General features: G+C 61.4%; 119 protein-coding genes, 1 tRNA gene and 1 pseudogene (1 of these 121 cut by a window edge). 59 read left to right on the forward strand and 62 right to left on the reverse strand.

The features are described 5' to 3' along the window. Positions 1–286: 286 nt before the first annotated feature. The 3 genes from ACF8K2_RS07695 to ACF8K2_RS07705 all read left to right on the forward strand — a co-directional run bounded on the left by ACF8K2_RS07695 (position 287) and on the right by ACF8K2_RS07705 (position 2,805). Entirely contained in the window at positions 287–2,083 is a 1,797-nt protein-coding gene (locus tag ACF8K2_RS07695; protein WP_392464180.1) for a glycoside hydrolase family 15 protein, read from the forward strand. 140 nt (positions 2,084–2,223) lie between these two features. Next, entirely contained in the window at positions 2,224–2,502 is a 279-nt protein-coding gene (locus tag ACF8K2_RS07700; RefSeq protein ID WP_392464181.1) for a type II toxin-antitoxin system RelE/ParE family toxin, read from the forward strand. A gap of 15 nt (positions 2,503–2,517) precedes the next feature. Beyond that, positions 2,518–2,805 (forward strand): HigA family addiction module antitoxin, encoded by a 288-nt coding sequence (locus ACF8K2_RS07705; RefSeq protein ID WP_186557235.1) that lies wholly within the window; start codon positions 2,518–2,520, stop codon positions 2,803–2,805. Between the two features lie 81 nt (positions 2,806–2,886). Here ACF8K2_RS07705 and ACF8K2_RS07710 read toward each other — a convergent pair whose 3' ends face one another. Continuing rightward, positions 2,887–3,462, reverse strand: a complete 576-nt coding sequence (locus tag ACF8K2_RS07710; protein ID WP_392464182.1) for a hypothetical protein — start codon at positions 3,460–3,462, stop codon at positions 2,887–2,889. Positions 3,463–3,629: 167 nt separating this feature from the next. On the opposite strand from ACF8K2_RS07710, the gene ACF8K2_RS07715 reads away from it, so the two are divergent. Further along, positions 3,630–3,887 carry a helix-hairpin-helix domain-containing protein gene (locus ACF8K2_RS07715; RefSeq protein WP_186557233.1) on the forward strand — a complete coding sequence of 86 codons (258 nt, stop codon included), beginning with the start codon at positions 3,630–3,632 and terminating at the stop codon, positions 3,885–3,887. Here ACF8K2_RS07715 and ACF8K2_RS07720 read toward each other — a convergent pair. After that, positions 3,864–4,325 carry a GNAT family N-acetyltransferase gene (locus tag ACF8K2_RS07720; RefSeq protein ID WP_392464185.1) on the reverse strand — a complete coding sequence of 154 codons (462 nt, stop codon included), beginning with the start codon at positions 4,323–4,325 and terminating at the stop codon, positions 3,864–3,866. The two genes, ACF8K2_RS07715 and ACF8K2_RS07720, sit on opposite strands and share 24 nt — an antisense overlap. A 120-nt stretch (positions 4,326–4,445) precedes the next feature. Between ACF8K2_RS07720 and ACF8K2_RS07725 the strand changes: the two genes are divergently transcribed. After that, positions 4,446–6,644 carry an OsmC domain/YcaO domain-containing protein gene (locus ACF8K2_RS07725; RefSeq protein ID WP_392464187.1) on the forward strand — a complete coding sequence of 733 codons (2,199 nt, stop codon included), beginning with the start codon at positions 4,446–4,448 and terminating at the stop codon, positions 6,642–6,644. A 68-nt stretch (positions 6,645–6,712) separates the two neighbouring features. Here the strand turns inward: ACF8K2_RS07725 and ACF8K2_RS07730 are convergent, their stop codons facing one another. Beyond that, complete coding sequence (locus tag ACF8K2_RS07730; protein ID WP_186557230.1) at positions 6,713–7,432, reverse strand: TorF family putative porin; 720 nt, start codon at positions 7,430–7,432, stop codon at positions 6,713–6,715. 313 nt (positions 7,433–7,745) lie between these two features. On the opposite strand from ACF8K2_RS07730, the gene ACF8K2_RS07735 reads away from it, so the two are divergent. From ACF8K2_RS07735 to ACF8K2_RS07745, 3 genes are all read left to right on the forward strand, one after another. After that, positions 7,746–8,558 (forward strand): class I SAM-dependent methyltransferase, encoded by an 813-nt coding sequence (locus tag ACF8K2_RS07735; protein WP_392464188.1) that lies wholly within the window; start codon positions 7,746–7,748, stop codon positions 8,556–8,558. Between the two features lie 229 nt (positions 8,559–8,787). Beyond that, positions 8,788–9,408 (forward strand): TetR/AcrR family transcriptional regulator, encoded by a 621-nt coding sequence (locus ACF8K2_RS07740; RefSeq protein ID WP_186557228.1) that lies wholly within the window; start codon positions 8,788–8,790, stop codon positions 9,406–9,408. Between the two features lies 1 nt (position 9,409). Then, a complete protein-coding gene (locus ACF8K2_RS07745; RefSeq protein WP_392464189.1) occupies positions 9,410–9,811 on the forward strand; it encodes a DUF4440 domain-containing protein in 402 nt (133 codons plus the stop codon). A 128-nt stretch (positions 9,812–9,939) separates the two neighbouring features. Here ACF8K2_RS07745 and preA read toward each other — a convergent pair whose 3' ends face one another. The 3 genes from preA to hydA form a co-directional block, all read right to left on the reverse strand. Continuing rightward, positions 9,940–11,214 carry an NAD-dependent dihydropyrimidine dehydrogenase subunit PreA gene (gene preA / locus ACF8K2_RS07750; protein WP_392464191.1) on the reverse strand — a complete coding sequence of 425 codons (1,275 nt, stop codon included), beginning with the start codon at positions 11,212–11,214 and terminating at the stop codon, positions 9,940–9,942. Continuing rightward, positions 11,215–12,582 (reverse strand): NAD(P)-dependent oxidoreductase, encoded by a 1,368-nt coding sequence (locus ACF8K2_RS07755; RefSeq protein WP_392464192.1) that lies wholly within the window; start codon positions 12,580–12,582, stop codon positions 11,215–11,217. 152 nt (positions 12,583–12,734) lie between these two features. After that, the gene (gene hydA, locus ACF8K2_RS07760) at positions 12,735–14,174 is read right to left on the reverse strand and encodes a dihydropyrimidinase (protein WP_392464193.1); all 1,440 of its coding nucleotides are present in this window, start codon (positions 14,172–14,174) and stop codon (positions 12,735–12,737) included. Between the two features lie 618 nt (positions 14,175–14,792). Between hydA and ACF8K2_RS07765 the strand changes: the two genes are divergently transcribed. Both ACF8K2_RS07765 and ACF8K2_RS07770 read left to right on the forward strand, forming a co-directional pair. Continuing rightward, a complete protein-coding gene (locus tag ACF8K2_RS07765) occupies positions 14,793–16,283 on the forward strand; it encodes an NCS1 family nucleobase:cation symporter-1 (protein WP_392464194.1) in 1,491 nt (496 codons plus the stop codon). 151 nt (positions 16,284–16,434) lie between these two features. Then, complete coding sequence (locus ACF8K2_RS07770; RefSeq protein WP_392464196.1) at positions 16,435–17,718, forward strand: Zn-dependent hydrolase; 1,284 nt, start codon at positions 16,435–16,437, stop codon at positions 17,716–17,718. Positions 17,719–17,724: 6 nt separating this feature from the next. Here the strand turns inward: ACF8K2_RS07770 and ACF8K2_RS07775 are convergent, their stop codons facing one another. Both ACF8K2_RS07775 and ACF8K2_RS07780 read right to left on the reverse strand, forming a co-directional pair. Beyond that, entirely contained in the window at positions 17,725–18,771 is a 1,047-nt protein-coding gene (locus ACF8K2_RS07775) for an LLM class oxidoreductase (RefSeq protein ID WP_392464197.1), read from the reverse strand. A gap of 21 nt (positions 18,772–18,792) precedes the next feature. After that, positions 18,793–19,428 carry a glutathione S-transferase family protein gene (locus tag ACF8K2_RS07780; protein WP_392464198.1) on the reverse strand — a complete coding sequence of 212 codons (636 nt, stop codon included), beginning with the start codon at positions 19,426–19,428 and terminating at the stop codon, positions 18,793–18,795. A gap of 131 nt (positions 19,429–19,559) precedes the next feature. Here ACF8K2_RS07780 and ACF8K2_RS07785 point away from each other — a divergent pair, with 131 nt between their 5' ends. Together ACF8K2_RS07785 and ACF8K2_RS07790 are read left to right on the forward strand one after the other, a co-directional pair. Continuing rightward, entirely contained in the window at positions 19,560–20,468 is a 909-nt protein-coding gene (locus ACF8K2_RS07785; protein WP_392464200.1) for a LysR substrate-binding domain-containing protein, read from the forward strand. Positions 20,469–20,486: 18 nt separating this feature from the next. Beyond that, positions 20,487–21,188 carry a YoaK family protein gene (locus tag ACF8K2_RS07790; protein WP_392464202.1) on the forward strand — a complete coding sequence of 234 codons (702 nt, stop codon included), beginning with the start codon at positions 20,487–20,489 and terminating at the stop codon, positions 21,186–21,188. 33 nt (positions 21,189–21,221) lie between these two features. Here ACF8K2_RS07790 and ACF8K2_RS07795 read toward each other — a convergent pair whose 3' ends face one another. Further along, entirely contained in the window at positions 21,222–21,527 is a 306-nt protein-coding gene (locus tag ACF8K2_RS07795; protein WP_392464203.1) for an NIPSNAP family protein, read from the reverse strand. Between the two features lie 254 nt (positions 21,528–21,781). Between ACF8K2_RS07795 and ACF8K2_RS07800 the strand changes: the two genes are divergently transcribed. Both ACF8K2_RS07800 and ACF8K2_RS07805 read left to right on the forward strand, forming a co-directional pair. Further along, positions 21,782–22,279: a GNAT family N-acetyltransferase gene (locus ACF8K2_RS07800; RefSeq protein ID WP_392464205.1), complete on the forward strand. Its 498-nt coding sequence runs from the start codon at positions 21,782–21,784 to the stop codon at positions 22,277–22,279. A 47-nt stretch (positions 22,280–22,326) separates the two neighbouring features. Continuing rightward, the gene (locus ACF8K2_RS07805; RefSeq protein WP_186557216.1) at positions 22,327–22,968 is read left to right on the forward strand and encodes a LysE family translocator; all 642 of its coding nucleotides are present in this window, start codon (positions 22,327–22,329) and stop codon (positions 22,966–22,968) included. 15 nt (positions 22,969–22,983) lie between these two features. Here the strand turns inward: ACF8K2_RS07805 and ACF8K2_RS07810 are convergent, their stop codons facing one another. Beyond that, positions 22,984–24,549 (reverse strand): hypothetical protein, encoded by a 1,566-nt coding sequence (locus ACF8K2_RS07810; protein WP_392464207.1) that lies wholly within the window; start codon positions 24,547–24,549, stop codon positions 22,984–22,986. A gap of 150 nt (positions 24,550–24,699) precedes the next feature. Here ACF8K2_RS07810 and ACF8K2_RS07815 point away from each other — a divergent pair, with 150 nt between their 5' ends. After that, positions 24,700–25,092, forward strand: a complete 393-nt coding sequence (locus ACF8K2_RS07815; protein WP_186557214.1) for a GFA family protein — start codon at positions 24,700–24,702, stop codon at positions 25,090–25,092. 134 nt (positions 25,093–25,226) lie between these two features. Here ACF8K2_RS07815 and nhaB read toward each other — a convergent pair whose 3' ends face one another. Next, positions 25,227–26,729, reverse strand: a complete 1,503-nt coding sequence (nhaB, locus tag ACF8K2_RS07820) for a sodium/proton antiporter NhaB (RefSeq protein ID WP_392464208.1) — start codon at positions 26,727–26,729, stop codon at positions 25,227–25,229. A gap of 149 nt (positions 26,730–26,878) precedes the next feature. Between nhaB and ACF8K2_RS07825 the strand changes: the two genes are divergently transcribed. Together ACF8K2_RS07825 and nudC are read left to right on the forward strand one after the other, a co-directional pair. Then, positions 26,879–27,691, forward strand: coding sequence for a crotonase/enoyl-CoA hydratase family protein (locus ACF8K2_RS07825; protein ID WP_392464209.1), 813 nt, complete (start codon positions 26,879–26,881; stop codon positions 27,689–27,691). 33 nt (positions 27,692–27,724) lie between these two features. Beyond that, entirely contained in the window at positions 27,725–28,555 is an 831-nt protein-coding gene (gene nudC, locus ACF8K2_RS07830) for an NAD(+) diphosphatase (protein WP_186557211.1), read from the forward strand. On the opposite strand, the gene ACF8K2_RS07835 is transcribed toward nudC, so the two are convergent. From ACF8K2_RS07835 to ACF8K2_RS07850, 4 genes are all read right to left on the reverse strand, one after another. Further along, the gene (locus ACF8K2_RS07835) at positions 28,523–29,302 is read right to left on the reverse strand and encodes a TSUP family transporter (RefSeq protein WP_186557210.1); all 780 of its coding nucleotides are present in this window, start codon (positions 29,300–29,302) and stop codon (positions 28,523–28,525) included. The genes nudC and ACF8K2_RS07835 overlap by 33 nt on opposite strands. 174 nt (positions 29,303–29,476) lie before the next feature. After that, positions 29,477–30,829: a glutamine synthetase family protein gene (locus ACF8K2_RS07840; protein WP_392464211.1), complete on the reverse strand. Its 1,353-nt coding sequence runs from the start codon at positions 30,827–30,829 to the stop codon at positions 29,477–29,479. Between the two features lie 9 nt (positions 30,830–30,838). Further along, positions 30,839–31,396 carry a helix-turn-helix domain-containing protein gene (locus ACF8K2_RS07845; RefSeq protein WP_392464213.1) on the reverse strand — a complete coding sequence of 186 codons (558 nt, stop codon included), beginning with the start codon at positions 31,394–31,396 and terminating at the stop codon, positions 30,839–30,841. 14 nt (positions 31,397–31,410) lie between these two features. After that, entirely contained in the window at positions 31,411–32,700 is a 1,290-nt protein-coding gene (locus ACF8K2_RS07850) for an NAD(P)/FAD-dependent oxidoreductase (RefSeq protein WP_392464214.1), read from the reverse strand. 199 nt (positions 32,701–32,899) lie between these two features. Between ACF8K2_RS07850 and ACF8K2_RS07855 the strand changes: the two genes are divergently transcribed. From ACF8K2_RS07855 to ACF8K2_RS07865, 3 genes are all read left to right on the forward strand, one after another. After that, the gene (locus ACF8K2_RS07855) at positions 32,900–33,787 is read left to right on the forward strand and encodes a LysR substrate-binding domain-containing protein (protein WP_186557206.1); all 888 of its coding nucleotides are present in this window, start codon (positions 32,900–32,902) and stop codon (positions 33,785–33,787) included. 96 nt (positions 33,788–33,883) lie between these two features. Next, positions 33,884–34,993: an agmatine deiminase gene (gene aguA, locus ACF8K2_RS07860; protein ID WP_392464215.1), complete on the forward strand. Its 1,110-nt coding sequence runs from the start codon at positions 33,884–33,886 to the stop codon at positions 34,991–34,993. Then, a complete protein-coding gene (locus tag ACF8K2_RS07865; RefSeq protein WP_392464216.1) occupies positions 34,993–36,090 on the forward strand; it encodes an extracellular solute-binding protein in 1,098 nt (365 codons plus the stop codon). The genes aguA and ACF8K2_RS07865 overlap by 1 nt, the downstream gene beginning before the upstream one ends. A gap of 99 nt (positions 36,091–36,189) precedes the next feature. Here ACF8K2_RS07865 and ACF8K2_RS07870 read toward each other — a convergent pair whose 3' ends face one another. The 8 genes from ACF8K2_RS07870 to ACF8K2_RS07905 form a co-directional block, all read right to left on the reverse strand. Further along, the gene (locus tag ACF8K2_RS07870; protein ID WP_392464217.1) at positions 36,190–38,163 is read right to left on the reverse strand and encodes a DNA topoisomerase III; all 1,974 of its coding nucleotides are present in this window, start codon (positions 38,161–38,163) and stop codon (positions 36,190–36,192) included. 179 nt (positions 38,164–38,342) lie between these two features. Next, positions 38,343–38,777, reverse strand: coding sequence for a GNAT family N-acetyltransferase (locus tag ACF8K2_RS07875; protein ID WP_186557202.1), 435 nt, complete (start codon positions 38,775–38,777; stop codon positions 38,343–38,345). Continuing rightward, complete coding sequence (locus tag ACF8K2_RS07880) at positions 38,770–39,936, reverse strand: cupin domain-containing protein (protein ID WP_186557201.1); 1,167 nt, start codon at positions 39,934–39,936, stop codon at positions 38,770–38,772. The genes ACF8K2_RS07875 and ACF8K2_RS07880 overlap by 8 nt, the downstream gene beginning before the upstream one ends. A gap of 81 nt (positions 39,937–40,017) precedes the next feature. Next, the gene (gene purB / locus ACF8K2_RS07885) at positions 40,018–41,388 is read right to left on the reverse strand and encodes an adenylosuccinate lyase (protein ID WP_186557200.1); all 1,371 of its coding nucleotides are present in this window, start codon (positions 41,386–41,388) and stop codon (positions 40,018–40,020) included. A gap of 194 nt (positions 41,389–41,582) precedes the next feature. Then, complete coding sequence (gene hflD, locus ACF8K2_RS07890) at positions 41,583–42,209, reverse strand: high frequency lysogenization protein HflD (RefSeq protein WP_186557199.1); 627 nt, start codon at positions 42,207–42,209, stop codon at positions 41,583–41,585. Next, positions 42,206–43,330, reverse strand: a complete 1,125-nt coding sequence (gene mnmA, locus ACF8K2_RS07895) for a tRNA 2-thiouridine(34) synthase MnmA (protein ID WP_186557198.1) — start codon at positions 43,328–43,330, stop codon at positions 42,206–42,208. Before mnmA ends, hflD begins: the two co-directional genes overlap by 4 nt. Positions 43,331–43,386: 56 nt before the next feature. After that, positions 43,387–43,827 carry an NUDIX hydrolase gene (locus ACF8K2_RS07900; RefSeq protein WP_186557248.1) on the reverse strand — a complete coding sequence of 147 codons (441 nt, stop codon included), beginning with the start codon at positions 43,825–43,827 and terminating at the stop codon, positions 43,387–43,389. Between the two features lie 83 nt (positions 43,828–43,910). Next, entirely contained in the window at positions 43,911–46,136 is a 2,226-nt protein-coding gene (locus ACF8K2_RS07905; protein ID WP_392464218.1) for an NADP-dependent isocitrate dehydrogenase, read from the reverse strand. Between the two features lie 424 nt (positions 46,137–46,560). Here ACF8K2_RS07905 and icd point away from each other — a divergent pair, with 424 nt between their 5' ends. Beyond that, complete coding sequence (icd, locus tag ACF8K2_RS07910; RefSeq protein WP_392464219.1) at positions 46,561–47,817, forward strand: NADP-dependent isocitrate dehydrogenase; 1,257 nt, start codon at positions 46,561–46,563, stop codon at positions 47,815–47,817. Between the two features lie 79 nt (positions 47,818–47,896). Here icd and cspD read toward each other — a convergent pair whose 3' ends face one another. Then, a complete protein-coding gene (cspD, locus tag ACF8K2_RS07915; protein ID WP_392464220.1) occupies positions 47,897–48,151 on the reverse strand; it encodes a cold shock domain-containing protein CspD in 255 nt (84 codons plus the stop codon). A gap of 230 nt (positions 48,152–48,381) precedes the next feature. Between cspD and clpS the strand changes: the two genes are divergently transcribed. Both clpS and clpA read left to right on the forward strand, forming a co-directional pair. Further along, positions 48,382–48,744, forward strand: a complete 363-nt coding sequence (gene clpS / locus ACF8K2_RS07920) for an ATP-dependent Clp protease adapter ClpS (RefSeq protein ID WP_119140441.1) — start codon at positions 48,382–48,384, stop codon at positions 48,742–48,744. Between the two features lie 30 nt (positions 48,745–48,774). After that, positions 48,775–51,045, forward strand: a complete 2,271-nt coding sequence (gene clpA, locus ACF8K2_RS07925) for an ATP-dependent Clp protease ATP-binding subunit ClpA (protein WP_186557194.1) — start codon at positions 48,775–48,777, stop codon at positions 51,043–51,045. A 175-nt stretch (positions 51,046–51,220) separates the two neighbouring features. On the opposite strand, the gene infA is transcribed toward clpA, so the two are convergent. From infA to aat, 3 genes are all read right to left on the reverse strand, one after another. Continuing rightward, positions 51,221–51,439, reverse strand: a complete 219-nt coding sequence (gene infA / locus ACF8K2_RS07930) for a translation initiation factor IF-1 (RefSeq protein ID WP_002553999.1) — start codon at positions 51,437–51,439, stop codon at positions 51,221–51,223. Between the two features lie 103 nt (positions 51,440–51,542). Next, positions 51,543–52,250 (reverse strand): arginyltransferase, encoded by a 708-nt coding sequence (locus ACF8K2_RS07935; RefSeq protein WP_264233180.1) that lies wholly within the window; start codon positions 52,248–52,250, stop codon positions 51,543–51,545. A 56-nt stretch (positions 52,251–52,306) separates the two neighbouring features. Further along, on the reverse strand, positions 52,307–52,987 hold the full coding sequence (gene aat, locus ACF8K2_RS07940) for a leucyl/phenylalanyl-tRNA--protein transferase (protein WP_186557192.1): 681 nt from the start codon (positions 52,985–52,987) through the stop codon (positions 52,307–52,309). Between the two features lie 430 nt (positions 52,988–53,417). On the opposite strand from aat, the gene ftsK reads away from it, so the two are divergent. The 6 genes from ftsK to cysG all read left to right on the forward strand — a co-directional run bounded on the left by ftsK (position 53,418) and on the right by cysG (position 60,922). Further along, positions 53,418–55,829, forward strand: a complete 2,412-nt coding sequence (gene ftsK, locus ACF8K2_RS07945) for a DNA translocase FtsK (RefSeq protein ID WP_186557191.1) — start codon at positions 53,418–53,420, stop codon at positions 55,827–55,829. 62 nt (positions 55,830–55,891) lie between these two features. Further along, on the forward strand, positions 55,892–56,515 hold the full coding sequence (gene lolA / locus ACF8K2_RS07950; RefSeq protein ID WP_186557190.1) for an outer membrane lipoprotein chaperone LolA: 624 nt from the start codon (positions 55,892–55,894) through the stop codon (positions 56,513–56,515). A gap of 12 nt (positions 56,516–56,527) precedes the next feature. Beyond that, positions 56,528–57,853: a replication-associated recombination protein A gene (locus tag ACF8K2_RS07955; protein ID WP_392464221.1), complete on the forward strand. Its 1,326-nt coding sequence runs from the start codon at positions 56,528–56,530 to the stop codon at positions 57,851–57,853. Beyond that, entirely contained in the window at positions 57,850–58,224 is a 375-nt protein-coding gene (gene crcB, locus ACF8K2_RS07960) for a fluoride efflux transporter CrcB (RefSeq protein ID WP_186557188.1), read from the forward strand. Before ACF8K2_RS07955 ends, crcB begins: the two co-directional genes overlap by 4 nt. A 25-nt stretch (positions 58,225–58,249) precedes the next feature. Further along, positions 58,250–59,530 (forward strand): serine--tRNA ligase, encoded by a 1,281-nt coding sequence (gene serS, locus ACF8K2_RS07965; RefSeq protein ID WP_392464222.1) that lies wholly within the window; start codon positions 58,250–58,252, stop codon positions 59,528–59,530. Continuing rightward, the gene (gene cysG / locus ACF8K2_RS07970) at positions 59,531–60,922 is read left to right on the forward strand and encodes a siroheme synthase CysG (protein WP_186557186.1); all 1,392 of its coding nucleotides are present in this window, start codon (positions 59,531–59,533) and stop codon (positions 60,920–60,922) included. 107 nt (positions 60,923–61,029) lie between these two features. Here cysG and ACF8K2_RS07975 read toward each other — a convergent pair whose 3' ends face one another. From ACF8K2_RS07975 to ACF8K2_RS07995, 5 genes are all read right to left on the reverse strand, one after another. Further along, on the reverse strand, positions 61,030–62,340 hold the full coding sequence (locus ACF8K2_RS07975; RefSeq protein WP_392464487.1) for an OprD family porin: 1,311 nt from the start codon (positions 62,338–62,340) through the stop codon (positions 61,030–61,032). A gap of 111 nt (positions 62,341–62,451) precedes the next feature. Further along, entirely contained in the window at positions 62,452–62,850 is a 399-nt protein-coding gene (locus ACF8K2_RS07980) for a PPC domain-containing DNA-binding protein (protein WP_186557755.1), read from the reverse strand. Beyond that, the gene (locus tag ACF8K2_RS07985) at positions 62,847–63,398 is read right to left on the reverse strand and encodes a hypothetical protein (RefSeq protein ID WP_186557754.1); all 552 of its coding nucleotides are present in this window, start codon (positions 63,396–63,398) and stop codon (positions 62,847–62,849) included. The genes ACF8K2_RS07980 and ACF8K2_RS07985 overlap by 4 nt, the downstream gene beginning before the upstream one ends. Further along, positions 63,395–64,978, reverse strand: coding sequence for an acyl-CoA synthetase (locus ACF8K2_RS07990; protein WP_392464223.1), 1,584 nt, complete (start codon positions 64,976–64,978; stop codon positions 63,395–63,397). The genes ACF8K2_RS07985 and ACF8K2_RS07990 overlap by 4 nt, the downstream gene beginning before the upstream one ends. After that, entirely contained in the window at positions 64,975–66,144 is a 1,170-nt protein-coding gene (locus tag ACF8K2_RS07995) for an acetyl-CoA acetyltransferase (RefSeq protein WP_392464224.1), read from the reverse strand. The genes ACF8K2_RS07990 and ACF8K2_RS07995 overlap by 4 nt, the downstream gene beginning before the upstream one ends. Before the next feature lie 390 nt (positions 66,145–66,534). Here ACF8K2_RS07995 and ACF8K2_RS08000 point away from each other — a divergent pair, with 390 nt between their 5' ends. From ACF8K2_RS08000 to ACF8K2_RS08010, 3 genes are read left to right on the forward strand one after another with little or no spacing between them, the layout of a single operon-like run. Beyond that, complete coding sequence (locus ACF8K2_RS08000; RefSeq protein ID WP_392464225.1) at positions 66,535–67,566, forward strand: TRAP transporter substrate-binding protein; 1,032 nt, start codon at positions 66,535–66,537, stop codon at positions 67,564–67,566. Continuing rightward, positions 67,566–69,446, forward strand: coding sequence for a TRAP transporter large permease subunit (locus ACF8K2_RS08005; protein WP_264233191.1), 1,881 nt, complete (start codon positions 67,566–67,568; stop codon positions 69,444–69,446). Before ACF8K2_RS08000 ends, ACF8K2_RS08005 begins: the two co-directional genes overlap by 1 nt. Before the next feature lie 12 nt (positions 69,447–69,458). Next, the gene (locus tag ACF8K2_RS08010) at positions 69,459–70,250 is read left to right on the forward strand and encodes an SDR family NAD(P)-dependent oxidoreductase (RefSeq protein WP_392464226.1); all 792 of its coding nucleotides are present in this window, start codon (positions 69,459–69,461) and stop codon (positions 70,248–70,250) included. Between the two features lie 122 nt (positions 70,251–70,372). Here the strand turns inward: ACF8K2_RS08010 and ACF8K2_RS08015 are convergent, their stop codons facing one another. Then, positions 70,373–71,296 carry a LysR family transcriptional regulator gene (locus ACF8K2_RS08015; RefSeq protein ID WP_392464227.1) on the reverse strand — a complete coding sequence of 308 codons (924 nt, stop codon included), beginning with the start codon at positions 71,294–71,296 and terminating at the stop codon, positions 70,373–70,375. Between the two features lie 161 nt (positions 71,297–71,457). On the opposite strand from ACF8K2_RS08015, the gene ACF8K2_RS08020 reads away from it, so the two are divergent. Together ACF8K2_RS08020 and ACF8K2_RS08025 are read left to right on the forward strand one after the other, a co-directional pair. Beyond that, positions 71,458–72,507 (forward strand): sigma-54-dependent Fis family transcriptional regulator, encoded by a 1,050-nt coding sequence (locus ACF8K2_RS08020; protein ID WP_392464228.1) that lies wholly within the window; start codon positions 71,458–71,460, stop codon positions 72,505–72,507. Between the two features lie 88 nt (positions 72,508–72,595). Continuing rightward, positions 72,596–73,378, forward strand: coding sequence for an SDR family NAD(P)-dependent oxidoreductase (locus ACF8K2_RS08025; protein WP_186555080.1), 783 nt, complete (start codon positions 72,596–72,598; stop codon positions 73,376–73,378). A 65-nt stretch (positions 73,379–73,443) separates the two neighbouring features. Here ACF8K2_RS08025 and ACF8K2_RS08030 read toward each other — a convergent pair whose 3' ends face one another. The 8 genes from ACF8K2_RS08030 to ACF8K2_RS08065 form a co-directional block, all read right to left on the reverse strand. Beyond that, complete coding sequence (locus ACF8K2_RS08030) at positions 73,444–74,406, reverse strand: glutathione S-transferase family protein (protein WP_392464229.1); 963 nt, start codon at positions 74,404–74,406, stop codon at positions 73,444–73,446. A 96-nt stretch (positions 74,407–74,502) separates the two neighbouring features. Continuing rightward, complete coding sequence (locus ACF8K2_RS08035; protein ID WP_392464230.1) at positions 74,503–75,516, reverse strand: glycosyl transferase family protein; 1,014 nt, start codon at positions 75,514–75,516, stop codon at positions 74,503–74,505. Next, positions 75,513–75,848, reverse strand: coding sequence for a TusE/DsrC/DsvC family sulfur relay protein (locus ACF8K2_RS08040; RefSeq protein WP_392464231.1), 336 nt, complete (start codon positions 75,846–75,848; stop codon positions 75,513–75,515). Before ACF8K2_RS08040 ends, ACF8K2_RS08035 begins: the two co-directional genes overlap by 4 nt. After that, positions 75,845–76,150: a sulfurtransferase complex subunit TusB gene (tusB, locus tag ACF8K2_RS08045; RefSeq protein WP_392464232.1), complete on the reverse strand. Its 306-nt coding sequence runs from the start codon at positions 76,148–76,150 to the stop codon at positions 75,845–75,847. Before tusB ends, ACF8K2_RS08040 begins: the two co-directional genes overlap by 4 nt. Continuing rightward, positions 76,150–76,509, reverse strand: a complete 360-nt coding sequence (tusC, locus tag ACF8K2_RS08050; RefSeq protein ID WP_392464233.1) for a sulfurtransferase complex subunit TusC — start codon at positions 76,507–76,509, stop codon at positions 76,150–76,152. Before tusC ends, tusB begins: the two co-directional genes overlap by 1 nt. Position 76,510: 1 nt before the next feature. Continuing rightward, positions 76,511–76,903 (reverse strand): sulfurtransferase complex subunit TusD, encoded by a 393-nt coding sequence (gene tusD, locus ACF8K2_RS08055; protein WP_392464234.1) that lies wholly within the window; start codon positions 76,901–76,903, stop codon positions 76,511–76,513. A gap of 148 nt (positions 76,904–77,051) precedes the next feature. Further along, positions 77,052–78,431 carry a nucleobase:cation symporter-2 family protein gene (locus ACF8K2_RS08060; RefSeq protein ID WP_186555087.1) on the reverse strand — a complete coding sequence of 460 codons (1,380 nt, stop codon included), beginning with the start codon at positions 78,429–78,431 and terminating at the stop codon, positions 77,052–77,054. 231 nt (positions 78,432–78,662) lie between these two features. Next, complete coding sequence (locus tag ACF8K2_RS08065) at positions 78,663–79,334, reverse strand: Bax inhibitor-1/YccA family protein (RefSeq protein WP_186555088.1); 672 nt, start codon at positions 79,332–79,334, stop codon at positions 78,663–78,665. Between the two features lie 124 nt (positions 79,335–79,458). Between ACF8K2_RS08065 and ACF8K2_RS08070 the strand changes: the two genes are divergently transcribed. Next, positions 79,459–79,546, forward strand: a tRNA-Ser gene (locus tag ACF8K2_RS08070). Between the two features lie 109 nt (positions 79,547–79,655). On the opposite strand, the gene ACF8K2_RS08075 is transcribed toward ACF8K2_RS08070, so the two are convergent. From ACF8K2_RS08075 to ACF8K2_RS08115, 9 genes are read right to left on the reverse strand one after another with little or no spacing between them, the layout of a single operon-like run. Continuing rightward, entirely contained in the window at positions 79,656–80,717 is a 1,062-nt protein-coding gene (locus ACF8K2_RS08075) for a tyrosine-type recombinase/integrase (RefSeq protein ID WP_392464235.1), read from the reverse strand. Between the two features lies 1 nt (position 80,718). Continuing rightward, complete coding sequence (locus tag ACF8K2_RS08080; protein ID WP_392464236.1) at positions 80,719–80,961, reverse strand: DUF4224 domain-containing protein; 243 nt, start codon at positions 80,959–80,961, stop codon at positions 80,719–80,721. A 39-nt stretch (positions 80,962–81,000) separates the two neighbouring features. After that, positions 81,001–81,498, reverse strand: coding sequence for a hypothetical protein (locus ACF8K2_RS08085; RefSeq protein ID WP_392464237.1), 498 nt, complete (start codon positions 81,496–81,498; stop codon positions 81,001–81,003). 51 nt (positions 81,499–81,549) lie between these two features. Then, positions 81,550–81,747 (reverse strand): hypothetical protein, encoded by a 198-nt coding sequence (locus tag ACF8K2_RS08090; RefSeq protein ID WP_392464238.1) that lies wholly within the window; start codon positions 81,745–81,747, stop codon positions 81,550–81,552. A gap of 43 nt (positions 81,748–81,790) precedes the next feature. Continuing rightward, the gene (locus ACF8K2_RS08095; RefSeq protein WP_392464239.1) at positions 81,791–82,126 is read right to left on the reverse strand and encodes a hypothetical protein; all 336 of its coding nucleotides are present in this window, start codon (positions 82,124–82,126) and stop codon (positions 81,791–81,793) included. Further along, positions 82,123–82,542: a phage protein NinX family protein gene (locus ACF8K2_RS08100; RefSeq protein ID WP_392464240.1), complete on the reverse strand. Its 420-nt coding sequence runs from the start codon at positions 82,540–82,542 to the stop codon at positions 82,123–82,125. The genes ACF8K2_RS08095 and ACF8K2_RS08100 overlap by 4 nt, the downstream gene beginning before the upstream one ends. Beyond that, complete coding sequence (locus ACF8K2_RS08105; protein ID WP_392464241.1) at positions 82,539–82,847, reverse strand: hypothetical protein; 309 nt, start codon at positions 82,845–82,847, stop codon at positions 82,539–82,541. Before ACF8K2_RS08105 ends, ACF8K2_RS08100 begins: the two co-directional genes overlap by 4 nt. Then, positions 82,844–83,098 (reverse strand): hypothetical protein, encoded by a 255-nt coding sequence (locus tag ACF8K2_RS08110; protein ID WP_392464242.1) that lies wholly within the window; start codon positions 83,096–83,098, stop codon positions 82,844–82,846. The genes ACF8K2_RS08105 and ACF8K2_RS08110 overlap by 4 nt, the downstream gene beginning before the upstream one ends. After that, on the reverse strand, positions 83,095–83,562 hold the full coding sequence (locus tag ACF8K2_RS08115) for a hypothetical protein (RefSeq protein ID WP_392464243.1): 468 nt from the start codon (positions 83,560–83,562) through the stop codon (positions 83,095–83,097). The genes ACF8K2_RS08110 and ACF8K2_RS08115 overlap by 4 nt, the downstream gene beginning before the upstream one ends. Before the next feature lie 174 nt (positions 83,563–83,736). On the opposite strand from ACF8K2_RS08115, the gene ACF8K2_RS08120 reads away from it, so the two are divergent. Continuing rightward, positions 83,737–84,039, forward strand: coding sequence for a hypothetical protein (locus ACF8K2_RS08120; protein WP_392464244.1), 303 nt, complete (start codon positions 83,737–83,739; stop codon positions 84,037–84,039). Positions 84,040–84,207: 168 nt separating this feature from the next. Here ACF8K2_RS08120 and ACF8K2_RS08125 read toward each other — a convergent pair whose 3' ends face one another. Next, positions 84,208–85,311, reverse strand: coding sequence for an HNH endonuclease (locus ACF8K2_RS08125; RefSeq protein ID WP_392464245.1), 1,104 nt, complete (start codon positions 85,309–85,311; stop codon positions 84,208–84,210). Positions 85,312–85,609: 298 nt separating this feature from the next. Beyond that, positions 85,610–86,389 carry a DUF2786 domain-containing protein gene (locus tag ACF8K2_RS08130; protein ID WP_392464246.1) on the reverse strand — a complete coding sequence of 260 codons (780 nt, stop codon included), beginning with the start codon at positions 86,387–86,389 and terminating at the stop codon, positions 85,610–85,612. A gap of 95 nt (positions 86,390–86,484) precedes the next feature. On the opposite strand from ACF8K2_RS08130, the gene ACF8K2_RS08135 reads away from it, so the two are divergent. The 4 genes from ACF8K2_RS08135 to trbK all read left to right on the forward strand — a co-directional run bounded on the left by ACF8K2_RS08135 (position 86,485) and on the right by trbK (position 87,425). After that, entirely contained in the window at positions 86,485–86,739 is a 255-nt protein-coding gene (locus ACF8K2_RS08135) for a hypothetical protein (RefSeq protein WP_392464247.1), read from the forward strand. A 23-nt stretch (positions 86,740–86,762) separates the two neighbouring features. Further along, positions 86,763–86,951 (forward strand): hypothetical protein, encoded by a 189-nt coding sequence (locus ACF8K2_RS08140; RefSeq protein WP_392464248.1) that lies wholly within the window; start codon positions 86,763–86,765, stop codon positions 86,949–86,951. Positions 86,952–87,039: 88 nt separating this feature from the next. Continuing rightward, a complete protein-coding gene (locus tag ACF8K2_RS08145) occupies positions 87,040–87,210 on the forward strand; it encodes a hypothetical protein (protein WP_392464249.1) in 171 nt (56 codons plus the stop codon). Then, the gene (trbK, locus tag ACF8K2_RS08150; RefSeq protein WP_392464250.1) at positions 87,207–87,425 is read left to right on the forward strand and encodes an entry exclusion lipoprotein TrbK; all 219 of its coding nucleotides are present in this window, start codon (positions 87,207–87,209) and stop codon (positions 87,423–87,425) included. Before ACF8K2_RS08145 ends, trbK begins: the two co-directional genes overlap by 4 nt. A gap of 68 nt (positions 87,426–87,493) precedes the next feature. Here trbK and ACF8K2_RS08155 read toward each other — a convergent pair whose 3' ends face one another. Further along, positions 87,494–88,126 carry a polysaccharide lyase family 7 protein gene (locus ACF8K2_RS08155; protein ID WP_392464251.1) on the reverse strand — a complete coding sequence of 211 codons (633 nt, stop codon included), beginning with the start codon at positions 88,124–88,126 and terminating at the stop codon, positions 87,494–87,496. A gap of 249 nt (positions 88,127–88,375) precedes the next feature. On the opposite strand from ACF8K2_RS08155, the gene ACF8K2_RS08160 reads away from it, so the two are divergent. Next, positions 88,376–89,005 (forward strand): hypothetical protein, encoded by a 630-nt coding sequence (locus ACF8K2_RS08160; protein ID WP_392464252.1) that lies wholly within the window; start codon positions 88,376–88,378, stop codon positions 89,003–89,005. On the opposite strand, the gene ACF8K2_RS08165 is transcribed toward ACF8K2_RS08160, so the two are convergent. Then, positions 88,961–89,734: a hypothetical protein gene (locus ACF8K2_RS08165; protein ID WP_392464253.1), complete on the reverse strand. Its 774-nt coding sequence runs from the start codon at positions 89,732–89,734 to the stop codon at positions 88,961–88,963. The two genes, ACF8K2_RS08160 and ACF8K2_RS08165, sit on opposite strands and share 45 nt — an antisense overlap. A gap of 45 nt (positions 89,735–89,779) precedes the next feature. Between ACF8K2_RS08165 and ACF8K2_RS08170 the strand changes: the two genes are divergently transcribed. Then, positions 89,780–90,559, forward strand: a complete 780-nt coding sequence (locus ACF8K2_RS08170; protein WP_392464254.1) for a hypothetical protein — start codon at positions 89,780–89,782, stop codon at positions 90,557–90,559. Positions 90,560–90,888: 329 nt separating this feature from the next. Here ACF8K2_RS08170 and ACF8K2_RS08175 read toward each other — a convergent pair. The 7 genes and pseudogenes from ACF8K2_RS08175 to ACF8K2_RS08205 form a co-directional block, all read right to left on the reverse strand. Then, a pseudogene (locus ACF8K2_RS08175) lies at positions 90,889–91,465 on the reverse strand (hypothetical protein). A gap of 81 nt (positions 91,466–91,546) precedes the next feature. Continuing rightward, positions 91,547–92,074: a helix-turn-helix domain-containing protein gene (locus ACF8K2_RS08180; protein ID WP_392464255.1), complete on the reverse strand. Its 528-nt coding sequence runs from the start codon at positions 92,072–92,074 to the stop codon at positions 91,547–91,549. Continuing rightward, a complete protein-coding gene (locus tag ACF8K2_RS08185) occupies positions 92,071–92,340 on the reverse strand; it encodes a hypothetical protein (RefSeq protein WP_392464256.1) in 270 nt (89 codons plus the stop codon). The genes ACF8K2_RS08180 and ACF8K2_RS08185 overlap by 4 nt, the downstream gene beginning before the upstream one ends. Before the next feature lie 19 nt (positions 92,341–92,359). Beyond that, positions 92,360–92,743: a response regulator transcription factor gene (locus ACF8K2_RS08190; RefSeq protein ID WP_392464257.1), complete on the reverse strand. Its 384-nt coding sequence runs from the start codon at positions 92,741–92,743 to the stop codon at positions 92,360–92,362. Positions 92,744–92,886: 143 nt separating this feature from the next. Further along, a complete protein-coding gene (locus tag ACF8K2_RS08195) occupies positions 92,887–93,561 on the reverse strand; it encodes a polysaccharide lyase family 7 protein (protein WP_392464258.1) in 675 nt (224 codons plus the stop codon). Between the two features lie 374 nt (positions 93,562–93,935). Then, entirely contained in the window at positions 93,936–94,184 is a 249-nt protein-coding gene (locus ACF8K2_RS08200) for a DUF1654 domain-containing protein (protein WP_392464259.1), read from the reverse strand. A 170-nt stretch (positions 94,185–94,354) separates the two neighbouring features. Further along, a complete protein-coding gene (locus ACF8K2_RS08205; RefSeq protein WP_392464260.1) occupies positions 94,355–95,002 on the reverse strand; it encodes a LexA family protein in 648 nt (215 codons plus the stop codon). A 109-nt stretch (positions 95,003–95,111) separates the two neighbouring features. Between ACF8K2_RS08205 and ACF8K2_RS08210 the strand changes: the two genes are divergently transcribed. From ACF8K2_RS08210 to ACF8K2_RS08245, 8 genes are all read left to right on the forward strand, one after another. Next, positions 95,112–95,294: a Cro/CI family transcriptional regulator gene (locus ACF8K2_RS08210; RefSeq protein WP_392464261.1), complete on the forward strand. Its 183-nt coding sequence runs from the start codon at positions 95,112–95,114 to the stop codon at positions 95,292–95,294. A 136-nt stretch (positions 95,295–95,430) separates the two neighbouring features. Next, positions 95,431–96,288 (forward strand): replication protein, encoded by an 858-nt coding sequence (locus ACF8K2_RS08215; RefSeq protein ID WP_392464262.1) that lies wholly within the window; start codon positions 95,431–95,433, stop codon positions 96,286–96,288. After that, complete coding sequence (locus ACF8K2_RS08220) at positions 96,278–97,090, forward strand: ATP-binding protein (RefSeq protein ID WP_392464263.1); 813 nt, start codon at positions 96,278–96,280, stop codon at positions 97,088–97,090. The genes ACF8K2_RS08215 and ACF8K2_RS08220 overlap by 11 nt, the downstream gene beginning before the upstream one ends. A gap of 2 nt (positions 97,091–97,092) precedes the next feature. Further along, positions 97,093–97,392 carry a DUF1364 domain-containing protein gene (locus ACF8K2_RS08225; protein WP_392463178.1) on the forward strand — a complete coding sequence of 100 codons (300 nt, stop codon included), beginning with the start codon at positions 97,093–97,095 and terminating at the stop codon, positions 97,390–97,392. Next, entirely contained in the window at positions 97,389–97,817 is a 429-nt protein-coding gene (locus tag ACF8K2_RS08230) for a VRR-NUC domain-containing protein (RefSeq protein ID WP_392464264.1), read from the forward strand. Before ACF8K2_RS08225 ends, ACF8K2_RS08230 begins: the two co-directional genes overlap by 4 nt. Next, positions 97,814–99,103, forward strand: a complete 1,290-nt coding sequence (locus ACF8K2_RS08235) for a tyrosine-type recombinase/integrase (RefSeq protein WP_392464265.1) — start codon at positions 97,814–97,816, stop codon at positions 99,101–99,103. Before ACF8K2_RS08230 ends, ACF8K2_RS08235 begins: the two co-directional genes overlap by 4 nt. After that, positions 99,100–99,420 carry a hypothetical protein gene (locus ACF8K2_RS08240; protein WP_392464266.1) on the forward strand — a complete coding sequence of 107 codons (321 nt, stop codon included), beginning with the start codon at positions 99,100–99,102 and terminating at the stop codon, positions 99,418–99,420. The genes ACF8K2_RS08235 and ACF8K2_RS08240 overlap by 4 nt, the downstream gene beginning before the upstream one ends. Before the next feature lie 4 nt (positions 99,421–99,424). Further along, on the forward strand, positions 99,425–99,814 hold the full coding sequence (locus tag ACF8K2_RS08245; protein WP_392464267.1) for an antiterminator Q family protein: 390 nt from the start codon (positions 99,425–99,427) through the stop codon (positions 99,812–99,814). A gap of 92 nt (positions 99,815–99,906) precedes the next feature. On the opposite strand, the gene ACF8K2_RS08250 is transcribed toward ACF8K2_RS08245, so the two are convergent. Then, positions 99,907–100,782 carry a tetratricopeptide repeat protein gene (locus ACF8K2_RS08250; RefSeq protein ID WP_392464268.1) on the reverse strand — a complete coding sequence of 292 codons (876 nt, stop codon included), beginning with the start codon at positions 100,780–100,782 and terminating at the stop codon, positions 99,907–99,909. A gap of 383 nt (positions 100,783–101,165) precedes the next feature. Here ACF8K2_RS08250 and ACF8K2_RS08255 point away from each other — a divergent pair, with 383 nt between their 5' ends. The 9 genes from ACF8K2_RS08255 to ACF8K2_RS08295 all read left to right on the forward strand — a co-directional run. Continuing rightward, positions 101,166–101,489 carry a phage holin, lambda family gene (locus ACF8K2_RS08255; RefSeq protein ID WP_392464269.1) on the forward strand — a complete coding sequence of 108 codons (324 nt, stop codon included), beginning with the start codon at positions 101,166–101,168 and terminating at the stop codon, positions 101,487–101,489. 9 nt (positions 101,490–101,498) lie between these two features. Continuing rightward, a complete protein-coding gene (locus ACF8K2_RS08260) occupies positions 101,499–101,819 on the forward strand; it encodes an HNH endonuclease (protein ID WP_392464489.1) in 321 nt (106 codons plus the stop codon). A 274-nt stretch (positions 101,820–102,093) separates the two neighbouring features. Beyond that, positions 102,094–102,423, forward strand: a complete 330-nt coding sequence (locus ACF8K2_RS08265; RefSeq protein ID WP_392464491.1) for a phage terminase small subunit P27 family — start codon at positions 102,094–102,096, stop codon at positions 102,421–102,423. Beyond that, positions 102,383–104,191: a terminase large subunit gene (locus ACF8K2_RS08270; protein WP_392464270.1), complete on the forward strand. Its 1,809-nt coding sequence runs from the start codon at positions 102,383–102,385 to the stop codon at positions 104,189–104,191. The genes ACF8K2_RS08265 and ACF8K2_RS08270 overlap by 41 nt, the downstream gene beginning before the upstream one ends. Continuing rightward, on the forward strand, positions 104,188–104,376 hold the full coding sequence (locus ACF8K2_RS08275) for a hypothetical protein (RefSeq protein WP_392464271.1): 189 nt from the start codon (positions 104,188–104,190) through the stop codon (positions 104,374–104,376). The genes ACF8K2_RS08270 and ACF8K2_RS08275 overlap by 4 nt, the downstream gene beginning before the upstream one ends. Before the next feature lie 2 nt (positions 104,377–104,378). Further along, complete coding sequence (locus ACF8K2_RS08280; RefSeq protein ID WP_392464272.1) at positions 104,379–105,650, forward strand: phage portal protein; 1,272 nt, start codon at positions 104,379–104,381, stop codon at positions 105,648–105,650. After that, positions 105,647–106,618 carry a S49 family peptidase gene (locus ACF8K2_RS08285; RefSeq protein ID WP_392464273.1) on the forward strand — a complete coding sequence of 324 codons (972 nt, stop codon included), beginning with the start codon at positions 105,647–105,649 and terminating at the stop codon, positions 106,616–106,618. Before ACF8K2_RS08280 ends, ACF8K2_RS08285 begins: the two co-directional genes overlap by 4 nt. Before the next feature lie 61 nt (positions 106,619–106,679). After that, entirely contained in the window at positions 106,680–107,993 is a 1,314-nt protein-coding gene (locus tag ACF8K2_RS08290; protein WP_392464274.1) for a phage major capsid protein, read from the forward strand. A 52-nt stretch (positions 107,994–108,045) separates the two neighbouring features. Further along, positions 108,046–108,127, forward strand: partial view of a hypothetical protein gene (locus ACF8K2_RS08295; protein WP_392464275.1) — the 5' portion only. 173 nt of this gene lie beyond the right edge of the window; the window shows 82 of its 255 coding nt (coding positions 1–82); it begins with the start codon at positions 108,046–108,048; the stop codon falls past the right edge of the window.

Raw genomic sequence — 108,127 nt, forward strand, 5'->3', positions numbered from 1 at the left:
CGCATAGCGTTTCCCCAGGCACGACGCCATCATGCAGTCAGCGCGCCCCCTGTGGGAGCGGGCTTGCCCGCGAAGAGGCCGGAACGTCCACCACCCGACTGGCAGACCAACCCGCCGCTGCGACGCATAGCGTTTCCCCAGGCACGACGCCGTCATGCGGTCAGCGCGCCCCCTGTGGGAGCGGGCTTGCCCGCGAAATGGCCGGAACTTTCACCACCCTACTGGCAGACCAACCTAGAGACCTCGAACAACCCAGATCAAGCATCAAGACCCGCAAGGAGCCCCCATGCCAGCACCGATCGAAGACTACGCCCTGCTGGGCAACTGCCGCAGCGCCGCGCTCGTCAGCTGCGATGGCTCGCTGGACTGGCTGTGCCTGCCGCGCTTCGACGCCCCTGCAGTGTTCGCCGCGCTGCTGGGCAACGAAGAAAACGGCCGCTGGCGCTTGGCCCCCTGCGATCCGGTCGAGCACTCCAGCCGTCGCTACCTGGGCGATACCCTGGTGCTGGAAACCACCTACAGCACCGCCAGCGGTCGCGCCCGGGTGCTCGATTTCATGCCCTTGGACGAAAGCAACGCGCTGATCCGCATCGTCGAAGGCCTCGCCGGCGAAGTCAATTTCGAAATGGACCTGGTCCTGCGTTTCGACTACGGCCGCAGTGTGCCCTGGGTAGAAAAACTCGACCCGCTGACCTTGAGCGCCGTCGCCGGCCCGAACCGTCTGATCCTGTGCAGCACCGTCACCACCCACGCCCGCGACCACCACACCGTGGCCCGCTTGCGCGTGTGCGCCGGCGAACGGCACAGCTTCAGCCTGCGTCACCAGCCTTCGCACCTGCCGGTGCAGCCCGGATGCGACATCGACAACGCCCTCGAACACACCCTCACCCAATGGCAAACATTCGCCGACCGTTGCCCGGACGTCGGCCCCCACACCGCTCAGGTGCGCCGCTCGCTGCTGACCCTCAAGGCCATGACCTACGCGCCTACCGGCGGCATCGTCGCCGCCGTGACCACCTCGCTACCCGAGCGCATCGCTGGCGAACGCAATTGGGACTATCGCTACTGCTGGCTACGCGACGCCACCATGACCTTGCTCGCTTTCATGAACCTGGGCTACTTCGACGAAGCCCAGGCCTGGCGCGAATGGTTGCTGCGCTCGGTAGCCGGCAACCCCGAGCAGATGCAGATCATGTATGGCCTGGCCGGGGAGCGCGATCTGCAGGAATACACCCTGCCGTGGCTGCCTGGCTACGAGCACTCCCAGCCTGTGCGCGTGGGCAATGCCGCGTCGCAGCAGCGCCAGTTGGATATCTACGGCGAAGTGGCCGACGCCATGACCCAGGCGATCAAGGGCGGCTTGCCACGCCACCCACGCAGCGCCGCGATTGCCCGCCTGATCCTGCCGTACGTGGAGCGTATCTGGCGCGAGCCCGATGAAGGCATCTGGGAAGTGCGCGGCGGGCCGCAGCATTTCGTGCACTCCAAGGTCATGGCCTGGGTGGCATTCGATCGCGCTGCGGGGCTGGCCGACACCACCGAGGAGGACCGCGAACGCGGCCGGCATTATCGCCAGGTGGCCGATGAGATCCATCGCGACGTCTGCGCGCACGGGCTGGATGGCAAGGGCGAATTCTTCGTACAGGCGTACGGCTCCAGCGAGCTGGATGCCAGTCTGCTGCAAATCGCCTTGACCGGTTTTTTGCCTGCGGACGATCCGCGCTTTCTGCGCACGCTTGAGCAGATCGAAAAACGCCTGCTGAGAAACGAGCTGTTGCTGCGCTATGACAGCGACAGCTGCAGCGATGGGCTGACCCCAGGGGAGGGCACGTTCCTGGTCTGTTCGTTCTGGCTGGCGGATGTCTATGTATTGCTTGGCCGCCAGGAGCAAGCCCAGGCGCTGTATGAGCGTTTGCTTGGCTTGTGCAATGACGTGGGTTTACTGGCCGAGCAATACGATCCGGCCGGCAAGCGCATGCTGGGCAATTTCCCTCAGGCGTTCAGCCATATCGGCATCATCAATACCGCGCTGAATGTGCACCGGGCGCAGTGTCCGGCGCGCGATCGGGCTCGCTGTGGTTGATTTGAGCCTGGTCAATCCAACGGTGCGCTTGGGCCTCTGAATAGTATGTGACGCATAACGTCACATATGTTATTTTGCTCCGTGTGATGCGTCGGGTCACACTTGCGTCATTCTCACTGAATGGATGCAGCGCGATCCTCATGATCATCAGCTTTCGGCACAAAGGACTGCGCGTTTTTTATGAAACCGGCGGCACCCGCGGGATCCAGCCAGCCCATGCCAGCCGCCTCAAACGGCAGTTGCAAATCCTCGACCGTGCCATCGCGGCAGACGAGATGAGCGTGCCTGGTTGGCAATTGCACCCGCTCAAGGGCGAATTGGCTGGCTTCTGGTCGATCAGTGTCTCAGGCAATTGGCGGGTGATTTTCCGCTTTATTGGCTCGGACGTAGAGTTGGTCGATTACCTTGATTACCACTGAACAGGAGGGCACACCATGCCTCTGCACAATCCGCCCCATCCAGGTGAAACGCTGCGTGAGGACGTCTTGCCGACGCTAGGCCTGACAGTGAAAGCGTTTGCCGCGCACCTGGGTTTTTCCCGCGAGGCGCTCTCGCGGGTACTGCATGGCCGGGCCGCAGTCTCACCTGACTTGGCGTTGCGCTTGGAGATGGCTGGAGTCAGCACGGCTCGTCTGTGGCTGGCGATACAGGCTGATTACGATCTTTGGCAGGCTCGAAATCGTAAGCAGCCTGTTGTCGAGCGGCTTTTTCAGGCGGCATGAACGCTGTAGTCAAGCCCATCGTTTCTGCCATGGTCTCGCGCGGTCCTATCGATAGATAAAACCTTCCGACTTCTCCGTCGATCATTGTTGAGCTGGATTGTTGTCGCCTTTGCCTTTGCTGTGGTCTTTACCTGTAGCTGTGACACCGTGAGTTGCTTGACCGAAAGCAGCAGCGCTATCGCTCACTGCTCGGCTCGCAACCAACCCCGCAAGCGCCTGGCGCAGGCCGGGCAAATCGCTGAAACGCCGCTCACGCGTGACGCTACCGCCCTGCATTTCCAGCCACTGAACACTGTCGCGGTCACCGGCGTAGCGTTCGGCGACCTGGCCGTCGCGGTCCAGCAGAATGCGGTAGGTCGCCGAGCGCATGTTTGGCACCAGCACGGCCTGGACCAGGCTCGGCAGCTTTTCGATATCCGCCACGAAGACCACGCCGCGTTGTTCCAGATAACCTTTCGGGGTGTGTTCCACCGCACTGTTTACCAGGCGCGCGCTGGACATGCTGCGGGCAATCATCAGCACACGGGTCTGGCCATCGAGGGTGTAGGGCTGGTCGAACTGGTCAGAGAGCGTCCAGGCATCGCGCACAGGCAAGGCCTGTTCGGCCAGCAGTGGGGGACAGCTCAGGCTGAGGATCAACAATAGCCAGGTCCGCATCGGGCAATGCTCGCGAGTGAGTGTGCTCCTTACCCTAGTCGTGCGCATACGCTAAAGCCAGCCGGCGCATGCTAAGTTACCCCGACCTCTCCCTCACCCGAGATGAGGCCCGAACCGGCGGTGGCAAACTCAGCCGACCACACATGGCCCATAAAAGGAGTTTACCGATGCCATTCCCAGCCCATGAACACACCGCCCTGTTAGCGCTCAAGGGCGTCGGGCCGACCGTCATCGCACGTCTTGAGCAGATAGGCATCGACTCGCTGGCGCTACTCAGTCAGGCGAATGTAGGCGACATCCTCGCTCAAGCTTCTGCCGCAGTGGGCTCGACCTGTTGGAAAAACAGCCCGCAAGCGCGGGCGGCGATTACTGCGGCGGTCGAGTTTGCCAAGAGTGCACAGTCAAGCACACCCGCCGCCCACTAGGCAGCGCTGGTACCTGAGATAGTCGTGAGTGCCGGTGCCCGTGCAGATGAACCCCGCCTGCTCATACAGGTACCTGGCGGGGTTATCGGGGCGCACGCTCAAGGCCAGTTGGGTGAACCCCAGGCTCAGTGCATCAGCGCTGTACCTGTCCAGTAGCGCCCGCCCCACGCCGTTTCGCCGGTAGCGCTGCGAGACATGGATAGTGCACAGCTCAGCCGCGCCTTGCTCGGCAGTCCATAGCGCGTAACCGGCGAACTGCTCATCGATGAGCGCGACCGTCAGTCGCTCGAAGTTATCCACCCAGCGCCGTAGATGCCTTTCCAGTTGCAGGCGCCAGGCCGTCTCATGGGCGGGCTCCCAGCGTTGGATGTAGGCCTGTTCGCCTTGATAGATCGACGGCAGGTCGGTCACCTGCGCGGGTCGTAGTCGAAGGGTCATCCTTGTGCCCTGTAGCTGATGAGGGGAGGTGGGGCGCGACGAGACAGAACGCTCAAGACTTCCCGTCAAGAAACCCGGATAATGCCCGCCATCGTTTTGCTCGAATTATGGTAATCCCGCATGGAAATCAAGGTAAATTTTCTCGATAACCTTCGACTTGAAGCCAAGTTCGATGATTTCACGGTGGTGGCCGATCAACCTATCCGCTACAAGGGCGATGGCTCGGCACCGGGTCCGTTCGACTACTTCCTGGCTTCGTCGGCGCTGTGCGCGGCTTACTTTGTAAAGTTGTACTGCCAGACGCGCAATATCCCTACGGAAAATATTCGCCTTTCGCAGAACAACATCGTCGACCCAGAAAACCGCTACAACCAGATCTTCAAGATCCAGGTCGAGCTGCCGGCCGATATCTCGGAAAAAGACCGCCAGGGCATCCTGCGCTCGATCGATCGCTGCACGGTGAAAAAGGTCGTGCAGACCGGGCCTGAGTTCATCATCGAAGAGGTGGACAACCTCGACGCCGATGCCCAGGCGCTGCTGATGCTCGACAGCGACGCCCAGGCCCGCACCTACATTGCCGGCAAGGACCTGCCACTGGAGCAGACCATCGCCAACATGTCGGCGATTCTCGCTGACCTTGGCATGAAGATCGAAATCGCCTCGTGGCGCAATATCGTGCCTAACGTCTGGTCGTTGCACATTCGTGATGCGCACTCGCCGATGTGCTTCACCAACGGCAAGGGGGCGACCAAGGAAGGCGCGTTGGCTTCGGCCCTGGGCGAGTTCATCGAGCGGCTGAACTGCAACTTCTTCTACAACGATCAGTTCTGGGGCGAAGACATCGCCAATGCAGACTTCGTGCATTACCCCAACGAGCGTTGGTTCAAGCCGGGCCCTAAGGACGCGCTGCCGACGGAAATTCTCGATGAGTACTGCCTTGAGATCTACAACCCCGACGGCGAGCTGCGTGGATCACACCTGTACGACACCAACTCGGGCAACAAGGAGCGCGGCATCTGCTCGCTGCCGTTCGTGCGCCAGTCGGACGGTGAGGTGGTGTACTTCCCATCCAACCTGATCGAAAACCTGTACCTGAGCAACGGCATGAGCGCCGGCAATACCCTGGCCGAAGCGCAGGTGCAGTGCCTGTCGGAAATCTTCGAGCGCGCGGTCAAGCGCGAGATCCTCGAAGGCGAGCTGGCGCTGCCGGATGTGCCGCAGCAGGTGCTGGCCAAGTACCCCGGCATCCTCGCCGGGATCCAGGGCCTGGAAGAGCAAGGCTTCCCGGTGTTGGTCAAGGATGCTTCGCTGGGTGGTGAATTCCCGGTCATGTGCGTGACCTTGATGAACCCGCGTACCGGCGGTGTGTTCGCCTCGTTTGGCGCGCACCCAAGCTTTGAAGTGGCGCTTGAGCGCAGCCTCACCGAACTGCTCCAGGGCCGTAGCTTCGAAGGCCTCAACGACCTGCCGCAACCGACCTTCGAAAGCCACGCGCTGACTGAGCCGAACAACTTCGTCGAGCACTTCATCGACTCCAGCGGCGTGGTGTCGTGGCGCTTCTTCAGTGCCAAGGCCGACTTCGAATTCGTCGAGTGGGATTTCTCCGGCAAGGGCGAGCAGTCCAACGCCGATGAAGCGGCGACCTTGTTCGGCATCCTCGGAGGCATGGGCAAGCAAGTGTACATGGCGGTCTACGACAGCCTTGGCGCCAATGCTTGCCGGATCCTGGTGCCGGACTACTCGGAAATCTACCCGGTGGAAGACCTGATCTGGGACAACACCAACAAGGCCTTGCTGTTCCGCGCCGACATCCTCAACCTGCACCGCCTCGATGACCGCAGCCTGAGGGCGCTGGTCAAGCGTCTGGACAACTGCGAGGTGGACGAGTACACCGCCATCAGCACCTTGATCGGCATCGAGTTCGACGACAACACCGTGTGGGGTCAGTTGACGATCCTGGAGTTGAAACTGCTGATCAGCCTGGCCTTGAAGCGCTTTGAAGTGGCCAAGGAACTGGTGGAGACCTTCTTGCAGTTCAACGACAACACCCTGGAGCGCGGTCTGTTCTATCAGGCGCTGAACGTGGTGCTCGAAGTGCAGCTGGACGATGAGCTGGAGCTGGCCGATTACGAGGTCAACTTCCGCCGCATGTTCGGCAACCCACGGATGGATGCGGTGATCGGCTCGGTCGACGGCAGCGTGCGCTTCTATGGCTTGACCCCGACCAGCATGAAGCTGGAAGGGCTCGACCGACATTTGCGCCTGGTCGACAGCTACAAGAAGCTGCACAGCGCTCGGGCCAAGGCGGCGCTGTCCTGATAACGGCGTAAACAACAAAAGCACCCGAGGGTGCTTTTGTTGTTTTTTGCAGCTTAGAACGTCCCGCGCTAGAAGAAGCTGCGCTGGGCCTTGAAGGTGAGCATGCCATCGCAGTAGCTGTTGATACCTGCATAAGCTGCGCAGCCGCCCCCACTGAGGTCGGAGTTGCTGTAGATCAGGTTCAGGTCCAGGCCCAGCCACGAGCGCGACAGCTTCAGCGACCAATCGTTGAAGCTGTCGACCTGGCGGCCATCGCCGATGGTGTAGGGCGTGCCGAGGCGGTGATGGGCCAGCTTCACGGTCACCCCGACATCCAACAGCGGCAGTTGGCCCAGGTCGGCGAACAGGGTACCAATGCGGTTGTCGGGGTTGTCATTGAGCGCGCCGCCCAACTTGCTGCCCAACAGTGACAGGCCGCCGTACATCGCGTAGCGGTCACGGCCTGATATCTCGGGGTAGCTGTAATGGATCAGCCCTACCTCGTAGCCCAGGCTGTTGTCGAAGTGGTGCTTGTAGCCCAGGTAGTTATCCAGTTGCAGGGTGGAAGTGGGGGTCAGGCCCATGCTCGGCGCGTACTGGCCGAAGTACCAGCCGCTGGGGTGGGTGAAATCCAGGCCGCCGTGGAACGAGCCGATCGCGCTGGGAGAGATCAGCCCTTGGGCCATGCTGCGCGAGGCACTGGTGCCCAGTTTGAAATCGAACTCGCCTAGCTGGCGCTGGATGATCTGCGCCTGCAGCGGCGGGCTGAGGAGCAGGGCTGCGCTGAGCAACACTAGCGGCTTGGTCATCGTTACCGTCCTGGAAAGCCCGGATTTGAGAGGCCGAGGATACCTGTGCCTGCCGACATGGGGAACCCTTGAGCGAGCCTGCGGGATTTCCCTCTGGGCGATCTGCAGCCTTGAGCGTGGGTATATTCGATCAGGCACTATGCATGTACCCAACTCATCTAGCGTCGCGGGTACAGGCCATTGCCGTTGGCCGGGGATAGGGTTTAGCTAATCGCTGGTCGGGCGCAACCGGCTCGGCCTGAACACTCCAAGACAACAATGGCGCGCTGACCGCTTCAAGCAAGACGGCCGCGCGGAAAATCAGGTGCACGCCATGAGCACACCCCTGGATTTGCAAGCATTGAAGGCCCGCCAGCAGGCGGCGTGGGCCAGTGGAGATTACGCGGTCATCGGTACCACGTTGCAGTTGGTCGGCGAGCGGTTGGCCGAAGCCTGCGACCTGCGCTGGGACGAGCAGGTGCTGGATGTCGCCGCCGGCAACGGTAATGCCACCCTGGCGGCTGCACGGCGCGGTTGCCGGGTCACTTCCACCGACTATGTAGCCGAGCTGCTCAAACGAGGTGAAGAGCGCGCCCGCGCGGAACACCTGGATGTCGTGTTTCAAACCGCCGATGTTGAGGCGCTGCCGTACGACAATGGTGCGTTCGATGCCGTCATCTCGACCTTCGGTGTGATGTTCGCCCCCGATCAGGCGCAGGCAGCCAAAGAGCTTGCCCGTGTTTGCCGCTCGGGCGGCAGGATTGGCCTGGCCAATTGGACCCCACAAGGTTTTATCGGCCAGATGTTCAAGACCCTGGGCCGGCACGTGCCACCGCCTGCCGGTGCGCAACCGCCATCGCGCTGGGGCGATGAAGAGCAGTTGCACCAGCTGTTCGGCGATGCCATCGGCTCAATCAAGGTGAGCCGCCAGCATTTTAATTTTCGCTACCGTTCGCCGGCGCATTTCATCGATGTGTTTCGCACCTGGTACGGCCCGGTGCACAAGGCCTTTGCGTCGCTGGATAGCGCCGCGGCGGGTGCACTGGAAAGCGATTTGACCCAGCTGCTCAATGAGCACAATGGCGCAGGCGAAGCGTCGTTGGTGGTGCCCAGTGAATATCTGGAAGTGGTGATCAGCCGCCGCTGAAGGTGAAGCCACCGCCAGATGGCGCCTGGGCTGGCGTTATCTGGTGATAGTGACAGGTGTGGGGGACACTCTGGCCTCTTCGCGGCGAACCGCCGCGAAGAGGCCAGAACCCACAACACTAAAATAGAAAATCAATCGTTGGCTTGTGCTTTGGCTTAACTGGGGTTAGTTGCCTGCGCCTTGCGCAAAACTGTTAGCCTTGACGGGTTTCAGTCGCATTGGACAGGCCATGGCCAACCACAAGATCGAAATCCGTCGACGTAACGTCGAGAAGATTCTGCAAGCTGCCGAGAAGGTGTTTGCCGAGAAGGGCTTCGGCGCCACTTCGATGGGCGATATCGCCGAGCAGGCCGAACTGCCGCGCTCCAATCTGCATTACTACTTCAGCACCAAGGACGACCTGTATCGAGCGGTGCTGCAGGATCTGCTGGATGTGTGGAAGCAGGACGCCCTGTGCTTCGAGCGCTTCGACGACCCGCGGGTGGTGTTGACCAGTTATATCCGGGCCAAGATGAGCCACTCGCGCTCGCGCTCGCTGGGCTCGAAGATCTGGGCCGAGGAGATGTTGCACGGCGCGCCGTTGCTGGGCGCGAGCCTGGATGACAGCCTGGTGCCCTGGGCGCAGCTCAAGCAAGCGAAGATCCGTCGCTGGGTCGAGGAGGGGCGGATCTTGCCGGTCGAGCCTTCGGCGCTGTTGTACATGATCTGGGCCTCGACCCAGCACTACGCCGACTTTGGTTATCAGGTCGAGCTGCTCAATGGCGGCGAGCCGCTGTCGGACATGGCTTTTGAAAGGGCGGTGCAGACGGTGACCGGCGTTATCCTGCGCGGCATTGGCTTGGAGCCTTGATATGCATAACCCGCTGATTGAACGAGCTGAACGCAGTATCCACGAGGTGCACCACCTAATTCATACAGTGTTCACCCGGCCTGCGGCTGAGACCCACGACGTGCTTGAGCAATTGATGGCGGTGTTTGCCGATGGCTTCAGCATGGTCACCACGTCTGGAGCGCTGGTGGACCGTAACCAGGTAGGGCAGATGTTCGATCGCGTCGCGGGTACGCGGGTGGGGTTGGAAATGCTGGTCAGCGATGTGCAGGTGGTGTGGCAGGCGGGGAGCGGCGTTGCCTTGAGGTACAAGGAGACGCATCGTATGGCCGGGGTTGAGCAGGTGCGGTATTCGTTGGTGATCGTACAGTGCAGCGCACAGGGGGTTGTTTGGCAGTGTTTGCATGAGACGGCGTTGGGGTGAAAGTACTGGGGCCGCTTTGCGGCCCATCGCAGGCAAGCCAGCTCCTACAGGGACCGCGCAGAATCCTGTAGGAGCTGGCCTGCGATGGGCTGCGTAGCAGCCCCGACTATCGCCGAACAAACCGCAACCTAACCGGCCTCACGATACGGATTGCGCGGATCCTGGGTCCAGTTCAGGTAAGGCTTGCCGGTATCCTGCGCCACCATCTCGATGCAGTCCTCGACCGGGCAGGTGATCTGGCACAGGTTGCAGCCCACGCATTCCTCCTCGATGACGCTGTATTCATGGGTGCCGTCGGCCTTCAGCGCGCTGCCGATCGCCTGGTGCGAGGTGTCTTCGCAGGCGATGTGGCAACGCCCACAGCCAATGCACGCTTGCTGGTCAATCTGGGCAATCACCTGGTAGTTGATGTCCAGGTACTTCCAGTCCGTGGTATGCCCAACCGCCTGGCCACGGAACGCTTCCAGGTTGCGATGGCCATGCTGGTCCATCCAGCGCGCCAGCCCGTCCTTCATGTCCTCGACAATCCGAAAGCCATGCAGCATTGCCGCCGTGCACACCTGCACCGCACCGCTGCCCAGCGCGATGAATTCCGCGGCATCGCGCCAGTTACCGATACCGCCGATGCCGCAGATCGGCAGCCCGCGGGTCTCAGGGTCGCGGGCAATTTCGGCGACCATGTTCAAGGCAATTGGCTTGACCGCCGAACCGCAATAACCGCCATGGGTGCTCTGATCGCCAACGATCGGATGCGCAACCATGCGCTCGAGATCGACGCTGGTGATCGAGTTGATGGTGTTGATCAGCGACACCGCATCGGCGCCACCGCGATGCGCAGCGCGGGCTGACTGGCGAATGTCGGTGATGTTCGGGGTGAGCTTGACGATCACCGGCAGCGAGCAGTAGGTCTTGCACCAGCGGGTGACCATCTCGACATACTCGGGCACCTGGCCGACAGCGGCGCCCATGCCACGCTCGGGCATGCCGTGCGGGCAGCCGAAGTTGAGCTCGATACCATCTGCGCCGGTGGCCTCTACCAGCGGCAGGATGAACTTCCATGACTGCTCTTCGCACGGCACCATCAGCGACACGATCAGCGCGCGGTCGGGCCAGTCCTTCTTGACCTGGGTGATCTCGCGCAGGTTGATCTCCAGCGAGCGGTCGGTAATCAGCTCGATGTTGTTGATGCCCTGCACCGAACGGTTGGCGCCAAAGTGCGCCGAGTAGCGCGACGACACGTTGACCGCTGCTGGGTCTTCGCCGAGGGTTTTCCAGACCACGCCGCCCCAGCCGGCCTCGAACGCGCGGACCACGTTGTAAGCCTTGTCGGTTGGCGGTGCGGAGGCCAGCCAGAACGGGTTGGGTGCCTTGATACCAGCGAATTCGATAGACAAGTCGGCCATTTACGCAGCCTCCACATTGAGCATGAGTTGGGCATGGATGGCTTCGGCGGCCAGCTTGCCGTGTTGCACGGCCTGGACAGTGAGGTCCTGGCCTAGCGCGGTACAGTCGCCGCCGGCATAGATGCCGGGCAGGTTGGTGCGCAGGTTCTGGTCGACCTGAATGCGTTCGCCGTCGCGGGCCAGTTGCGCGGCCAGCGGGTCGCTGAGGCTGGCATCGTCGAAGCATTGGCCGATGGCCTTGAAGATGGCATCGGCGGCCAGCTCGAAGCTTTCGCCGGTATCGCGCAGGCGGCCTTCGACCAGCTCGGTGCGGGCAAAGCGCATGCCGCGCACGCGATTGTGCTGATCGAGCAACACCGCATCCGGGCGTGCCCAGGTGTGCAGGCGCACCTGGTTGGCCTTGGCGATGTCCTGTTCATGACCGGTGGCGCCCATGTCGGCGTGGCCACGGCGGTACACCAGGTTGACGTCGCGGGCGCCCAGGCGGCTCATCTGCACGGCCATGTCGATGGCGGTGTTGCCCGCGCCGATCACCAGGCAGCGGTCGGCCAGCGGCAGTTGGCTCAGGTCATCGGCCTGGCGCAGTTCGCGAATGTATTCGGTGGCGGCGAGCAGGCCCGGTGCTTCTTCGTCCGCCAGGCCCAGTTGGCGTACAGCGTTCAGGCCAAGGCCGAGGAATACCGAGTCGTACTGCTGGTGCAGCTCGCTCAAGCTCAGGTTGCCGCCCAGGCGCTGGCCGTGGCGGATCTCGATACCGCCGATGCCAAGCAAAAATTGCACTTCTTGCTGGGCGTAGTCGTCCACCAGTTTGTAGCGGGCGATGCCGTACTCGTTGAGGCCGCCGGACTTCTCGCGGGCCTCGAAGATCACCACGTCGTGGCCATGCATCGCCAGGCGATGAGCGCAGGACAACCCGGCCGGGCCGGCGCCGACTACTGCGATACGCTTGCCCGTGTCCGGCGCGCGCTTGAATGGGTGCTCGCTGAAACCGGCGTTGTCCAGCGCGTAGCGCTGCAGCTGGCCGATCAGCACGGGCGCGCATTCCTGGGCGTTGTTGCGCACGCAGGCTTGCTGGCAGAGGATTTCGGTCGGGCAGACCCGGGCGCAGCTGCCGCCGAGGATGTTCGCCGACAGAATCCGTTCGGCGGCGCCTTGCAGGTTGTCGTCGCTGATGCGGTGGATGAACGAGGGGATGTCGATCTCGCTGGGGCAGGCGTTGACGCACGGCGCATCGAAGCAGTACAGGCATCGAGCACTTTCCAACGCAGCCTGGCGAGCGCTGAGGGGGGGAGCGAGATCGCCGAAGTTATCGGCCAGTTGGTCGGCGCCGGCGCGGGGGCGCGGCAAGTGCTTCAGGGCATCGATCACGGTTGTAGCCTCTCTCTTTTTTATGGATTCAGGCGGCGGTCACTCGCCTGTCCGTTTCGGGGATGGCAGTCAACAGGTACAGCACTCTTGTTCTTGCTCGCCCATCGCAGGCTGTCGCCAGTCTGCGATGGGCTGCCTGGCAGGCCCGTGCTTCAGCGCTGAACGGGCGTCGGCCGCTGATGCTCGGCGCGTCGGCTGAGCACCTCATACACCGAGGGGTAGGCCGGGCGCTCCACGTAACGACCGGCGCCAGGTTCTGCGCGCAGGTCGCCATCGGCCCAGAGCACCCGGCCCTGGCTGATGGTGTGGCTGGGGATGCCGCGAACCGTGCGGCCTTCGAAGATGTTGAAATCGACTTGCTGGTGGTGGGTCTTGGCCGAGATCGTGCGGCTGCCCTGTGGGTCCCACAGCACCAGGTCGGCATCGGCGCCGACGCGGATCGCGCCCTTGCGCGGGAACAGGTTGAAGATCTTCGCCGTGTTGGTGGAGGTCAGCGCGACGAACTCGTGCATCGACAAACGCCCGCTGTTGACCCCGGCGTCCCACAGTACGGCCATGCGGTCCTCGATGCCGGCAGTGCCGTTGGGGATGCGGCTGAAGTCGTTGCGCCCGGCGGCTTTCTGCTCGGCGCAGAAGCAGCAGTGGTCGGTGGCGGTGGTGTGCAGGTTGCCCGATTGCAGCCCGCGCCACAGCGCCTCTTGATGCTCGCGTGGGCGGAACGGCGGGCTCATCACAAAGCCGGCGGCGGTGGCCCAGTCCGGGTCGCGGTAGACGCTGTCGTCGATCAACAGGTGGCCGGGCAGGACTTCGCCATACACCGGCTGGCCCTTGGCCCGGGCATAGGCGATTTCATCCAGCGCCTCGCGGGTCGACACATGCACCAGGTACAGCGGCGTGCCCAGGGTTTCGGCGATGCGGATGGCGCGGCTGGCGGCTTCGCCCTCGACCTGGGCAGGGCGTGACAGCGGATGCGCCTCGGGGCCGGTCATGCCCTGGGCGAGCAACTTCTGCTGCAGGTGGTAGACCAGCTCGCCGTTCTCGGCATGCACGGTAGGCACTGCGCCCAGTTGCAGGCAGCGCTCGAAGCTGGCCACCAGGGTGTCGTCGGCGGCCATGATCGCGTTCTTGTAGGCCATGAAGTGCTTGAAGCTGTTGACCCCATGGTGGGCGACCAGCTCGCCCATCTCTTCGGCGACCTGTTCACTCCACCAGGTGATGGCGACGTGAAAGCCATAGTCGCTGGCGGATTTTTCCGCCCAGCCGCGCCAGGTGTGGAAGGCTTCCAGCAAGGACTGCTGCGGGTTGGGGATGACGAAGTCGATGATCGAGGTGGTGCCACCGGCAAGCCCTGCGGCAGTGCCACTGAAGAAGTCTTCACTGGCCACCGTGCCCATGAACGGCAATTGCATGTGGGTGTGCGGATCGATGCCACCGGGCATCAGGTATTGGCCGCTGCCATCGAGGATTTCGCAGCCGGCGGGGGGATCGAGGTTTTCGCCAATGGCGCGGATCAGGCCATCAACACACAGGACATCAGCGGGGTAGCTTTCTTCGTGAGTAACCACGGTGGCGCCACGGATCAACAGGGACATTGCCGTCTTCCTCGCAGGCTGACCGGTCTTGGGCCGGTTCTTGAAATTATTTTTCTGGCAGTGACTGGAGGATAGTTTCAATCCTGTCAGGCCTGACAAGAATGAAATCTAGATGGGGATCTACTATTGTTCAAGAAATATTTTTATAAGCATATTCAGTTTATAACTTATTGAAAAATAACGGATTAAAACAAAAATCACCAAAATGGTGAGCCTCCTCACCATTTTGACGCACTTGACAAGATGTCAAATTGGTCAAGATTTTCCATGCAAAATCAGCTGCTTGAAACCGGGTGTGAGGGCCTGGTCAGCGGCGCATAAAAAACACGCTGCACCAGATTGAAACCTGATGCAGGGGCCAAGGCCGGCCCGTTGCAGTTACAGCGTCAGCCACAGGTTTGACCGTGCCCGCCGCTGGCGTTGAACAATGCTTTGCAGATCAGTTGATTACCTGTGGTCGGCGGCGGCCGACCGGGGCAGCTTCGGCCGACCCGGCACGCTTATTGAGAGGGCCCGCAGCCAGGCCGGGCCACAGGTGCAGTACTGGTGGTGTGTGTACTCCGGCCATCGCATTAGCCCGATGAGCGAAAAATTAAAAGAAAATCTGGAGAAGGCCCCATGCAACCGAGCAGATCGGAAGTGATCGAAAAGGATGGTCTGTGCGAGCTCAATGCTGGCAGCGACGTCCTCGACAGCCCCCGCTACAACCACGACATGGCCCCCACCAAGGTGCACCAGCGCACTTGGAACAAGTGGCACATCACCGCCTTGTGGGTGGGGATGTCCATCTGTGTGCCGACCTACACCCTGGGCGGCGTGCTGACCGCCTACTTCGGCTTGAGCGTGGGCGAGGCGTTGCTGGCGATTCTGCTGGCCAACCTCATCGTATTGATCCCGCTGACCCTCAACGCCTTTCCAGGGACCAAATACGGCATTCCCTTCCCAGTGCTGTTGCGCTCCTCGTTCGGGATTCTCGGCTCCAACGTGCCGTGCCTGATTCGTGCGGTGGTCGCCTGCGGCTGGTTCGGCATCCAAACCATGTTCGGCGGCTTGGCCATTCACCTGTTCCTGGGCTCGGTGTTCGACGGCTGGAAGGCTATGGCCGGTACCGGCGAAGTGCTGGGTTTCATGATTTTCTGGGCGCTCAACCTGTGGGTGGTGCTGCGTGGCGCCGAGTCGATCAAGTGGCTGGAAACGCTCTCTGCGCCGCTGTTGGTGGCAGTCGGTTTCGGCCTGCTGTTCTGGGCCCTGCCGCACATGTCGATGACCGAGCTGCTGGCGCAACCCCCCAAGCGTCCAGAGGGCGCCAGCGTGGTCAGTTACTTCTGCGCGGGGTTAACGGCGATGGTTGGCTTCTGGGCCACACTGTCGCTGAACATTCCCGACTTCAGCCGCTATGCCAAGAGCCAGAAAGATCAGATCCTCGGGCAGATTTTCGGCCTGCCGCTGACCATGTTCCTGTTCGCCGCCCTGGGTGTGGTAATGACCGCCGCCTCGGCCTCGCTGGTGGGGGAAACCGTGTCCGATCCGGTCAGCCTGATCGGCCGAATCCAGAGCCCAGGCTGGGTCGCATTGGCCATGGCCTTGATCGTGATCGCCACGCTTTCGACCAACACCGCAGCGAACATCGTCTCGCCTACCAACGACTTCCAGAACATCGCCCCCCGCTTGATCGGGCGCACCCGGGCGGTGCTGCTGACCGGGGTGATCGGCTTGCTGCTGATGGGCCACGAGCTGTTGAAAAAGCTCGGCTGGATCGTTTCCGACCTGAGCCTTGAGAGCGTCTATTCCAACTGGCTGCTGGGCTACTCCAGCCTGCTCGGGCCGATTGCCGGGATCATGGTGGTGGACTACTTCCTGATCCGCCGTCAGCAACTGGACCTTGCCGGGTTGTACCGCGACGACGTTTACCCGGCCTGGAACTGGGCGGGTTTTGCCGCCTTCGCGCTACCGGTGGCGCTTACCGTGATGGCTATCGGCAATACCAGTTTCAGTTGGTTCTATGACTACGGCTGGTTTACCGGGTCGCTGCTGGGTGGGGCGCTGTACTACGTCCTCGGTGGCATCGCAGCTCGCAGTCCGGCACGGCTGGCTAAACCTGTGCCCTGAGCAACCGCGCTGGTCTGTTCGCGGGCAAGCCCGCTCCCACAGGGCTTGGCGTGATGTTCGGATCAGCGTTCAGCCTGTACGGGCTTGCCCGCGAACAAGCCCCACTCGACAACCCATGCGTGTCAGCAGAAAAAAGCCAGAGGAGATGACCATGAATCCTGCCAAGGATGTCCTGCAATCCACCGACCGCCACGTCGACAGCGCCCGCCTGTGGCAATCTTTGATGGAGCTCGCGCGCCTCGGCGCTACCGCCAAGGGCGGCGTCTGTCGCCTGGCGTTGACCGACCTCGATCGCCAGGCCCGCGACCTGTTCGTGCAGTGGTGCCAAGCGGCCGGCTGTAGCGTCAGCATCGACGGCATCGGCAACATCTTCGCCCGCCGCCCGGGGCGCAATCCCAAGCTGCCACCGGTGATGACCGGCAGTCACATCGACACCCAGCCCACCGGCGGCAAGTTCGACGGTTGCTTTGGCGTGATGGCGGGGCTTGAGGTGATCCGCACCCTCAACGACCTCGGCGTGGAAACCGAGGCGCCGCTGGAAGTGGTGGTGTGGACCAACGAAGAAGGCTCGCGCTTCCCCCCCTGCATGATGGGCTCGGGCGTGTTCGCCGGTAAGTTCACCCTCGAGCAGACTTTGGCCAAGACCGACGCGCAAGGCGTGACAGTGGGCGATGCGCTCAACGCCATCGGCTATGCCGGCCCACGTGCCGTGCTTGGCCATCCGGTGGGCGCCTACTTCGAAGCGCACATCGAACAGGGGCCGATTCTTGAGGACCAGGCCAAGACCATCGGCGTGGTGCTCGGCGCCCTCGGACAGAAGTGGTTCGACCTGAGCCTGCGTGGCGTCGAAGCGCATGCCGGCCCCACGCCCATGCATTTGCGCAAGGACGCCCTGGTCGGCGCTGCGGCGGTGGTCGAGGCGGTCAACCGCACTGCGCTCGGCCATCAGCCCCACGCGTGCGGTACGGTTGGATGCCTGCAAGCGTATCCGGGCTCGCGTAACGTCATTCCGGGGGAAGTGCGCATGACCCTGGATTTGCGTCATCTGCAGGGCGATCAACTGGACGCTATGATCGTCGAGGTGCGCAAGGTGATCGAGGCTACCTGTGCCAAGCACGGCTTGAGCTACGAACTGACCCCAACCGCAGATTTCCCCGCGCTGTATTTCGACCGCAGTTGCGTCGACGCGGTGCGCGACTCGGCGCGCACGCTTGGCCTGCCGCACATGGACATCGTCAGCGGGGCAGGGCATGACGCTATCTTCCTCGCCGAGCTAGGCCCGGCGGGAATGATCTTCGTGCCCTGTGAAAACGGCATCAGCCACAACGAGATCGAGAACGCCACGCCCGAGGATTTGGCGGCAGGCTGCGCGGTGTTGTTGCGGGCGATGCTGGCAGCGTCCGAGGCGATTGCCAGCGGGCGCCTGGCTGCCTGACTCAAGCTACCATTGCTGGGCCAGCGGTGGCGGGCCGGACAATGACGGGAACAGGGGCAGCACGTCCTGCCCCAATTCCTCGATGATCTCGGCCGCGGGTCGGCGTGCCATCTGAATACCCAAGGCTGCATGGTTGACCCCGGCAGCCTGCCATTCACCGAGCAATTCGATCAGCCCGTTGCGCCCTGTCTTCAGTACATAGCCACCTTGCAACGGCGTACGTGGAAAGTTCGGATCGTCCGCCAGATCAATCCATTCGTTGGTCATGTGCGGGCGGAAACCGCCGCCCGGAATCGCTTCGCGCCAGGCGCGGATCTTCTGTGCCAGGCGCCGCGGTCCCATCACGTTGTGGGTGGCCTCGGGGTAAGTCAGCCAGCCATCGGCCTGCTCGCCCAGCCAGTGCATCGATTGGCGCGATGAGCCGGTGACGATCAGCGGAATGCGGCCGGTGACTGGCTTGGGCAGCAGGAACGCGTCGCTCAACTGCCCCAGGGGTGACTCAATGCTGGGCGGGGTGTTCGCCAGCAGTTGACGGAAGTAGTCCACCGACTGCGCAAAGCGCTCGCCGCGCGTCTCATGTGCCAGGCCATAGGCGGGGAATTCCACCGCACGATCCCCCGAGGCGATGCCCAGCACCAATCGGCCGCCAGATAACCTATCGATGCTCACCGCCGACTTGGCCAGTTCGATGGGGTGGCGCAAGGAAAAGATCGCACTGCCCGTCGCCAGTGCAATCTGCCGCGTGTGCGCGGCCAGATAGGCGAGATAGACGAATGGATCGAACACTTGCCCGGCATCGCCGAACCCCGGATCGAACAGCGGTACATCGCGCACCCAGGTGGCGGCGAAGCCCAGGCGATCGATCGTGCTGACCAGCTGCGCCTGTCCTTCGAGCACGGTCATGTCGCCTGCATAGAAGCGCAGCGGCAAGAAGATCCCCAGGGTCAGTTGGTCCGGGGCGAACATGCGCCGGTAGCCAGGGTGATCGGCGAATGCCGAAGCATTGGCGCCGCGAGTGACAGTGGCTGGGTTGAACTGGGTCATGTCGTTCATGGCGATTCCTTGCAGGTGGAGTCAGGCGCCTGTTGCAGGCTCTGGTAGGCGAATGCCGCGCTGTACCGCGGGTCGTTGCTCGACGCGGGCGAACCACTCGCTTAGGTGGCGGTGGTGGCTGAAGTCGAAGTCGATCACACGGGCGATGTGCATCCAGCCGAAGCTGGCGATATCGGCAATCGAGAAGGCATCACCGGCTAGCCACAAACGGTTGGCCAAATGCTGGTCGAGCGTGGCCAAGGCGGTTTCGCTGAGCTGCCGGTAGCGGTTGATGGCTGGCTCATTGCGGGTCTGTTCGAACAGTTCGAAATGCACCCGCTGGCCTAGCAACGGCCCCATGCTGGCGCTGTGGAACATCAACCAGGTGATGGTCTGCCAGTGCGCTTGAGGCTGGCGGTCGAGCAGCTGGCCGCTCTTGTCAGCGAGGTACAACAGAATCGCGGCGGACTCGAACAGGGTGATGCCGCTGCTGCGGTCGACCAGCACCGGGATCCGTCCATACGGGTTAAGTGCAAGAAAATCGGCATGACGCTGCTGCCCTTGCTCGATGCGTACGTGCCGCAGGCTGTACGCCAGGCCCATTTCTTCCAGGGCAATGGTGATCTTGAAACCATTGGGGGAGCTGTCGGTGTAGAGAATCAGATCGGGATCAGGCATGGACCACTTACCTCAGGCAGGCTAATGTCAGCGACGAGTGTTGCCAGCCATGCTAGTGGGCCGGGTAGGCAGCTGGAAAACGATATGTCCTGCGCTTAAGCGTTAGGTTTTCTAAACCAAGGAGTGGCTTGATGGGCGCTGTGCTTCCTTTACTGGCCCTGCGGGCATTCACTGAAACCGCGCGCCTGGGTAGCCTCAAGGCCGCAGCGCACCGGTTGGGGGTGACGCCTGGGGCGATCAGCCAACAGATTCGCCAACTCGAAGACCGGCTGGGCGCTACGCTGCTGCTGCGCAGTCGCCAGGGCGTACAACTGACCGAAGCAGGAGCGCGTTTGCATCCAGGTTTGCTGCGCGGTTTTGGCCAGATTGAAAACGCCCTGGCTGAGCTTGAGGCAATGACGGCCGAGCAAACCCTGACCGTGAGTACCGTGCCGTCTTTTGCGTCGTCCTGGCTGGTGCCGCGGCTGGCCGATTTCAGTGCCCGGCACCCGGGCATCGAAGTGCGGGTAGAGGCCACGGCGCAGCTGGTGGATTTGCACCAGGAACGCGTCGACATCGCCTTGCGTCATGGCCTGGGGCACTATCCGGGGCTTGAGTCGATTGCATTGCTGGCCCCGGTGCTGCTGCCAGTCGCCAGCCCCGCATTACTGGGCAAAGGCCCGGCCATCCAGAATCCGGCGGATTGCCTGCACTATCCGCTGTTGCAAGACTCCGACCGCGCCGACTGGGCACTATGGCTACAGGCGCATGGCGTGGAGCCTGACAGCAGGGTCAGGCGCGGGCCGAGCTTTGATGAGGATCTGTTGTTATTGCGTGCAGCGGCGATGGGCCAGGGCATTGCTCTGGTGCAAGACAATCATGCCCAGGAAGAGTTACAAAGTGGCAGGTTGGTGGTGGTGATGGACCTGCCCTGGCCCGCGCGCTTCGCCTATTACGCGGTTGCTCGCCCGCATGCCTTGCAGCGTGCGCCGGTATCCGCGTTCATCGATTGGCTCAGGCATCAGGCGAACCTTGCATCGCCAGTATTGCCCACCGTCTGAAGGGAGATCGACCCGCCCATGCTCACCCATACCGCTTACCTGCACAGTGCCAAACGCGCCAGGTTGCAACGCTTGCGCGGGCGCGTCGGCTTGGGTCTGGTCGCCGGGCTGTCGGTGCTGGCGGGAATGACCGATGCCATCGGCCTGTTGGCGATGGGCGATTTCGTCTCGTTCATGAGTGGCAACACCACCCGCTTGGCCGCAGCCATCAGCCAGGCCGACCTGGCCCTGGTGGTGCGTCTGGCGCTGGCGATTGTTGGCTTCGTGCTTGGCAATGCCCTTGGCGTGATGCTGGTGCGCAGCTTCAAGCGCAGGGCCTGGCCGGTGCTGTTGATCGTCGCCAGTCTGCTGGTCGGCGCTGGCCTGTGGCCGGTACCGACGGCCTTGCCAGCGCTGCTCACGGCGATCCTGGCCATGGGCATGATCAATGCCGTGGTCGAGCAAGTGAATGGCCTGCCGATCGGCCTGACCTATGTGACCGGTGCGCTGTCACGCTTCGGTCGCGGGCTTGGGCGCTGGCTGCTGGGCGAGCGGCGCAATGGCTGGCGGGTGCAGTTGGTGCCTTGGACTGGCATGTTGCTGGGCGCCGCGCTGGGGGCTTGGTTGCAACAATGGCTGGGGCTGATGGCGCTGATTGGCAGTGGCGCGTTGGCCAGCGTGCTGGCTTTGGTCTGCGCCTTCATCCCCAGGGCTTGGCAACTGGGCTACCTGCCGCGCTAGCGAGCTGTAGTTCTTTTCAGTAAGGCTAATGGCTTAGTCGAGCACCGGCCGCAGGAAGCTTCGCTCATAACTCAGAATGAACCGCTGCTCGGTCGCCAGGGCGAACGCGGCGATGCATTCTGGATCGGTTTCAGAATCTTTGCGGTACTGTTCGTACGCCGCCAGGCTTGGGAAACTGAACATCGCGTAGGCGATATTGTTGGCGCCCTCGCAAGGCAGGAAATAACCATGGTGGGTGCCGCCCATGCGGTTGACCAGATGAATCCACAACCGTGAGTAGTGCTCGAAGGCGGGTATCTGATAAGGGTCGATGACGTATCTGAGGTGGCAGGTAATCATTCGCTCATTCCTTTGCTGCGAGGTGGGGCGCACACCTTAGCAGGCAACCCTAGCAGCGTCGATTAGCGCCCCGTCAACGTGAGCACCAGGGTTTGACTCATCAGCTCATAGCCTTCGCGCAGCGCCCTCGGCGGCAGACCCTTGTGACAGGGTGTGCCGGGATTTTCCTCTGTATGGTCCGATTGGCCCCCATCTGTAGCTTATGCCAGCTGCCTGCCTGCTTTAGCATCGATGGCCCAGCCTAGGTGCAAGTTATGAACGAGACTCCCCGCACAATCGATTTTTCCGGCCTGATGGTGCGTCGGTTGCAAACGGGTGACCACGCGATGATCTGTGCCCAGCGCGAAAAAATGTTCGTTGAGGCCGGTGGTGAGCCTGCCCAGCTGCGCGTCATGACCGAGCACTTCGCGACCTGGTTACGCCCGCGTTTATTCGACGGGCGATACTTTGGCTTCGTCCTCAGCGATCAAGGCAAAACCGCTGCGGCGATTGGTTTGATGAGCCTGGACTGGCCGCCGCATCCGGCTCATCCAACCTGCGCCCAGCGTGGCTATGTGCTCAATGTGTTCGTCGAACCGGACTACCGACGGCGCGGGCTGGCCTCGGCCTTGATGAACCTGGCCGAGGCCGAGTTCGCCCGGCGCGGCATCGGCTTTGCCATTCTCCATGCCACCGAACATGGCCGGCCGGTGTATGAAAACCTGGGCTGGGTACCGACCGCTGAGATGGCCAAGGCCATCCCGCTCGATTGAGCGACTAACACGCCCTACAGCATTTCACTTTTATTGAGTTCCAAGACATGGATATCCACTTGCTCCTCGCTTATTCCCTGGTTGCCGCGATTGCCATCGCCAGCCCTGGGCCTGCCTCATTGATGGCGATCAACAACAGCATCCAGTACGGCGCACGCTCGGCCATCTGGTCGTCGCTGGGCAACGTCAGTGGCCTGTTCTGCTTGTCGGCAGCGGCGATGCTCGGCTTGGGGGCCTTGCTTGCCAGCTCGGAAATACTGTTCAACGCAGTGAAGATTCTGGGGGCGGCTTACCTGTTCTACCTGGGCGCAAAGCAGCTGTTAAAGAAGAATTCGATGCTTGCGAACGATGGCGCGGGCAGCAGCAAGGCCAACAGACCGACGCGGATGAAACTGTATAAGTCGGCGTTTCTCACGGCAGCGACCAACCCCAAGGCGACCATGTTCTTCACCGCGCTGTTCCCGCAGTTCATTGACCAGGGGGCTGCATTGCTGCCGCAGTTTCTGATCCTTACCTCGATCTTCATGGCGCTGTCGCTGATGTCGCTGGGGCTGTACGCAATGCTCGCCTCGCGGGCCAAGGGCGTGCTGACCCGGCCGGCGTTTTCGCGCTGGGTCAGTCGGGTGGTAGGAACCACCTTCATTGGCTTCGGCGCGGCGATTTTGATGATGCGCCGGCAGACGGCCTGAGCGCGGCGCTGGGCTTCAGCGCGGATACGCGCGCAGCTGCGCTACCGCCGAGGCAGCCTGCTGCTGGTCGGGCAGGGCCAAGGCCAAGCGGTACAACAACAGATGCGCGCGGCACAGGGCGTCTGGCTGGTCTGCGTGCTGGCGCGGCTTGACGAACAGCTCGCGCGCTGCGGGCATGCTGGCCTGGGCCTGGATAAACAGGGCATCGAGGTTGGCTTTGAGCAGCGACGCTGTGGCGTCGCTGGGGTTTTGCGCTGCGGCCTCGATGACGCCGCGCTGAGCCTCCTGGATTTGTTGCAAGACAGTCGCTGGTACCGCTTCGGCGTAGCTGAAGCCTGCCGGTAGCGTGCCAAGAATGTAGTTTTTGCACTGCTCGGGCGCATGCTCTTGCAGGGCCTGCATCAGCGCCACCTGGGCGTGCCAGAACGCCAGGGTTGGCGCGGCAGGTGCCATGTCCAGCGCCTGAGTGACCAGGATCGAGCTCTCGCGCCCGGTCAACCCACTGAACTGAGCGAAGCTGCTGGCCTCATCCAGTGCCTTGGCGGCCTCGGTCTTGATCGCCTGGTAGCGCTCGGGATCGGCTTGGGCAAGGGTTCTGAACACGAAGTTGCCTTGCAGGAAGCTATCGAGCTGGCCTGGTTGCTTTAGTCGCAGCAGTCGGCCATCGCTGAACCGCCCAGGATCGACCACCGCGGTGACGATCCGCTCGTGCAGCAGTTGCTCGCTTTGCGGATACCACATGGCGCTGGGAGGGGTACTGAGCATCTTGTCGCTGAACGCTGCCGATACGCCATGCTCATCGAAGGCCTGGCGATACATAGCGCGCATGAACTGAGGCGCAGTGTCACTGCCGTAGAGGTTTGGGCTGTGGAAGCCCAGGCGCCCCTGATGACCCAGCAGCCGCTGCTTGCCGGCCAGGAACAGCAGGGTACAGGCACTGGAACACTCAGCGTTGGTATAGGTGGTGAAGCCGTTTTCCTTGATACGCAGGGCAATCGCCCGGGCTTCGCCCAACAGCCCGCCGGGGCTGTCCAGCTGGACTGTGGTCAGCTGTGGATTGGCCCTGAGAAGCTGCTCGAATGTGCTCAGGCTGCCGGGTGACAGAGCGCCGGCAATTTCCACTTCGTGCTCGCTGAGCAGGCTGATGCGGTGGGCAGGTAACGAATCGGGGCTGCTGACCATTTGCGCCAGCGACTTGAGTGCCGGGTAGAACCCCAGCAGCAGTTCGCGCCCGCTCACCAACAGCACTGCCAGCACCAACATGCGCACCAGAGTAACCCAATAGACCTTGCCGCCTTGTGCCTTGTGACGCTTGGCCGAGCGCCTGACCCCCACCGCCTGCCAGATGGCCACCGCCAGGGTGATACACAGCAGCGGGATCAGCACGGCAACCAACGCCTTTGGACTGAGTGGGTAGCGCACCAGCAGCCAATACAGCAGCAAGAAAATGGGCAGCGACAACACGCCCAGCAACATTTCGTTGACCCACAACGACGTCGCCAGCGACAGCTCGCCACGCCAATGGCGCACGATGTAATGGCGGCGAGGTTCAGGCAGCGGGTCGTCGACCGATCGTTCCATGATCCGGGGTTCCGTTACGAGAGGGGGGAGAGCGGCTACGGATGATAATCGATCAGCTGTTGGCGACGGTAGGAAACCGCATCGCGGCTGGCAATCGAGGGCTGTGAGTTCCACTATTGAAGCTGATCGAAGAGATGACGGAGGTGCGTCATGCAGCGATTCAGCGCAGGGTGCCTGTGCGGCGATGTGCGGATTGAAGCAACGGGGAGGCCCTACCGGGTTGGCCTGTGCCACTGTCTGGATTGTCGAAAGTTTCACGGGGCGTTGTTTCATGCCTCGGCGATCTTTGCTCAGGCGGCGGTGACGATCACGGGTGAGACGCGCGATTACGCGGGGCGGCATTTTTGTCCGCGTTGTGGTTCGTCGGTGTTCAATCGCAGTGCTGATGAAGTCGAGGTCAATCTTGGGGCGATGGATGCGCCTGATCAACTGCAGCCTACCTATGAAAGCTGGACGGTGCGCCGCGAGGGCTGGTTGCCGGCGTTTGCCCTGGCCAAGCATTACCCGCAGGACCGTGAAGGGGTAGGGCGTGGCGAGGATTGATGGCGTGTCAGTGCCGGCCTCATCGCGGGTCAAGCCCGCTCCCACGCAGGCCGCTCAGGTCTTCGTGGGAGATGGGCGTGGGAGCGGGCTTGCCCCGCGATGAGGCCGGCACAGTCAACCCATTGGCTTGGGCTTTACAACCAGTAAGTCACCCCCCACCAGCCCAGGCCACCCATCACTACGGTATACGGCAAGGCCATCCACACCATCCGTCCGTACGACAGCCGAATCAGCGGGGCAATCGCCGAGGTCAGCAGGAACAGAAACGCTGCCTGGCCATTGGGCGTGGCCACGCTGGGCAGGTTGGTGCCGGTATTGATCGCCACCGCCAAGGTCTCGAAATGCTCGCGGCTCATCGCACCGTTGACAAATGCTTGCTTGACCTCGGTGATGTAGATGGTCGCCACGAACACGTTGTCGCTGATCGCCGACAGCAGGCCGTTGGCCAAGTACAACATGCCTGGCTGCTGCTCGGCCGGTAGGGCCAGCACCGAGGCGATCAGCGGGCTGAACAACTGCTGCTGATGGATCACTGCGACCACCGCGAAAAACACCACCAGCAACGCCGTGAACGGCATGGCGTCCTGGAACGCGCGGCCCAGGCGGTGCTCGTCGGTAATGCCGGTGAACGCGGTGATCAGCACGATCACCATCAGGCCAATCAAGCCGACTTCGGCGATGTGCAGACCCAGGCAGACAATCAGGATCAGCGCGGCAACCCCCTGCACCAGCAGTGCCAGGCGTTGCGCTGGGGTGCGCGCGGCATCGTCCTCGGCGGCGTGGGCGGCCAGCACCTGGCGTACGCGCTCGGGCATCAGGGTGCCGTAACCAAACAGGCGCAGCTTCTCCAGGGCCACGCAGGTCACCAGACCGGCGGCGAGTACTGGCAAGGAAACCGGCGCCACCTTGAGGAAGAAATCGGCGAAGTGCCAACCCAGCTCATGGCCGATCAGCAGGTTCTGCGGCTCGCCGACCAAGGTGCACACCCCGCCCAGCGCCGTGCCGACCGCGCCATGCATCAACAGGCTGCGCAGAAAGGCGCGGAACTGATCGAGGTCTTCACGGTGCAACTGGGCGACCTGCTGGTCGCTGGCCAGCTCGGACTCTTCCCGGGGGTTGGCCCCAGACGCCACCCGGTGATAAACCGCATAGAAACCCACCGCCGCGCTGATGATCACCGCCGTCACGGTCAGGGCATCGAGAAACGCCGAAAGAAACGCCGACAACACGCAGAACAACAGCGCCAGCAGCGCCTTGGAGCGCACCCCCAGCAGGATTCGCGAGAACAGGAACAGCAACAGCTCCTTCATGAAGTGAATGCCCGCGACCATGAACATCAGCAGCAGGATCACCGGGAAGTTGTGCAGCAGCTCTTCGTACAGCGCCTGGGGCGTGGTCAGCTTGATCAGCAAGGCTTCGATCAACAGCAGACCGCCAGGCATCAGCGGATAGCACTTGAGGGCCATGCCCAACGTGAAGATGAACTCGATCACCAGCAGCCAGCCTGCGGCCACTGGGCCAGCGCTCAGCAGTACCAGTGGGTTGAGGATCAGGAACAGGCAGATGACCGCCTTGTACCAAAGCGGCGACTGGCCCAGGAACGAGTGGGCGACAGTGCCGGCCAGAGAGCGCGACATGAATTTGTATCCTTATGATTCTGCAGTGGCGCAAAGTGCCCCAAGCGGGCGCATCGCGCAAGCTGTGCAGTCCCGCTTTTGGCACAAGTGCGGCCTGTGGGGTGCGCTATAGTCCGGCGCTGAACCCTTTTCCCACAGGAGTGCCGCCCGTGACCGACTACACCGCGTTCAAGGTCGAACTGACCGACAACATCGCCCACGTTCAGATCAATCGCCCGGAAAAGATCAACGCAATGAATGCGGCGTTCTGGGAAGAGATCATCGCTATCTTCAAGTGGATCGACGACACCGATGCGGTGCGGGCCGTGGTCATCAGCGGCGCAGGCAAGCATTTCTCCTCGGGCATCGACCTGATGATGCTGGCGTCGCTGGCCAACCAGCTGGGCAAGGACGTCGGTCGCAATGCCCGCCTGCTGCGCCAGACCATCCTGCGCATGCAGGCTTCGTTCACCGCCGTCGACAATTGCCGCAAGCCGGTCTTGGCGGCGATCCAGGGCTATTGCCTGGGCGGTGCGATCGACCTGGTCTCGGCCTGTGACATGCGCTACTGCAGCAGCGATGCGCAGTTCTCGATCAAGGAGATCGACATGGGCATGGCCGCCGATGTCGGCACCTTGCAACGCTTGCCGCGGATCATCGGTGATGGCGTGATGCGCGAAATGGCCTATACCGGTCGTCACGTCGAGGCCGAAGAGGCGCGGCAGATCGGCCTGGTCAACCGGGTCTACCCTGATCAGGCGGCGCTGCTTGACGGAGTCTTTGCCATTGCCCGGGAAATTGCGGGAAAATCCCCCATTGCCGTGGCCGGCACCAAAGAGATGATCGGCTACATGCGCGACCATCGCATCGACGATGGCCTGGAGTACATCGCCACCTGGAACGCCGCCATGCTGCAGTCCGAAGACTTGCGGGTAGCCGTGGCGGCGCACATGAGCAAACAGAAACCGACGTTCGCCGACTGATTGGGCGGGGGACGCGCTTGAAGGAAGCCGAACATGTCAGCACGCTGGACTACCGCAGTACTCGACCCGCAGATCTCTGGGGGCTGGGCCGTTGCCCGCGGCCCGGACGGGTTCCTGGTGGATGACAACGGCGCGCTGTTCCCTCGCCAGTGGCTCAAGCGCCAAGCGCTGGACGTACTCAGCGAGCACGGCATCGGCCACTTCGACGGCGAGCCGGTGTTCTTGCTCGAACTGCGCAGCGCTGGCGAAGTGGCCGGTTGTGGCTGGCGTGGCCTGCGCCAGTTCATGCTCGAAGGCGATTTCGATACCTACAAGCTACTGGGCTATGCCGCGCAGATCGGCACCTGGGCGCGTGAGCACCGGTTCTGCGGCAGCTGCGGCCAGGCGATGACGCAGATCCACTGGGAGCGGGCGATGTACTGCCAGCATTGCGATCTGCGCAGCTACCCACGGATCTCGCCGAGCATGATCGTCCTGGTGACGCGCGGTGACGAGATTCTGCTGGCGCGCTCGCCGCGCTTTGTCACTGGGGTCTACAGCACCCTGGCTGGTTTCGCCGAACCTGGTGAGTCGGCAGAGGACTGCCTGGTGCGCGAAGTGCGTGAGGAAGTGGCGGTGCAGGTGAAGAACATCCAGTACGTGGGCAGCCAGTGTTGGCCATTCCCGCATTCGATGATGTTGGGCTTTCATGCCGAGTACGCCGGTGGCGAGATCGTCATGCAGCCGGATGAGATCGAGGATGCGCAGTGGTTCAACGTCCATGCGTTACCGCCACTGCCGGCCGGGCGTTCCATCGCCCGGCACCTGATCGACCTGTATGTCGCGCGCCGCTTAGGCTTGCCCGAACCAGTGCTGCCAGGCTAGGCGCACGGTCAACGCCAGCACCACGGTGATGAACACCGGGCGGATGAACTTGCTGCCACCGCTGATCGCCGTGCGTGCACCGAAGAAGGCGCCGACCATCACTGACAGGCCCATGGCCAAGCCGACGATGTAGTCCACTTGCCCAGACACGATGAACACCGTCAGCGCCGCGATGTTGCTGACGAAGTTCATGCTGCGCGCCACGCCGCTGGCGCGGACCAGGTCGATCGGGTACAGCAGCAGCGTACTGACCGTCCAGAACGCCCCGGTGCCAGGGCCTGCCACGCCATCGTAGAAGCCCAGGGTGAAGCCCTGCGGCACCTGCCAGGTTTTCTTGATCGGTGCATCGGCATCCAGCGGTGCTTTCGGCGTGCCGCCAAACAATAGGTAGATACCGCAGGCGAAGACGATCACCGGGAGCATTTTGTTCAGCCATTCGGCGGGCAGATAGTGAGCGATGATCGCTCCCAGCAGTGCCCCGACCAGGGTGGCGAACAGGGCAGGGCGCCACTGCGCCGGGTGGAACAGTTTGCGCCGGTAGTAGGTGAAGCCGGCGGTGGCCGAGCCGAAGGTCGAGCTGAGCTTGTTGGTGCCCAGCACCAGGTGCGGCGGCATGCCTGCGGTGAGCAGTGCTGGTGTGGTCAGCAGGCCGCCACCGCCGGCAATGGCATCGATGAAGCCGGCGACGAAGGCGACTGCGGCGAGGATCAACAGGGTGAGCGGTTCTACGGAGAGTTCGAAAGGCATGAGGGTTCGGGCTGCGGCAGGGCGCGGCAAAAGGCCGCGCTAAAGCCTGCCATGGTAGCCCTCGGGGTGAAGGGTTGCCAGTGTTGACCTCATCGCGGGGCAAGCCCGCTCCCACGTTGGCCCTGCGATAAACCCAGCTATCGTCACAGGGGCCGGTGAGACTGCCAGCTATCTTCACAGGAACCAGCGGTACTCCCTGGCACTGACCTCCTGCATGAATGCCAGGTGATCCTGACGCTTGTTCTCGCAGTAGACCATCACGAACTCCTCGCCCAGGCCTTCCAGCACGGGTGGGTAATCGCGCATCGCGGCTACGGCGCTCAGCAGATCCTTGGGAAAATCAATACCGCTGCCACGATCTTCATTGAGCGGCGCGATCGGTTCCTGCGCCGCGTCCAGGCCATGCTCCATGCCCGCTAGAATGGCCGCCAGTACCAGGTACGGATTGGCGTCGGCCCCGGCCAAGCGGTGCTCGATGCGCAGGTTGCGCGGATCCGACTCGGGAATGCGGATGCACGCGTCGCGGTCTTCGAACCCCCAGCTGGCGCGGCTGGCGGCATTGACCATGGCGCCATAGCGCCTGAACGCATTGTGGTTGGCGGCAAAGATCGGCATGCAATGCGGCAGCAGCGCCAGGCAACCGGCCACCGCATGGCGTAACGGCCGTTGCTCGTCAGCGGCCAACAGGTTGTTGCCGGCCTGGTCATACAGGCTGACATGCACATGCATGCCGCTGCCCGGCGCCTGCAAGTAGGGCTTGCTCATGAAACTGGCGCGCAGGCCGTGCTTGAGGGCCACACCGCGGGTGCTGCGGCAGAACAGCGCCGCCCAGTCGGCGGCGCGCAGGCCGTCGTCGCAGTGGCCGAAGTTGATCTCGAACTGGCCGGGGCCCAGCTCAGCGGTGATCACGTTTGCGTCCACGCCTTGCGCGTTGGCGGTCTCGACCATCTCGCGCAGCACGTCGCTGAAGCGCGACAGCCGTTCGATGTGCATGTTGGGCTGGTCATCCAGGTCGCCGCTGAGCGGGTCGCGGGGGAACTGCGGCACACCGTCCTGGAGCGTGCGCTCGAACAGGTAGAACTCCAGCTCGAACGCCACCACCGGGCGAATGCCGCGACGCTGCAGGCGTTGCAGCACGCGGGCGAGCACTTCCCGAGGCTCGAACTCGATGGGGGCGGCGGTGCCGTCGGAGCTGATCAGCATCTGCCCCAGCGGTTCACGCTCCCAGCTAACCGGCTTGAGGGTGCCGGCGATCAGCCGGCGTGGCGCGTCCGGGTCGCCGTCGTTGAAGCAGTAGTCGCCAATGTCGAACAATCCGCCTTGCACGCCGAGCAGTACGCAGTTTTGCGGCAACTTCAGCGCGCTGCCCGCCGCGACTTTTTCCAGCATGTCGATGGGGTAGCGCTTGCCGTAGAAATGCCCGGGGATGTCCAGGCTGATCAAGTCGACATAGCGTACGGCGGGGTGTTGGCTGCGAAACGCGCGTACTTCACTGAGCAAATCGGCAAAACCTTGAATGCTGGTCATGGTGTGCTCTCAACGGAAGACCCAGAGGACGCGGGTCGCCTGGGTGGACAGGTTGGCATAGCGAAAATGACGGTTGGGCGGCAGCTGGAAGCTGTCGTTGGGGTAGAGGGTGACGGGCTCATCCTGGCCATCGAGCCAGAGGGTCAGCTCACCTTGCAGAACAAAGCCGCCTTGCTCGGAGCTGTCGTTCAGGTGCCCCTCGCCACTGCTGGCACCCGGTGCCAGGTGGCTATCGAGCATCGAGAAGCCGCCGTTGAGCTTGGGCGACACCAGCACATCAGTAACGCCACCGGCGTAGTACAGCGTGCGCCGCTCATCCGGGCGGGTGACCCAGTCCAGCGCGCGCGGTTTGCTGACGTTGTAGAAATAGGTAGTGGGCACCTTCAATGCTTCGCTGATGGCGGTCAGGTCAGCCACGGTCGGGCGCGACCGGCCGCGTTCGACCTGGGACAAGAACCCTACCGAGCGATTGATCTGATTGGCCAGTTCATCCAGGGTCAGCCCACGGTGCTTGCGCAGGTCGCGGACCAGGATCGCCAAGCCTTCGATTTCATCTTGCATGTTCATTGCCGTGGCTCCGATCAGAAGTTGTCGTGTAGCCGGTACCAGGCCTTGGCCGCCGCCTCCAGTGGCGCGGCCAGCAAATCGCCGCCGGGGAAGCGGCCGTTGTCGATGCCCTGGTACAGGCTTAGCAACTGCTCATCGCCGAGGATCGCATCGCTGACCGCCCGCGCCCCGGCCAGGGTCGGCAGCACGCCATGGCCGGAAAACCCCTGTAGCCAGTAGCGCTGGCCCTGGCGGCCGATGTCTGGGGTGCGTTGGATGCTGCAGTCGATATGCCCGCCCCAGGCATGCTCCAGCACGACCCCGGTCAGTTGAGGGAAGACCCGCTCCAGGTAGGGCCGAGTGGCGCTGGCGATGTCCTTGGGAATACCACCCAGATAGGTGCAGCCGCCGCCGAACAGCAGGCGATGGTCTGGGGTCAGGCGGAAGTAGTCGGGGACGAACTGGTTGTCGATCACGCAGCTGTTGCGCGGCAGCAGCGATTGGGCGAAGGCCGGTTCCAGTGGTGCGGTGGTCACCTGGTAGGAGCCCACCGGCAGCAGCCTGCGTGCCAATGGCCGATCGAGGCGGTCGATGTAGGCGTTACAGGCCAGCACCAGCACCTGGCTGCGGACCTCGCCGTGATCGCTGCGGGCGACGAAACCGCTGGCGGTTTGCTGGTAGTCGTGGACTTGGCTCTGTTCGAAAATCTGCCCGCCAGCGGCTTCGATGGCACTGGCCAGGCCTTGCGCCAGCTTCAGCGGGTTGAGGTGGGCGCCATTGGGGTCATACAGCGCGGCCTGGTAGCGGGGGCTGTCGATCCATTGGGGTAGTTCATCGTGGCCGATCAGGCGCAGGGCGTCGTAGCCCCATTTTTCCTCGGCTTCGCGTTTTGCCTGGGCAAGCTGGTTGACCCGGCGGGGTAGCACGGCAGTCCACAGGCTGCCGGTCCGGTAGTCGACATCGAAGCCATGGCGCTGTGGCAGTTCACGCAGCTCCTGGGCAGCCCAGCACATGCTGTCCCATAAACGGCGGGTACGCTCAAGGCCCAGGGCTTTTTCCAGCGGCGGCATATCGCACGACCAGCCCAGCAGCGCCTGGCCGCCATTGCGCCCGGACGCTGCCCAGGCGGCCCGGCTGGCTTCCAGCAGAGTTACCCGCTTACCGGCCAGGACCAGGCGCAGGGCCGTGTGCAGGCCGCTGAAGCCGGCGCCGATGATCAGTACCTCGGTATCAATCGGGCCTTGCAGGGTAGGGCGTAACGGGATCGGTGCGGGGTAGGTTTGGGCGTAGTAGCTGGCGACGTGCTGTGCGGATTGCTTGAACATGCCGAGCCTCATGAAATTTATTGTTGTTAATTTCATGAAAATTTAGCAGAGGATTTTCATTGTGCCAGTGAGGTTTGTAGGCATGCGCCGGCCTATTCGCGCCGAACCGCCGCGAAGAGGTCAGCACAGACACCCACCCAACAGGTAAGCTTCGCCTCGAACGCCCAGTTTCATCCCTCGAACAAGAGCGATTACCGCCATGCGCCGCCTACCCTCGCTGACTGCCCTGCGCACCTTCGAATGCGCCGCCCGCCACGGCCATTTCGGCCGTGCCGCCACCGAACTGTGCGTCACCGACAGCGCCGTCAGCCACCAGATCCGTCAACTGGAAGAGCAGTTGGGCGTGGCACTGTTCGAGCGCGTCGGTCGCCAGGTGCGCCCCAGTGCGGAAGCCGAGCGCCTGCTGCATCACCTGCAACAGGCCTTCGAGTTGATCGGCAAGGCCTGCGATGAGCTGCGTGACCCAGCCTCCCAGGCGGTGCTGCGGGTGGCGGTGACTGCGGAGCTGGCGCAGAAGTGGTTGGTCGCCCGCTTGGCCGACTTCAGCAGCCGCTACCCGCACATCACCCTGCACCTGCACGACCAGCCAATCGATGCTGGCGCCCCGGCGCTGGATGTCGATATCGCCATCACCTACGGCACCAGTGCGTTGGATGCCAGTACTCATTTCGTCCGGCCGCTGCCGTTGTTGCAGTTCTTTCCAGTGTGCAGCCCTGGACTGTTCAACCAGGGCGGACTCAAGCGCCCACGCGACCTGGTACGCCACTGCCTGCTGCACGACGACCAGGACGGCAAGACCTGGACCACCTGGCTGGCCACTCACGCCGATGACGCGCTCCCCACCCGCCAACTGTATTTTCCCCACGCGGCGTTGGCCCTTGAGGCGGCGGTGCTGGGCCAGGGCGTGGCGATGGGCGACAACCTGACCTGCCAGGCTGATCTGCAAAGTGGCCGTCTGGTGCGCCCGTTCAGTGCCAGCGTCACTGCCCAAGGGCAATACGCCCTGGTGTGCGAACGCCTGCGCCTGGAGCGCGCAGCAGTGGCGGATTTCGTCGATTGGTTCATCGAACAGATCGCCGAACCCTGAATTGAATTCACCTATCGCTGAGTTTTCATCGTTGGAAGCGTGGCGTTGGGCGGCGTAGCGTCTGCTCATCCCATCCAGTGACGACGAGGTTGACCCATGGCACGTTCGCTTACCACCACTCCCAAAGTTGATGGTTTCCGCCTGCCCGGAGAGTTCGAGCCAAAGGCTGGCTGCTGGCTCGGCTGGCCGGAGCGCACGGATGTCTGGCGCAACGGGGCAAAGCCTGCGCAAAACGTCTGGGTGCAGATCGTCAGTGCGATCGCCAGCAGTGAGCCGGTGACGGTCTGCGCATCCGCTGCCCAGTACGCCAATGCCCGGCGGGTACTGCCCGAGCAGGTGCGGGTGGTGGAAATGACCTGCAATGACACTTGGTTCCGTGACAGCGGGCCGTGTTTTGTGGTCAACGACAGCAGCGGCGAGGTGCGCGGCGTCGACTTTGAGTTCAACGCTTATGGTGGGCTCGATGGCGGTCTGTACTACCCGTGGGACAAGGACGATCAGATCGCCCGCAAAGTCCTTGAGATCGAGAACCTGGAGCGCTATCGCGCCCCATTGATCGCCGAGCTTGGCGGGATCCAGAGCGACGGCCAAGGCAGCCTGCTGACCACCGAACAATGCCTGCTCAACCGCAACCGCAATGCCCATCTGGGCAAGGACGAAGTGACCCGCAGGCTGCAGGACTATCTGGGCGCCGAGCAGGTGATCTGGTTGCCACGGGGCTGCAAGTTCGACGAAACCGACGGCCATGTGGATGATCTGGCCTGTTTCGTGCGCCCTGGTGAAGTGGTGCTGCAATGGACCGACAACCGCGACGACCCGCAATGGGAAATCTACCAGGAGGCCTACGATATCCTGCGTAGCACCCGCGACAGCCGTGGCCGCGAGCTTAAAGTTCACAAGTTGCCCCAGCCGGATGTGCTGCAATGGACTGCCGAAGAAGCTGCCGGCCTGGATCAGGTCGAAGGCACCCACCTGCGCGAGGCGGGCACGCGCATCTGCGCCTCGTATATCAACTATTACGCGGGTAACTCGGCGATTGTCGTGCCGCTGTTTGGCGACCGCAATGACAGCGTGGCGCAGGCGACGTTGGCTGAATTGTTCCCTGGGCACCGCATCATCGGCATCGAAAATTCCCGCGAGATCCTGCTGGGTGGCGGCAACGTGGCCTGCATCACCATGCCGCAATACGCTGGGGGACGCCGCTGATGAAACTGCGCAACCTCGCCCTTGCCGTGGCGTTGGGCTGCGCAGGGGCGGCGGCCCAGGCCGCCGACGCACAACAGCCGACCGTCAACCTGTACATCTGGGGCGAATACCTCGCCCCGGACACCCTGGCCAACTTTGAGAAGCTCACGGGCATCCGGGTGGTTGCCGATCATTTCGATTCTCTGGAAACCGCCGAGACCAAGCTACTCACCGGTGGCAGTGGCTACGATCTGGTGCTCAGCGCCGGTCAGCACCTGAGCCGAGCCATTGCCAGCGGCGCCTTGCAGCCGCTGGACAAGGCCAAGCTGCCGCACCTGCAGGGTATCGGTGAAGAGTTCCGGCAGCACATGGCTGTGTTCGACCCTGGCAACCGCTACGCCGGGACTTACGCCTGGGGCACTACCGGGGTGGGCTTTCAGCAGCAGGCGGTGCAGGCGCGGCTGGCCGATGCGCCGCGCGATAGCTGGGCGATGTTGTTCGATCCGCAGGTGGTGGCGAAATTCGCCGATTGCGGGGTCAGCCTGCTGAATGATCCCAATGAGGTGTTTGCCGCGGTAATGCGCTACCTGGGGTTGGACATCAATCAGCAGCGCCTGGAAGACCTCAAGCTGGCTGAGGCGCAGCTGCGCAAGATACGGCCCTACATCCGCTACTTCGACAATGATCGCAACATCAATGACCTGGCCAATGGCGAAACCTGTGTGGCGATGTCGTGGAACGGCAATGTGGCGATTGCCCAAGGCCAGGCGCAGCAGGCGGGCAAGCCGTTCAGCCTGGATTACCGGATTCCGCAGGAGGGCACGTTGATCTGGCTCGATGCCCTGGTGGTGCCCAAGGATGCACCGCATCCACAGGCCGCCTGGGCGTTGATGGACTACTTGATGCGCCCTGAGGTGATCGCGCCGATTACCGACACCATCCACTATGCCAATGCGATAACCGCCGCTGATGGCCTGGTGGATGCGCAGATTCGCAATGCGCCCGGAACGTACCCGCCAGCAGAGGTGCGGGCGCGGTTGTATAGCAAGAATGACAATGGCAAGCAGTTCAATCGCGAGCTGACAAGAGCCTTCAGCCGGCTGAAAAGTGGAACCTGAAACCTTGCAGTCAATACAGGCCCTACCGCTGGGCAAGCCCCCCTATACACATGCAATTGGCGTGGGAGCGGGCTTGCCCCGCGATAGGGTCGATAAAGCCTAGGCAGTTGTTGTCTTACCCCGACTTTGCCTTGGCTTGCCACTCGCAGCCTTGGTCGCTCCAGCGGCCTTGGCCTTGCCGCCACTGCGGCGCTTTTTCTTCCAGGGCGCACCTTTGCCACCTGCCGGTACCAGCGGCCCACTGATGGTCATGCGCATGCCTCGGCAGCGCTCGACCAGTTTGCCCATCCATGCCGACTGCCGGGCGACGAACTCTTCCAGGCTCATCTCGCCACTTTGCACCATGTCCAGCGCCTGCTCCCAGATCGCCGTGGTGCCAGGGTCGGCAATCGCCCGGGGTACGGCATCGATCAGGCTGAACGCCGCCGGGGTAGCCGCCAGCGCCTTGCCATTTTTCACCAGGTAACCACGATCGAGCAGGCCTTGAATGATGCTGGCGCGAGTCGCTTCGGTGCCGATGCCGGTGGTGTCCTTGAGCTTTTGCTTGAGCTTGGGATCGTCGACCAGCTTGGCGACGTTCTTCATGGCCTTGATCAGATCGCCTTCGGTGAAGGGCTTGGGCGGCTGGGTCCACAGGTCCTTGAGTTGCAGGCCATGCACGGCGCAGTCCTGGCCTTCGCGTAGCGCGGGTAGTACCTGCGCAGGTGGCGCTTCACGGCCTTTGGCTGGGGTCAGCGCTTCGGGCAGGGCGCGGCGCCAACCCGCCTCGACGATCTGCTTGCCCACCGCGCGCAAGGCGTGGCCGGCGCAATCGAATTCGGCCTGGGTGCGGTCATACTCGTGATTGGCCAGGAACTGCGCCAGATAGCGTGCCCGCACCAGGGTGTAGACCGCCTTGTGCTTGGGCGGCAGTCGCGTGGGATCGCTGGCTGCGGCGGTGGGAATGATGCCGTGGTGCGCGCTGACCTTTGCGTCGTTCCAGGCCCGGGAGCGGCGCTGCGGTTGCAGATGCGCGTGCAGTGGCGCAAGGCTGGCGTCGGCGCGTTGCAGGACGGCGAGAATCGCCGGGGCCTCGGCGTGTTGGCTTAGCGGCAGGTAGCCGCAGTCGCTGCGTGGGTAGGTGATCAGTTTGTGGGTTTCGTACAGGGCCTGGGCAATGTCGAGGGTTTCCTGGGCGCCCAGGCCGAGCTTTTTCGAGCACACCTCCTGCAGGGTGCCCAGGTCGAACGGCAGCGGTGCTACCTCGCGCACGCGCTCGGTGGTCACCTTGCTCACCCTGGCATTGGCGGCAGCGTTGATCTGGGCGGCGGCTTGCTGGGCCAAGCCCTGGTTGAGGCAGCGACCCTGATCGTCACAGGCATCTTCAGGTGCGCGCCATTGGGCGTTGAATACGCTGCCGGCGTGTTCCAACTGGACGTCGATGGCCCAGAACGGCACGGGTACGAAGTCAGCGATGCTGCGATCACGGTCGACCACCAGGCGCAGCGTCGGCGTTTGTACCCGGCCCACTGGCAACACCCCTTGGTAGCCAGACTGCTGGCCGAGCAGGGTGAACAGCCGGCTCATGTTCATGCCGATCAACCAGTCGGCACGCGAACGGCCCAGCGCTGAATGGTACAGGCTGAAGGTTTCATTGCCGGGTAGCAGGTGTGCCAGGGCCTTGCGAATAGAAGCGTCATCCAGCGCCGACAGCCACAGTCGCTGGATCGGTCCGCGGTAGCGGCAGTGCTCGACCAGCTCGCGGGCGATCATCTCGCCTTCACGGTCGGCGTCGGTGGCGATCACCAGCTCACGGGCTTGGCCGAGCAGGCGTTTGACGGCCTTGTATTGGCTGGCAGTCTTGGGCTTGACCAGCATCTTCCACTTATCCGGGATGATCGGCAGGTCAGCGAGGTTCCAGCGCTTGTAGCGGTCGTCGTAATTGTCGGGTGGGGCGGTTTCAAGCAGGTGGCCGATGCACCAGGTGACGCACAGGTCAGGGCCTTGCCAGCAGCCATCGCCGCGGCGGTTGGCGCCGAGGACTTGGGCGATGTCTTTGGCCTGGGAAGGCTTTTCGCAGAGAAAGAGGCGCATGGCCGGCAACGCTTCGTGGGCAAACGATGGGCGTTAGGATGCGCAAAGAGAAGGGGGGAAGCAAGCTATATCTGTATGGATGTACAGCTTTTTGTGTCGCGCAGCTAATTGGCTGTCGACCCTGATCGCGGGGCAAGCCCGCTCCCATCCAGGAGCAGGATTGCCTCACGAGGATCAGATCAGGCGATCTCGTGGGAGTCGCGGACCATATCTACGTGCGGGATACCGGCCTCGAGGAATTCCTCGCTGACCACGCGAAAGCCCAGCCGCTCGTAGAATGGCGTGGCATGCACCTGGGCACTCAAGGTCTGCTGCTTGAGGTCGCGGTGCTGCGCTTCGGCGATCACTGCCTGGACCAGCGCGTCGCCTACCTTCAGGCCACGCCAGTCCTTGAGCACCGAGATGCGGCCGATGGTGCCATCGGCGAGCAAACGGGCGGTGCCGATCGGGTAGTCGCCTTCCAGGGCCAGGAAGTGCACGGCTTCCTGGTCTTCGGCATCGAACTCCAGCTCAGGTGGAATGTGCTGTTCGGCGACAAACACCGCTTCGCGGATGCGGCGGATATCGGCGTTGTCTTTATGCCAGTCGGCGAGGCGAACGCTGATTTTATTCATTGGCGAATCCCACACTCCCTTGTTTGACCAGCTGGCAGACCAACGTGCGGCCTTCTTCGTCTTTGAGCCACTCTACAAGGTTTTCGATGTGCAGTGCGTCGGCCGCGCAGATCAGCTTCAGCAGTTCGCGCAGATGGCCCGAGACCAGACGGCTCTGGCCGCTGGCGAACAGCAGCAGGTTGTCGTCGACTTCCGACCAGGCCAAGCGCGCGCTTGGGTTGCGCACCAGGATCGCGCCTTGCTCCAGGCTGTCGATCAGCTCTTCTTCGCTGAGCTCCTCGCCAGCAACCTGCTCGGGGTAACGCGGCTCGGTCATGAACTGGCCGAACCAGGTCAGCAGCAGGCGCTCGTCGCCCATGTGCTCGGCGAGCAGGGCCTTGAGGCGGTCGAGGGCGTCGTGCTGGATCTGGTGCGGGTCGCTGACCGGCTGGGCGTCGGCGTCGCTGTAGCGCTCTTCGTCCGGCAGGAACTGGCTGAGGAAGTCGGTGAAGTGGGTCAGCACTTCAGCGGCGCTCGGCGCACGGAAGCCGACCGAGTAGGTCAGGCAGTCGTCTTCGGCGACGCCGTAGTGGGCCAGGCGTGGTGGCAGGTAAAGCATGTCGCCCGGCTCCAGGCTCCACTCGTCGGTCTGCTCGAAGTCGGCGAGAATGCGCAGGTCGGCGTGCTCGATCAGCGGGCTGTCGCTGTCGCACATCTGGCCGATCTTCCAGTTGCGGTTGCCGTGGCCTTGCAGCAGGAACACATCGTAGTTATCGAAGTGCGGGCCGACGCTGCCACCAGGGGCGGCGTAGCTGATCATCACATCGTCGATACGCCAGCTTGGCAGGAAGCGGAAGTTTTCCAGCAGCTCGGCCACTTCCGGGACGAACTGGTCCACAGCTTGTACCAGCAGGGTCCAGTCACGCTCTGGCAGCTCGGAGAAGGCGTCTTCGGCGAACGGGCCGCGGCGCAGCTCCCACGGACGCTCGCCGTGCTCGAGCACCAGGCGCGACTCGACTTCCTCTTCCAGGGCCAGGCCGGCCAGCTCGTCGGGGTCGATCGGGCTTTCGAAATCAGGAAAGGCCTGGCGCACCAGCAGGGGCTTCTTCTGCCAGTAGTCGCGCAGGAATTCACGAGCAGTCAAACCGCCAAGCAGCTGCAGTGGAGTATCAGGATTCATGTTCAACCTATTGAAAAAACGTAATTTTCGTCCGGGAATAAAAACGCCCGGCCAGGCCGGGCGTTGCACGCGGGCACAGACTTAGATGCGTTTGGCCTGGGCCACGGCGTTACCGATGTAGGTCGCCGGGGTCAGCAGCTTGAGCTCAGCCTTGGCTTCGGCTGGCATATCCAGGCCGTCGATGAAGGTCAGCAGCGCTTCAGGGGTGATGCCCTTGCCACGGGTCAGCTCCTTGAGCTTCTCGTAGGGGTTTTCGATGTTGAAGCGGCGCATGACAGTCTGGATCGGCTCGGCCAGGACTTCCCAGCAGGCGTCCAGGTCGGCGGCGATGCGCTGGGTGTTGATTTCCAGCTTGCCGATGCCTTTGAGGCTGGCTTCGTAGGCAATCACGCTGTGGGCAAAGCCGACGCCCAGGTTGCGCAGCACGGTGGAGTCGGTCAGGTCGCGCTGCCAGCGCGAGATCGGCAGCTTGCTGGCCAGGTGCTGGAACAGTGCGTTGGCGATGCCCAGGTTGCCTTCGGAGTTTTCGAAGTCGATCGGGTTGACCTTGTGCGGCATGGTCGAGGAGCCGATTTCGCCAGCGACGGTCTTCTGCTTGAAGTAACCCAGGGAGATGTAGCCCCAGACGTCACGGTCGAAGTCGATCAGGATGGTATTGAAACGCGCGATCGCATCGAACAGCTCGGCGATGTAGTCGTGCGGCTCGATCTGGGTGGTGTACGGGTTGAACTGCAGGCCCAGTTCGTCTTCGATGAAGGCGCGGGCATTTTCTTCCCAGTCGATCTGCGAGTAGGCCGACAGGTGGGCGTTGTAGTTGCCCACGGCGCCGTTGATCTTGCCCAGCAGCGGCACGGCGGCAACCTGGGCGATTTGACGCTCCAGGCGGTAGACGACGTTGGCCAGCTCTTTGCCCAGGGTGGTCGGCGAAGCCGGCTGACCGTGGGTGCGCGACAGCATTGGCACGTCGGCGTACTGGTGGGCGAGGGCGCGGATCGACTCGGCGATCTGGCGCATCAGCGGCAGCAGTACGTCGTCACGGCCTGCGCGCAGCATCAGGGCGTGGGACAGGTTGTTGATGTCCTCGCTGGTGCAGGCGAAGTGGATGAACTCGCTGACCTTGGCCAGTTCAGGCAGTTGCGCAGCCTGCTCCTTGAGCAGGTACTCGATCGCCTTGACGTCGTGGTTGGTGGTGCGCTCGATTTCCTTGACGCGCTCGGCGTGTTCCAGCTTGAAGTCGCTAGCCAGGGTATCGAGCACGGCGTTGGCCTCGGCGGAGAACGCCGGCACTTCACCGATCTGCGGGTGAGCGGCCAGACGCTGCAGCCAGCGCACCTCGACCAGGGCGCGGAAACGGATCAGGCCGTATTCGCTGAAAATGGGGCGCAAGGCCTGGGTTTTGCCGGCGTAGCGGCCGTCTACAGGGGAAACCGCAGTGAGCGAGGAAAGCTGCATGGGGTGTTCTCGGACAGTCAGGCTTTTGGAAGGGCGCATATCATACATGAAAAATGCGTCCGGGTCGGGTGGCTGACCAAAGGTCGGGCCATTTCGAAGCGTGTGGTACCTGGCGTGGGAGCGGCCTGGCCCCGCGCTGGCGGTGGTGCATTCGGCATCGCTATCGCGGGGCAAGCCCGCTCCCACGGTTCACTTCAGTCGTTGGGACGCATCATCGCGTACAGCTCGTTGAGCAGCTTGCGCCGGCTGAACACCAGCTGCCAGCGGTGCCCGCCCAGCTGGCGCCACAGGCGTGCGGCGCGGATACCGGCGAGCAGCAACGCGCGGATCTTCGAGGCGTTGCTGGCCTGCTGCAAGAAGCGCATGTCGCCATGTACCTGGATACGCTGGCGCAAGGTGCTCAGGGTGTCCTGGTACAAGGCTCCACTGGAAGCGATGACGTTTTCATGAACCAGGCCGAAATGGTCGGCCTGCGACTGGATCTGCGGCAAGCGGTTGCCGATGGTCTCCAGCAGGTCGTCGCGCTTGGCCAGCTGCCGCTCCAGGCCAAGCATCGACAGGGCATAGCGCAGCGGCTCGCGCTGCAGGCTGCTGGGGTCGCGCTCCAGGGCGCCGACCAGCGCACGATAACCATCGCGCAGGTTGAGGTCATCGCCGCCGAACACTTCCAGGGTGTCCTTGGGGTCACGTACCAGCAGGCTGTTCAGCATGCAGCCGATGTTGGCCTCGGTGGCCTGGCCGGTGCGTGCGATCCGGTCGACCAGCACCGCCGCCTGGAACACGCCGCCAAGGGCAATCAGTTGCTCCTGGAGGTTGCTCATGGACGAGGGCTCCAAGGCTCGGCGGTTTCGATCACGCCGCCGCCCAGGCACACCTCGCCGTCATAGAACACCACCGATTGGCCCGGAGTGACGGCGCGCTGTGGTTCGTCGAACACGGCGCGGTAGCCGTTTTCCGTGCGCTCCAGGGTGCAAGCCTGATCGCCCTGGCGATAGCGGACCTTGGCCGTCAGGCGGCGCGGCGCAGCCAGGTCGATCGGGTTGACCCAGTAAATCTGCGAGGCGAGCAGGGCGCGGGAGAACAGCCACGGGTGTTCGTTGCCCTGGCCGACTACCAGCACGTTGCGCTCAAGGTCCTTGACCAGCACGTACCACGGATCGTCACCGGCATCCTTCAGGCCGCCAATACCCAGGCCCTGGCGTTGGCCGATGGTGTGGTACATCAGGCCATGGTGGCGGCCGATCACTTCACCTTCGGTGGTTTCGATGTCGCCCGGCTGGGCCGGCAGGTACTGCTTGAGGAAGTCGCTGAAACGTCGCTCGCCAATGAAGCAGATCCCGGTGGAGTCCTTCTTCTTGGCGGTGGCCAGGCCATGCTTCTCGGCAATGGCGCGTACTTCGGGTTTTTCCAGCTCGCCAACCGGGAACAGGGTGCGGGCGATTTCCTTGCCGCCAACGGCGTGCAGGAAGTAGCTCTGGTCCTTGTTCGGGTCCAGGCCCTTGAGCAACTCGGTGAGCTCGCCAGTGTCGCGACGGCGCACGTAATGGCCGGTGGCGATCAGGTCGGCGCCCAGCGACAGGGCGTAGTCGAGGAACGCCTTGAACTTGATTTCGCGGTTGCAGAGGATGTCCGGGTTCGGTGTGCGGCCTGCCTTGTACTCTTCAAGGAAGTGCTCGAACACGTGGTCCCAGTATTCGGCTGCAAAGTTGGCGGTGTGCAGCTTGATGCCGATGCGGTCGCACACGGCCTGGGCGTCGGCCAGGTCTTCGCGGGCGGTGCAGTATTCGGTGCCGTCGTCCTCTTCCCAGTTCTTCATGAACAGACCTTCCACCTGGTAGCCCTGCTCGATGAGCAAAAGGGCGGAGACGGAAGAGTCCACGCCGCCGGACATGCCGACGATGACGCGGGTCTTGGCGGGGTCTTTGAGTGCTGGGCTGGTCATGGCTACCGATGTGTATCAGGGAAAAAGGTCGATTCTATCAGGCCAGCTCGCGCGCGTCAGTCGCGCAGCAGGCTAAGGCTGTGCAGCGGGCCTGCCAGGTAGTCGTCGAGGCAGCGTGGCACCAGTTCGCTGCGCCAGCGCGAGGGCTCGGCCAGCAGTTGCTCGCGGGTCATCCATACGGCGCGGACGATATCGCTGTCCAGGGCAAGCGCTGGGTGATGGCGCACGGGGCGCGCGGCAAAGCAGATGCGCTGGTAGGTCACGCCGTTACTGGGGGCGGTATACAGGTAGATGCCGACCACGCCGGTCAGTTCGACGTCCCAGGCGGTTTCTTCCAGTGTCTCGCGCAGGGCAGCCTGGGCCAGGGTTTCGTTGGCTTCCAGATGGCCAGCGGGCTGGTTGAAGACGTGCTGGCCGGCTTTGAATTCTTCGACGAAGAGGAATTTGCCCTGGTCTTCGACGATGGTGGCGACGGTGATGTGCGGTTGCCAGGTCATGTGCATCTTTAGTCCCTGTAGGTTCTTAGAAAGCACAAACCCCGGTGCGTGGCCGGGGTTTGTGTTGTTACTTCAAGCGAACCTTACAGGGCGGCGATGGCGCTGTTCAGGGTCTGGCTTGGACGCATCACCTTGGCAGTCAGCTCGGCATCCGGGGCGTAGTAGCCACCGATGTCGGCTGGCTTGCCCTGAACGGCGTTGAGCTCGGCGACGATGGTCGCTTCGTTCTCGGCCAGGGTCTTGGCCAGTGGGGCGAAGCGCGCTTGCAGTGCGGCGTCGTCCGACTGCTCAGCCAGCGCTTGTGCCCAGTACAGGGTCAGGTAGAAGTGGCTGCCGCGGTTGTCGATACCGCCGACTTTGCGCGATGGCGACTTGTTGGTGTCGAGGAACTTGCCGGTAGCCTGGTCCAGGGTGTTGGCCAGGACTTTGGCGCGCGGGTTGGCGTAGGTGTCACCCAGGTGCTCCAGGGAGGCGGCCAGGGCCAGGAATTCACCCAGCGAATCCCAACGCAGGAAGTTCTCTTCGACCAGCTGCTGGACGTGTTTCGGAGCCGAACCACCGGCGCCGGTCTCGAACAGGCCACCGCCGTTCATCAGCGGGACGATCGACAGCATCTTGGCGCTGGTGCCCAGCTCCATGATCGGGAACAGGTCGGTCAGGTAGTCACGCAGGACGTTGCCGGTCACCGAGATGGTGTCCTTGCCTTCGCGGATGCGTGCCAGGGAGAACTTGATCGCCTCGACGGGTGCCAGGACACGGATGTCCAGGCCGGTGGTGTCGTGGTCTTTCAGGTAACGCTGGACCTTCTCGATCATCACGCCGTCGTGGGCGCGAGCTGGGTCGAGCCAGAACACGGCTGGGGTGTTGCTCAGGCGGGCACGGTTGACGGCCAGCTTGACCCAGTCTTGGATCGGCGCGTCTTTGGTCTGGCACATACGGAAGATGTCGCCAGCTTCGACGTTCTGCTCCAGGACGACCTTGCCCTTGCCATCGACGACGCGTACGACACCGTCGGCCTTGACCTGGAAGGTCTTGTCGTGGGAGCCGTATTCTTCGGCTTTCTGCGCCATCAGGCCAACGTTCGGTACGCTGCCCATGGTGGTTGGGTCGAAGGCGCCGTTGACTTTGCAGTCTTCGATGGCGGCTTGGTAGATGCCTGCGTAGCAGCGGTCAGGGATGATCGCCTTGGCGTCTTGCAGTTCGCCGGCGGTGTTCCACATCTTGCCCGAGTCACGGATCATCGCTGGCATCGAGGCGTCGACGATGACGTCGCTTGGCACGTGCAGGTTGGTGATGCCTTTGTCGGAGTTGACCATGGCCAGGGCCGGACGAACGGCGTACAGGGCCTGGATGTCTGCTTCGATCTGGGCCTGCTGCTCAGCGGGCAGGTCCTTGATGCGGGCGTACAGGTCGCCAATGCCGTTGTTGGCGTTGAAGCCGACGTCGGCCAGGGCCGAGGCGTGCTTGGCCAGTACTTCGCCGTAGAACTCTTCGACGATGACGCCGAACATGATTGGGTCGGAGACTTTCATCATGGTGGCTTTCAGGTGTACCGACAGCAGTACGCCGGAAGCTTTGGCATCGGCGATCTGCTCGGCGATGAAGGCTTTCAGGGCTTTGCGGCTCATGGTCGCGCAGTCGATGACTTCAGCGGCCTTGACGGCGGTTTTTTCCTTCAGGACGGTGATGGCACCGTTCTTGTCGACCAGCTCGATGCGCAGGCTGTCGTCAGCCTCGATCAGGGCGGCTTTTTCGCTGCCGTAGAAGTCGCCGTTGTTCATGTGCGCTACGTGCGACTTGGAGTCGGCAGCCCAGGCGCCCATTTTGTGCGGGTGCTTGCGTGCGTAGTTCTTGACCGACAGTGGTGCGCGGCGGTCGGAGTTGCCTTCGCGCAGTACCGGGTTGACGGCGCTGCCCTTGATGCGGTCGTAGCGTGCGCGAGATTCTTTCTCTTCGGCACTGGCTGGCTCGTCGGCGTAGTCAGGGATGTTGTAGCCCTTGCCTTGCAGCTCTTTGATCGCCGCTTTCAGTTGGGGGACCGAGGCCGAGATGTTCGGCAGCTTGATGATGTTGGCTTCAGGGGTGGTAGCCAGCTGGCCCAGTTCCGCCAGATGATCGCCTACCTGCTTGTCTGCGCCGAGTTGCTCCGGGAATGCCGCAAGGATACGGCCAGCCAGGGAGATGTCGCGAGTTTCGACGGCAATGTCAGCCGAAGCGGTGAAGGCTTCGACGATCGGCAGCAGCGAATAGGTGGCGAGGGCGGGGGCTTCGTCGGTGAAGGTATAGATGATCTTGGAACGGGTGGGCATGCGGGTTAACTCTCTATGTGCTGAGCGTACTCGAGTCTCGAGGTGCGCAGGGTAGGCGCTTCGCTCAGGCGACGCCATGAGCGGAAAGTCGAGAGGCTGCGAGCGGTGATGGTGGATGCATCAGTCGAGCGTCAAGTGCTGGGCTGCGGTAACAACCCAGGCTTTTGGCCATTCTTGGCCGAGGGCGAGCCGCATTTTCCAAGGGTTCGCCCCGATGACCCTGCGGTCAGGGCCGGAGTATATCAAACCCTTTGGGCTAATCAGCAAGGCTAAGTGGTATCAACGCATTTATAAGACCAAAGACGTAGGAGCAATGTGGCGTGTTGCCGCAGGTTCGGCGACCAGCTTGCAGGTCAGCGGATGTGGTTTAGGCTCAGTGGATCGCACGATGTCCAATCACACCCGAAAGCGGAGTAGTGCAAGCATGGCTTACCAGAAAATCAAGGTTCCGGCCGACGGCGCCAAGATCACCGTCAATGCAGACCATTCGCTCAACGTTCCCGACAACCCCATCATTCCTTACATCGAGGGCGATGGGATTGGCGTCGATGTCTCGCCAGTCATGATCAAGGTGGTGGATGCCGCAGTAGAAAAAGCCTATGGCGGCAAGCGCAAGATTGCCTGGATGGAAGTCTATGCCGGCGAGAAGGCCACTCAGGTCTACGACCAGGACACCTGGCTGCCGCAGGAAACCCTCGATGCGGTGAAAGACTACGTGGTCTCGATCAAAGGCCCGCTGACCACCCCGGTTGGTGGGGGTATTCGTTCACTTAACGTGGCCCTGCGCCAGCAGCTGGACCTGTACGTCTGCCTGCGTCCGGTGGTGTGGTTCGAGGGTGTGCCAAGCCCGGTGAAGAAGCCTGGCGATGTCGATATGGTGATCTTCCGTGAGAACTCCGAGGACATCTATGCCGGGATCGAGTGGAAGGCCGGCTCGCCTGAGGCGAACAAGGTGATCAAGTTCCTCAAGGAGGAAATGGGCGTCACCAAGATCCGTTTCGACCAGGATTGCGGTATCGGCGTCAAACCGGTGTCCAAGGAAGGCACCAAGCGCCTGGTGCGCAAGGCCCTGCAATACGTGGTCGACAATGACCGCCAGTCGCTGACCCTGGTGCACAAGGGCAACATCATGAAATTCACCGAGGGCGCCTTCAAGGATTGGGGCTACGAAGTGGCCAAGGAAGAGTTTGGCGCAGAGCTGCTCGATGGCGGGCCGTGGATGAAGTTCAAGAACCCCAAGACTGGCAGGGAAGTGGTGGTCAAGGACGCGATCGCCGACGCCATGCTCCAGCAGATCCTGCTGCGCCCAGCAGAATATGACGTGATCGCCACCCTCAACCTCAACGGCGATTATCTGTCCGACGCCCTGGCGGCAGAGGTCGGCGGGATTGGCATTGCCCCAGGCGCCAACCTCTCGGATACCGTGGCGATGTTCGAGGCCACCCACGGCACCGCGCCCAAGTACGCCGGGCAAGACAAGGTCAACCCAGGCTCGGTGATTCTTTCGGCAGAAATGATGCTGCGGCACATGGGCTGGACCGAAGCGGCCGACCTGATCATCAAGGGCACCAACGGTGCAATTGCAGCCAAGACCGTGACCTATGACTTCGAGCGTCTGATGGACGGCGCGACCTTGGTCGGCAGTTCGGGCTTCGGCGAGGCGTTGATCAAGCACATGTAAGGCATACAAAAACCGGTCGCCTGGTTAAACAGGCGACCGGTTTTTTCGTTTTACCGGCAGAACGCAGGGTACTCCAGGCTCAGGCAGTCACGGTCGTTGCCGGTGGCGCGGCAGGCTGTTCGACCTTGGCGCCGACACCGCTGATATTGACGGCGTGCAAGCCTTTGGGGCCTTGGATGATCTCGAAATTCACCGGTTGGCCAGCCTTGAGGGTCTTGTAACCGTCCATCTGAATCGCCGAGTAATGGGCGAATAGATCCTCGTCTTTGCCGTCCTCAATGATGAATCCGTAGCCCTTGGCATTGTTGAACCACTTGACTTTACCGCTTGCCATCCCTATGTCCCTCTGCAAAGGACTCCATCACTGGAGTATCATCCACGTCATCCGCATACGAACCTTGCGAAAAAATCTGGTTGACTGCGCGGATCTTTATCGACCACGGTGGGTTCTTATTGGTTGTAACACCGTTTTGCCGATAGTCAAGGTCATGCGGCGCCCGCGCCAGCGGCGGCCTGTGCGGTCAACCCACAACCTTAACCTGTCGATGTGATGAAATTCTTTCCATGCATGCACACAGTCAGATTCGACTAACATTCAATCAGGATCGTCCTCAAACCAACGAGGACGATGGCTCCGGTCTGGCAGTGCAAGAAGCCAAGCCGATCCTGCAGGCGCCACCGATGTACAAGGTGGTTTTATTCAACGATGACTACACGCCGATGGATTTCGTCGTCGAAGTGCTCGAAACGTTCTTTAGTTTGAACCGCGAGCTGGCGACCAAGATCATGCTGACCGTCCATACCGAGGGACGGGCAGTGTGCGGATTGTTTACCCGCGACATCGCCGAAACGAAGGCCATGCAGGTCAACCAATACGCCAGGGAAAGCCAGCATCCGCTACTCTGTGAAATCGAGAAGGACGGTTAATCGCCGACCACTTGGGTATGAGGTGAAGCTATGTTAAACCGCGAGCTCGAAGTCACCCTCAATCTGGCCTTCAAGGAGGCCCGTTCGAAGCGTCATGAGTTCATGACCGTCGAACACTTGCTGTTGGCACTCCTTGACAATGAGGCGGCCGCAACCGTTCTACGCGCCTGTGGCGCTAATCTCGACAAGCTCAAGCACGACCTGCAGGAGTTCATCGATTCCACTACGCCGCTGATCCCGGTGCACGACGAGGACCGCGAAACCCAGCCGACCCTGGGCTTCCAGCGCGTGCTGCAACGCGCCGTGTTCCACGTGCAAAGTTCGGGCAAGCGCGAAGTCACCGGCGCCAATGTGCTGGTCGCGATCTTCAGCGAACAGGAAAGCCAGGCGGTGTTCCTGCTCAAGCAGCAGAGCGTGGCCCGCATCGACGTGGTCAACTACATAGCCCATGGCATCTCCAAGGTGCCAGGCCATGGGCCTAATACCGACAGCGACCAGGACATGCAGGACGAAGAGGGCGGCGAAACGTCGTCTTCGAGCAATCCCTTGGATGCCTACGCCAGCAACCTCAACGAGCTCGCTCGTCAGGGGCGGATCGATCCGCTGGTGGGGCGTGAGCAGGAGGTCGAGCGCGTCGCGCAGATCCTTGCTCGTCGGCGCAAGAACAACCCGCTGCTGGTCGGTGAGGCGGGGGTCGGCAAGACCGCCATCGCCGAAGGCCTGGCCAAGCGCATTGTCGACGGCCAGGTGCCTGACCTGCTGGCGCAGAGCGTGGTCTACTCGCTCGATCTGGGCGCGCTGCTGGCCGGGACCAAGTACCGCGGCGACTTCGAGAAGCGCTTCAAGGCGCTGCTCGGGGAGCTGCGCAAACGTCCGCAGGCGATCCTGTTCATCGACGAGATTCACACCATCATCGGTGCCGGTGCGGCCTCCGGTGGGGTGATGGATGCGTCCAACCTGCTCAAGCCCTTGTTGTCGTCGGGTGATATCCGCTGCATCGGCTCGACCACTTTCCAGGAGTTTCGCGGCATCTTCGAGAAGGACCGGGCCTTGGCGCGGCGCTTCCAGAAGGTCGATGTCTCCGAACCATCAGTGGAAGACACCGTAGGTATCCTGCGCGGCCTGAAAGGGCGCTTCGAAACCCACCACCACATCGAGTACAGCGACGAGGCCCTGCGCGCTGCTGCCGAGCTGGCTGCCCGCTATATCAATGACCGGCACATGCCGGACAAAGCCATCGACGTGATCGACGAGGCGGGCGCCTACCAGCGCCTTCAGCCGGAAGAAAACCGCGTCAAGCGTATCGAAGTGGCCCAGGTCGAGGACATTGTCGCCAAGATCGCGCGGATTCCGCCTAAGCACGTCACCAGCTCCGACAAGGAGTTGCTGCGTAACCTGGAGCGCGACCTGAAGTTGACCGTGTTTGGTCAGGACCAGGCGATCGATTCGCTGGCTACCGCGATCAAGTTGTCGCGGGCCGGGCTCAAGGCGCCGGACAAGCCGGTCGGTTCGTTCCTGTTCGCCGGGCCTACTGGGGTCGGCAAGACCGAGGCTGCACGGCAGTTGGCCAAGGCGTTGGGCGTTGAGTTGGTGCGCTTTGACATGTCTGAGTACATGGAGCGCCATACCGTATCGCGTCTGATCGGTGCGCCTCCCGGTTATGTTGGTTTCGACCAAGGCGGCTTGCTCACCGAAGCGATCACCAAGCAACCGCACTGCGTATTGTTGCTCGATGAAATCGAGAAGGCCCACCCGGAAGTCTTCAACCTGCTGCTGCAGGTGATGGACCACGGTACCCTGACCGACAACAACGGGCGCAAGGCGGACTTCCGCAACGTGATCCTGATCATGACCACCAACGCCGGCGCTGAAACCGCCGCGCGGGCCTCGATCGGCTTCACCCATCAGGACCATGCGTCCGATGCGATGGAAGTCATCCGCAAGAGCTTCACGCCGGAATTCCGCAACCGCCTGGATACCATCATCCAGTTCGGTCGCCTGAGTCACGAGACGATCAAGAGCATCGTCGACAAGTTCCTCATCGAACTGCAGGCCCAGTTGGAAGACAAGCGTGTGCTGCTTGAGGTCAGTGATGATGCGCGAGGCTGGCTGGCAGCCAGTGGCTATGACGTGCAGATGGGCGCTCGACCAATGGCGCGGCTTATCCAGGACAAGATCAAACGGCCGTTGGCCGAGGAGATCCTGTTCGGTGAGCTGTCCGAGCACGGTGGCGTGGTGCACGTCGAGCTGCGTGACGGCGAGCTGGTGTTCGACTTCGAGACTACGGCTGAAGTGGCCTAGATCTGGAAGCCGACGTGGGAGCGGGCTTGCCCCGCGATGGCGGCAGTAAGGGCAAATGGGTTGTCTGAGCTGGCGCTATCGCGGGCAAGCCTGCTTCTACATGGCGGTGCCTGATGTTTCGCATGAGTCACAAAAAAGCCCGGCACATTGGCCGGGCTTTTTTTGTGGCTGGAGCTTAACGGGCGCGGTAGGTGATGCGGCCCTTGCTCAGGTCGTAAGGCGTCAGCTCGACGCGGACCTTGTCGCCAGTGAGAATACGGATGTAGTTCTTGCGCATCTTGCCAGAGATATGCGCGGTTACGACGTGCCCATTTTCCAACTCCACGCGGAACATGGTGTTGGGCAGGGTGTCGACGACAGTGCCTTCCATTTCGAAGCTGTCTTCTTTCGACATGCAGTAAAGCCCTCGGTGTCCAGTGTAGGCCCGACGCGTGACTGCACCGGGCAAAAAAAGTGGCGTGGATTATGCCCGAAAATAGTGTTTCAAGCCAATGCTTTCAATTGAGACTGACCCAACGCTGGTTGATCAGCAGTTCGATGGGGCGGTACTGGGTCTTGTAGTTCATTTTCTTGCAGTTCTTGATCCAGTAGCCCAGGTACACCGCCTCAAGGTTTTGCCGCAGCGCTTCGGTGATTTGCCAGAGAATGGCAAAACGGCCCAGGCTGCGGCGCTCTTCGTCGGGTTCGTAGAAGGTGTATACCGCCGATAGCCCGTTGGGCAGCAGGTCGCAGACTGCTATCGCGAGCAGGCGGCCTTCGAGGCGAAACTCGTAGAACCAGCAGAATGGCAGATCGCGCACCAGAAAGGTGGAAAACTGATCGCGGCTGGGTGGATACATATCGCCATCGCTGTGGCGCTGCTCGATGTAGCGCCGGTAGAGGTCGAAATACTCTTCTTTGAATGCCGGGCGCGCGGCCGTCACGGTCAAGTCGGCATTGCGCTTGAGAATGCGCCGTTGCTGGCGGTTGGGAATGAAGCGCGCAGCCGGAATGCGCGCCGGCACGCAGGCATTGCAGTTCTGGCAATGCGGGCGATAGAGATGATCGCCACTGCGACGAAAGCCCATTTCCGAAAGGTCGGCATACACGTTGACGTCCATCGGCTGGCTAGGGTCGAGGAACAAGGTGGTGGCCTGTTCGTCCGGCAGGTAGCTGCAGGAGTGGGGCTGAGTGGCATAAAACTTCAACCGCGCCAACTCTGTCATGATCAACCCCTCGGGCAATGCTTTGCCTTAAGTGTAAGCCAGCTGTGGAAACTCGCCTAGCGAACCCAAGTGGCCTGGTTGGGTTGATCGAGGTGGCGCGCCAGATACTCGGCGAAGCTGTCGCGGCTGATGGAGCGAGCGCCCAGGCTGTGTAGGTGGTTGGTCGGCATCTGGCAGTCGATCAGCACGAACCCTGCGCTGCGCAGGTGTTCGACCAGGGTCACGAAGCCGACTTTGGAGGCGTTGTCGGCGCGGCTGAACATCGATTCGCCGAAGAACAGCCGGCCCATCGCCAGGCCATACAGGCCGCCGACCAGCTCGCCGTCCTGACGCACTTCCACCGAATGGGCGATGCCGCGCCGGTGCAGCTCGCAATAAGCGGCGCGCATGCTGTCGGTGATCCAGGTGCCGTCGGCGTAGTCGCGGGGCGCGGCGCAGGCGGCGATCACGGCCTCGAAGTCGCTATCGAAGCTGACCTGATAACGCTCTTGGCGAATCAGCTTGGCCAGCGAGCGCGACACGTGCAGCTCGTCGGGGAACAGCACGGTACGTGGGTCGGGCGACCACCAGAGGATCGGCTGGCCATCCTGGTACCAGGGGAAGCAGCCATGGCGGTAGGCGCGGACCAGCCGTTCAGGGGTCAGGTCACCGCCTGCAGCGAGCAGGCCGTTGGGCTCATGCAGGGCCTTTGCCAAAGGCGGGAAGGTCAGCGAGTCGCGGGTCAGCCAGGTCAGCATGGTCTTCAAGTGCGGTGGGGGAGGGGAGGGCGACCAGCATGGCGCGCCTGCAAATCGAGGTCAATCATGGGTGTGTGCTGGCTGGGTGGGCGTGTTTGCGGGTAAACCCGCTCCTACAAGATTTGTCGTCGACTCTTAGGCCCGAAGAAGCAACTGCAGAGGGGCTAATGGCTGATTTCCTACACATTTATCCGCCGTCTGGCACCAACCTGACGCTTTGTTGTCACACCTGTGCAAAAACACAGCATAAGCCTTTGTCACAAAAGAAAATGCATGCTCAAATTGCACGCATGGAAAATTGCCCTGTTCACGTCCTTACGGCGTGCCGCCATGGCGGCTAGTGGGCAGTAATGTTAAAAGTAGTGGTTTGCAGACCGATCACCGGGTCGATCACTACTGGACGCGCAGCAAGCGCAGGAATAGACGCGTTTTGAAGAAATCCACCGCAACTCCGCCCCCTCTGCCCGTGCCCCTCTGGCGGCAGCAGCTGCACTACCGCCTCAAGGAAGGTGCGCTGATCGCCGTCGGTGCCCTGTGCCTGTACCTCTGGATGGCGCTGCTGACCTACGACACGGCCGATCCTGGCTTCAGCCACACCAGCAATGTCGAGCAGGTGCAAAACGCCGCCGGCCGCGCCGGTGCGTATTTCGCCGACATCCTGTTCATGGTGCTCGGCTACTTTGCCTACATCTTCCCGTTGTTGCTGGCGATCAAGACCTGGCAGATCTTCCGTGAGCGCCACCAGCCCTGGCAGTGGAGCGGCTGGCTGTTCTCCTGGCGGCTGATTGGCCTGGTGTTCCTAGTGCTGTCGGGCGCGGCCTTGGCGCATATTCATTTCCACCCTTCGGCGAGCCTGCCGTTCTCGGCCGGTGGCGCCTTGGGCGAGAGCCTCGGCGATCTGGCGCGCAACCTGCTCAACGTGCAGGGCAGCACGCTGATGTTCATTGCCCTGTTCCTGTTCGGCTTGACCGTGTTCACCGACTTGTCCTGGTTCAAGGTGATGGACCTGACCGGCAAGATCACTCTCGATCTGTTCGAACTGGTGCAGGGCGCGGCCAACCGCTGGTGGGAGGCGCGCAACGAGCGCAAACGCCTGGTCGCCCAACTGCGTGAAGTCGACGAGCAGGTCGACGAAGTGGTCGCCCCGGTAGTTGCGGACAAACGCGAGCAGCTCAAGGCCCGCGAGCGCATCATCGAGCGCGACGAGGCGTTGACCAAGCATGTCGCCCAGCGCGAGCAGCAGCCGGCGCCGGTGATCATGCCGGCCCCGGTCAAGGCGCCGGAGCCAAGCAAGCGGGTGATGAAGGAAAAACAGACGCCGTTGTTCGTCGACAGCGCCGTGGAAGGTACCCTGCCATCGATTTCCATCCTCGATCCGGCCGAAGAGAAGAAGATCGAATACTCGCCAGAATCGTTGGCGGGTGTCGGCCACCTGCTGGAAATCAAGCTCAAGGAGTTTGGCGTCGAGGTGTCGGTCGATTCGATCCACCCAGGCCCGGTGATTACCCGTTACGAGATCCAGCCGGCCGCGGGCGTTAAGGTCAGCCGCATCGCCAACCTGGCCAAGGACCTTGCGCGTTCGCTGGCAGTGACCAGCGTGCGGGTGGTCGAGGTGATTCCGGGCAAGACCACCGTGGGCATCGAGATCCCCAACGAGAATCGCCAGATGGTGCGCTTCTCGGAAGTGCTGTCGTCGTCGCAGTATGACGAGGCCAAGTCGCCAGTAGCCCTGGCCCTGGGCCACGATATCGGCGGCAAGCCGGTAATCACCGATCTCGCGAAGATGCCGCACCTGTTGGTGGCCGGTACCACCGGTTCCGGTAAGTCGGTCGGGGTCAACGCGATGATCCTGTCGATCCTGTTCAAGTCCGGCCCGGAAGACGCGCGGCTGATCATGATCGACCCGAAAATGCTCGAACTGTCGATCTACGAAGGCATTCCGCACCTGCTTTGCCCTGTGGTCACCGACATGAAAGACGCTGCCAACGCCCTGCGCTGGAGCGTGGCTGAGATGGAGCGGCGCTACAAGCTGATGGCGGCCATGGGCGTGCGTAACCTGGCCGGCTTCAACCGCAAGATCAAGGACGCCCAGGAGGCCGGCGAGGTCATCCACGACCCGCTGTACCGCCGTGAAAGCATGGACGACGAGCCACCTGCGCTGAAAACCCTGCCGACCATCGTCGTGGTGGTCGACGAATTCGCCGACATGATGATGATCGTCGGCAAGAAGGTCGAAGAGCTGATCGCGCGTATCGCCCAGAAGGCGCGGGCTGCTGGTATCCACTTGATCCTCGCTACCCAGCGTCCGTCGGTGGATGTGATCACCGGCCTGATCAAGGCCAACATCCCGACGCGGATGGCGTTCCAGGTATCGAGCAAGATCGACTCGCGGACCATCATCGACCAGGGCGGCGCCGAGCAGTTGCTGGGGCACGGTGACATGCTCTACATGCCGCCAGGCACTAGCCTGCCAATCCGCGTGCATGGCGCGTTCGTCTCCGACGACGAGGTGCACCGGGTGGTCGAAGCGTGGAAACTGCGCGGCGCTCCTGACTACAACGACGACATTCTCAACGGCGTCGAAGAAGCCGGCAGCGGCTTCGACGGTGGCAGCGGCGGGGGCGACGGCGACGATGCCGAAACCGATGCGCTGTATGACGAAGCTGTGCAGTTCGTGCTGGAAAGCCGCCGCGCCTCGATCTCGGCGGTCCAGCGCAAGCTCAAGATCGGCTACAACCGCGCTGCGCGGATGATCGAGTCGATGGAGATGGCCGGCGTGGTCACGCCGATGAACAGCAACGGCTCGCGGGAAGTGATTGCCCCAGGCGGCCCGCGCGACTGATGATCACCTTGCCGGGCGCCAACGGTGGCGCCCGGCTTCTTCAATGCTCAATGAGGATTAACATGCGCGCGATTCGCATGCTGTTGGTTTCTGCCATGACCCTGGGTTGCGCATCGGCTTACGCCGCTGAGCAGGACGTGCAACGCCTGACCCAATTGCTGGAAAAGTCGCAGACCATCGAGGCCAATTTCTCCCAGCTGACCCTGGATGCCGGCGGCACCAGCCTGCAGGAAACCACTGGCAAGATGACCGTCAAGCGTCCTGGCCTGTTCTACTGGCACACCGATGCTCCGGCCGAGCAGGTGGTGGTGTCCGATGGCAAGAACGTCACCCTGTGGGACCCGGACCTGGAACAGGCGACCGTCAAGAAGCTCGACGTGCGCTTGAACCAGACCCCAGCGCTGCTGCTCTCGGGCGATGTGTCGAAGATCAGCCAGAGCTTCGATATCACCTCCAAGGAGCAGGGAGAAGTCATGGACTTCACCTTGAAGCCCAAGACCAAGGACACCCTGTTCGACTCGCTGCGCGTGTCGTTCCGTAGAGGCTTGATCAACGATATGCAACTGATCGACAGCGTCGGCCAGCGCACCAATATCCTGTTCAATGGGGTCAAGGCCAACCAGGCGGTCCCGGCGGACAAGTTCCAGTTCAAGATCCCGGCTGGCGCGGACGTCATCCAGGAATAACCAGAGAGCGTCATGGACCTGTTTCGAAGCGAACCCGTCGCCCAGCCCCTGGCCGCTCGTCTGCGTCCGTCCAACCTGGACGAGTACGTCGGCCAGGAGCACCTGCTGGCCCGCGGCAAGCCGCTGCGTGAGGCGCTGGAGCAGGGTGCGCTGCACTCGATGATCTTCTGGGGCCCGCCTGGGGTGGGCAAGACCACCCTGGCGCGGCTGCTGGCGCAGTTCTGTGACGCCCACTTCGAGACCGTCTCGGCGGTGCTGGCTGGGGTCAAGGAGATTCGCCAGGCGGTCGAGGTGGCCAAGCAGCAGGCCGCCCAGTATGGCCGGCGGACCATTTTGTTCGTCGATGAAGTGCACCGCTTCAACAAGTCTCAGCAGGATGCGTTCCTGCCGTTTGTCGAAGATGGCACGCTGATCTTCATTGGCGCCACCACCGAGAACCCGTCGTTCGAGCTGAACAACGCCTTGCTTTCGCGGGCGCGGGTGTATGTGCTCAAGAGCCTGGATGAACAAGCGCTGCGCAAGCTGGTCGACCGCGCCCTGAACGAGGAGCGTGGGCTGGGCAAGCGTCAGCTGACGGTGGGCGATGAGGCCTTCAAGATGCTCATGGCCGCCGCCGATGGCGATGGCCGGCGCATGCTCAATTTCCTCGAGAACGCCTCTGACCTGGCCGAAGACGGGAGCGAGATCGGCGTCGAGTTGTTGCAAAGCCTGCTCGGTGACAGCCGGCGACGTTTCGACAAAGGTGGCGAGGCGTTCTACGACCAGATCTCGGCGTTGCACAAGTCGGTACGCGGCTCCAACCCCGACGGCGCGCTGTATTGGTTCGCGCGCATGCTCGACGGCGGCTGCGATCCGCTGTACATCGCCCGCCGCGTGGTGCGCATGGCCAGCGAAGACATCGGCAACGCCGACCCGCGCGCGCTGAGCCTGTGCCTGGCTGCGTGGGATGTGCAAGAGCGCCTGGGCAGCCCCGAGGGCGAATTGGCAGTGGCCCAGGCCATCACCTACATCGCCTGTGCGCCGAAGAGCAACGCAGTCTACGTCGGCTTCAAGACCGCCCTGCGCGAGGCGGCCGAGCACGGTTCGCTGGAAGTGCCGCTGCACCTGCGCAACGCCCCGACCAAGCTGATGAAGCAGCTGGGCTATGGCGAAGAATACCGTTACGCCCACGATGAGCCGGACGCCTACGCCGCAGGCGAAGACTACTTCCCCGAAGCCCTTGAACCGCGCGCCTATTATCAGCCGGTGCCGCGTGGCCTGGAGTTGAAAATCGGCGAGAAACTGCGCCACCTGGCCGAGCTCGACCGCCTTAGCCCCCGTCAGCGGAGAAAACCATGATCGCCCTGATAGCCGCCGTCAGCGCGGGCGGCGTGGCCGGTACGCTGCTGCGCTTTGCCACCAGCAACTGGGTCAGCGCCAACTGGCCACGGCACTTCTATCTCGGTACGCTGGCGGTCAACCTGATTGGCTGCCTGCTGATCGGCCTGCTCTACGGCCTGTTTCTGCACAAGCCCTTGGTGCCGGTCGAGCTGCGCGCCGGGCTGATCGTCGGCTTTCTCGGCGGCCTGACGACCTTTTCTTCTTTTTCGCTGGATACCGTGCGCCTGTTGGAAAACGGGCAGATACCGCTCGCCCTGGGCTATACCGGTATTAGCGTGTTTGGCGGGCTGCTCGCGACCTGGGCCGGCCTGTCTTTAACCAAATTCTGAACCACACACATAACGAGAGAACGATATGCTCGATGCCAAACTGTTACGCGGCCAACTTCAGGAAGTGGCGGATCGCCTTGCCTCCCGTGGCTTCAGCCTGGATGTCGCGCGCATCGAATCACTGGAAGAACGCCGCAAGGCCGTGCAGACCCGCACCGAGCAGCTGCAAGCCGAGCGTAACGCCCGTTCCAAGTCCATCGGCCAGGCCAAGGCCAAGGGAGAAGACATCGCCCCGCTGATGGCAGACGTTGAGCGCATGGCCAACGAGCTGACCGAGGGCAAGAGCGAGCTGGACGCCATCCAGGCCGAGCTGGACGGCATCCTGCTGACCATCCCCAACCTGCCGGACGCCACCGTGCCGGTCGGTGCCAGCGAAGACGACAACGTCGAAGTGCGCCGTTGGGGCACGCCGAAGGCGTTCGATTTCGAGATCAAGGACCACGTCGCCCTGGGCGAGATCAGCGGCGGCCTGGACTTCGAAGCGGCGGCCAAGCTCTCGGGTGCGCGCTTTGCCGTGCTGCGCGGTCCGATCGCGCGCCTGCACCGCGCCCTGGCGCAGTTCATGATCAACCTGCACACCGGCGAACACGGTTACCAGGAGCACTACACCCCGTACCTGGTCCAGGCCCCGGCCCTGCAAGGTACTGGCCAGCTGCCCAAGTTCGAGGAAGACCTGTTCAAGATCAGCCGCGAAGGCGAAGCCGATTTCTATCTGATCCCCACCGCCGAAGTGTCGCTGACCAACCTGGTGGCTGGCGAGATCATCGACGCCAAGCAGCTGCCGCTCAAGCTGGTTGCCCACACCCCTTGCTTCCGTAGCGAAGCCGGCGCTTCGGGCCGTGATACCCGCGGCATGATCCGCCAGCATCAGTTCGACAAGGTCGAGATGGTGCAAATCGTCGAGCCGTCCAAGTCCATGCAAGCCCTGGAAGGCCTGACCGCCAACGCCGAGCGGGTCCTGCAGTTGCTGGAGCTGCCATACCGCGTGTTGGCCCTGTGCACCGGCGACATGGGCTTCGGCGCTGTGAAAACCTACGATCTGGAAGTGTGGGTGCCGAGCCAGGACAAGTACCGCGAGATCAGCTCCTGCTCCAACTGCGGCGACTTCCAGGCGCGCCGGATGCAAGCGCGCTGGCGTAACCCGGAAACCGGAAAGCCGGAGCTGGTGCACACCTTGAATGGCTCGGGCCTGGCAGTCGGCCGGACGCTGGTCGCGGTGCTGGAGAACTACCAGCAGGCCGACGGGTCGATCCGCGTGCCGGAGGTGCTCAAGCCGTACATGGGTGGCGTCGAGGTCATCGGCTAAATGGATTACCTGCCGCTGTTCCACAAGCTGCAGGGCGGCCGCGTGCTGGTCGTCGGCGGTGGCGAGATTGCCTTGCGCAAAGCGCGCCTGCTGGCCGATGCCGGCGCCGCGTTGCGGGTGGTCGCGCCTGAAGTCGATGGTGAGCTTGCCGCCTTGGCCCGCGAGGGTGGCGGTGACGTCCGTGTGCGTGGCTATCAGGTCGCCGACCTGGACGGTTGCCGGCTGGTGATCGCCGCCACCGACGACCCTGCGCTCAATGCCCAGGTATCGGCCGAGGCCCAGGCCCGTAGCCTGCCAGTCAATGTGGTGGATGCACCGGCCTTGTGCACGGTGATCTTCCCCGCAATCGTCGACCGTTCGCCCCTGGTGGTGGCGGTGTCCAGCGGTGGCGATGCGCCGGTGCTGGCCCGCTTGATCCGGGCCAAGCTGGAAGCCTGGATTCCTTCGGCGTATGGCGAGTTGGCCGGTTTGGCCGCGCGCTTTCGGCACAAGGTCAAGTCACTGTACCCGGACGTCAATCAGCGTCGCGGCTTCTGGGAGACAGTATTCCAAGGGCCGATTGCCGAGCGCCAATTGGCCGGGCAGGGCGCCGAAGCTGAGCGCTTGTTGCAGGCGATGGTCGATGGCGCGCCGATGCAGCAGGGCGGTGAGGTGTATCTGGTCGGCGCCGGCCCCGGTGATCCGGACCTGCTGACCTTCCGCGCCTTGCGCCTGATGCAGCAGGCGGACGTGGTGTTGTACGACCGTTTGGTGGCACCGGCGATCATCGAGATGTGCCGGCGAGATGCCGAGCGCATCTATGTCGGCAAGCGCCGCGCCGATCATGCTGTGCCGCAGGAAAAGATCAACCAGCTGCTGGTCGACCTGGCCAAGCAGGGCAAGCGTGTGCTGCGGTTGAAGGGCGGTGATCCGTTCATCTTCGGCCGCGGTGGCGAAGAGATCGAAGAGCTGGCCGAGCAGGGCATCCCGTTCCAGGTGGTGCCGGGGATTACCGCGGCCAGTGGATGCTCTGCCTATGGCGGAATTCCACTGACTCACCGCGACTATGCCCAGTCGGTGCGCTTCGTCACCGGGCACCTGAAGGATGGCACCAGCAACCTGCCGTGGGATGACCTGGTGGCGCCGGCGCAGACCCTGGTGTTCTACATGGGCTTGGTTGGCCTGCCGACCATTTGCGCCGAATTGATCCGCCATGGCCGCGCTGCCAGCACCCCAGCGGCGCTGATCCAGCAGGGCACCACGCGCAATCAGCGGGTGTTCACCGGCACCCTGGCAGATTTGCCAGAGCTGGTGGCGCGTCACGAAGTGCATGCGCCGACCCTGGTGATTGTTGGCGAAGTGGTGCAGTTGCGCGAGAAACTAGCATGGTTTGAAGGCTCGCAGCAGGTCTGAAACATCGTGGGAGCGGGCTTGCCCCGCGATAGCTTCATAACCAGCAACATCGTTGCCTGACCTGGAGCTATCGCGGGGCAAGCCCGCTCCCACGTGATGTTATGGGGTCAGAATAGTGGCAGCGAGTAGCTCACCATCAGCCGGTTCTGGTCCTGATTCCATTCGCTGGGCACGCCACTGCGCAGCATCCCATTGCGCCAGCTGAACGCCAGCCCCTTGAATGTTCCGCTTTGCACCACGTAATCCAAGGCAATGTCCCGTTCCCATTCTTTCTCATCGCCGCCTGTGGCCATGCGGATGTTGGTCCCCTTCAAATACGTCACCGAAGCCATCAGCCCCGGTACGCCGAGCGCGGCGAAGTTATAGCCATACTGGCCAAACGTGGTGCGCTCGCCGGCACGGGTGAAGCTGGTTACCAGGCGGTCGGTGAACAGGTAGATGCTCGACCCTGCCGCGCCCTCACCGGTATTGCCCTGGTTGAGCTGGACGAAGTTGCCACTGTCGGAAACCCGTTGATGGCCAAGCAACACTGAGTGCCCACCCAGGGCATAGGTGAACATGGCGCTCCAGGTGTCGTTGTCGATCTTGCCCGGGGTGTCGGCCAGCCCGCTCACCTGATAGCCATCGGCACGGCCTGCCGCTGAGTCGTTGCGGCCATCGGCATCGGTCTTGAAGTAACGCAGGTCGGTGGTCAGTGACTGGTTGTCCGCCAGCGCCCAGACATGCACCAGGCCACCAAAGTGCTGCACGTAGTAGTCTTCCAGCTGGGCGGCGTAGTACTGCAGCTTGAGCGCCTTGGTCAGCTGGTAATCGGCGCCGGCAAACAGGAACTGGTTGCTCTGCTGGGTGCCACCGGCCACCGCCAGCCCGGAGCGATTGGTCGAGCCGCGCCCAGTGGTGTGCTCAAGGCGTCCGCCCGTCAATGTCAGGCCATCGAGCTCCTGCGAGGTGATCATCCCGCCTTCGAAGGTCTGCGGTAATACCCGCCCATCGTTGGCCACCAGGATCGGCAGCTTCGGCTGCAAGGTGCCATAGCGCGCCTCGGTCTTGGAAAAACGTAGCTTGCCGGTCACCCCCAGCCGGCTCCATTCGTCCACGGCGCTGCCATCGCTGTCGTCCGGAATCATCGAGCTGCCGCGATGATTACCCGCGCCGCCATCCAGGCGTACCCCCAGCAGGCCCAGTGCATCGACACCAAAGCCGACGGTACCGTCGGTAAAGCCTGACTTGTAGTCGAGCAGAAAACCTTGCGCCCATTCGGCGGTCTTGCTCTGCCCGGCGGCGCCTGGGCGGTCACGGAAATCGTTGTTGAAATAGTAGTTGCGCAACGTCAGTGTGGCCTTGCTGTCGCCGATGAAGTCCGCTTGGGCGGCGGGAACCAGCAGGGCGCTGGTGGCGGTCAGCAGGGAAAGGTGCATGAAGGGCTTTGTTGTCATTGTTGTTTTCCTGATGCGGGGAGGCGCCCAGAACACAGGCGCAAGTTGGCCGGGCGCGCTCACGCCCGGGTGAAACTGTTAGAGAGGTCTGGCTCAATCAGGCAGCCATTCCTGCAAGGTCAGCTCGATGGTGATGAACGACAGGTTGCGGCCTCGTTGCAGCCTGCCGGCGAAGATATTGCCGTCGGCGTCGGCCACCACTGCTTGCAGGCGGCTTTCGCCCAGGGCGATCTCGCCGCTGAGGCTGAGGATCTCCACTCCTGGCCCCGGCACGTGGATGTCCTGCATGCCACTGCGGCCCAGGTAGTGCAGCTCGGCGTCGATCAGGCTGCCCAGCCCGCCGCGTACTACCGCCAGGCTGATGCCGTGGCTGGCACAGAGCGCCTCGGCGCTGTCGATGATGTCTTCGTTGGGCTTGAGCCGGGCCACCACCAAGCGGCCCAGGCGGCCGCTTTGTACCTGGGATTCAGCCTGGGTTGCTGCAAGGTTCATGACGCCTCCTGGAACACCGGATGGAGCAGGTTGAAGTGGGTTTCAGCGTCGGGCTGGACCTGATAGGCGACCTGATCGAACAAGCACAAGCGCAGCACCAGCGGTTCGCTGCCGACGATCAGCCGGTCGAGCACCAGGTGGCCGCCATGCTGCTGGCCATCGCGGTCGAGAAAGCCTGCGTGGCAGTGCAGCAGCGGTGCTCCAGCGGCGTCGCGGCCGACCGTCAGCGCGCCGCTGACGAAGGTGATGTAGCCATCGAGGACCACCGCTTGGCCATAGTCGTAGGGCCGCTGTTGGTCTTGGGTGGTGACCATGCGGTGATAACTCAGGTGCGCCGCACCGCCACACAGGATGCGCCCGACCGCGCTACCATAGCGACGGCCCTCGAGCACCTTGAGCAGGCCCTCGGCGACGTTGCAGGCCAGCGGCAGGACCACGCGCAGCTCCTCGCTGGCTGGCACTTCGCAGTCCAGCAGGCGCGGCTGTTGTGGCTCGCCGCCATGAATGAACACGCGCACCCCGGCGCGCTGTTCGAAATGCGGGGTCATAGGGCAGGTTCCTCGCTGGCTTCGAGCAGGGCGCGGATCTGCTTCTTGACGATCTTGCCGTAGCCCGACTTGGGCATTTGCGACCAGCGCACGAAGCGCTTGGGCCATTTGTAGCGAGCCAGGCGCGGCTGCAAATGAGCCAGCAGCTGCTCGTCGCTGACCTCGGCTGTGACCACGATCACCGCACAGCCACATTCACCCCATTTCTCGTCAGGTAGCCCGAGCACGGCAACTTCGTTGACCGCCGGATGGGTGAGCAGGGCTTCTTCGATTTCCCGTGGGTAGACGTTGGAGCCGCCGGAGATGTACATGTCCGAAGCGCGGCCGGTGATGAACAGGTAGCCCTGCTCGTCGAGGTGGCCGAGGTCGCCGGTGTGGAACCAGCCAAAACGAAAGCACGCCGCGTTGGCCTCGGGGTTGTTGTAGTAGCCGGCAAACACCGCCGGGCCGCGCACGCAGATTTCTCCATCGCTGCCGGTGGGCAGTTGATTGCCGTGCTCATCGAGGATCGCCACCTGCATGCCGGTGCGCGGGTAGCCGCAAGAGCCGACTTTGGCCTGCGGCCCGTCCTCGGCGTCGTGGCAGTCGGCAGGTAGCACGGTGATGTTGCCGGTGACCTCGCCCAGGCCGTAGTACTGCACCAGCACCTTGCCCAGGGTACGCAGGGCGTGGCACTGATCGGCGCGGTACATCGGCGCGCCGGCATAGATCACATAGCGCAGGCTGCTGTGGTCGTAGCGCTCGACGGCCGGGTCTTCGGTGAGCATCTTGACGATGGTCGGCACGGTGAACAGGTTATCTATCCGGTGCTCCTGGACCAGACGCCAGGCCTCGTCGCAGTCGAGTCGGTCACTGGCGGGCAGCACGCAGGCGGCGCCGCGGGCGACGTTGATCAGTGCATGGATGCCAGCGCCGTGGGACAGCGGTGCGAGCACCAGCGAGCGCGATTGTGCGTTCAGCCCAGGCATCAGATCGGCCAGGTGGTTGTTGATCACGAAGGCCATTTGGCCGTGGGTCAGCACTCCGGCCTTGGGGTGGCCGGTGGTGCCGGAGGTATAGAAGAACCACAGCGGGTCGTGATAAGTCACTTCGGCTGGGCGGAAATCCGCTTGCAGCGCGGCGCCCTCATCGAGCAGCGCGTCATAGCTCAGCTCGCCTGTACGCGGCGCGCCGATGGCGATGAGCTGTTGCAAGGCAGGGGAGGCCGCGCGTACGGCGTCGACGTAATGCGCCATGCCTTCGTCGTAGAGCATCGCCACCGCGCCACTTGAACTGCCCAGGTAGGCCGCCTCAGGCGGGGTGATGCGCACGTTGGTGGGCACCCACACCATGCCTAGGCGAAACGCCACCCAGGCGCTCTCGAACAACTGCAGGTTGTTGCGCGAATGCACCAGCAGGCGATCACCCTTGCCCAGCCCGCGCGCGCGCAATGCCGCGGCAACGCTGTCGACCCGGGTCAGCAACTGGCGCCAGCTGTAGCTTTGCCCTGCGTGGATGAAGCCCGGCGCGTCGGGCAAGCGGCGGGCGATCTGGGCAAGCAATTCGCCCAGGTTCATCACATTGTCGATACCGCTGATCATTGCACGGCCTCCAGGATGCTCACGTAATTGGTAACCGCTGCGCCGCCCATGTTGAACACGCCGGCGCGGTCAGCCCGAGGCAGCTGCATGTCGCCGGCCTGGCCCGTCAGCTGCATGGCGGCCATCACGTGCATCGACACGCCACTGGCGCCGATCGGATGGCCCTTGGACTTGAGCCCGCCCGAAGGGTTGATCGGCAGGCGGCCGTCCTTGCGGCTGATGCCTTCGGCGATGACCCGTGCGCCCTGGCCGCGTTCGGCCAGGCCCATGGCCTCGTATTCGAGCAGTTCGGCGATGGTGAAGCAGTCGTGGGTTTCCACCAGCGACAGGTCCGCCAGCGTCAGCTCGGCGTGCGCCAGGGCCTGCTGCCAGGCCCGCGCCGCACCTTCAAAAACCGTCGGGTCGCGCCGCGACAGCGGCAGATAGTCATTGACCTGGACCGCTGCGCGAAAGCGCACGGCGTGTTGCTGGCCGTTCAGCGCGTCGACCCGGCTGATCACCAGCGCGGCCGCGCCATCGGTGATCAGCGAGCAGTCACTGCGCTTGAGCGGGCCGGCGACAAATGGGTTTTTCTCCGAGGGGGTGCGGCAGAAGTCGAAGCCAACATCGCGGCGCATGTGCGCGAAGGGGTTGAGCGCGCCGTTGGCGTGGTTCTTGGCTGCGATCATGGCCAGCGCATCGGACTGATCGCCATAGCGCTGGAAGTAGGCCTGGGCGATGTTGCCGAACACGCCGGCAAAGCCATTTTCGATCTGCGCTTCCTCGCGGGCATAACAGCACTTGAGCAGGATCTTGCCGACCTCGGCGGTGGGCAGGCCGTTCATCTTTTCAAAGCCCACCACCAGCGCATGCCGGGATTGCCCGCTGAGCACCGCCTGCAATGCCGAATGGATCGCTGCCGAGCCTGTCGAGCAGGCGTTTTCCACCCGCACCGAAGGGGTGAAGCGCAGCGCCGGCAGGTGGTTGGCCAACAGTGCGGAGGGGAAGTCCTGGTAGATCAGGCCAGCATTGAAATGGCCGACATGCACCGAGTCGATCTGCTCGGCATCGAGGCGGGCGTGGCTGAGGGCGCCGATGGCGGCGTCGGCCATCATCTGCTCGGGGTCGATATCGGCAAACTTGCCGAAGGCGGAGTGGTACCAGCCGCTGATAACAGGCGAATCCATGAGGTGCGTCCTCGCTTGATGGAGAGTGCGAGGTCGATAGCAAGGGTGGTGCCAAGGTCGTTTCGAGGCGTCTGCGTTGAGGCTTTGGCGCGTGCCCGGGGTGTCCATTGGTAGCGTTTAGCCGCCTACAGGTGTCGCCTTGGCCGCGCAGGCGACAGTTCAAGGAGACACCTGTTACACCCAAGCGCCGCGGATGCCTGCTCGATCACACTGTCACTGCCCGCCGAGTGAAATTTTATTTGCTAGCTAAAACATAGGCTTGAATAGCTTCTGGGGTGTTTGCACAGCGCTGCGCGTAGGTGCTGGCGAGCAATGGCACCCGTATTGCTAACAACACCTGCATCGTCGCTGCAATTCGATCAATAAGAACAAATAGGTCAGGAGAGCTTCATGAGCGATTTCACCCGCCGTTCCTTCATCAAGACGGCCTCACTGGCATCGGCCGCTGTCGCTGCCGCCGGGATGGGCCTGTACAGCGGCAATAGCCGCGCCGCCGACTTCAAGCTGAAGTTTGCCAACAACCTGCCCATCAGCCACCCGATGAACATCCGTGCCCGGGAAATGGCCAAGGCGATCAAGGAGGAAACCAACGGCGCGCTGAGCGTGCAGGTGTTCCCCAGCAGCCAGCTGGGCAGCGATACCGACACCCTGGCCCAGGTACGCTCTGGCGCGGTCGACCTGTTCTCGCTGTCGCCGGTGATCCTCGGCACCCTGGTGCCGTCGGTGCAGATCAGCGCGGTGGGTTTTGCCTTCAAGGACTACCAGCAAGTCTGGAGCGCGATGGACGGCGCCCTTGGCGAGCACGTGCGCGGTGAGATCGCCAAGACCGGTACGCTGTTTGCCTATGAGCGGATGTGGGACAACGGTTTTCGCGTGACCACCACCAGCACCCGGCCGGTGGCCAGCCCCGATGACCTGCGCGGGATGAAGCTACGGGTGCCGCCGAGCCCGATCATCATGTCGATTTTCCGCGCCCTGGATGCAGCGCCGACCAGCATCAACTTCGCCGAAGTCTACTCGGCGCTGCAGACGCGCATCGTCGAAGGCCAGGAGAACCCGCTGACCCTGGTGTCCTCGGCCAAGCTCTATGAAGTGCAGAAGTATTGCTCGCTGACCAACCATGTCTGGGACGGTTTCTGGATGCTCGGCAACAGCGCCTCCATCGGTCGCCTGCCGCCTGAGCTGCAAGCGGTGCTGCGCAAGCACATCGAGGCGGCGGTGATGGCCCAGCGCGATGACCTGGCCAAACTGGAAGGCACTACCCGCGACACCCTCAAAGGCAAGGGCCTGGAGCTGGTCGACTCGCCCGCCGAGCCGTTCCGCGCCAAGTTGCGTAGCGCCAATTACTACGCAGACTGGCACGAGAAGTTCGGCGACGAGGCCTGGGCCATTCTTGAGCAGTTCTCCGGGAAACTGGCCTGATGAGCGCGCCAGCGGTCACGGCCTCCAACGTTTCGCAGCGCCTGCCGGCCCGGGTGCTGATCTGCCTGAACACCTGGACCATGCGTGTGGTCGGGGTCATCGCCGTCACCTTGATGGTGATCGAGACCCTGGTGCTGCTGGCGGGGGTGATCGCCCGCTATGTGCTGCACAGCCCGTTGATCTGGTCCGACGAGTTGGCGTCGTCGCTGTTCATCTGGCTGTCGATGTTCGGCGCGGTACTGGCCCTGGACCGTGGCGAACACATGCGCATGTCGGCGGTGGTCAACAAGTTGCCGGCTGCCTGGCGCGGCTTCAGTGAAACCTTGTCGGCGCTGATCGTCTGCCTGTTCGTGGCGATGATCATTTCTCCGGCGATGCAGCATTCGCATGAGCAGATGTGGATTACCACGCCAGCCTTGGGCATCCCTGACGGGGTGCGCGCGGCGGCTTTGCCGGTAGGCGCGGTACTGATGTTGTTGGCGGCGGTGGCGCGCATGGCGCGCTATTCGACAGTGCGCCAGTTCATGGCCGGGCTTGCGGTGGTGGCGGTGGTGGGGGCGGCGTTGTGGCTGGCCCAGCCATTGCTGGCGGCGATGGGTAACTACAACCTGGTGGTGTTCTTCCTGGTGTTGCTGGGGGCGTGTGTGTTTGGCGGCATCCCGATCGCCTTCGCCTTTGGTACGGCGACCATGGCCTACCTGGCCCTGGCTACCCATGCGCCGTTGTCGATCGTGGTCGGGCGCATGGACGAGGGCATGTCGCACATGGTGCTGTTGGCGGTGCCGCTGTTCGTCCTGCTGGGGGTGGTGCTGCAACTGTCGGGCATGGCCCGCACGCTGATCGACTTCATGGCCTCGCTGCTCGGCCATGTGCGCGGGGGCCTTCAGTACGTGCTGTTGGGGGCGATGTTCCTGGTGTCGGGGATTTCCGGCTCCAAAGTCGCCGACATGGCTGCGGTGGCCCCGGCCTTGTTCCCCGAGATGAAGCGGCGCGGCTCCAAGCCAGAGGAGCTGGCAGCGCTGCTGTCGGCCACCGGGGCGATGACCGAGACCATTCCGCCAAGCCTGGTGCTGATCACCATTGGTGCGGTGTGCAGCGTATCGATCACCGCGCTGTTCATTGGCGGCTTGATGCCGGCGGTGGTCGCGACGGTCGCCATCGCGGTGGTTTGCTGGTGGCGTTCGCGCAAGGAAGACGGACCGAAGATCGAGCGCGCACCGCTGTCGCGGGTGGCCAAGACCTTCCTCATTGCCTTGCCTGCGTTAGCGCTGCCGCTGCTGATCCGCGTGGCGGTGCTCGAAGGCGCCGCGACCGCCACCGAGGTGTCGACCATCGGCGTGGCCTACGTAGTGTTGGTCGGCCTTGCCATGCACCTGTTCATGCGCCACATCGAGTTCGCCCGGCTGTACCCGATGCTGTTGGAAGCGGCGGCGCTATCGGGGGCAATTTTGCTGATCATCGGCATGGCCTCGGCGATGGCCTGGGCACTGACCCAGTCCGGGTTCTCTGCCTCGCTGGTGGAGCTGATCGAGGAAATCCCTGGCGGCACCTTTGGCTTCATGTTCGTCACCATTTTGGTGTTCCTGATTCTGGGTAGCGTGCTCGAGGGCATCCCAGCGATCGTGCTGTTCGGCCCGTTGATGTTCCCGCTGGCGGAAATGCTCGGTATCCATCCGGTGCACTACGCCATGGTGGTGATCCTGGCGATGGGCGTGGGCCTGTTCGCACCGCCTTTGGGGGTCGGCTTCTACGCCGCCTGTGCAATCAGCAAGACCTCGTCCGATCACGTTATACGCAGGGTTTGGGGTTACCTGGGGGCCTTGCTGGTGGCCCTGGTGGTGGTGGCCTGCTTCCCATGGATTTCCATTGGTTTCCTTTAAGAGAGGGCTGTCATGAGCCAAGCTGCGAAAACAACGATGTATGCGCCAGCCCACGGCCGGGTTGCGCTGGTGACGGGGGCTGCGATGGGTATCGGTGCGGCCATCGCCGAACGCCTGGGCCACGACGGCCACAGCGTGGTGGTGGCCGATATCAACTTGGCGGCGGCCGAAGAGATGGTCGCCGGGCTGCGGGTGCAGGGCATCGAGGCCCAGGCCATGGCCATCGATGTTGGCGATGCGCAGTCGATCAGTGCACTGTTCGCCCAGCTGCGTGAGCACTATGGGCGCTGCGATGTGCTGGTCAACAATGCTGGCGTCGCCCGCACCCAGGCGTTTCTCGATACCGAGCTTGAGGGTTGGCAGCGGCTGATGAACATCAACCTGACCGGCACCTTGCTGTGCAGCCAACAGGCGGCGCAGTTGATGCGCGAGCAGGGCTGGGGGCGGATCATCAACGTCGCGTCGATCAGCGGCATGCGCGCGAGCATGGGGCGCACCGCTTATGGCACGTCGAAGGCAGCGGTGATTGGCCTGACCCGGCAGATGGCGATTGAACTGGCTGAGCATGGCATCACGGTTAATGGCATTGCACCGGGACCGGTGGATACGCCATTGACCCAGACCCTGCATTCGGCGGCGACGCGTGAGTCGTATGCGCGCGCGGTGCCACTGCGCCGTTATGGCACGCCGGCGGAGATGGCGGGGGCGGTGGCGTTTCTGGCTTCTGAGGATGCCTCGTACATCAGCGGGCATGTGATCCCAGTGGATGGTGGCTTCATGGCTTCGGGGATCCTGGAGATCTGATCTGGCAGTGGCGGCCTCATCGCGGGGCAAGCCCGCTCCCACGCTACCCATGTTCAGTCAGTGTACCGGGGGCGTGGGAGCGGGCTTGCCCCGCGATGAGGCCAGTACCGACACCCTCGCAATCACCCCTCCAACCCCCGCTGCGCCTGATCCTCGCGCGTTGCCTGCTCGCCCGCCTGCAGCGCCGTCTCGACAAAGGTGGCAATGCACGGGTTGTGGTTGTCGGCCTTCCACACTGCCACCACTTCGATCACCGGCGCGTGCTTCAACGGCTTGAAGCTGGTGGTGGCCAGGCGCATGTTGCGCATCGAGCGCGGCACGATGGCGACCCCTAAGCCTTCACCCACCAGGTTGACGATGGTCTGCTGCATGTTGATCTCCATGCCGATGTTCGGCGTCACGCCGTGCTGCAGGCAGTAGTTGAAGATCATGTCGTGCAGCGCCGGGGCAATCCGCCTGGGCACGATGATGAACGGCTCGCCGGCCAGCGCTTGCGGGTCGATCAGCTCGTGTTCCATCAAACGATGCCCAGGTGGTAGCACCAAGGTCATTTCTTCGCGGTACAGGGTCACCGTCTCCAGGCCACTGCAATCCTGCGGCCGATACATGATCGCCACGTCCTTGTTGCCACTGCTGATGTCCTGGGCCAGGTCCAGCGGCAAGGTCTCGGTCAACTTGAGGTTGACCTGCGGATACAGCGCTGCGTAGCGGCGGGTGATGGCCGGGGTGATGCTGTAGGCGGTCGACATCATGAACCCCACCGACAATTCGCCAGCCGCCCCGCGCGCCGCGGCCAGGGCATTGCGCTTGGCCTGCTCGAAGGCGGCGAACACCGTGCCGGTGTCCAGGTAGAAGCGCTGGCCGGCTTCGGTCAGCTCGACCCGACGCCGCGAGCGATCGAACAACTTCACCCCCAGTTCCTCTTCCAGCAGGGCGATCTGCCGCGACAACGGCGGCTGCGAGATGTGCAGGCGCTCGGCAGCGCGACCAAAATGCAAGGTCTCGGCCAGGGTGCGGAAGTAATACAAGTGGCGCAGTTCGATCACAGTGATGCTCGCAAAGGTATCAATGGATGCTTGATTATGTATTGGAAAATATAAGTGCGCCTACCTAATGTGATCAGGCAACACCCCTTCGGCCCCGGCCACGCCACAAGCGTCGCCCGCCGACATAGTCACAAGCTATAGAACAATAAAAGGTGACGCTGATGCATTCCCTGACTGACCCTGCTGTGCCGTACGCCACCACCGCCGAAACCGATATCGCCCATGACAGCGACCCCCAGGTGCGCCAGGCCTTTCGCCGCGCGTTGCGCCTGATGGAGCGTGGTATTGCCGTGCTGATCCGGGGCGAAACCGGCACCGGCAAAGAGATTCTTGCCCGTGCCCTGCATGCCCACAGTCAACGGCGCAACGCCCAACTGGTGGCGCTCAACTGTGCCTCGATCCCCGAGACGCTGATCGAAAGCGAGCTGTTCGGCTACAGCCGTGGTGCCTTTTCCGGCGCGTTGCCGGGTGGCAAGAAGGGCAAGGTCCAGCAGGCGGATGGCGGCACCTTGTTTCTCGATGAAATCGGCGATATGCCCTACGAGCAGCAGACCCGTCTGCTGCGGGTGATCGCTGAGCGTGAAGTGACCCCGCTGGGCGCCGAACGCAGCCTGCCGGTGAATTTCGCCTTGGTCTGCGCCACCCACCAGGACCTGACCACGCGGGTGGCCGACGGCAGTTTTCGCGAGGATCTGTTCTATCGCATCGCCACTGGCGTGGTGGAGTTACCGCCGCTGCGCGAGCGCACCGATCGCGGCGAGTTGCTGTGCAACATGGTCGCTCATGAACTGCCCGGTTGCGATCCGCGCCAGGTGATCAGCGCTGAAGTCTGGTCGCTGCTGCTGACCCACGCCTGGCCCGGCAACCTGCGCCAGATGCGCGCGGTGATCCGCTATGCCTGTGCGGTGATGGAAGGTGCGCGGATCCAGCGCGGCGATCTGCCGGTGGACTTCCTCGCCCAGTTGCCGCCTGCCTCAGGCGCAGGACGTCCGCTGATGCCTAATGTCACGCCGATTCGCCCGATTCGCCCGACTCGCGCAGGCGATGAGCGCGCCGATGTGCTCGAAGTGCTGCAAGCCTGTCGCTGGAACATGTCGGCGGCGGCGCGTGAGCTGGGTATCTGCCGGCCATCGCTGTACCGAGTGCTGCGGCGCCTGGATATCCCTCCGCTCAAGGAACAGTTGGCGCTGGGCGCCTGCCGCAACGCCTGATCCGCATCACCCACTGATCGCACAGATCCAACGCCCCTTGCCGTGCAGGGGGCGGGCCTGAGTTCGACCTCATGAAGGAATAACAACAATGAATGCCGCTGCCGCTTACGCCCCTTTGAACTTCACCCTGACCGGTCGCACCGCATTAGTGACGGGCGCTGCCCGCGGGATTGGCCACGCCATCGCCGTCGCGCTTGGCCACTGCGGGGCGCGGGTCGCCCTGGCCGATCTTGATCCACAGGCCGCGGAGCGTGCGGCCGAACTGCTGCGTGCACAGGGGATCGAGGCTATTGGCGTGGGGGTGGATGTGGCAGAGGAACAGCAGGTGCAGGCGATGGTCACGCAGGTCGAGCGACTGTTCGGTGGCGTCGATATTCTGGTCAACAACGCCGGAATCGTTTCTACAGCGCCGCTGCTGGAGCTGACCACGGCGGAGTGGAATCGGGTCATGGCGATCGATCTCAACAGCGTGTTCTTCTGTGTCAAGGCGGTGCTGCCGGGGATGATGGATCGGCGTGCCGGGCGGATCATCAACATCGCTTCGGTAGCCGGTAAGCGCGGGGGAGGGTTGTTGGGCAACAGTTGCTATGCGGCGGCCAAGGGTGCGGTGATCGCCCTGACCAAGGGCCTGGCGCGTGAGGCGGGGCCGTTCGACATTACTGTAAACGCAGTGTCGCCGGCACTGACCGATACCGAGATGACCAGCGTGCTGGCGCCGCAAGCTCGGGCGCAGGTGCTGGCGCAGATGCCGCTGGGGCGTGCTGGGACGCCACGGGATATTGCTGCGGCAGTGTGTTTCTTGGCGTCGGCGGAGGCAGGCTTTGTCACCGGTGAGATCATGGATGTGGATGGCGGGTTCATGCGCGACTGAGCGATGCTACGGGCGTAAAGCTTGTAGGCGCGGGACAAACCCGCGCCTACAGATCGGCGTGTGCCTTAGCGGCCCTGCCAGATGCCGTGGCCAGTAAGGCGCTCACGATCATGGGCCAGGCTGAAGTCCTGCAGCGGCCCTTTAGGCACGATGCCATTGGGGTTGATGGTCTTGTGGCTCATGTAATAGTGCTTCTGGATATGCTCCATATCCACGGTGCCTGCCACCCCAGGCCATTGATACAGCTCACGCAGCCAGTTGGACAGGTTCGGGTAGTCGCTCAACCGTCGCAGGTTGCACTTGAAGTGGCCATGGTAGACCGCATCGAAACGCACCAGGGTGGTGAACAGGCGCACGTCGGCCTCGGTCAGGTATTCACCGGCCAGATAACGCTGGCGGCTGAGCAGCGCTTCCAGGTAGTCCAGTTCGTTGAACACTTCGTCGAACGCCGCTTCATAGGCCTCTTGGGTGGTCGCGAAACCTGCCCGGTAAACGCCGTTGTTCACTGCCGGATAGATGCGCTCGTTCAACGCCTCAATGGTTGGGCGCAGCGCTTCGGGGTACAGGTCAAGACGATTGCCGGTCAGCTCATCGAAGGCACTGTTGAAAATGCGGATGATCTCGGCCGACTCGTTGTTGACGATGCGCTTTTGCTTTTTGTCCCACAGCACAGGCACGGTCACTCGGCCGGTGTAGTTGGGGTCATCCTGGGTATAGCGCTGGTGCAGGAAGTCGAGGCCGTCGAGCTGATCGCCGCTGGAGCCATTTTGCTTATCGAAGGTCCAGCCATGCTCGCCCATCAGCCAGCTGACCACCGAGACGTCGATCAGCGGCTCCAGGCCTTTGAACGCGCGGAAAATCAGGGTGCGGTGCGCCCACGGGCATGCCAGTGACACATACAGGTGATAACGGCCGGCTTCGGGGGCGGGCAGCTGATTACGCCGCTGTGCGTTCTCGCGCTGGAACGCGCCGTCCTTGCTGGTCTGGTACCACTGGTCATGCCAGCGGCCATCAATCAAAAGGCCCATGGTGAGCTCCTCGGAACAAAGTTGTTTGTCGTTGGAGCTCAGTCTAGGGCTTATCGTTCGAATAAATAGCGCAAAGACTGCGCTGTTCTTATCGAATTAATTGATGTTTTTGCGCTCTGCCCAGTAAACACGGGCATTGCCGAAAGCTTGCTCGCGATCTTGCCCAAGCCCGCGCAGGGCCAGGGCCATGGTTGCGATCACGGCCATTTCGCCGTAGCTGTCTTGCGCTTCGCCGCGCCAGACCGCAAGCAACTGCTCAGGTTGCAGACTGGCCGGTTTGACATGGCGCTGGGCGCTCATGGCCGGCCACTCTTCGTCCCAGTTCTCGCCGCCGCTGGTGCCGTACAGATGGCTGGCAACGTCCGGGTTGATCTCGATCTCGCCGCCATCACCTTTGATCACCACGGCGTGGTCGCCCAGCAAACGGCTGGCCTCGCGGTGCACTGCCTGGTAGCCAGGGTGGAAAATACTTTGCAGGCCGCAACGCGCCGCCAGCGGATTGAGCACCCGCGCCAGCGAGTGAATCGGCGAACGCAGGCCCAAGGTGTTGCGCAGATCGATCATTCGCTGCAGCTGAGGCGCCCAGTCCTGCAACGGGAAGAAGGCCAGGCGCTGTTCATCGAGGGCGTTGGAGACCGCTTGCCAGCTGCGACACAGCGGAATTTCCAGCAGAGTCAGCAACTGCTCGGTGTACATCCGGCCTGCGGTGTGGGCGCCACCGCCATGCAGCATGATCCGCACGCCATTGCCGGCCAGGCACTTGGCCGCCAGCAAATACCAGGGTAGATGGCGCTTTTTGCCGGCGTAGCTGGGCCAGTCCAGATCGACAGCGATGTTCGGCGCTTGCAGGTGCGTGCGCAGCGCCTCGGTGAACCCAGCCAGCTCCTCGGCGCTTTCTTCCTTGTGCCGCAAGAGCATGAGGAAGGCGCCCAGTTGGGTATCCTCGACCTTGCCTTCGAGCAGCAGGGTCATCGCCGAGCGGGCCTCTTCTCGGGTCAGGCCGCGGGCGCCGCGCTTGCCTTTGCCTAGGATGCGCACGAATTCGGCGAAGGGGTGTTCGGCTGGGGTTTCCAGGGTGAGTGGGCGCAGCTCGGCGCAGAGTTCGGTCATATGCAATTGGTCGGCTTGGGCAGGCCCGCCAGCTTGGCGGCGAGTTTGGCGGGAGTGCCGTTGAACAGGCGATTGAGGTGTGGGCTGTTGCCTTTTTCCGCGCCCAGCTTGAGTGCGGTGTACTTGATCAGCGGGCGGGTGGCTGGCGACAGCTCGAACTCCTGGTAAAACTGGCGCAGCAGATCGAGGATCTCCCAGTGATCCTGGCTCAAGGCGATGGCCTCGCGCGCAGCCAAGGCCTCGGCGACGGCGGGGGACCAGTCTTGCAGGTCGACCAGAAAGCCGTCCTTGTCCAAAGCGATCTGCTGATCGCCGACAGTCAGGGTGCTCATAACCAGCTATTTACCTTGTCATACTTGAGCGACAGCGCAACGAAGGCCGGGTAGTCCACGGCTTCGGCCAAGGCGCCATCAATGCCGCCAATGCCGCGGGCCTGCAGGTCTTCGTCGAGCGCGTACAGGCGAGCCTCCAGGCTGGCCGCTTGCAACAGCCGCTGTGGCTCAGTGCCGGTACGCAGGGCGTAGACCGCATCGCCGCATAGCAGCAGCGCATCGTCAGCACCCAGTAACCGCAGGCAGCTTTGCAGGCGGTTGTCGCCAAACGGTGAGTGAGCAATTACATGCAAGGTCGTCATCAGAGTGTTACCACCTGGTCGAATCGGGCAATCAGTGCGGCCAGGGCCGCGTCGTCCAGCACCTCTACCGGCAGCGCCAGTTCGCCACTGTCAAGGCCGCGCTCGGCCAGGCTATGGCCGCAAGCGAACAGCGCATCGACGCCAAACATCGGCAGTGCCTGCAGGTTGGCAGCGAGGTTCTTCTGCTGCACCTGTGCCGGTTGCTGACCTTCGGCCAACTGGAATACGCCATCATCGAGAAACAGCATGCCCAGCGGCAGGTCGAAGGCGCCGCCGGCCAGGGCAATATCCAGGGCTTCGCGGGCAGAAGGGCCGTTCCACGGTGCCTGACGGCTGATGATCAATAAGGATTTGGCCATTTCAATCGCCTCCGAAACAGACCAGGCGGTCGGCAACTTGCGCCGCCTCATGCAACTGGCCAAGGCCGGACAGCTCCCACGGCGCTGGCAGGTTCACGGCCGGGCGCTGGTAGCGATTGGCTTCGGTCTGATCCAGCACGCCACGGCGCAGGGCAGCGGCAATGCACACCACTGCGTCAAGCTGATGCTCGCTGATGAAGGCGCGCCACTGCGCGGCGACGTCCAGTTCATCCTGGGGTGCGACGACGTTGGCCGAGGAGCTGTGTACCCCGTCCTGATAGAAGAACAAGCGGGCAATCTCATGCCCGCCGGCCAGCGCCGCCTCAGCGAAGCGCAGGGCGCGGCGCGAGGAGGGCGCATGGGCTGGGGAAAAAACCGCGATGGCGAATTTCATGGGAGGCTCTTGCAACGTAATGCGGCCATGATAAAGCAAAAAAGCCCGGATAGAGTGCGGGGCAAGCCCGCTCTCACGTCAATCCTACCAACAGGACGAGCAACGTGAGAGCGGGCTTGCCCCGCGATAGCTAACGCTCAGTCGACGCTTAGTGCTGATCCTTGCTCTCTGGCAGGAACCAGTTCAGCACCAGGGCGCAGATGCCGCCGGTGGCCACGCCCGACTCCAGCACGTTGCGCAGCGCTGCGGGCATATGCGCAAGGAATTCTGGCACCTGCGCCACGCCCAGGCCCAGCGCCAGGGACACGGCAATGATCAACAGGGCACGGCGATCCAGACGGGTGCTGGCCAAGATATTGATGCCCGAAGCCGCCACGGCGCCGAACATCACCATCGCCGCGCCACCCAGCACTGGCTCAGGCACTGCCTGGATTACCCCGGCAACGCTTGGGAACAGGCCGAGCAACACCAACATGGCTGCGATCCAGATGCCGATATGACGGCTGGCGATACCGGTCAGCTGAATCACCCCATTGTTCTGGGCGAAGATCGAACTGGGGAAGGTATTGAACACCCCGGCCAGCAGCGAGTTGGCGCCGTTGACCAGCACACCGCCCTTGATCCGCTGCATCCACAGTGGCCCTTCGACCGGCTCGCGCGACACTTTGCTGGTTGCAGTGACGTCACCAATGGCTTCCAGCGAAGTCACCAGGTAGATCACCAGCATCGGGATGAACAGCGCCCAGGAGAAGCTCAGGCCGAAATGCAGTGGCATCGGCACCTGGAACACAGCAGCCTCGTGCATACCGGTAAAGTCCAGGCGGCCCAGATAGCCCGCCAAGGCATAGCCAACTGCCAAGGCAATAACGATGGCGCAACTGCGCATCCACACTACCGGGATGCGGTTAAGCACCACGATAATCGCCAGCACCACACCCGACAGCAGCAGGTTCTCGCCATTGGCGAAGGTGCCATTGCCCATCGCCGTGAAGCCACCGCCCATGCTGATCAGGCCAACCTTGATCAGGGTTAGGCCGATCATCAGCACGACGATGCCGGTCACCAGCGGGCTGATCAGGCGTTTGACGAACGGCAGGATGCGCGACACGCCCATCTCGACGAACGAGCCGGCGATTACCACGCCGAAGATCGCCGCCATTACCCCTTCAACCGGCGTGCCTTGCTTGACCATCAGCGCACCACCGGCAATCAGTGGCCCGACGAAGTTGAAACTGGTGCCCTGCACAATCAGCAGCCCCGCGCCAAACGGGCCGAAGCGTCGGCACTGGACGAAGGTGGCGATACCCGAGATTACCAGCGACATCGACACGATCAGGTTGGTATCGCGCGCCGAGACGCCCAATGCCTGGCAGATCAGCAGGCCCGGGGTCACGATCGGCACGATGATCGCTAGCAGATGCTGCAGTGCAGCCAGCATGCCGATCAGTGGCCGCGGCTTGTCCTCAAGGCCAAGGACCAGTTCATTGGCAGGCGCTGGCGCGCCGGGCCCGTGTTCGATGGAACTCATGGGAAGCTGCCCCGGAAGAAAAAAGGAGCGCATTCTACGGGGCGCTAGGCAATTGGGGTAGGCCCCAGGCTCATTTGCCGCTTACTGGGCGATTTCGTGTTCGCCCCCCGCAGTTTCAACTCGTGGGAGCGGGCTTGCCCCGCGATGAGGCCAGCGCAAACAACACACCATCTGGGGCGCACAAAAAAGCCCGCCGAAGCGGGCTTTGCGTTACTCGATCAGCAACATCGATCAGTCATCACGACCCATGATGCCAAACAGCTGCAGCAGGCTGATGAACAGGTTGTAGATCGATACATACAGGCTGATGGTCGCCATGATGTAGTTCCGCTCGCCGCCATGAATGATGGCGCTGGTCTGGAACAGAATGCAGACCGACGAGAACAGAACGAAGCCAGCGCTGATCGCCAACTGCAGGCCGCTGATCTGGAAGAAGAAGCTGGCAACCACAGCGCCGAGCAGAACGAAGAAGCCTGCAGTGATGAAGCCACTGAGGAAACTCATGTCCTTGCGGGTGATCAGCACGTAGGCCGACAGACCACCAAACACCAGCGCGGTCATGGCAAATGCCGAGCTGACCACTTCAGCGCCACCGGCCATGCCCAGGTAGCGGTTGAGGATCGGGCCAAGGATGAAGCCCATGAAACCGGTGAGGGCGAAGGTGGAGACCAGGCCCCAGACCGAATCACGCAGCTTGGCGGTGAGGAAGAACAGCCCGTAGAAGCCGATCAGCACCACGAAGATGTTCGGGTAACCGACGCGCATCTGCTGCGCGACGAACGCCATCACACCGCTGAAGGCGAGGGTAAGCGCCAGCAGGCTGTACGTGTTGCGCAGGACCTTGCTGACCTCCTGCTGCTCGACCTGCTGGCCGTGTTGTACGGCATAATCCTGTTCGCGCATGGCGACACTCCTGTGGGGTTGAAACCTATGGATGCTGTGAGCATACCAGAGCCGCCGCAGGCCGCGACACAGAGAGTTTGACAGCTTGTTACATTACGGTATTATGGCGCCGCAAATCTGTTCCGGAAGCGTGGCCGAGTGGTTTAAGGCAACGGTCTTGAAAACCGTCGATGGGCAACTATCCTAGAGTTCGAATCTCTACGCTTCCGCCATATTCAAAGCCCTGATTACTCAGGGCTTTTTGCGTTTTTGGGGCATAGAGAAAGTACCCAAGGGAACAACCTGGGAGTGGTTTGATTTGCCAGCGCTGACAATACTTCGCTACTTGGTGGGTTTCGCCAGGGCTCCAATTCGGCGATAAACCCGCTCGGTAATGTCGCCCTTGGTGTGGCCCAGTAGCAGGCTGGCGTGGTCGACATCGGTGATCTCGGAAGCCGCCTTCGGGCGAATGTCGCGGAACTGGAACTGGCTGATCCGGCCGGCCAGAACTTGGTCACCGGCCGCGACTGCTTCCTTCACTGCTTCCTCTCTGGCGTCATCCCAGCGATGGCGCAACATGGGTGCCGTCACCCGCCTGCCGTTATCGGTCAGCAGCAGGTAAGGCGAACTATGTGAAGCATTGCGTTCCAGTATCTTCCTGATCAGGACGCCCAGGCTGCTCTCCACCCCATCGACCTCGAGCATGATCCGCAACTTCTTATGGGTCTTCTTCTGCTTCACGCCGAGCGCCTTGCCGTCGATGTCATCTCTCCTCATCACCAGAACGTCCGCTGGACGCTGGCCCGTCAGATACGCCAAGTCCATGGCGTCCTTCAGTTCACCCACTGCTTTCGCATACACCGCGTTCCATATCGCGTCGTTGGCGTAGAAGTCCCGCGGTACTTCCTTATTCTTGCGTACGCCCTGACACGGGTTCTCGTTGGTGGTGAGCCCCCATTCCCGGGCGATGTTGAAGATGTGCGACAGGGTGGCGATCTCGCGGTTCGCCCTGACCGGCGCTGTCCTGGCATCGCGATACTTCGCCACGTGCGCAGGCGTGATTCCGTCGATTGGCGCCTTCTCGAAGTAATTACGCAGCTGGCGTATCTCGGCCAAGTTGTCCTTCTGGGTGCGCGGCGCCTTCTTCGGGATAATGTCACGCTCGTACCGATCGAATATCGCGCCCATGGTGACCAGGTCCTTCGGTTTTTCCTTCGCCTCAAGTTCGGCCCACTTCAGTCGTGCCAGGCTCAGGTCGGTGCCCAGCGGCACCGACTTCCCTGACTTGTCCAAGTAGAAGTAGCTGATCCACTCCTTATTGGGGTTCTTCTTGCTCTTGCTGGTGCGCTTGCGTCGGTACATGCCCGGCGGCAAGTCCCTATTCTCTGTCTTCCTGGGGCGCATTTCACCTCACCTTCGAAATGTCTGGTGTCCACGTGGGGGCGGCCGGCGGCGGTGGCGCCATTGGTACCACCTCAAGGGTTACGCCCAGCTTCATGCGGACGTAGTGGCGACCAACCAAAGGCCGCCCGCTTCGGGTTTCAACGAACACCCAGTCGCGCTCTTTGAGCCAGCGGCGCTGGTAGCCCCTGGCCTTGTAGCCGGTCAGCTCGACCAACTCGTCGTCCGAAAGGATCTCGGTTTCCATGGGATGGTCTCCACGCCGCCGGTGGCGGCAGGTTGGTGGTCAGGCAGGGGTCTTTTCTAGCACTGCGTCGGCGACCTTGAGTGCGGCCTGGGCGTCGTTGACATAGGCCGGGTCGAACCCTCCGGCGTAGTGGATGACGCGCTGGCAGGCATCCAGCTCTTTGCGCGCCAGGCGCAGCGCCCGCACCAGTTCTTCCTGCAGTTCGCCCTCGGCGCGGCCGATATCCCAGAAACGTTGGGCCCAGTGATCAGCCGGTGGTGGGTCGGTGTTCTGCTTGCCGGCAGCAAGGCTGCCGACGATCACGTCGCATACGCCGCGCTTGTAGCCGTTATCGCCGTCGAGGCTCAGGCCGGCGCGGCGGCGCAGTGTGTTGACTACCTCGTCGGTATCAACGGCTGGTCCCTTGAAAACAATGTCCTGCTCTGGCTTTCCAGGCATGTAGATAGCCAGGGTAAGCTTGGCTTCCGGAGGCAGGTGATCGCTGATCATGACCAGCGCACTGTCGGCGGCTTCGTGGAATCGGTTTACTGCGGACATAGGGAATCCTCGCCCGCGCATGTCGGCGGGCTTGAGTAGGAGAGGGAGGGGTTAGGCGAGTTCGGCCGCGAATGCGTCGACCAGGGCCTGGCTGGTGAAGTTGAGCGGGAGGGCGTCAGTGCTTTTGCCGTCTCTGATGAGCACCCAACCGTTCTTGTAGAGGGTGCAGGTGTTACGGCCATGTTGGACCCGAGCGATCGGCAGCCCGCCGAACGGAAGTCGGCGATTGATGCGGTAGATCAGCCTCATCGCGGCCCCCTGTAGATCAGGTAGGCCATGTAGGCGGGGGCGATCATGGCTTCCACCTCTTGCCGACGCGGTACACCATCATCATGTTGTGATGGAGTGGCACTTTCAGGACGTGGTCGAAGAACTCACCCTTTCCAGAGATGAATCCGGTAGGCACCTTGGTTCCCCCGGCGCCGAATTCACGCCAGCATTCTTTGCCGCCGTTCTTTTCCCAGTAGGCGCGCTCGCGCTTTGGAATCTCATCGTAGGTTTTTTCGAACACGGAGATATCCGGGATATCGCAGATCCGGCGCCATGCGGGATTGCGTTTGCACCATTCAGCAGCATGCTGAGAGGCTTGATCGACAGAGTAGAATTCCTTGGTGCTTTGTTCAGTCATAGCATCAGCTCCTTCGGCACTTGGACGGTATCGCCGAGCTTGGCCTGCGCTATTGCCCGGCAAGCGGCAGTTAACGCGTTAGGTCCGCCACCGCTCGGGAACTCCTGCTGACCGCTTGGCTTGCACACATACGCGCACCAGTACTCGCCGCTGGGGCTACGACTAAAGCCGCTTCCATTGAAGCTGGTTTGAACGTGGTGCTTGTCGATCAGCGGCCCGCCCAACGCCCAGTCATCCCACGGGTTGTACCGCACCTCGCGAATCGTGACCTCGCCGGTGTAGCGGACGAACACTCGCCACGGGTTGCCGTAGATGGGTGGGGCGAGGAGCACATCTAGGCCTTCCGCCTTGCCTACGGCCCAGGCCAGTTGCTCGCCGACCAGGTCTGCCGTCTTCACTTTGATCAGGTCTGTCATGGCGCCACCTGCTTGGCCTTGGCCGCTTTGGCGCGCTCGATGTTGCCGAACTTGCTCTTGCGCTGGATATCCTTGAAAGAGCGGCAACCGGACATGAACAGAGTGGAGGTCAGGTCCTTACGGCTTCGACCAACTTCCATTATCCCTTTCACACCGTGGCGGCAGAGCACGTATGCACTCTTGTAATCGCCACTGCGCAGCATCGTTGTGTAGAACGCCAGGCGCATTGCCAGGCGCCAACTGTCGCTGTCGTCGGACGGGCGCATGCGACGGGTGTAAAGCTGACCTTTGCGATACTTGCTCACAGCTGATACCTCTCATCAATCCATCGCCCCTGAGCGGCTGCTGGGGTAGGGGAGTTTTGTTCTTGTTCGTGCGGGGAGAGCTGGCGCTGGTTGCCGGCCTGCAGCTGGCTGTCGGGGATGCAGCTGATGCCGACCCCATTCAGCAGGTAGCAGGTGACGCCTCGCTGGCTGTCGTGCTGGATGTCGATGACGTTCTCGGTTGCGCTGACGCCGGTGGCCAGCAGCAGGAGGCAGAGGGCGAGGCGGGTCATGGCTGGGTCGCCTCCATGCCCTGGTCGATCGCGCGGTCTAGCGCGTCGTTGGCAAGAATGTCCTCATGCTCGGCGTAACCACAGATGATGGGCGGCATGTTGTATTCGCTGGTGAGATCTTCTTGGCCATCCGGGTCGCGGAGCCAGCGGTACCGCTCTGCGTCAGCTCGGAGGGCGCGTACTTCAGCAATCAGGGCCAACATGACGGGAGGTCGCGCAGCGCGGTAGTACGCTTCAGTGTGAACGTGCGGGTCGCCAATCCCGTAGAACTGGACGCCTAGAGCCTGGCCGTCGTAGTTCAGGTAGTCAGCTGTCAGCTCGGCGGATCCTTCGCCGGCGCAACTCGGGCATTCGATCCAGCCTTCTTCGGTGTCGGCGACCTGTGCGCTGTCAAAGTTTTGCGGGGTGGCAGCCTTGGCCGCTGCCTCGATCGCGTCGAGGTCCAACTCAATTGTTTCGAGCACGGGGATTCCTTGGCCGCCATATCGCGGCTGAAAGTTGTACAAGTGGGAGGGTTAGGTACAGGGTTTCGGTCCGGTGGTCCGATTCAGCTCACAATCCAGCGTTAAGCGGTTGCTCGCCGCTTGTGGAGGGCTATGGTGGCTTAGTGCATACAACTAAAGTCGTAGGAGGACGGCATGAGAATTCGCGGTGATGTTTTTTGGTCTTGGGCTGACCCGACGCTTCACCATAGGACTCATGACGAAACACTCGATGACGGAACATTCATAGATGTCCAGGTGCGACTGTCGCGGATAGGCAACACGCAGATGTTCATTGGAGTCTATGCGCCTTCAGGCATGCCATTGCATGAAGAGGCCTTTGATTCTCGCCCTGGCGAGTCAATGACCAGGGCAATGGCGTGGGGCGTTGGCCTTGCTCGCCGGGTTGCTACTGAGGGTGCTCGGACTACAACCCGCGCTACGACTTGTTTGAAATAGAGGGAGAAGGGTTACAGCTGGTCTGAGTAAAAATATACTCTTTTGGTCAGGGCGACTTCACCAGCTCAAACTGCCCGGCTTTCCAGTGGGCGGAAAAGCACCTATTGCGTCACGGGCAGGTGAGCCATAGCCAAGAAATTTACTATATCTGAATCAGTGATCCTAAGTTCAGCATAGAGATTCAATGTTCTTTATATAAGCTTTCAGAGCTTCGTTCCTCTGTTCACCATTTAATCCATGGTGAATCTCTCGGTGACACGCTGGGCAGACAGCGCCCACATACATTGGATGGTCCAAACCTCCATCAGATACGCGATTCACATGGTGGGGCTCAAGATATGGGCTTCCATCCTTCTTCAGAAAAGGTGCGGGTTCCTTGCAGCTTTCACAGATCCCTTTAGATCGTCGGATCACATATTTCGAAATGATCCTACTCCGGCGGTAGATGGTTTTCATTGCCGAATGTTTACTGCCGGCGCTATTGGAAGCCGCGGCTGCTAGAGCAAGCTTACGCGCCTCTTCGATAGTCGAAGTAGGAGGGAGATCGTCGTCCTCGTAGCTATCGGGTTCATCTTGATCGGTCTTGGCTCGATCGGGAACTAGATTGAAAACGATGATATTGCGTAGCTGGCCTTTGCGGTCTGGCCCTGTGTGCCATTCATAGTTAGCGCAGGCGAATTCACCTAAGTATTCCTGACCCAAACCCTTGCCCAGGGATTTAAAGAGGTATAGCGCCTTTCCCGCTTCAGCATGTTGTGCTATCGCTAGATTGCCTTTGGTAAGCGTCATGTGACCAAGCTGCCCCTCGCCTGTGTAGCTGTAGACACCGTTTTCATCTGCAGTGTCTGCATATCCATATTGTTCGCCAGACTCACCGGTGAACAAGAAAATAGCTGGCGACTGAGCCGAAGGTGCAATGCCGCTCTGCTTGCTCCCGCCAAATAGGTCATGTATTTCGGTCTTTCGGTCATACACTTGGCCTACGATAAAGCGGAGCTCAGCCTCTGACGACCTGGGGAGGTTGACTATCGTGTAGCCGTGGCGCTTTAGGTAGCTGTTCGTGGGTTGTCCACCAGAAAAGAGCCCAACGGCAACACCAGTGGCCAGCGAAACGATTTTTTTTGCAGGATATAGCTGATTGTTGGCACTGATTGCATAGCGATGAGCTTGATTGCTCATCCAGCCCTGCCATTCCGCTCGATTACGAATTTTCTGGTCGAACTGCTTCAATGCTTGTTCAAGCTTTTCCGTCTTGACCTGCGGGAGTTTCACGTTCTATTTCCTTGTAGGGCATACGTCAACGGGCCGGCCTGCAATCCTCGCCTGTCTGGCTGGATGGCGCAATGACAAGCAGGAGCTCAGCTTCTCCAACTTTGCTCTAGGGTGCTTGGTTCAGCTACAAAGCGATTTTCGAAACCGCGTGGGATGAATTGAATCAATCTCATCGTTTAAGATGAGAAGGAGCTGGCGGGCAGCGCGAGTCAGCTTTACCACCGGAGAATGGGCACGGCTGCAGCTCGCTGACCATGTTGGTGTTGCTGGATCGGTTTTCTGTGGGCATGGGGATACCTCAAGCCTGAGTCAGGTGCAACGGTTGCTCGCCCCCAGCGGCAAGACCCGGGTTGATGTTTACGCGCTGACCAGCCAGGAGCCCGGCAATCTGCGCATCCAGGTCCAGTTCGATCTCCGGGGCTTTGCGGGCCTTGCCTATCTCCTTGCCTGCCAGATACTGCTCGACCAGAGCTTTGTCCTGCGCTTCCACCGCCACCAAGTCGCGTCCGGTGGTGCCATTTGGCAAGGCCGCATCTTCTTCGCCACGCGGTACCAGGTCGTGAATCTTCCCATGCACTGCTGAAACCCAGGCGAGTGCAAAGTGGTTACCGGCAGTCTCAGGGGAGTAGCTACTGCGCCGCCGCCCCTCCCTAACCTGTGACACATACTCGCGACGCGACTGTGTAAGCTTGGTTAGCAGTGCCTCATACGCATACATTGCAATTTGGGGAGCCGGTGTTACGCCGACAAAGCATGCACGCGCCACGACTCGACCAGCAGTTTTGCTCCATTTCTTCACATCCAGAGGTCGCACGCCGAATGCCTTTGCAACGATGGCGCTGAGTTGTCGATCCCAGGTCGGGCGACGATTGACCCGGTACTTCTCGGACTCGACTTCTCCAACGTCGCTCAGGCGGACATCGACCTCGGTCAGGCGGTACTCACGCATTAGTGCCTGGGCCTGGCGCATTGCCGTGGCCGCTTCGTTCTCGTTCGAACTCTTAGATAGAGCAAGGCATCGTTTGATCTTGCGGATAACCCGCTCCGGCTTGCTTTCGTCTGGCTGCTGTTCGGTCATGTTGTGTTCCTTGAGGGCAGGCGCCGCCCTCGCTGGGGTGGCGTGTCGAATAAAAGGTCGTTAAATTGCTTGGCAATTCTGATTAGGATGCCGGGATGAACATCGCGCAGCGGGTTTTGGTGGAGCGGACCCTTAGGAAAGTCGGCATTGGCCTTATAGTGATTTTCGGCCTGCTGATGGCCTGGGCAATAGCCAGGGTTGCTCTTCTTGGAGCGATCACATGGAAAGTTTTTTTCCGGGGAATGTTTGATATTGATGATGGTGCGCTGGTTCTTTGGCCAATACTTTTCGGCGGCTGCGCATGCGTGTGGCTGAGCGCTTATCTCAAGGCCGGAAGAGTCGGGGAATAGGGGAAGGCGCTGGCGGGGATCGCTTGGAAAAAGCCCAAGAGGAATCGATCCGGGGAACAGGGGAGGCTAAAGGTCACATACCCCAGTACCAACCAACGGAGATCCTCAACATGGGTAAAAATGATTCTTTCCTGGATAAGCTGGTGAAGCTGTCGATCATTGTGCGCAACGTCGGACCGACACTGCTTCGTTTGCTCTGCGACGGCAACTGAGGCGCTGGCGGGCAGCGCGTGGTGTCATGTTTTGCGGCGCGAATCGATCTTTGGTATAACGCCCGGCCATTTCACAGGAAGGAACCTCATGAAACGCACCGTCTTTGGAGCAGTTCTGGTCGCTATCACTGCGCTGTCGTTGGGTGGCTGCTGGGAATCCGAGGCTGACAAGAAAGCCAAAGAGCAACAGGAAGCCAGCGAGAACCTCTGGAACATCACCCCGCCAGATGAAAGCCAAGACAAGGGTTTCAAGCCATGAAGTACTGCCTTGCTTCAATGTTCGCTGCTGCACTCGCTATGGGCTTGACCGGCTGTAAAGACGAAGCAGCCGACACTCTTGCCTACGAGCCCACTGCCGAACACTGCCAGCCCGACTACCTGAAAACGCTTCCGGACAACAAGGCTCGCGAAGACCTGGTCGAGAAGTGCATGACCGGTGGCTCGTACAAGAAGTCAGAGCCGAAGACCTGGTAACGTCGGTTCTTCGTCATTCAGCGCCGCCTCATCAGGCGGCGTTTTCGTTTGCGGGCAGCGCCGGAGGGTCAGGCTGGCAGAGCGCCGGGCAACACTTCGAGAGACTCGTACACCACCCAGCCGCCTTCGCTCGCGTCGCCTTTATTGTCGATCACATAGACGCCGGCCTTGAAATAGAACGGGTATTTGCTCCACCTCATGTTCACTGGCGCGCTGGCGCTGAGGGCATCCAGCGTGACTGTCAGCTGACCGAGTTCATCGACCTGGACGCAGTACTTGAACACTTGGCCCAGCGGAATCTTCGTATTCAGCAGCGTGCGGGTGACGCCGAGCGGTACATCGCGGGTCTCGATGCGCACATACCCATTCCACCAGATCACCATTAGGAATGGATTCAGCGCGTTGACTGCGTGGATCTGGCCGATGATGACCTTTCCGCTGGAGGGCGCCTTCTCGACCCGGACGCGCCCGGTCATTGAGTGTCTAGCGCTGCCCGGCAGCCAGTTGAACGACGCTGCGGTGCCCGGCAACGTTTGTCGGCCCTCCGTTCGCGGGTACTTCGAACTGCCTAGGGTGCCGCCCTGGACTGAGCACCAGAAGTTGGTGTGGCCGTTCTGGTCGAGCCATATAAGGTCTCCTGGCGGCTGAGCGGGGTAAAGATAGACCTTGCCGTCTGCGGTGATGTTGCCGAAAGCTTGCATGGTGCTCTCCTTTTAGGCGCGCGAGGCGCGCGGTTGCCGCCCTCCGTGAGGCCGGGTGCGTCATGTTGGGCACATCCTTAAGGCGAGTGATGCACGCTGTAGCAGCGTCGGCCTCTCCCTCAGTCCAGAAATTGCGCTCTACCAGCATTTAGGCTTCCTGCACGCTGACCATCTCGGTGTTGCTGGATCGGTTTTCTGTGGGCATGGGGATACCTTTCAGGTATGTTTCTCTGCTTACATGGAGAAGCTATGAAATTTCTTAAAGGTTTTTGGAGTTTCGCTGCGCTAATTGTTTTACCAGTTATAGTCGCGGCAATCTTTTCGTTTCTCTTGTACCGCGCCCAATTTGGAGGTGGCTTTTCGGGTGTCTCAGCAAAGTGGTCTGAATTTGGTGGCTACATAGGAGGAGTGCTGGGTCCGATCGTTTCTTTTTGTACACTTCTGGCCGTAGTTAGAACCGTTTATCTACAGCGCGAACTCATTGAGGTTCAGAAGCTAGAGTATAAAAAACTGTCAGATCAGCAAGATTTGCAAATCACCTTGGCAAAAGACGAAATGCAGGTGGCTCGCACTACCTCTTACAGAGAGCTGCAGTTGCGGCTAGTCGAAATGCTAATCGAGCAATCAAAGCAGGAGGCAGCCATAATACAACGCGAAATTGATAGGCACTCTAAAAATCCATCTGTTTTTCAAGTTGGCGATTATCTGGCTAATTTGTCTGAGAGATTCAATCAGCTTGGTGAGGAGGAACGGCAACTGCGCTTAGTGATGGTCATGTTATCAGTAAATGAATTTGGATCGCTTGAGGAAGTGAAGAAATTCCTCGAGCCCTACTTAAATCGATTTTTGAACATGCGTGCTCACGGCAAGCCGCTCTAACTCACCTTCCGCTAATTCACAGAAAAATGAGCACGCCGGCAGCTTCTCGTTGCGGCGAACAGGGCCTTCGCCCAGTTCACGGAGAGAAAATCGGACATTGGTGGTTCGGTTGCGGAAGAGGTAGGAGCCTTCGCCCAGGTCCTGCTCGGGGAAGTCCTGACGGATCGCCCGGAAATAACCTTCGCCGCCCTTCACGCAGCCGATGCAATTGGCGTTGTCGTAGCCCATGCGGTACATCAGCGGAAGCTCGATGCCTGCGCGCAGCAAGATGGCCTTGCAATCGTCCTTGCCGAGGCCTCGATCAATCAGCGGGGCGATCACCGGGCGGTCTGGATTGCGCTCTCTGAAATCCTCCAGCCGATCAGCCTCCTCGGCGGTGTAACCGAACACCATCACGTCGCCAGGCTGCTTCCATGAGTCGAGCAAGCGCCGCTTGAGGATCTTGGTGCATGGAGCGCCGGTCCGGCCTTTCATGTAACGCTCGCGGCGGAACACTTCATGAGCGTCGGCGCCGTACTTCTCATCACGCAGGACGGTGATCTGCTGACCGAACCACGCTTCACAGTCCTGGGCGAATCGACGGTTGTCCTCATGCTCGTTGGACAGGAAGGCGTTGATGATCTGCACGTCGTGTGTGCTGCCGTACTCAGCCAGGGCCAGCTTGGTGGCCACCGCCGAAGCGGCGCCGCAGCTGAATTGGCATACAATGCGAGAAGGTTTTTCGGGCATAGCGAACCTCTGTGGCATCATGTCTTGATAGGAACTGAGTAATAAATGAACAACAAAACCACTAAGATTTTGGGGGTTGCCGGAATTATTGCGGCCCTGTTGATTGCGCTTGTTTCGCTGTTTTATGCAAAACATTTCAAAGGTGATATTTCAGGCGAACAAGAGGTGTGGGGGCAATTTGGTGATTATTTCGGTGGTGTACTCAATCCGATATTGTCATTCTTTGCATTTTGTGCACTTCTATACACTGTTCATTTACAGCTCCAGGGCTCGCATGAAGCGGACGCACGTCATGATGAGCAGACGTTCGATTCCAGGCTTTTTAAAATACTATCGGTGAATTTTGAGCTGGCGCTTGCACTTCGGTTGCAAGACGTGCGGCCAAGTAAAATCCTCACGTTCGAGGGGCTGAGGGCTGTGAACTACTCTTGGCATGTGTTTTCCACACAATTGATCACTGCTGTTGATCTCCGAACTAGTCCGGTTTCGATTTTCAAGTCAACCAAATCAAGGCTGGAACAGCTAAAGCGGCTGCATGGAAGCGTTGTCTGGGCCTACTTGGATTCAGTGGGTTTCGCTCTAGATTTCTCGCTGAGAAATTCAAAAAATCCAGAGCAAACAACTTTTGCACTCAATGCTCTTCGCTCTCAGCTGACATCTGGCGGTCGAGGGTTGTTATTCTATTATTTACTCTGTTCTGCTGAGCGGTGTAAGTATTTGCCAGCATTGATGGCTACCTACTATTTTGACGATGTTGTCGATGATCCCTTGGCAGAACACAGGCAAAGCTTGTTTATTGCTGCTTCAGCGTTTCATCAGGCATAAACGTGGTCTGGGGGGCGGGACGGCCTTTCACAGTCTGGTTCTGGCAGCGCACCCTCGCCGGGGAGGCGTTATCGTTGAATAGGGGAAGGCGCTGGGGGGCAGCACGAGCTTTCATGTCACGCAAAAAAGCTTTTTTTGGCCATACATCCCGCGTTATGTATAGGTGCCGGCATGGGGCTGGCTTTGGAGATCAAGATGGCAAATCGCGGAAATGTTGTTCACAAGATTGGCGATTACAAGGTGTACGAAGTAGTCGAGACGTACCTCAACAACAAAACAGAGGTTCAGGGATATCACGTAGTCGGGCCTAAATCGGATCCGACGTGGCTTCATTCACTTGAGTCAGCAGTCAAGGAGGCTGATGAACTGGCCGAGAAGCAATAGGTTTTTAGCGGAGCAATAACTTCGTCGCCCGGGTCCTGCTGGATCATCAGCATGCTTTTCCGATCGAAGGCCAGGGCCAGGGCCAGGCGCGGCGATATGCTGATCTCGTGCCGAGGCGGGGGTGAGAAACTTCGCCGCGTGCAGCCTGCCAAGGGCGTGAATGCCGTGGATCAGCGCCTCGATCATCTGGCTATAGGTTGCGTCTGCCCAGCCGCATATCGCTCGCAGGTTCTGGCCTGTCCGCTTCCTGGCTGATAGCCGTAGCGGCTCGGTCCGCGCCACGGTTCGGTGAGCTTCGATTTCGTGGCGCGCGATCCTGAACAGCGCGTGATGCCCGAGAGCTTCGACGTGATGAATCATCAGCGTCATCGCCTCGCCCTGCTCCTCGATCCCTGCCCACTCCATCAGCTTTAGCAGGACTTGTTTTGTCCCTGGCCGAACCTTCAAGCGCAGGTCTTCCTCCATCACCTTGGCAGCCTTCTCGCGCCGACGCTTGTCGCGCTCCGCCTGGTCCATTGCCATGACCGATACCTCCCAAGCCGCGGGGCGGCAGATTGATGTGTTGCTGGCGCCGGCCGTGCCGGACGCGGGCGGTGATGCGTTTCACTTCTTGCTCCCGTAGGCCGGAAAATCAAGCGCGTGCTCTTCGGTCATGGTTCGAACGGTGTGTGGGCTGATGCCCAGGCGCTTCGCGGCGGCGTACGGACTCAGCCCGGTGCCGCTGATCTCGCGCAGTAGGACGACCAGCTTTGCGCGTTCAGCTTCGCGCGCCTGGCGTGCAATCTCGCGCTGCAGGCGCTCTTTGTTGTTGCTCATGAAGAAGAAACCGTGCTCCTTCGACATGCGGTGCAGCTCGGTTCGGCCCATGCCCAGTTCCTGAACAGCCTGGGCGAGGGTCATGGATTTGGCTGCTTGCTTCACGCGCTGCACCATTTCGTTCTGCGCCTGGATCGCAGCGAGGGTCGCCGGGTCGCTAGAGGTCGATCCGGGGCCGTGGTGCGGCCTGCGCGGTACCGGCTGGAAGCCTTGCAGCTCGTGCACGGTGCCGCCTTCCAGGAAGAAGCTGTCGATGCTGGCATTGAGCTGGGCCAGCACCGCGCCGCGCTGGTCTTGGATAGGGCCGCCGATCATTGCAATCCGCCTCCCTTGCTCGCCGCGCCTGCCTCCATCGCATCCACGAACCGCATTGCGGTCCGGTAGCTGTAGGCGAAGCCTTGGACTGCGCCGGTGGCGATCTCCACCACATCCCAGGTGCCGCCCTTTCCAGATGCCTGGAAGCGCGGTGCTGGATGTCCGACCTTGGCTTGTGCCTCGATCCTGGCTGACTTGCTGCGCTCGAGCAGGGCCGCGAGCACGGCAAGCTTCTGCTCGAAAGCAGGATGCATTGCTGTGTGCATGGTGAATCCTCGGGGTGGGTCAGGCGTGGAGTTCGAAGGCCTCGGTCCTGCGAACTATTCGAACTTGTGCGTTGCGCCGCTCAGGCGCCCGGCGATCGCGGCGCATCGGGTCGCTGTCGTTGATCGCCGAATGCATCGCGATCAGAGCGGCGAGGGCGATGCAGAGCGGGCTGATGATCTGACGGCGCATGGCTTCGGCCACCAGCGCTGCCCGGCGCGGCACGTCGAGCTTGAACATAGCGGCAGCGAGCCGCTTCTCGACAGTGCCTGGGGCGATATCGAAGTGCTTGGCGATTTCCTTCGTGGTGAAGCCCTGGGCAACATCCAGTAGGCATTGCAGTTCGCGAGGCGCCAGGCCTCGGCCAAGATGGCCTATCCATGCGCCGATGGTGATCGTGTCCATGATGTGATCTCGGGTGTGAGCTGCATTGGTCGTGACACTCGCTGCCGTGTACCTCCCGAACCAGGGAAGGGCGAGAGCCACGGCCGATGCAGCCTAGTGTTGGTGAACTAGGCGAATCGGGCCGTCTTTCCGGCTGTAGGGGCTTACGTGTGAGTGAGCGAAAGCTTGCTCAAGATGCAGATCGAACCGTCGCTAGCTGGAGTTGCGTCGGTGTAATCGATTTGGTTGTACACGCCGCCGTGGAAGTTCAGCAGCGATGTGCGCCAAGAGCTGTCCATCACCAGCCGACCTGATGATCCGGCGTGCCCATTGCACTCAGCGGTGACTGTCAAAGCGCCCGAAGCAAGTACGCGGATGGTTACCTTGAACTTAGCTCCGAGCGATACGCCTGTGAGCAAGGTCGAGTTCACCGGGGTCGCCTGATTGAATGTCTTGCGGAATCCTAGGGTGATGTTTCCTTTGCTCCAGAACACCTTCACCGGCGGGCTATCGTCGTCCTTCACATGTAGCTGAGCGATGACAACCTTCTGTGCGGAGTTGACCTTGGTGAGCGTCATCTCCTGCAAGTTGATGTGCTCTGCGTCGCTTGAGAGCAGCCAATAGACTGGCTCTTTCCATTCGCACCGTGTTCTGTGGGTGCTCTTGCTCGAAGCGCCCTTGGTTGGCGCCGAGAACTGGATAGAGCCATCGGACAAAACCATAACAACGCTAGGCAGTTGTGCGATTGCCTCGGCCCCACTGAGTTCCAACGCAACTGGATTGGTGGATGAGGTTGGAACGGGTGTGGTGATCGTAAGATTGCTGATGTTTACGGTCATGGGTACGTCTCCTGACGATAAAAATCATTGGTCTGGCACGATTGCCTCTGTTGCGTAGATGCGTCATTCGCATCGAACCCCGGCCTCGCTACTGGCGACGGGCCGGGGTCATGCCATTCGTTGTTTCGTCCAGCCGCGGTGCTCACCCGCTGGAAAACTGCATCGGCGCTTTACGCTGCACGCCCGGGGCAGTTGCCACCCCTCTGGACCGTTGAGGCCTGTCCATCGCTGCCTTCGTTGCTGGCCGGTGTCGATCCGGCGTTGAGGTGAATTTAAGCAATCTGAAATTAATAGGTCAAGCATGCTGAACATATATTTTCAGCAATCTGAAATTCTAGGGTAAAAAAAGCCCGCTTGGTGGCGGGCGGTGTTCATCAAGACTCAGGAAATTCGCACCAACCGATGCGTATAGCTCCTGTTTCCATGCGGTCTATTCGAACCCCAGTAGTTTCTTCAAGATCCCTCAGGATTCGCGCCCAGTCAGCTGGTGATTCGTCCGACGCCGGCCTCAGTTCTACAAACTGGCGCTTCTGCACATGCGGGGACGCAATGGCCTGCTGGATGCGATATCCCAGGCGCTCATAAGAGCGAGAAGGTGATTGTGAGAAGGCGAGGGGAAGCATGGTAAAAACTCCTTGTACTGTATATGCATACAGTTATCCGCTATGTAGGAATTTTTCAAGCACTCTTCATGTGTAAATTACTTTTACAGGTCAACAATTCGCACCGATTGGGTAAACGGTCGGCAAAAAAAAGCCCGGCAGATGGGCCGGGCTTGTGGGGTGGATACTGCCTAAAGCTTCATCATTGCTCGCACGACGACACCGACGATGCGACAGCCTTCAGCACACACCTCTACCGGATAAGCTGGATTCAGTGGCTTGAGAAAGCGGCGCCCGCCGTCCTCGACCAGCTTTTTGAATGTGGCCTCATTGCTGTCCGCGAGTTTCGCTACAACCAGTTTCCCCGAGATAACTTCTGCCTCGGTATCCACCAGGATCATCATCCCTTCAGTGATGCTCGTCCCCACAGGGGAGGTCATAGAGTCGCCTTTGACTTCTAGCCAGAATGCAATGCCCTTCGAGTCATAATCCGAAACCTCATAGCGGTCGGAGTATCCCGGTGGGAATGGCTCTACCGCTTCTGCCCATGCTCCGGCAGCAACCCAGCTGATGACGGGATAACGGTACGACATTTTGGGCTGCGCCACCGCTTCAACGTTGCTTTCTTCCGTCTCGGGGCCTTCGCCGATTGCCAGCCACTCCGCCCTGAAGCCAGTCGCCTTTGCCAGGGCGTAAAGGTTTTCTGGCCGCAGGCTTTTGCTCTCGCCCGAGATCCATTGGGTAACGGCGGAGTTCGCGACGCCACAAGCCGCCGCAATCTCACCTTTTTTCATGCCGCTGGCCGCGATGGCCTTGGCGATTCTCTCGTGTCTTTCCATGCGCTGAGTTTAAGTTAACTGAATTTAAGTATGCAGTTCGCTGAAAGGTGTCGTTGACTATGTATCTTCAGCATGCTGAAATTCTCGAACGCACCATCGAGGAAGCGCAATGAACACGCGTGACGCCGCAAGCCATTTCGGCAGTAAGAAGAAGCTCGCCGAGGCCCTGGGCATTCAACCCAGCGCTGTGACCATGTGGGGAGAGGTCGTGCCGATCTCTCGTCAGTACCAAATCCAGGTTCTTTCCAACGGGAAGTTGATGGCAGAGGCGAAAGCACCTGTCACCCGATGAGCAAATTTTCACATGACTGGCCTTGCGCCAGTAGTGAGACCGTCCAGCTGTTCATGCATCCAGCAGCCTAACAACAGACGAAAAAAAACCGCCTGGCAGGGCGGCTTTCTCTACAGCTTTAACACGAGATTGAAGCATGACAAACATCGTCCCACTTGACAAGTCCAGGGGGTTCACCCGGATGGACAACCAGCTCATGGATGGCCTGCTGGCTATCGATCTCCCAGCCAGGGAGATAAAAATTGTGCTGTACGTGGCCAAGGCCACCATCAACTTCTGCGCGGGCGCTCAGCGCATCCCGGCTACCGACATCGCGAAGGCTATCAACGCTCACCCTGACACAGTATCCAAGGCAATCTCCAGCCTGCTGCGTCGTCGGGTGCTGTTCCGCGAGGGCGGTGCACGGGGTGACATCGGCGTGAATGATCCGAAAGACTGGGTCTACGTCACTGATCCGAACCAGACCAAAACAGCCGAGTCGGCTAAAGTGGTCCGAATCGGCTCCGAGTCGAAACAGACCAAAACCGCCGAGTCCCTTCTTTATTCTAAGAATCTAACCCCCTATGTATTTCTTCCTTCGGAAGAAGATACATGCCCCCCCAGCGATGAGACGCCGGCTCCGACCAAAGCTGACCGCAAAGCACCGTTCGGGAAGGCCGCGATGCTGGCCGACAACCCTCACGGCCTGGATGAGACGCTGATCGCTGACTACCTGACTGTCCGCAAGGCAGCCAAGGCCCCGGTCACTGCCCGCATCTGGGCCTCTCTGAACCACAAGCTGGAGCAGTGCAAAGCTTTCGGCATCCAGCCGGCCCAAGCACTGGCCGTCGCCGTCGAGAACGGATGGCGAGGCTTCGAGGTGGAGTGGGTCGCTAAGCGCATCAGTACCCAGATTCCAGCCAAAGCAAACACCAACAGCCGTCATCACGGCTTCAACGACCGCGACTACACCGCTGGCCTGGCCCCGCGGGAGGACGGCACCTATGCGATCTGAATCGGTAATCACCATGTCCGACGTGAGAAACGCCGCGGGCTTCCGTGTCCAGCCGGCCGAGTGCCAGCACCACGGCGCCTTCGAGCAGCGTGTGACCCTGTTGATGGGGCGCGAGATCGTCGGGCGCTGCCCTGAGTGCGAGAAGAGCGCGATTGCCGAGCGCGAGGCCAAGCAGCTGGCGGAAGAAACGCGCCTGAAGCGTGAGGCCATGACGCGCAAGCTAGGCTCGGCGCTTATCCCGAAGCGCTTCGCCGACCGCACCTTGGCCAACTACCGCGTCGAGCACGAAGGGCAGCGCAAGGCTTTGGCCTACTGCACCCGCTACGTGGCGGCGTTCGAGGAGATAGAGCGCACCGGGCGGTGCCTGATGCTGCTGGGCCAGGTCGGTACTGGCAAGACCCATCTGGGCGCCGGCATGGCCAACGAGTTGATGCGCAACACCTCGGCCACCGCCGTCTACCGCACGGTGGGCGCGATTCTGCAGTCCATCCGCGCCACTTACGACCGCCATAGCGAACAGTCGGAGGCCGAGATCCTGTCCAGCTTGATCGAACCGTCGCTACTGGTGCTGGACGAGGTAGGTGTGAGCAAGGAACAGCCGAGCGAATTCGAGCTGACCACCCTGTTTTCGATCATCAACGGGCGCTACGAGCAGATGCGCCCCACGGTGGTGATTTCCAACCTAGATCCAGCCCAACTGCGCCATGCCATGGGGGAGCGGTGTTACGACCGCCTGCGCGAGGGCGGCGGGGTGGTGGTGCCTTTCGAGTGGGACTCGCACCGTGGCAAGGAGGAGTTTTGACCATGCGGCAAACCAAACTGACCAAGGCCGCGCGCGGCCGGGAATGCCAGGTGCGCATCCCTGGGGTGTGCAACGGCAACCCGGAAACCACCGTCCTGGCGCACTATCGCATGGCAGGCACTTGCGGCGTTGGTTACAAGCCGCATGACCTGCAGGGCGCATGGGCTTGCAGTGCCTGCCATGACGCCATCGATTCTCGCAGCAAGACAGCATTCAGCTACGACGAGCTGCGGTTCATGCACCTCGAAGGCGTGGTGCGGACACAGGCTCAGCTGATCACCGAGGGGGTTCTTGTCGCATGAATGCTGCCGCCCTTCGCCCGTACAAGCCCAGGAAGCCGAGAGCAAAGCGCGTTGACCGTGAGGGTCAGGAGCAGGCCGCATTGATGGCCGAGATCAAGCTGCGATATCCCGAGGTGTTCGCGAATCTGCATCACACGCCAAACGGCGGTTACCGGGGCAAGGCCGAAGCAGGTCGACTTAAGGCCCAAGGCACCAAGGCCGGCATTCCTGATCTCCAACTGACCATGGCGCGCGGCGGGTACTTCGGTCTGTTCATTGAATTCAAGGCCACCGTGAAACCTGCGGAGGTATCCCTCGAGCAGCAGGCCTGCATTGGCCGGCTGAACGATCAAGGCTACCTGGCCGTTGTGTGCCGGGGGCATTTCGACGCCATGGAGTGCCTGAGAGCGTACATGGCGTTGCCGAAAACGGAGGTTGCAGCATGACCAACACCGCCGCTGTGAAAATCAGCGATGCAGAGATTCGCCGGCAGGCTGCCGGCCAGGTGCGTGACCTGCGCGCCTTGGGCAACCATGGCCTTTACTTCCGGTTTCACCGGTCCCGCGAGCGCGGGTCGTGGTACCTGATTCACAAGGGCAAGTGGAATCTGATCGGCTCATACCCTGAGCTGAGCGCTGCCAAGGTGGCCGCCGCACTGCCAGATATCCGCCTGCGCCTCGATGCGGGGGAAGGCTCAAGTCTGTCGAGCTGGGTGCTGACCGCTGAGCTGCTGGCCTGGTTCGCTGAGCGCATGGCCCGTGACCGAAACCTGTCGGCCAAGCGCAAGAGCACGGCGGCGTCGGCGATCAAGCAGCACCTAGTACCACGCTTGGGCGAAACGCCGCTGTCCCAGATCGACAAGGCGCTGCTCGACCGCCAGCTGATGTGGCCGCTGCAAGAAACCCTGTCGATCGACTATGTGCGCCTGGTGTTCCAGCTGCTGGCCCTGGCTTTCCGGCAGGCCTTCAAGCTGGGGCTGATCAGCGCCAATCCCATGGCCGGCATCCGCTTTGGTGACTTCTCCAAGGCCAAGGTCACCGTCAAGCCGTCGCGGCTGCGTAGCGTGCACCTTGAAGACCTGATGGCGCGCATGAAGAGCACTTTGGCGAACAACCCTCAGCATGGCGTGCTGGCCCTGATGATGCTGTGCCACGGCACCCGGCTGGGTGAAACCCGCTTGGCCCGCTGGAGCCACATCAGCTTGGCCGAACGGGAGTGGTTCATTCCTGCCGAGCACACCAAGACCAGCGTGCAGCACCGGCTGCCACTGACCGACCAGGTGCGCTTCCTGCTGATGGCCTACCGCGAGATTCAGCGCAACCAAGGCTATGACGGCCAGTTCCTGTTCCCAGGCCGGCAGGGCAAGCCCATGAGCGAATCGAAAGCCTCCGCTGTGTTCACGGTCATGGGGCAGGGCGATTGGACCAGTCACGATCTGCGCAAGCTGGCCCGCACCGGCTGGGCTGATCTAGGTGTTGATCACCTGGTGGGTGAACTGCTGATCAACCACGCCATGGGCCACAACGTGAAGGTGTACATCCAGTCCGACGTGATGGCGCGCAAACGTGAGGCGTTGGAAAAGTGGCACGCACACCTTGATCAGAAAGGTTTCGAGTCGGTTCACGGCTTGACCGGTGATAGATCAACGGATTCATGGATTTTCTCGCGAGCCGCAGAGCGTGCAGGTTTCGACGGACTTCCGGTATCCACCATAAGCGAGGATTCGAAGTGACAAGGAAGAGCCATGGGCCGGCCTTCAATAAGGCTGCGATCAAGTTGGCTCAGTGCCCTTTGTGCCGTGGGAGAGCGGTCACTCAGGGCCTGTTTCACGAACTGCCATGCGACCATTGCAACGCCTCGGGCTGGGTAGTGGCTGCAACCGGCGAGGCCCTGGCCCTGGATGAACTGGTGACCCAGCTCAGCATTAGGCTCCGGGCAGCGCTCCGGCAAATCGATCAGTTGAAGAACCCTCAGGCATCCGGGCCTGAGGCGACATATCAGGGAAGCAACCGGCTCGGCGCCGGCGGCACACATTTCACAGGGGATTGAGAATATGATGATTCGAAAGCCGGCAGGCCGACCATTAGGGGATTCTGAGTATTTACTGGAGCAGTGGGGGTGGTGGCGGATGGACGGTGCAGGGGTTCCTGGTTGTGTGTCTCCGTCGTTTGCGCTGATGCGGGAAGCCACGCCGCAGACATCTGCGTGTAAGAACTATTGCATCACTGATGATTGGGCGCTTGCCGTCGATACAGCCGTCGCCAAACTTACTCGTCGTGATCAGCAGATGGGGGACATCATCTGGCTGTACTACGGTGCTAAGTGGCCTATGTATCGTGTGGGCAAACACTACGGAATGAGTGAGGGAAAGACTAGGGAGTTGGCTAGGGCTGGGGTAGCCTGGGTTGACTGTGTTTTGACTTTAAGTAAAGAGGTGGCTTGATAAGGTTGGTCGATAAGTGTTGATGGGGTGTGACTTAATGCGCTGCCGACGGATTTGTCGGCAGCGTTTGTGGTGAATTAATAAATGTAAAGCTATTTTGGATGTTCCTGATGTTCCTGATGTTCCTGATGTTCCTGATGTTCCTGATGTTCCTGATGTTCCTGATGTTCTGACTTGATAAGTCTTGTGATATATAGTTCTATAGTGGCGTTGAGTGTCTTTTCGTATCGTGCATTAAAGCTATCGAAAGTACTGCTTTTTCGGGCTTCTTGAATTTCGGCGATTAGGTCGTAGTTCGTCCGATATTGGCTGGGGCGAAGGTCTTTTATAGCTTGCCCAAGGAGTATAGCTTCATCCACTTCATTTTTGAAAAGTGCGATAAAGAGAAGCCCGCGGGCTGGGTCTACGCTCGCTGTGTATTCTCTTTTAGATTTATATGAATCTAGGGCTTTGGTGAAATATTTTTTTGCGCCATCTAAATCCCCAGCTCGCATGAGCGCCCAGGCAAGATGATGAAGTCGCCAAGGCGTCTCCTCGCCACTTTCTTTCATCCTGTCGTTTATCTTTTTAATGCTTCCTTGGAATTCTGAAATTTGATCAGAGTTTGCGATTGCAAAAAGTAATCCGTCGTATGCTAGTTCTGTAGGCTTTTCTGGTAGTTTAGTTTTGTCTTTGGATTTTATAAGATCTTGGAATACTTTGGCAGCCTCTTGGTATTCTTCGCCTTGATTCAAATTTAATCCCGTTAGTAAGCGTTCATACGGAACCAGTCGCTGCTCTGCGACTTTGTTGACTTCTGATTGTATGAATTTGTAGCTGGTGGCAAAAGCAGCCGCTGCGCCAACAATAAGAGAGGTTAGTACGTTTATGATCTGGTGCTTGTTGGCAATGTACAAAACATCAAAAATCAACCCTGAATTACTGTTTGGGTTTTGTGGGGTTGGGCTTTGGTTATTTTTTTGTTTCATGCGTGAGGTCTTTTCTGGAAGCTTGTCGAAGCTTTTGCTATTGCAAAAGATCAGATTGTGTTGACGGTATTTTATTCTTGGCGTGTATTTTTGTCGATGTGCTACAGGGCTAGTAGCCCGCACATTAGTTGTCCGCAGTTTCTCTGTTCCAAAAAGGGCTTTTCCGCGCGGAATAACTGTGCTTTCATAGCAGCGTGTGTTGCTGTGAACGCAGCGCGACGCCCTCCAAGACCCGGCCATAGAGCCGGGTTTTTTGTATCCAATTTTTAGCCCTGCCGTCGTGCAGGGCTTTTTCGTTTTCGGCACCACCACGCCCATCGCCCCGAGCTGGGAGTGCTGTTTGGGGCCGAACCTATTGCGCTCCCCAAAAGGGAGGAACTGAGATGCCGAACATGCTCGAGAAAGATCCTGGCCTGTGGGCCGCTGTGCTGGCCTGGCTGGTTGCCCATCAGCCACAGCTGTACACCGGCGGAACAGCCGCAGCCGTGGCCATGTGCCGGGTCATCTATGGCGGCGGCGGTCGCCGCAAAGTCATCCTGGAAGGGATCTTGTGCGGTTTGATCGGCACGAGCCTGATGCCGGTGCTTGAGTACTTCTCCCTTCCTACCAACATGGCTGTGTTCGCTGGCTGCATGGTTGGCTTCATTGGGGTGGAGAAGCTGCGCGAATACTCCGACCGGTTCATGAGCAAGAAGGTTGAGGGGTGAAAGGTGTCATTGCCTTCGTCTGATGGAGCAAAGCAGCCTAAGCCCTACGGCTACCGCTGGCAGCAAGCCCGTAAAGGTTGGCTCCGCAAGTATCCCCTGTGCGTCCGATGCGAGAAGACGGGGCACGTTGAGCCTGCGACCGTAGTCGATCACATTGTTCCGCACCGCGGTGACATGACCTTGTTCTGGGATCGAACCAACTTGCAGTCGTTATGCACCAACTGTCACAGCTCCTACAAGCAGCGCTTGGAGAAGTCAGGACGTGAGGTTGGGTGCGACGTTAGCGGCAGGCCGCTGGACCCACGGCACCACTGGAATCGGCCCTGCTGAAAGCCTCCGGGCGCTGCGGGGCCCCATGATCCAGGGCAGAGGGGGGTGAAAATGTTTTTCCTGAAACCTTTCCTGACCGATCGCCCTCCTCTTTACGCAAAACCGCGAAATGAAATGATTTTTTTGAGAGCAGACAATGGCCGGGAGACGACCCACCCCGACAGAGCTGAAGCTTGTGAGAGGGAACCCCGGCAAGCGCGCGATCAACAAGAAAGAACCCCAGCCTGCCAGGCGCATCCCCAGCGCCCCGGCGCATTTGACGAACGAAGCTCAAGTGGCCTGGGGGCGCCTCACGGTTCTGCTAGACCGTATGGGCGTACTTACCGAAGCAGATGGCTTTGCCCTCGAACGGCTGTGCGACTGCTACGCCGAAATCCTCGCGCTGCGCGAAATGGTCGACTTGCAAGGGCGGACCTACGAGACCACCAGCACCCAAGGTGAACTGGTGCTCAAGGCGAATCCTGCCGTCGCCATGCTCGCTGACGTTGATCGTCGCTTCAAAAGTTACCTGGTCGAGTTCGGCCTGACTCCAGCCGCCCGATCCAAAATCCAGGTAAAAGAGAATGACGACAAAGAAGACCCGCTCGCGGAACACTTCGGTTGATGATCCTGCGACCCAGTACGCGAGGGAGGTCCACTCCGGCGAGCGAATCGCAGGCCCTGATATCCGGAATGCGTGCGCTCGGCACCTGCGGGATTTGGAGGAGGGACCAAAGCGCGGACTGTGCTGGGATCTTGAAGAGGCCAACAAGGCCATACGCTTCTACCGCGCAGTCCTGAAACTGAATGGCGGAGAGTTTGAAGGGCTGCCCTTCGAGCTTTTGCCATGGCAGAAATTCATTGTCGGCAGCATCTTTGGCTGGAAGGGCAGTGACGGGTATCGCCGTTTTCGGGTGGTTTACGTCGAAAGCGGCAAAGGTTCGGGCAAATCTCCCTTGGCTGCCGGCGTCGGATTGAGGGGATTGGTCGGGGACAACGAGGCCCGCGCCGAGATCTACGCGGCGGCGACCAAGAAGGATCAGGCCATGATCCTGTTCCGTGATGCTGTCGCCATGGTTCAGCAGTCGCCTGAGCTGACCAAGCGCCTGGCTTGCAGTGGTACAGGCCAGAACATATGGAACCTGGCGTACCTAAAGGCAGGCTCGTTCTTCCGCCCGATCAGTTCGGATGACGGGCAGTCAGGCCCGCGGCCCCACATGGCCCTGATCGATGAGGTGCACGAGCACAAGACCAACATGGTCGTGGAGATGATGCGAGCCGGCACCAAGAGCCGTAAACAGGCCATGATCTTCATGATCACCAACAGCGGCTCGAACAAGCGCGGCCCCTGCTGGGAGTATCACGAATACGGATCCCGGGTGGCGTCCGGCGCGCTCGTTGATGACGGCTTCTTCGCATACATCTGCTCGCTGGACGAGGGTGATGACCCCATCCAGGACGAGAGTTGCTGGTTCAAATCCAACCCCTCGCTGCAGGATGCGGACTTGCCTGGCATGAAGTACCTGCGCGAGCAGGTCACAGAGGCGCGTGGCATGCCGAGCAAGGAGGCGATGGTGCGCCGACTCAACTTCTGCGAGTGGACCGGCGCTGAGTCTCCATGGATTTCATGGGACGTTTGGAGCCAAGCCGAAGAACGCGTGCCGATGTCTCTGCTGCGCAATCGGCCCTGCGTCGGAGGCCTTGACCTGTCCAGTACCACGGACCTGACATCGTTCGTCCTGCTGTTCTATCCGACCCGCGAAGATCCGCACTGGCGGCTGTTGCCGTACTTCTGGATCCCTGACCATGAACTAGACAAGCGCGAGGCTCGCGACAAGGTGCCTTACGCGGCGTGGATCAAGTCGGGCGATCTTGAAACAACACCTGGCCGCGCCATCAGCAAGTTGCATGTGCTACGCCGGATGCAAACCATTTGCGACTACTTCCAGGTAGACAAAATTGCCTACGACCGTTGGCGCATCGAGGACATGCGTCAATTGATGAGTGAGTACGACATCACACTGCCGGAGCTCGTTGAATTTGGGCAGGGCTTCAAGGATATGGGGCCGGCAGTGGACGAGTTTGAGCGTCGACTGCTTGGCATGGTCGAGTTGCCGTCAGAGGAAGAAGACGGTGCGGCAGAGTTCTTCGACGATTCAGCACCAAGGGAGGCGGTTGAGTCGCTACGACACGATGGCAATCCGGTGATGACCTGGTGCGCCGGTAACGCAGTGATCGTTTCCGACCCGGCAAGCAACCGCAAGGCCGACAAGGCAAAAGCCACGGGCCGTATCGATGGAATCATTGCCTCGATCATGGCTACCGGCATCAGTGGCGCAGTGTCCTCAGGAAGTAGCGGTAGTTCGATTTACGACGAAGGAGTAGGGGTTTGAAAACCATTGCAATCGCTGCGTGGATTGCCGGCCTGGTTGGCTTTGCACTGCTGATCGGCGGTATTGCCCTTATCCACGTGCCGGCGGCTCTGATGGCCGCCGGGCTCGGCTTGATAGGTTGGGCATGGCTGGCTGATAAAGCGGCCGCCCGCATGCAGCTCAAACGCAGTCCGGAGGGAGGTTGATCATGTTTTTCAGCAATCTTTTCGGCGAAAATGAGGCGCTGGTTTCGAAAGGGGGCGGCGGCGCTTGGCGCGGAGGGATTGGGTCTGGCCGGACTGCAGCAGGCGTCACAGTCACCCCCGAGACCGCTCTTGCTATTACTGTCTTGCAGACCTGCGTCACGCTGCTGGCCGAGAGCGTTGGCCAGCTCCCGCTTGAGCTCTATCGGCGTTTAGGTGATGGCAAGCGTGAGTCCGCGATAGCTCACCCGCTCTACGATGTCCTACGGTACCAACCAAACCCTTGGCAGACCCCCTACGAGTATCGTGAATCTAGCCAGCTTTCCCTTGGGCTTCGAGGGAACTGCTACAGCTTCATCGAGCGCAACGACGACGGCTCGGTGAAGGCGCTCTATCCGCTGCGTAACGACAAGGTGACAGTGCTCAAGGGCGGCGACCTGCGACCGGTGTATCGAGTTGGCGGGCACGACCCATTGCCCATGCGCCTGATTCACCATGTGCGCTGGCACACGCAGAATCACTACACCGGAATGTCTCCCGTTGAGCTGCATGCCGATGCCGTCGGACTTGCGCATGCGGTCAGGCAGTATGCGGGCAAGTCATTTGCCAACGGCACTGCCGTCAGTGGCGTTATCGAGCGCCCACGGGATGCTCCGCCGATCAAGGAGCAGGGTAGTATCGATCGCATCCTTGATCAGTGGGGCAACAAGTTCTCGGGCATCGATAACGCGAAGAAGGTCGCGATGCTGCAGGAAGGCATGACCTTCAAGCCAGTGTCGATGAATAACGTCGATGCCGAGCTGCTTGGCATTCTTAAGGCCACCGGGCTGGACATCGCCAGGATCTACAAGATTCCTCCGCACATGATCAACGAGCTGGAGAAGGCCAGCTACAACAGTCTTGAACAGCTGCTGATCCAATACGTGATCTTCGCCTTGATGCCCTGGGTGAAGCGCCATGAGCAGGCCATGATGCGCGATTTCCTCTTGCCATCTGAACGGCGTGACTACTTCATCGAGTTCAACCTTTCCGGCCTGCTGCGCGGTGACCAGAAAAGTCGCTATGACGCCTATGCAATCGGCAGGCAGTGGGGGTGGCTATCAATCAACGACATCCGCCGCCTGGAAAACATGCCGCCCGTGGCCAACGGCGATAGCTACCTGCAGCCGCTAAATATGGCAGACGTGGCGCACATCCTGCCCGACATGAACAACCCCAACGTCCGCGCCCAGCTGGAGCAGCAGCGCGACGATATCCTGAGGATGCTTGCCGCATGAAACGACATCTGCGCGCTGCCAGCTTGCTATTCAATCAGCCATTGCTGACGACACCCGACATGCTGGACCTGGCAGTACGCTGGGCCAATCAGACCATGAGCCTGAACATCGTCAATCTGAACATGGGCGGGGCCGCTGCTAACCCATCGATGTTCTATGACGATGAAGGCTACCAGGCCGAGCAGGACCGCCGTGAAGAACAGCGCCGCGCTGCTATCGCCCAGACGGGTGTTGAGGTGATTCCCGTCCATGGCGTACTTGTTAGCCGCGGCAGCCACTTGAACGCCTGCGAGACCATGACTAGCTACGAAGGTCTGCGCGCGGCCCTGAGCAAGGCCATCGCCGACCCCATGGTCGAACACATCGTGCTGGACATCGACAGCCCTGGCGGCAGTGCGGTTGGTGCTTTTGAGCTGGCCGCGGACATTCGCGCGGCCACCAAGATCAAGCCAATCACCGGGCTGGTCAACTTTATGGCGTACTCCGGGGGGTACCTGATTGCGGCCGCCTGCACTGAGGTGGTGGTCAGCCTGACCTCTGGCTTAGGTTCTATTGGAGTGGTGGCCAGCCACATGGACCGCTCGAAGATGATCGAAGGCATGGGGGTAAAGGTCACGACAGTCTTTGCCGGCGCGCACAAGAATGATCTGAGCCCGAACGAGCCGATTACCGAGCAATCTCTACAGGTGCTGAACGAAGTCGTGCAGGAGAGCTATCAGCTGTTTACGACCCACGTGGCCGATTACCGAGGCCGCGACGTTGCCGAGATCATCGCCACTGAGGCTGCCTGCTATCGCGGCTCAGCAGCCATCGCTATTGGCTTGGCTGATCGGCTCGAGTCGCCGCAGCTCGCGGTGGACAACCTGTCGCGGGCGGTCGGCCTCAGCCGCGCGCAGCGCCAAGGCTTACAGCCACAACAGCGCATCAGCGTGAGGGCTTCGGCCTTCGCCATTCAGTCTCAACTCTGACCGCGTTCGCGGCAGTGACCACAACCGGCTAACGCCGGTTTTTTTATGCCTAGGAGGCAGCATGTCCCTCGTAACTCAATTGCGTAGCGAGCGCGCCACTATTAATGGCCAGATCCAAGCGCTGGCTCAGCTCGAAGCGGCTGGTACTTCGCTAACGGCCGAACAACTTGCCCAGTTCGAGCACCTCAGCACCCAGTTCAACCAGCTGACGGATAAGCTCGCGCGCGCCGAAGCGGCCGAGCAGATGGCGACTGCGAGCGCAGTGCCGGTCAACGAAGGCGCTCAAGGCATCAACGGCCCGCCCAGCAGCATCAGCGGCCCGTTCACTGCCAAGCCAGTGCCGGGGGCGAACATGGCGCAGATGGTACGTGTGCTGGCCGCTTCCCGCGGCGATCAGCAGGCCGCCGCGAAGATGGCCAGCGACTCCGGCTACAACCCTGAAATTGCAATGGCGCTCAGCACTGTGACGCCCGGTGCTGGTGGTGTGCTCGTACCACATAGCTTTTCCAGCGAAGTCATCGAACTGCTGCGTCCCAAGTCGGTGGTGCGCAAACTCGGTGCCGTGTCTCTGCCGCTGCAGAACGGTAACCTGACTGTCCCGCGAATCAAGGGCGGGGCTGTAGTCGGCTACATCGGCACTGAAGAAGACATGCCGACCACTGATATGCAGTTCGACGACCTGAAGCTGTCGTCGAAAAAACTGGCGGCCCTGGTGCCGATTAGTAATGACCTGCTTGCGTACTCTGGCACCAATCCCAGCGTTGACCGCCTTGTCGTGAACGACCTGGTTGCATCTGTAGCGACTGCGGAAGACCTCTCCTTTCTACGCGGCGCTGGCACCGGCAACCTGCCGAAGGGGCTGCGTTTCTGGGCACCGGCCTTCAACGTTTTCGCGGCGCCTGCTGCTGTGACGCTGGAGGCTGTGGAGTTTGCGCTGTCTGCGCTGATCCTGCGTCTGGAGAATGCCAACTCCAATATGACCGCCCCAGGCTTTGCCATGGCACCGCGCACCAAGCGCTGGCTGGCGGCACTGCGTGACGGCAATGGCAACAAAGCGTATCCCGAGCTGGACCAGAACATGCTCAAGGGTTTCCCGGTCGGTTCGACCACCCAGATCCCGATCAACCTGGGCGCTGAAGGTGATGCCTCGGAGATCCATTTCGCAGACTTCGCGGACTGCTTCATCGGTGAAGACGACGCCATGGTCATCGACTTCAGCAAAGAGGCCACCTACAAAGACGCCGGCGGTAACGTCATCAGTGCCTTCCAGCGTGATCAGACCCTCGTGCGAGTGATTGCCAAGCATGACTTTGGGCCACGACACGTCGAGTCGGTCGCAGTCATGACCGACGTCAAGTGGGGTAGCTCCCTGTAACCAACCTGCCCGGTACGCGGGGCACTTTATTTATCAGATCACGGAGCATCTCATGTCCAAGGTAATCGTAACCTTTGAGAAAAACTGGCGCGGCTACGCCGCTAACGAAACTGCAGGCTTCGATGCCGCTGTAG

It is taken from the genome of Pseudomonas sp. xss_2, from assembly GCF_043104195.1.
In the GTDB taxonomy this organism is placed as follows: domain Bacteria; phylum Pseudomonadota; class Gammaproteobacteria; order Pseudomonadales; family Pseudomonadaceae; genus Aquipseudomonas; species Aquipseudomonas urmiensis.

Bases quoted from the DNA above. Each gene is read 5' to 3' on its own strand.
- ACF8K2_RS07695 (WP_392464180.1), top strand. From the start codon at position 287: ATGCCAGCACCGATCGAAGACTACGCCCTGCTGGGCAACTGCCGCAGC.
- ACF8K2_RS07700 (WP_392464181.1), top strand. From the start codon at position 2,224: ATGATCATCAGCTTTCGGCACAAAGGACTGCGCGTTTTTTATGAAACC.
- ACF8K2_RS07705 (WP_186557235.1), top strand. From the start codon at position 2,518: ATGCCTCTGCACAATCCGCCCCATCCAGGTGAAACGCTGCGTGAGGAC.
- ACF8K2_RS07710 (WP_392464182.1), bottom strand. From the start codon at position 3,462: ATGCGGACCTGGCTATTGTTGATCCTCAGCCTGAGCTGTCCCCCACTG.
- ACF8K2_RS07715 (WP_186557233.1), top strand. From the start codon at position 3,630: ATGCCATTCCCAGCCCATGAACACACCGCCCTGTTAGCGCTCAAGGGC.
- ACF8K2_RS07720 (WP_392464185.1), bottom strand. From the start codon at position 4,325: ATGACCCTTCGACTACGACCCGCGCAGGTGACCGACCTGCCGTCGATC.
- ACF8K2_RS07725 (WP_392464187.1), top strand. From the start codon at position 4,446: ATGGAAATCAAGGTAAATTTTCTCGATAACCTTCGACTTGAAGCCAAG.
- ACF8K2_RS07730 (WP_186557230.1), bottom strand. From the start codon at position 7,432: ATGACCAAGCCGCTAGTGTTGCTCAGCGCAGCCCTGCTCCTCAGCCCG.
- ACF8K2_RS07735 (WP_392464188.1), top strand. From the start codon at position 7,746: ATGAGCACACCCCTGGATTTGCAAGCATTGAAGGCCCGCCAGCAGGCG.
- ACF8K2_RS07740 (WP_186557228.1), top strand. From the start codon at position 8,788: ATGGCCAACCACAAGATCGAAATCCGTCGACGTAACGTCGAGAAGATT.
- ACF8K2_RS07745 (WP_392464189.1), top strand. From the start codon at position 9,410: ATGCATAACCCGCTGATTGAACGAGCTGAACGCAGTATCCACGAGGTG.
- preA (WP_392464191.1), bottom strand. From the start codon at position 11,214: ATGGCCGACTTGTCTATCGAATTCGCTGGTATCAAGGCACCCAACCCG.
- hydA (WP_392464193.1), bottom strand. From the start codon at position 14,174: ATGTCCCTGTTGATCCGTGGCGCCACCGTGGTTACTCACGAAGAAAGC.
- ACF8K2_RS07765 (WP_392464194.1), top strand. From the start codon at position 14,793: ATGCAACCGAGCAGATCGGAAGTGATCGAAAAGGATGGTCTGTGCGAG.
- ACF8K2_RS07770 (WP_392464196.1), top strand. From the start codon at position 16,435: ATGAATCCTGCCAAGGATGTCCTGCAATCCACCGACCGCCACGTCGAC.
- ACF8K2_RS07775 (WP_392464197.1), bottom strand. From the start codon at position 18,771: ATGAACGACATGACCCAGTTCAACCCAGCCACTGTCACTCGCGGCGCC.
- ACF8K2_RS07780 (WP_392464198.1), bottom strand. From the start codon at position 19,428: ATGCCTGATCCCGATCTGATTCTCTACACCGACAGCTCCCCCAATGGT.
- ACF8K2_RS07785 (WP_392464200.1), top strand. From the start codon at position 19,560: ATGGGCGCTGTGCTTCCTTTACTGGCCCTGCGGGCATTCACTGAAACC.
- ACF8K2_RS07790 (WP_392464202.1), top strand. From the start codon at position 20,487: ATGCTCACCCATACCGCTTACCTGCACAGTGCCAAACGCGCCAGGTTG.
- ACF8K2_RS07795 (WP_392464203.1), bottom strand. From the start codon at position 21,527: ATGATTACCTGCCACCTCAGATACGTCATCGACCCTTATCAGATACCC.
- ACF8K2_RS07800 (WP_392464205.1), top strand. From the start codon at position 21,782: ATGAACGAGACTCCCCGCACAATCGATTTTTCCGGCCTGATGGTGCGT.
- ACF8K2_RS07805 (WP_186557216.1), top strand. From the start codon at position 22,327: ATGGATATCCACTTGCTCCTCGCTTATTCCCTGGTTGCCGCGATTGCC.
- ACF8K2_RS07810 (WP_392464207.1), bottom strand. From the start codon at position 24,549: ATGGAACGATCGGTCGACGACCCGCTGCCTGAACCTCGCCGCCATTAC.
- ACF8K2_RS07815 (WP_186557214.1), top strand. From the start codon at position 24,700: ATGCAGCGATTCAGCGCAGGGTGCCTGTGCGGCGATGTGCGGATTGAA.
- nhaB (WP_392464208.1), bottom strand. From the start codon at position 26,729: ATGTCGCGCTCTCTGGCCGGCACTGTCGCCCACTCGTTCCTGGGCCAG.
- nudC (WP_186557211.1), top strand. From the start codon at position 27,725: ATGTCAGCACGCTGGACTACCGCAGTACTCGACCCGCAGATCTCTGGG.
- ACF8K2_RS07835 (WP_186557210.1), bottom strand. From the start codon at position 29,302: ATGCCTTTCGAACTCTCCGTAGAACCGCTCACCCTGTTGATCCTCGCC.
- ACF8K2_RS07840 (WP_392464211.1), bottom strand. From the start codon at position 30,829: ATGACCAGCATTCAAGGTTTTGCCGATTTGCTCAGTGAAGTACGCGCG.
- ACF8K2_RS07845 (WP_392464213.1), bottom strand. From the start codon at position 31,396: ATGAACATGCAAGATGAAATCGAAGGCTTGGCGATCCTGGTCCGCGAC.
- ACF8K2_RS07850 (WP_392464214.1), bottom strand. From the start codon at position 32,700: ATGTTCAAGCAATCCGCACAGCACGTCGCCAGCTACTACGCCCAAACC.
- ACF8K2_RS07855 (WP_186557206.1), top strand. From the start codon at position 32,900: ATGCGCCGCCTACCCTCGCTGACTGCCCTGCGCACCTTCGAATGCGCC.
- aguA (WP_392464215.1), top strand. From the start codon at position 33,884: ATGGCACGTTCGCTTACCACCACTCCCAAAGTTGATGGTTTCCGCCTG.
- ACF8K2_RS07865 (WP_392464216.1), top strand. From the start codon at position 34,993: ATGAAACTGCGCAACCTCGCCCTTGCCGTGGCGTTGGGCTGCGCAGGG.
- ACF8K2_RS07870 (WP_392464217.1), bottom strand. From the start codon at position 38,163: ATGCGCCTCTTTCTCTGCGAAAAGCCTTCCCAGGCCAAAGACATCGCC.
- ACF8K2_RS07875 (WP_186557202.1), bottom strand. From the start codon at position 38,777: ATGAATAAAATCAGCGTTCGCCTCGCCGACTGGCATAAAGACAACGCC.
- ACF8K2_RS07880 (WP_186557201.1), bottom strand. From the start codon at position 39,936: ATGAATCCTGATACTCCACTGCAGCTGCTTGGCGGTTTGACTGCTCGT.
- purB (WP_186557200.1), bottom strand. From the start codon at position 41,388: ATGCAGCTTTCCTCGCTCACTGCGGTTTCCCCTGTAGACGGCCGCTAC.
- hflD (WP_186557199.1), bottom strand. From the start codon at position 42,209: ATGAGCAACCTCCAGGAGCAACTGATTGCCCTTGGCGGCGTGTTCCAG.
- mnmA (WP_186557198.1), bottom strand. From the start codon at position 43,330: ATGACCAGCCCAGCACTCAAAGACCCCGCCAAGACCCGCGTCATCGTC.
- ACF8K2_RS07900 (WP_186557248.1), bottom strand. From the start codon at position 43,827: ATGACCTGGCAACCGCACATCACCGTCGCCACCATCGTCGAAGACCAG.
- ACF8K2_RS07905 (WP_392464218.1), bottom strand. From the start codon at position 46,136: ATGCCCACCCGTTCCAAGATCATCTATACCTTCACCGACGAAGCCCCC.
- icd (WP_392464219.1), top strand. From the start codon at position 46,561: ATGGCTTACCAGAAAATCAAGGTTCCGGCCGACGGCGCCAAGATCACC.
- cspD (WP_392464220.1), bottom strand. From the start codon at position 48,151: ATGGCAAGCGGTAAAGTCAAGTGGTTCAACAATGCCAAGGGCTACGGA.
- clpS (WP_119140441.1), top strand. From the start codon at position 48,382: ATGCATGCACACAGTCAGATTCGACTAACATTCAATCAGGATCGTCCT.
- clpA (WP_186557194.1), top strand. From the start codon at position 48,775: ATGTTAAACCGCGAGCTCGAAGTCACCCTCAATCTGGCCTTCAAGGAG.
- infA (WP_002553999.1), bottom strand. From the start codon at position 51,439: ATGTCGAAAGAAGACAGCTTCGAAATGGAAGGCACTGTCGTCGACACC.
- ACF8K2_RS07935 (WP_264233180.1), bottom strand. From the start codon at position 52,250: ATGACAGAGTTGGCGCGGTTGAAGTTTTATGCCACTCAGCCCCACTCC.
- aat (WP_186557192.1), bottom strand. From the start codon at position 52,987: ATGCTGACCTGGCTGACCCGCGACTCGCTGACCTTCCCGCCTTTGGCA.
- lolA (WP_186557190.1), top strand. From the start codon at position 55,892: ATGCGCGCGATTCGCATGCTGTTGGTTTCTGCCATGACCCTGGGTTGC.
- ACF8K2_RS07955 (WP_392464221.1), top strand. From the start codon at position 56,528: ATGGACCTGTTTCGAAGCGAACCCGTCGCCCAGCCCCTGGCCGCTCGT.
- crcB (WP_186557188.1), top strand. From the start codon at position 57,850: ATGATCGCCCTGATAGCCGCCGTCAGCGCGGGCGGCGTGGCCGGTACG.
- serS (WP_392464222.1), top strand. From the start codon at position 58,250: ATGCTCGATGCCAAACTGTTACGCGGCCAACTTCAGGAAGTGGCGGAT.
- cysG (WP_186557186.1), top strand. From the start codon at position 59,531: ATGGATTACCTGCCGCTGTTCCACAAGCTGCAGGGCGGCCGCGTGCTG.
- ACF8K2_RS07975 (WP_392464487.1), bottom strand. From the start codon at position 62,340: ATGCACCTTTCCCTGCTGACCGCCACCAGCGCCCTGCTGGTTCCCGCC.
- ACF8K2_RS07980 (WP_186557755.1), bottom strand. From the start codon at position 62,850: ATGAACCTTGCAGCAACCCAGGCTGAATCCCAGGTACAAAGCGGCCGC.
- ACF8K2_RS07985 (WP_186557754.1), bottom strand. From the start codon at position 63,398: ATGACCCCGCATTTCGAACAGCGCGCCGGGGTGCGCGTGTTCATTCAT.
- ACF8K2_RS07990 (WP_392464223.1), bottom strand. From the start codon at position 64,978: ATGATCAGCGGTATCGACAATGTGATGAACCTGGGCGAATTGCTTGCC.
- ACF8K2_RS07995 (WP_392464224.1), bottom strand. From the start codon at position 66,144: ATGGATTCGCCTGTTATCAGCGGCTGGTACCACTCCGCCTTCGGCAAG.
- ACF8K2_RS08000 (WP_392464225.1), top strand. From the start codon at position 66,535: ATGAGCGATTTCACCCGCCGTTCCTTCATCAAGACGGCCTCACTGGCA.
- ACF8K2_RS08005 (WP_264233191.1), top strand. From the start codon at position 67,566: ATGAGCGCGCCAGCGGTCACGGCCTCCAACGTTTCGCAGCGCCTGCCG.
- ACF8K2_RS08010 (WP_392464226.1), top strand. From the start codon at position 69,459: ATGAGCCAAGCTGCGAAAACAACGATGTATGCGCCAGCCCACGGCCGG.
- ACF8K2_RS08020 (WP_392464228.1), top strand. From the start codon at position 71,458: ATGCATTCCCTGACTGACCCTGCTGTGCCGTACGCCACCACCGCCGAA.
- ACF8K2_RS08025 (WP_186555080.1), top strand. From the start codon at position 72,596: ATGAATGCCGCTGCCGCTTACGCCCCTTTGAACTTCACCCTGACCGGT.
- ACF8K2_RS08030 (WP_392464229.1), bottom strand. From the start codon at position 74,406: ATGGGCCTTTTGATTGATGGCCGCTGGCATGACCAGTGGTACCAGACC.
- ACF8K2_RS08035 (WP_392464230.1), bottom strand. From the start codon at position 75,516: ATGACCGAACTCTGCGCCGAGCTGCGCCCACTCACCCTGGAAACCCCA.
- ACF8K2_RS08040 (WP_392464231.1), bottom strand. From the start codon at position 75,848: ATGAGCACCCTGACTGTCGGCGATCAGCAGATCGCTTTGGACAAGGAC.
- tusB (WP_392464232.1), bottom strand. From the start codon at position 76,150: ATGACGACCTTGCATGTAATTGCTCACTCACCGTTTGGCGACAACCGC.
- tusC (WP_392464233.1), bottom strand. From the start codon at position 76,509: ATGGCCAAATCCTTATTGATCATCAGCCGTCAGGCACCGTGGAACGGC.
- tusD (WP_392464234.1), bottom strand. From the start codon at position 76,903: ATGAAATTCGCCATCGCGGTTTTTTCCCCAGCCCATGCGCCCTCCTCG.
- ACF8K2_RS08060 (WP_186555087.1), bottom strand. From the start codon at position 78,431: ATGAGTTCCATCGAACACGGGCCCGGCGCGCCAGCGCCTGCCAATGAA.
- ACF8K2_RS08065 (WP_186555088.1), bottom strand. From the start codon at position 79,334: ATGCGCGAACAGGATTATGCCGTACAACACGGCCAGCAGGTCGAGCAG.
- ACF8K2_RS08075 (WP_392464235.1), bottom strand. From the start codon at position 80,717: ATGCGCCCCAGGAAGACAGAGAATAGGGACTTGCCGCCGGGCATGTAC.
- ACF8K2_RS08080 (WP_392464236.1), bottom strand. From the start codon at position 80,961: ATGGAAACCGAGATCCTTTCGGACGACGAGTTGGTCGAGCTGACCGGC.
- ACF8K2_RS08085 (WP_392464237.1), bottom strand. From the start codon at position 81,498: ATGTCCGCAGTAAACCGATTCCACGAAGCCGCCGACAGTGCGCTGGTC.
- ACF8K2_RS08090 (WP_392464238.1), bottom strand. From the start codon at position 81,747: ATGAGGCTGATCTACCGCATCAATCGCCGACTTCCGTTCGGCGGGCTG.
- ACF8K2_RS08095 (WP_392464239.1), bottom strand. From the start codon at position 82,126: ATGACTGAACAAAGCACCAAGGAATTCTACTCTGTCGATCAAGCCTCT.
- ACF8K2_RS08100 (WP_392464240.1), bottom strand. From the start codon at position 82,542: ATGACAGACCTGATCAAAGTGAAGACGGCAGACCTGGTCGGCGAGCAA.
- ACF8K2_RS08110 (WP_392464242.1), bottom strand. From the start codon at position 83,098: ATGACCCGCCTCGCCCTCTGCCTCCTGCTGCTGGCCACCGGCGTCAGC.
- ACF8K2_RS08120 (WP_392464244.1), top strand. From the start codon at position 83,737: ATGAGAATTCGCGGTGATGTTTTTTGGTCTTGGGCTGACCCGACGCTT.
- ACF8K2_RS08130 (WP_392464246.1), bottom strand. From the start codon at position 86,389: ATGACCGAACAGCAGCCAGACGAAAGCAAGCCGGAGCGGGTTATCCGC.
- ACF8K2_RS08135 (WP_392464247.1), top strand. From the start codon at position 86,485: ATGAACATCGCGCAGCGGGTTTTGGTGGAGCGGACCCTTAGGAAAGTC.
- ACF8K2_RS08145 (WP_392464249.1), top strand. From the start codon at position 87,040: ATGAAACGCACCGTCTTTGGAGCAGTTCTGGTCGCTATCACTGCGCTG.
- trbK (WP_392464250.1), top strand. From the start codon at position 87,207: ATGAAGTACTGCCTTGCTTCAATGTTCGCTGCTGCACTCGCTATGGGC.
- ACF8K2_RS08155 (WP_392464251.1), bottom strand. From the start codon at position 88,126: ATGCAAGCTTTCGGCAACATCACCGCAGACGGCAAGGTCTATCTTTAC.
- ACF8K2_RS08160 (WP_392464252.1), top strand. From the start codon at position 88,376: ATGAAATTTCTTAAAGGTTTTTGGAGTTTCGCTGCGCTAATTGTTTTA.
- ACF8K2_RS08165 (WP_392464253.1), bottom strand. From the start codon at position 89,734: ATGCCCGAAAAACCTTCTCGCATTGTATGCCAATTCAGCTGCGGCGCC.
- ACF8K2_RS08170 (WP_392464254.1), top strand. From the start codon at position 89,780: ATGAACAACAAAACCACTAAGATTTTGGGGGTTGCCGGAATTATTGCG.
- ACF8K2_RS08180 (WP_392464255.1), bottom strand. From the start codon at position 92,074: ATGATCGGCGGCCCTATCCAAGACCAGCGCGGCGCGGTGCTGGCCCAG.
- ACF8K2_RS08185 (WP_392464256.1), bottom strand. From the start codon at position 92,340: ATGCACACAGCAATGCATCCTGCTTTCGAGCAGAAGCTTGCCGTGCTC.
- ACF8K2_RS08190 (WP_392464257.1), bottom strand. From the start codon at position 92,743: ATGGACACGATCACCATCGGCGCATGGATAGGCCATCTTGGCCGAGGC.
- ACF8K2_RS08195 (WP_392464258.1), bottom strand. From the start codon at position 93,561: ATGACCGTAAACATCAGCAATCTTACGATCACCACACCCGTTCCAACC.
- ACF8K2_RS08200 (WP_392464259.1), bottom strand. From the start codon at position 94,184: ATGCTTCCCCTCGCCTTCTCACAATCACCTTCTCGCTCTTATGAGCGC.
- ACF8K2_RS08205 (WP_392464260.1), bottom strand. From the start codon at position 95,002: ATGGAAAGACACGAGAGAATCGCCAAGGCCATCGCGGCCAGCGGCATG.
- ACF8K2_RS08210 (WP_392464261.1), top strand. From the start codon at position 95,112: ATGAACACGCGTGACGCCGCAAGCCATTTCGGCAGTAAGAAGAAGCTC.
- ACF8K2_RS08215 (WP_392464262.1), top strand. From the start codon at position 95,431: ATGACAAACATCGTCCCACTTGACAAGTCCAGGGGGTTCACCCGGATG.
- ACF8K2_RS08220 (WP_392464263.1), top strand. From the start codon at position 96,278: ATGCGATCTGAATCGGTAATCACCATGTCCGACGTGAGAAACGCCGCG.
- ACF8K2_RS08225 (WP_392463178.1), top strand. From the start codon at position 97,093: ATGCGGCAAACCAAACTGACCAAGGCCGCGCGCGGCCGGGAATGCCAG.
- ACF8K2_RS08230 (WP_392464264.1), top strand. From the start codon at position 97,389: ATGAATGCTGCCGCCCTTCGCCCGTACAAGCCCAGGAAGCCGAGAGCA.
- ACF8K2_RS08235 (WP_392464265.1), top strand. From the start codon at position 97,814: ATGACCAACACCGCCGCTGTGAAAATCAGCGATGCAGAGATTCGCCGG.
- ACF8K2_RS08245 (WP_392464267.1), top strand. From the start codon at position 99,425: ATGATGATTCGAAAGCCGGCAGGCCGACCATTAGGGGATTCTGAGTAT.
- ACF8K2_RS08250 (WP_392464268.1), bottom strand. From the start codon at position 100,782: ATGAAACAAAAAAATAACCAAAGCCCAACCCCACAAAACCCAAACAGT.
- ACF8K2_RS08255 (WP_392464269.1), top strand. From the start codon at position 101,166: ATGCCGAACATGCTCGAGAAAGATCCTGGCCTGTGGGCCGCTGTGCTG.
- ACF8K2_RS08270 (WP_392464270.1), top strand. From the start codon at position 102,383: ATGACGACAAAGAAGACCCGCTCGCGGAACACTTCGGTTGATGATCCT.
- ACF8K2_RS08280 (WP_392464272.1), top strand. From the start codon at position 104,379: ATGTTTTTCAGCAATCTTTTCGGCGAAAATGAGGCGCTGGTTTCGAAA.
- ACF8K2_RS08285 (WP_392464273.1), top strand. From the start codon at position 105,647: ATGAAACGACATCTGCGCGCTGCCAGCTTGCTATTCAATCAGCCATTG.
- ACF8K2_RS08290 (WP_392464274.1), top strand. From the start codon at position 106,680: ATGTCCCTCGTAACTCAATTGCGTAGCGAGCGCGCCACTATTAATGGC.